Below are 113,295 nucleotides of genomic sequence, written 5' to 3'. Positions count from 1 at the left end.
CCAGCGGCGAAAATCACCGTGAGGAGGTTCTTCGCGGTCGCGTCGGCGAGCCCTTTCGTTTCCATATACAGCTCGTAGAAGTTGAACAGTCCCTGCCAGACGAAGCCGGTCGCGCCGACGACCACGACGCCCAAGAGCACGACGCGCCACTCCGAGCGGATCGCGCCGAGGAGGTCTCTGTCGTCGGTGCCCGCGTCGGGGAGCTCTGTCGACCGCGCGGCGAAATACAGCGCGACCGTGACGAGCGCCGCCGCGGCCGCGACGCAGACGAACACGAGCTGCCAGTCGAAGAAGAACGTCAGGATCAGCGTCACGAGCGGCGCGGCCGCGACGGCGGCGAGTTGGCTCATCATCCCGTGGACGCCGAGCGCCCAGCCGACGCGTTCGGGGTAGAGTTCGCTGACGAGCGGGTTCGCGGCGACCAGATAGACGCCCGAGGAGAGCCCCATCAGGAGCGCGCCGATGCCGACGAAGAGCACCGAGTTCGCGCTCGCGGTGAACGCCGCAGCGGTCGTGAGCACCGCGCCGGTCACGAGGATCACGCGGTGACGGGGGACGCGCGTGAGCACCCAGCCGGTCGGGATCCGCGGGAGCGCGCTGCCGAGCCACGCGAGCGTCGCGATGAGCCCGGCCGTGCCCTCGCCGATCTGAAACACCGCGATGAACTCCTGCAGCAGCGGTGCGAAGACGACCCTCGCGAGGTTCACCAGGAAGAACATCGAACAGAGCGTACCGAACAGTCGGCTCCGAGACACGACCGACCCTTGCCCGTAAGGGGTGTCAACTGTTGCGATCCAGCGCCGGAGACGAGCGGATCGCGCTATACTGATCTTTTTACCTCACGCCCTCCACGTTCGAGGTGACTATGAAGACGACGCGGAAGGGGCTTCGAGACGGGGAGTTGGAGAAAGACACCTACGGGCGTCTGAACTGCGCGGAGTGCGGCGAGACGCTGAAGACCGAAAACGATCCCGACGAGGTCTACACTGTGCGGCGGTGTCCCGACTGCGAAACGGAGTGGAAGGAACTCCGGTAGACAGCGGGCGGGAGGTGAGTCGGAGAGAACGGCCGCAGACAGGTGAGGGGCACGCCGTCACTCGAAGACGGCGTCGAACGCTCGCGCGCCGAGCGGCTCGAACGTGCCGGCAGCGACGTTTTCGGGGACGTGCCCCGGCGAGCTCGTGCCGACGAGCGCGGTGGTGACGCCGGGGGCGCTTCGGGCGAAGTTGATCGCTCGCTGCGCGGCGGTCTCGCCGTGTAACTCCGCGTCGACGGCTGCCGGGATCGACGACGCAAGATCACCCTGTGCGAGGGTCGCGCTCGCGACGACGTCGAGGCCGGCCGCCTGGGCGTATTCGAGCGCGCTGACGTCCCGTTCTTCTTCGGGGAGTCGGTGCGCCGCGACGGTGAACGCGTCGGCCATCGTGACGCTGAACGGGAGCTGAATCGCTTTCAGTCCGGGCTCTGCGGCGCCCACTTTCTCGGCCGCTCTCGCGGCGCGGTCGACGACCTCGGGCAACGAGAGATACGCGTCGTGATCGCGGGGCACGCGGAACGCCTCCCAGGTCGCGACGCCGTAGGCGCCGATGTCGCCCGCCTCGCGGCGACGTTCGAGGCGCTCGAAAGCCGCTTCGAGTTGGTCGTAGACCGCCTCGCGGTTCCTGACCGCCAGTTGCGTTTCGGGGTTGTGGACGTAGTAGCAATCGACCGTGTCGACGCCGAGGTTCGCGAGCGAGCGGTCCAGCAGTTCATCCAGGAAGTCGGGGGCGATCGCGTGGCTGCCGCGCGCGAGGTCGTCGACAGCGACGTGGCCGGGGCGGACGAACTCCTCGCGGACGTACGCGCCCGGATCGTCGGGACGGGAGCCATCGAACGGGATAAAGCCGCCCTTGGTCGCGACGACGACTTCCTCGCGGCCGGCGTCGGCGGCGTCGAGCGCCTCGCCGACGACGCGCTCGCTCCGCTGGTGGCGGTAGTTGATCGCGGTGTCGACGTGGTTGATGCCGGCCGAGAGCGCGTCGGTGATCGATTCGCGGTAGCGCTCGTCGTACTCGTCGGTCGGAGCCCCGAGGTACGTGCCGAGGCCGATGCTCGAAGCGACACCCGGTCCGAACCGACGGAAGTACGTCCGGGCGAAGGCGTCGCCGAACCGATCGCGGTATCCCCAGGTCCCCTGACTCGTCGCCATAGTCCAGGCAAAGGGACGCGCGGGTAAACGGGCGTCGGAAGTCGGGAGCCGGGAGCCGAAGCTCGGAACTCGGAAGTCGCCAACTGCCAACCGCCAACTGCCAGCCGTCCCACGGCGTCAGATGTCGCCGGACATCGACTCGAACAGGCGATCGCGGAGCGCGTCGCGGGGCATCGTCTCGCCGGTTTCGGTCTGGATCTGGCCGCTGTGTAAGACGAGTTGTCCGCCGCCCATCCGCGCGTGCCCGCCCGCCGAGGCGCTCTTTAGACCCGATACCGCCGAGTCGAGCGTCTGACCCATATGGACGCGATCGTCGCGTGAGCGCCCGGAGATGTGGATCGTCCCGTCCCGCTCGCCGAGGACGACGACGGCGGTGACGCCTTCGAGTTGGACCAGTTCGTCGGCCGCCTGGGGGATGGCGTCGGGATTAGAGATGCGACCGACGTCGCTGATGGCGAACGGCCCGCGGACGTCGCGGCCGGCGATCGCGCGGGCTTTCAGTTCCAGGACTTCCGTCGAGACTTCGGGGTTTGCGATCCGGTCGAGTTGGTCCTCGTTGACCCCAGCGTACAGGAACCCCGCAGCGGCGAAGTCCGCGGCCGAACAGCCGGCAGTCAGCCGCTTGGTGTCGGTCAGAATCCCGTAGAGCAGGCCGGTCGCGACCGTCGACGGGACGGTGTAGGCCGCGTCGACTTCGCTCGCGTGTTTGGCCGGTGGGACCGGCTTGGCGCCGACGTCCTCGAAGTACTCGGCGACGATGCTGGAGGCGGCGCCGTAGTCCGTCCGCACGTCGGTGAACTCGCCGCCGGTCCCCTCGCCGGGGTGGTGATCGACGACGGCGAATGGGAGGACGCTATCGGCCCCAGCGAAGCCTCGCGGGCGGTTGTGATCGACGAGGACCACGTGTTCGGCCGCGACGTCGCTGACGTGGGTGATCCGGTCGATGTCGATCTCCAGTACCGTCTGGAAGGCGCGGTTCTCCTGGTGGCGGACCTGCCCGGCGTACTGGACCGTCGCGTCCGTGCCGACCTGTTCGGCGAGGCTCGCGACGCCGATGCCCGTCGCCATCGCGTCGGGGTCGGGATTCGGATGCAACAGCACCGCGACCTCGTCGAGTCCGGAGACCTGTTCGAGAAAGCGCGTCCCCATCGGCCGTTCGAACCGCTTGATCGCGTAGAGACCGACGAGGAGCGCGAGGAGACCGACGACGACAGCGAGGACGACAGCAGGGTAGGCCACGAAGAGCTCCCTCGCGCGACCGACGAACTCCGAACCGGCGTTCGAGGCGACGCCCGGAAGCGGGGACCACATACTCTTTGCGTCAGAGTGCATCCCTAAGAAGATTCCTTCGTTCGGCCGGGTGACGCGCTTACAGACTGGAATCTGGGGGAAATCACAATCGAACAGCTCCACGGCGCGTCCCGAAACGAGCGCTAGAGTGGTTGGGGGAACCGCCGCCGAACGTGCAGTTCAGATCTCCGAAGCGTCCGTTCCGGACAGATACGCCTCGATCGCCGCGCTGTAACCCTCCCGATAGGTCGGATACGCGAAGTCGTAGCCGAGTTCGCGCAGGCGCGCGTTCGAGCAGCGCTTGCTGGTCTGGATCCGCCGGCGCGCGGCCGCCGAGAGGTCCGGGTCGTCCAGTCGCTCCTCGATCGTCCGCTTCGGTGGGGCAGGTTCGTCGCACTCGGTAGCCAGCCAATCGGCGAACGCCCACTTGTCGACCGGTTCGTCGTCCACGACGAGGACGACGTCGTCGCGTGCCAGGTCGGATTCGAGGAGGAACGCGACCGCGCCCGCGGCGTCGTCGCGGTGCACCATATTCAGATATCCCTCCGTCACGGGGCCCTCTAGATAGCGATCGAGTCGGTACCGGTCGGGACCGTACAGCCCCGCAAAGCGCGCGACGGTGCCGTCGATGCCGGCCGCAGCCGTTTCCTCACGGGCGACGCGCTCGGCCGCCGCGAGGACGCGGGTCTTCTCGGTCGTCGGCTCGATCGGCGTCTCCTCGTCGACGAAGTCGCCGCCGTGGTCGCCGTAGACGCCCGTCGAGGAGGTGTAGACGAGCCGATCCGGAGGCGAGGAGCGATCGGCGTACGCCGCGATGACGTTCCGTAATCCCTCCACGTAGACGTCGCGGGCGGCATCCGCACCGCGACCGCCGGAACTGGCCGCGAAGACGACCCAGTCGGCGTCGGGGAGGGCAGCGAGCGAGCCGGCGTCGGTCGCGTCGGCGCGGACGGCGTCGAGACCCGCTTCGGCGACCGCGTCGAGTCCGGCGTCGGAGCGGCGGACGCCGGTCACCTCGTGGCCGGCCGCGTCGAGTTGCCGGCCGAGTTCGAGGCCGACGTACCCGCAGCCGACGATGACGGTTCGGGCCATCAGCGCTCGTTCCGTTCGGCGAGGAACTGCTGGATCGCCGCGAGCTGTTCGAGCGTCATCGTCGTCCGGCCTTCGAGCGCCTGTTGGACCTCCTGGCCCGAGAGCCCGAGACCGACGTTTGCGGCGATCGTGTCGACGTCGACGACGCCGGTCGTCATCGCCATCAGGAGGTGATCGCGGAGTTCGAGGACGATCGCCTCGGCGTCGGGGCGGGCCTCGTCGAGTGCGAGGATTGCGGCGGCGTCTGCGACGCTCAGATCGGGCACGGTGCCGTCGGCGAGCGCCTCGACGGTGTCGACGTCGACGCCCGATTCGGCGGCTGCGGTTTCGACGCCGACGTCTGTCAGGACGGCTCTGAGCTGTGCTTCGTAGGCTTCGCGCAACGCCTCGGGAGTCAGCGTCGCCGGCTCCTCGGCCGCGTCGTAGAGCATACCGCTACTCGCCACCGCGGCGGCAAAACGGTTTCCGAACGGGGCGTGGCGGCGTCTCGGGGGCGTCGGGGTCGCACCCCGCGAAGGGGAACTGCTTAAGTCCGTCACTACCCACCCAACGAGTATGAGCCACGTATCGCCCGCAAATCGGGAGGTGCAGCCGTGAGCGTCGGCCATCGCGTCAGCTCCGATCACCAGCTCGCGCGGTTGCTCCAGATCGGGATCGTCCTCGAAGAGGTCGTCGAGGCCCGGTCGTATCACCACTATCAGTCGCTCGACGAGGGATCAGAGCTCGACGCCGAGATCGAATCGCTCTTGGAACACGCCGCCGCGGAATCCGCCGAGCATCGCGAGCGACTGGAAGCGCTCGTCGAGGAACTCGACGCCGAGAGCATCCCGTTCGACGAGATCGAAGCGCTCGTCGAAGCCCAGTACGGCAAGACAGAGCCCGAGGACTTCGACGACATCCTCTACGATCAACTGTGCAACGAGGAGACGGCGTACAAGTTCTACGACGACCTCGTCGGCGCGCTCCGGGCCTCGGAGGCGACCTTCGGGATCGACCGCGACCGACTCATCGACGTGCTCATCGAGATCCGCGAGGAGGAAGCAGACGGCGTCGAAGAAGTCACGAAAATTATGAACAAACGGCAATGAGACGAGATACGATGCGTCACGGAGGGACGGTATGAACACGGCCGACCAGTACGTCAAGGCGATCTACCTCCTCCAGCAGATGGAGAACGGCCCGGCGTCGACCGGCGCGCTCGCGGATCGCCTCGACGTCAGCCCCGCCAGCGCGAACGAGATGATCGGGAAACTCGAATCGCGAGGGCTCGCCGAACACGAGAAGTACAAGGGCGTCACGCTCACCGACGACGGGATCGTCCGCGCCCGCGATGCACTCCAGACGTACTGCATCATCGAGCGATTCCTCGCGAACGTCCTCTCCGTCGAGGAGTTCCGCGCCGAGGCACGCGAACTCGAACCGGTCATCGACGACCTCGTCGCCGAGCGCCTCGACACGATCATCGATCGAAACGCCGAGTGCCCCGACTGCTTCGACCCCGAAACGGACGCCTGTTGTCACCTCGAAGTGGCTTCTGAGGCCAACGTCGAAGCCGAAGAGCAACGCGCGGACTGACGCCGTTTTTCTCCCGGCTTATTAAGCAGGACGAAGCCCGTAGCTTCAAGATGTTCCCGACTGAGGCGTTGGATATGGATGGGACAACGGCGCTCGATCGCCTCCTGAAACTCGCGGGATTGGGGCCCCGCGAGACGTCGGAGGCAACCGACCGAACAGCACCGTACGCGTGTTTGGGCTGTGGGGCGACGTACGACGTACAGTATCACGTCTGTCCGGAGTGCGGGGGGTACTCCGTGGAGCTACAGCAGACCGGTCTCGATCCGGATAGCAACCCGGAGAGCAGACACGAACGTCGATAAGGCAGCCGACCACCGGGCGGGATCGAGGCCCGTCGAGCGCCGTCGGAACCCGATGCCTTTTCAAAGACTGCGACGTGAGTAGGAGATGCAGTCCCGTGGTGTAGTGGCCAATCATATGGGCCTTTGGAGCCCATGACGGCGGTTCGAATCCGCCCGGGACTACTCAGACTTCGTACATAATTCCCGAGTCGAACCTCCAGCCGCGCGTACTCGATGCAGTTCACGTTATGCGGAATGGACGCCGGCCCAGTAGGGACACCCGAAAGAGTTCTCTCGTCGGGAATCACGATTTGCCAATCTCGCCAGCTGCCTCTCTCGTGAATGGAACAGCAGCCGTCCGTGTGATCACTCATAGGGATTACCGTAAGTCCTCATAGATGTCTCGCCGGACGGTACGGCGAGAATCTCAGAACAGTGACGATAATCCCTATCAGTTACAAACGCGACCATAGATCGACCGCGTCCAAGGCGTCACCAGATGCCCGCTAAATAGCTGCCTCACCCGTCGAATCGTTGGAAACTGCCAACAGGTAACCGCCGAACGCGGGCAACCAGATGATGAGCGGGTAGACGACCCATCGGTCGATCCCACCGCTGCCGAGGAACGCGAGCGGGAACCCGCCGCGGTCCGGAACACGGTAGAGGAGATACACCGAAAGAACGGCTATAGTAGCGTTTGCAAGTCTTCTCATCGGATCGCACGCAGTCGTGCGATCGGCTGTGTAATCAGTTGCAAACGCTACTATAGCACTCCTGTCACGAGCCTCGTCGTGTTGAAAATCGTCGCGGACGGTTCGTGGATAATTGGGGCGGGCGGGCCGAGCCCAAGTCGCTGATGTCCTGTCTCGTCGAATAGTTCGGGTAGAGCGCTTCGGCGGTGATGATTCCCATAACGCCGATGAACCCAGACAGGGTGAGACCGAAGCCTGCTATCGACAGCTCCGAAAGCCCAAGACGGGACCGGTAGGTGTTGATGCCGTCCATCAACGACCGTTTTTCACGTAGAGTGACAAATCTTTCTCACGGTACGTTCGCGCTCGCGCCTGAGCACAGCATAGTCGCCAGTTCGATCGGTTGCGTCGAACGCCAGGAGCGCTATGATGCAGTTGCCGGACAGGTGCACGCGGAGACAGCATCAGCATCGATCGTCCGTCGGACGCCGCAGGTTCGGCTGTGGAAGTTATACTGTCGGACAGAGGTTCGTGAACTATGTTGGCGCCCACGGGGTGTCGATACTCCTCACACAGTTCTGTCCGACAGTATTAGAAGACAACGGGTTGCTCATCCGCGATAAGTAGGCGTGACGTGTTCGGTGGTTGTGGACGGGACTCTCTGGCCACCGATCGATCTCACCGTACCGGCATCCATCACACAGAAAGAAGGTACGTGTTCGTTTCCAGACAGCGTGCACGGATGCTCCCAGGAAACTGAACGCGTCCACGCAGTCCGCGGTGAGTAGCGTGGCGTTATGCGCTCCCAGGTGCCTTGGACTGACTCAACGTCGCGGAGGTCTCGCCGTTCTGTGAGGACCAGACGACGCGGATCGTCTGCCCACTGAATCCTTGCGAGGCGTTTTTGGTTAGCGAATCACCGGCGCTGACGGAAGTGTACGAACTGTTCCACCCCAACGATTCGTTGTGCCACGTTGCTCCCGCCGTGTCGAGTTGCGTTGCGGTAATCGAGTCACCCGACTGGTGCGTAATTGTGACGTTACTGGTGCTGGCAGTCGTATTGTAGTCGAACTCGAAACTGGCCTGCGGGGCTGTCTGCTGAACGCCCTGGCCGAGGTTCAGCACGAAGGAACCGATGACGGCCGCGAGGATCACCGTAATCGCGACCATCAGGATCACCCCGATAACGGGGGACACTGCGTCGTCATCTGCGAGGAGTTGCTTTAGCTGCATACTAACGCGCATCGTATGCCCGGCTTAAAATATTATTCCCGTCCTTCTTGAGGCGTCAACACAGGCAGACCCAACGATCACTCAGGCGACGAAGTCAGCGTCGGCGAGATACTTGCGTTTGGTTCGTTTTGCTTCTGGACCCTCTGGAACGAGACCGGGCGTGGTTACCGGACTGTCGAAGCGACCGGGGTCTGGACGAACACTGTCGAGTAATTCCGAGAACATGGCACTGCTCCGTCCCGTAATGTGCACGAAGCCGCCGTAGTTGCGCTCCTCGAACGGCGTGGTGTCCGGGTCCGGGAACGACTCCCGAATGCAGGGGACGCGCTCGCGGATGTATTCTGCGGCTTCACGCTGTGCGTACTGGCACTCCGCGTAGTATCGTTCGCGATACTCCTCGTCGATATCCGTGTGTGTAACTGATTCGTAACGGACGGCGTCGTCGGAAACGTCGCCGTCGGCGAAGCCGAGATTGACCGTGAAGCAGTCGGGATAGCGGAGCACGAGGAGAAAGAAGAACTGGTCGTCGTGGGTGTAGCGCTCCTGCAGTCGGTAGTAGCACTCCCGGTAGTAGGTCGCGAGCGCTCCGATCCAGTCGTCGCGCTCGCCGCGGATGTACGCGTCCGCGACGTCGTGATAGTCCGCGCCGGCGACCTGCTGTAGGCGGTGCTGGAAGCTCTGTCGCATCTCGTCGAGTTCGTACTCGTAGGCTTCGGTGAGCGGGACGTCCGGGTCCGCGAGCAGGTCGCTCTTGTGGATGCCCGCATCGGCGATGCGCGTCATATTCTTATGGAGGACGCGTTCGGCGTCGAGGTCCGGCAGTGGGACTCGAACCGCCTGCTGGTACAGAACGTTCGTCGCGCGTTCTTCTCGCCCTCGCCACTCGTCCATCGTATTCCGTGGTAGCGAGATGCTCCTATTACTGTCTGTCTATCCGTAATGATCGATGGGCGTGGTTTGACAACGTCACTCGGGCGACTCGGACGAGTCCGGATCCCACGACCGATCGACCGCCGACTCCGGATCGAGGTCCGCGACGAAACGCATCGTTGCGAAGTTCGCGCCGAGACCGAGGATGCTGCCGCCGAGGATGCCGACCGGGATCCCGAGCAGCGGCACGTTCACCACGAACGCGGTCGCAAAGGGTGAGACCACGAGGACGAAGAGCGAGAAGCCGACCGCATAGGAAACGTACGGGCCGCCGTCGACGGCGAGCGCGTACGACGCTCGGGCGGCATCGACGACGCCGACGTCGCGTAGAACGAGAAGGTACGGCGTCGCATAAAAGAGGTAGGCAGCGACCAGAAAGACGAGCAGCACCGGGATGACGATCAGCAGCACCGCACCACTGAGGTTCCCAGCCAACGCGCCGACGCCGAAGACGCCGACTGCGAGCGGGAGCACCGCGAGGAACGGCACGGCAGTCAGCACGAGAAAGGGGACAAAGTACGCACGGACGTTTCGGCTGAAGTCGTAGGCGTCGCGATCGAGTGCGTTTCGGATGCTCCCAAAGTACCCCGCCGTCGCTGCGGCCTGCACGACGAGCAATACCGGGACCGTCACGACCGCCAGCGGGAGCATCTCGATCGGAAGCCCGGTGTTCGCGGTGACGCTCGAGTTCGGGACGCTCACGAACTGCCAGATGGTGACGACCGACAGCGGGAGCCCGAATTTGAATCCGATGTGTCCGCCGTCGAACGTGGCGATAGCGACGATCTTGTCCGTATCCAGAAGGGCGAGCAGTACCGGGACGAGCGCCAGCAGCGGATACTCCCGGGCCCGTTCCATCCCTGCGGAGAGTCGAGTCGTGAAACTAGGCATCGGTGACACCCCTGTCACTGCGACGGATTCGTAAGTGTCTCTCCTGCCAGCGAACGAGAGTGGAGGGACGCCTTCTGATCGGGTGTACGTCGGGTGTGGGGACCATCTCTGATACGTCTGTATCGACGGCAATCGCAGATAAAACTCGGTTTAGCTCAAACGGGTGTTGGGGTGACCAAAGGCGCGGCTGCTCCCCTCGGCGCCCAGTCCTGTAGTGTCGGCAGGTCGTCGCCGCGTCGACTTCGTCGGTTTCGTAGACTGTGTTTATACTCGTCTGTCGGCTCGATAACGGACTCCGGGTTCGCCTCGGAAAGTGACAAAATGTCTTGGTCTGGGGCCGATATTTTACGAAAACGGTGATTTTCGGTGACTTTAATACGTGATGCGGCCGCAATCGTTCGGTATGGATCCGTACGAGACGAGTAGCGCGGCGGACGTTGTCGGAGTTCTCGTAAGTCCTCGCAGATCTCTCGGCGTGTCCTCCGGCGAGAGTCTATCAACGGTTACGGGAACCCCGATAGAACGTGCCCGCCGTCCGCTCACAACGGTCGGAACGACGGGTCCCACGAGCGGTTACGGCTGTGTGAGCGGGCGCAGATTCCGGGAGTTGCACCGTCCGAACTCCGCCGTACTGCAGCCGTGACGCACGCAGCGCTCTCGACGGAGCGCACAACCGTCGATTGCGACTCACTTGGACAAAACGGAGAGACAGAGGGGATGGCAAATTTGCACACGCAGGAGTCGGTAAACGGCGAGCACTCCGGGAGCAGAGGATGGTAGAGCACACCCGGTCACTCGGCTTCACCGTCGCGTACGCGATGGGCCTCGGGACGATGATCGCGGCGGGGATCTTCTCGCTGTCCGGCGTCGCCGTCGCCCGAATCGGCAGTAGCGCGGTCATCGCGTTCATTATCGCCGCAGTCGTCGCCGGGATCACCGCGGCCTCGTACTCCGAGTTCGCCTCAATCTACTCCGAGAACGGCGGCGGCTACCTGTTCAGTTCACAGACGTTCGACAGCGACTTCCTCACGTACTTCGTCGGCGTCTCGCTGTTTCTCGGCTACACGGGGACGACCGCGTTCTACCTCGCGACGATGGGCGAGTGGTGGCAGCGGTTCGTCTTCCCCGAAGCCTGGCCGATTCCGCACGGGACGATGCCGCTCGTCACGACGATTCTCCTCGGCGCCCTCAACGCCCGCGGGACTGAGGAGAGCGGGACGTTCCAGGTCATCGTCACCTCCGCGAAAGTCGCCGTGCTCTTCGCGTTCATCGGCGGCGCGTTCGCTTTCGCCGGGCCGGTCGAAGCTACCGGGCGGTTCGCCGGGAACTTCCAGGCCGAACCCGTCGGTATCGTCTCCGTGGCGGCCCTGGCGTTCATTACGTTCTTCGGATTCTCAGCCATCGCTGCGAGTGCGGGCGAGATAATCGAGCCACGGAAGACGGTCCCCAAGGCCATCGCGACGTCGATCCTGACCGTCGTCGTGCTCTACACCTTCGTCATCGTCGCGATGGTGAACTCGCCGATCCCCGCAGAAGTGGTCGCCGAACTCGGCGAGACCGCGATGGGCCGGGTCGCAGCCGCGTTCCTCGGTCCGATCGGTCGGGTACTCATCGTCGCGGGCGCGATCTTCTCGATGGTGTCGGCGTCGAACGCCTCGATACTGGCCGCCTCGGGGATCGGGTCGCTGATGGGCGAGCGTGGACAGGCCCCGCGGCCGTTCCAGCGCATCCATCCCGAGTACGGGACGCCGTTCTGGAGCGTCGCGACGGCGACGGGAACGATCGTCGCGTTGATTCTGGCCTTCAGCGGCATCCTGCCGTCGGTCGAGGTCGTCGGCCGCGAACTCCACTTCCATCTCTCGGCGCTCACCGGCTTTGCGACGTTCAATCTGCTCGTTCCACTCTCGGTCGTGAACGTCGCGCTCGTCTACTCGCGGCGCCGCTATCCGGACCTCGACCGTCCCTTCAGCGTCCCGCTCGTGCCGTTCGTTCCCGTCCTCGGCGTCCTGGCCAACGTCGCACTCATCGGAAATCTGCCCTTCTCGGGGATCCTCAGCGGCATCGTCATCGTGATCGCGCTCGTAGCGTCGTACTACTTCTGGGGCGGCGCGCCCGAACGCGAGGAACTCTTCGCGCGCGTGACTGAAGCCCGCCCGCACGCTGCATCCGTCGAACCGGGCGGACACGCCGCCCGCGCGGGCGAACGCCCGCCGACCGTAGCGGGTGAGTCGGCCGCAGCGGCCGGCGGAGATGAGGCCGAAGCGGAGACCGAAGAACGGTTCCGTATCCTAGTCCCGGTCGCTCGGCCGAGTCGCGCACCCGCCTACGTGCGCTTTGCGAGCCAAATAGCCGAAGCGCGGACGGGCAACGGCGATCCGCTCGTCCAGGTCGTGACGATCACTCAGCTCCCCGAACAGACCCCCTTCGAGGCGCTCGAAGACACCGCCGGCGACCGCGCCGACGCGCTCGAAGCCCAGCTCGAAGGCGTCGAGACCGGGGTCGACTACACCGTCGAGGGACACATCTGCCGGGAGGTCGCCTTCGACATCCTCCAGACTGCTCGGGACGACGGCGCGGACCTGATCCTGATGGGGTACCCCGAGGACCACCCGGACATCGCGTCGTCGGTGCAGTTCAAATCGCCGTGTGACATTCTCTACGTCCACAAACTCCCCGAGCACCCGAGCCTGGACGTGGTCAACGTCGGTGCCGGCGGCGGACCGCACCACCACGCCCTCCTCCCCCTGATCGACGACCTCGGAACGCAGGGCGCGGCGGTCCACGTCATTCGCGTCGCACCGACGGGCGAACACGGGACACACGAAGCGATCGAGGACACACTCGATCACCTCTCGGAGGGGATCGACGTCGAGGTTCACGAGATCGAAGCGGATCTCATCGCCGACGGCCTCGTCGATTCGGCGGCGGCGAGCGGCGGCGTCCTGTTCATCGGCGCGACTCGCACGCGCGAGCTCCGTCGGTGGGTCTTCGGGAGCACCCCGGACCGCGTCATCGAGCGCGCCCCCGAAGCCGACCTCCCAGTAGTCGTCTACGCCAGTTCGACCGGCGTCGTCGGCCGCCTCTCCGAATACGTCTTCCCCGTCTATCGCTACCTGCAGAAGCTGTTCCGGTAGTATCACGCGGATTCTTGGCTTGCTTGTCTGGGACGCTGTCGCTGATCGAACATTTTCGCGGTGTTGAATTAACGGAAATCGTCCGAGAAAGGAAGGTTACTTATAATATATGCTAGTCGTCCTACTCGGGCGTCTAATCGACAGACGGATGCACGGTCACGGACTCTCGCGTCGTCGCCCGACTCGGTTCCGAGTCGTGACTGACGACGGAGTTCGAGGCATCCGGCAGAACGAGGCGGACACCGACTTCCGTTTCTGGTGGTTCAGTTTGTGCGTCGTTTTATCTGCATTTGCGTCAGCGTCTGCGTCAGTCGCTCGCGCGTCGTCGACGACCCACTACTTCACGTATGACAGGCTACACGAGCCGCTTTCGAGCCGTTTCTCTCGTAACGATTCTTGTACTCAGTCTTCTCAGCGGGATGGGGGCGTTCTCCGGCGTCGTTGCCGCGGATCAAGGGAACATCTCGTTTGATTCGTCCACGTACACCGACGGCGACGTCGTCACCGTCACCGTCGAAGATAGCGATTTGTCGACGACCACGGACTACGTCGTCAATATCGAGTCGGATACTGAGTCGCAACAGAACCTAATGGATCGAGACATTGTTGATGGAACAGATTCGATTACCACGGAATTCCCGGTAGCCGATTATTATACCGATAACAAGATTACGAAGACCGATTTTGTGTACAGCAATCAGGGGGATGGATCCGGTGGAATTGCAACAGTCTCACGGAATCGTAACGGTACTGTAGATCTAGAATTACTTTCTCCGTCAGATAAGAATGACAGAATCACCTACACTCGCGGCGAAACGGTTCTTCTGACATCGGAGGTAGGAGACCAATTCACAGGTACAATTGGTATAGGATCTTCAGATAAAATTGGGGAATTACACGTAACAGAAGGCGACGAGATCACATCTACATATTTTGACGAAAGTGCAAATACAGAGCGAACAGCAAATGCAACAATTGACGCAGAAACTGTCGACAACGATCCAGAGCCCCTCACTCTCGGATCGGTCACCGAATTCTCCATCGACAGCCTCTCGGGAGCGTCGCTAACGCACACAGAGAGCGTCATCGAAGTCCCGTTCAGCGAAGACGTCTCGAAGGCGGGCGGTGAAGCGGGGGCGTTGACGCTCGCGGACAACGTCACCGTCCTCGTCGACGGAGCGGACGTAACCGATCGCTACGCCCTCGACGCCGACGGATCTACGGACGGACAACTGCTCCTCAGTTCCGCGACGGCGCTCGATCCGCGCTCGGAAGTGGGCGTCAGAATCGACGCGGTGAACGACTCGATTGACAGCGAGACCATCACACCCGGGACGCTCGACGTGACGGTGGCGTCCGCGACCGTTCCAGAGGGCAGCGGCGAGGCAAACGTCTACGCCGGATCGGCGATGGCGTTCGTCGCGACCGATGGCTCGGCCGACCTCGATCAGGCGTTCGAGGTCGTCGACGACGACGGGGCGTTCGTCTTCGCGGGTCGCACCGGGCCGGGAAGCCAGGTGTTCGTGATCGACACCGACGCGCGGAACTGGACCGAGGCGTACACCGTCGAAACGACGCTCGACGACGGCAGCACCGATCGAACGACGGGAGTCACGATCCGGGATCTGGGGCTCGGAGTCGCGATCGACGATCGGAACCTCACGACCGCCGCGGCAGTCGAAGGGACCATCTTCGCGAGCGCGGGCGGGCGCACCGTTCGGGTCGACCTCCGCGAGACGGACGGTGCGGTCGTCGAACGTACGAACATCACCCTCGGTGGGAACGGCGAGACGGCGTTCGACTTCCCGGCGTCGGTGTTCGATACGACTGGACCGGGTAATTACACCGTCAACGTGACCGACGTCGGTACCGACGCGACAGTCCGCTCCGACCGCATAGCTGTCGTCGACGACAGCCTGAGCACCGCGAGGTTCCGGTCGGCCGTCGTCGGCGAGCACGCCGGCGACGTCGCCGAAGTGGGCGTGAATCTGACCTACGCCGAGACCGCGACGGTGACGCTCGGAAGCGTCGACTCGGGCTTTCGGGCGAACGTGACCGTATCCGATGGCGACGACGACGGCACCGTCCGGCTGCGGTTCAATACAGCCGCGGTCGCCGGTGCGACGAGTCTGCCGGACGACGGCGGCGACGTGTTCGGCGTCGGCGCGTCCAGTGGAAACACCAGCGGGACGGCAGACGAGGTGATCGCGGCCGATATCGACGAGGGGACCCCCCTGAGCGAGCCGCTAGCCCCCGGAGAGTACGAGGTCACTGTTCGGACTGGCGCAGACGCAGGCGCTCCCGCGGAACACGCCGCGACGCTCGTACTCGACGCCCCCGCTCCAGAGCGACTCACCACCTGGGTCGCGCCCGCGGATGCAGCGCTTTCGGCGCACGAAGACCTCTCGACGGCCGTCGAGACAGGGCGGCTCACGCAGCGAGCGGACGTCGCCGTGGGCGACCTCGTCGTGCACCGAATCGAGGCACCGGGGCTCGCCGGCCAGTTTGCACAACACGACGGAACGGCGACCGAGACGTTCTTCGCGCTCGATGGCACGGACGAGGCGGCGCTGTACGCGCTGAACGTCACACAACAGAACCCACCGCCAAATCGCGAGGCCTACCAACTCGAACTGAACGCGAGCAACGCACGCGTCGTCGCCGACCCGAGCAACGATACCTACACAATGCTGTACGAAATCGATGCACCGGCGGCGACAGCGAGCGACAGTGAGGCTGTAGGCACTGTCTCGGACGGAGCAGACACCAGTGTACCCGCAGCAGGGGACGCACTCACGGCGTCGTTCGCGGTTCACGAGAACGGAACGTTCACAGAAGTCGACGACGACAGTCGGACAGTCGCTAGCAACTACTCGTTCGTCGAGGCGACCATCGCGACGGACGACGATCCCCTCGTCGTCGCAGCCGCGGCGAACCAATCGATCAGCGGGACCACGACCGTCGCGCCGGGAACCGAGATCGAACTCCGACTCCGGTCGACGAACGGGACGCAGCCGTCGTTCCACAAGACGACCCAGGCGGTCGTCGGACCGAGCGGCGCGTGGTCCGCTGCGTTCGACTTCGACGCACAGGGCGTCGGCGATACCTTCGAGGCGACCTCCGCGGCCGGCGTCATCAGCGATTCGAACGAACTCGGCGTCAGCGGCGAGGTTCGCGCGTTCGTACCGACGACGGCGGTGGCGACCACAGCCGCGACGACCGTCGGTCAGGCGGGCGGCGCAGGCGGAAGCGGTGGCGTCGGAAGCGACGGATCCGGGGGGTCGTCCCGGAGCAATGCGGCAGCACCAACCACCGAGTCGACAGCGACTCCCGAACAGCAGTCCGACGGGGACGGGCGCTCGATCACCGATTCGACGGGAGAGTTCTTCGGGACCGTGATCGACACCCTCGTCGACGGCTCGGGCGAGAGACCACTCCGGGAACGGTTGCTGGATTTCGACGTGCTGGTCGCGCTGGCTGCCCTGACGACCGTCCTGGTGTTCGTGACGCGGCTCGAATGACCGAACGGTCCGTATCGCCGCCGTCGCAGACGGTCGGCGGGCATATCGGCAGCGGGACGGGGTCAAGCCGTCGTAACGCCTAAGAACCGAAGAACCATTTTATCGGGTAATGAACCCGAACGCGAATACAGACACTGTGGGACCGCCCACTGATTCGAAGGAGAGGTGGTTCCGTGGGCGTTGAAATCAAGGAGTCGACGGTCGCAGACGAGGAGTTCGAGGAGATGGAGCGGTTCGTCCGCGACTATCTCGCTGCGAGCGTCGAAGGCGAAGATGACGGCGGCCGAATGCGGTGGTACCCCTGGCACAGCGCCGAGTATCGCTTCAACCACATTCTGAACGTCGTCGATCTGGCGACCCAGATCGCCGAGCGCGAGGGCGCAGACACGGACGTCGTCCGAGTCGCCGCGCTCTTTCACGACATCTCGAAGCTCGAAGCCGACCAGGAAGTCCACGCCGAGGAGGGGGCACGCGTCGCTCGCGAGTACCTGAACACCCACGGCGACTTCCCGCAGTCGTTCGTCGAGCAGGTGTGTCAGGTCGTCGCCGACCACTCCTATCAGGGACCGCTCGCAGACGTCTCACTCGAAACGCAGAGCCTCATCGAGGCCGACATCCTCGACAAAGTCGGCGCGAACGGCACGGCGCTGATGCTGCTCCGGATGGGGTACGAGGCGCGGACGCACATGGACGCCGCCGAGATGGTCGAGCGAGTCCTCGAACGCGGCCGCGACGCGACGGACCGGGTCAACTCCGACGCCGCCGAGAGCATCGCGCACAAGCGGCTCAAGCGCGTCAAGTGGTTCCGCGAGTGGCTCGAATCCGAGGTCCCGGAGATGGACCACAGCCTCGAGAAGCGCTGAGCGGTTGGCGGTCGGAGTAGCCCTCCGTCCAGTGCGGATGGAACGAGCGGTGTAGCTATCGGCGGACTGCGACCCCGAGAGCAGTACGCTTAGTAGTCACGGCCCTCACGTCGAAAGCGTGCCCTCCGAATACCCTCCACGACCGTCGAGACGGGTGAATATCGCGCTCGCGGTCGTCGCTGTCGTGACGTTTGCGTACAGTATCGTCGTCGCCGGACAGATCCTTCTGTGGTTCGTCCTCGCGGGGATCGCCGCCGGAATCTACGTCGCCTGGCTCCTCGTCGTCGCCGTCCTTCGGCTGGTCGACGCGACCGAGCGAATCGCGAGTGCGCTGGAAGCCGAACACGGCGACAGCACTGGCGACAACAGCGGCGACAACAACGACGGCAGCAACGACGGCAGCAACGACGACGACCACCAAATCCGCGGCGTAGAAGTCGACGAGCGCTGAGAGACGCTTGGAGACGACCGAACCGGTGGTCGTTTGTACGCCGCTCGCCTACAGCCGTCGATGACGGACTCAGGCAGTTGGGTCAGCCTCTTCTCCGGCGGCAAAGACTCCTCCTGGGCGCTCTACCGCGCACTGGAGGAAGGACTGAACGTCTCACATCTCCTGACGGTCCACCCCGGCGAGGACTCGTATATGTATCACGTCCCCGAGACGCGGCTGGCCGGGCTCGCCGCCGAGAGCATCGGCATCCCGCTGGTCGACGTCGAACCGGACGACCTCGACGCCGGCGACGTCGACGACGTGGGTGCTCAAGGCGACCGCGAGATCGAGCCACTCGAAGCCGCGCTCGTCGAGTTGCAGTCGGACCTCGACGGCGGCCTGTCCGGTGTCATCGCCGGCGCCGTCGAGAGCGAGTTCCAGACCTCCCGCATCCAAGAGATGTGCGACCGCCTGGAGATCGATCTCTTCGCGCCCCTCTGGCAGCGTGATCCGCTGGAACTCGGGAGAGAAATGCTCGACGCCGGGTTCGAGATCCGGATCATTCAGGTCGCCGCCCACGGCCTCGACGAGTCGTGGCTGGGGCGGACGCTCGACGCCGACGCGCTCACAGAACTAGTCGAACTCAACGACGAGTACGGCGTCCACGTCCTCGGCGAAGGCGGGGAGTTCGAGACGTTCGTGACCGACGGGCCGCATATGGACCGCCCGATCGAACTGGAGTACGAGACCGTCTGGGAGGGGACTCGCGGACACATTCGCGTGACGGACGCGCGGCTCGGCGAAGCGACGGAGTAGCGGGAGAATCGCGGCGCGCTATTCGAGGTGCGAGTGCGCCCCGATCAGGGCGTTCGAGAGATCGAGATTCTCGATGTAGGTGTGCTCGTCGACGATAGTGTCGCGGATGTCCGCGTTGTGAATCGTCGCGTCACTGAAGACGACAGTTCGTTCCAGATGTGAGTCCGACACCGACGCATCGGCCATCACGTGCACGTCCTCGTCGAGCACGGAGTTTTCGACCGTCGCCGACTCGTGGACGAACGTGTCGCCGCCGAGGTACCACGAGACGGCGTCGAGGTAGCTCTCGGGCGTGCCGATGTCGAACCACGCGCCGTCGAACGTGAACGCGTGGACGGTCCCGCGCCGCTGGAGCCACTCGATGAACCAGCCGGGCTCGTCGGGGTTGTTGCCGTTCGAGAGGTACGTGTCGAAGTCGGGGAGCGTGTCCGCGGGGAACGCATAGCAGGCGATCGAGACGAGCGTGCTCTGGGGGTCGTCTGGTTTCTCCTGGAAGTCGACGACGCGGTCGCCGTCCAACTGGACGAGTCCGTAGGACCGCGCGCGCTCTTTCGAGCCGACGTCGTAGGCGGCGAGACACGGAGTCGCCTTCGACTCGAAGAAGTCGACGAACTCGCCCACGTCGAACGAGAGCAGATTGTCGCCGGCGATGACCACGAGGTCGTCGTCGACGCCCTCGCGGTCGATGAGTTGCGCGAGCGCGCCGACGACGCCGAACTTCTCGTCTTCCTCGACCGTCTCTTCGATCGAGAGGGTGGGTTTCTCGTAGGGCGCGTCTGCGAGGAAGGACTCGAAGGAGTCGGCGAATCGCTCGTTGGTGCTCACGAACACCTCGTCGATCCGCTCGTCGGCTTCGAGGTCCTCGAAGATGACGTCGATGACGGTCCCGTCACCGACCGGGAGGAACATCTTGGGGCGGTCTTTGGTGATCGGCCACATACGCGTCGCGTACCCGCCAGCGAGGACGACTGCTTTCATATATTGACTCTCCGCCCGGAGTCTCAAGTTTGTTTCCCCGGGTATCCTGTCGAGCCCCGTCTTGTCCCCGAATTTTACCTGATAAATGTACACATACGCCCAGTGCAGCGTCCGATATCACGGGATCGCACAGAGCAGGCGACAGTATATACGGGAGCGAGAACCTAGAGGGGGTATGTCCGAGTCGGACGACGAGGCCACGACCCGACAGCGGATCGCAGACGCGCTGCGAGCGGAACCCCACGGCGCGGCAGATCTCTCGACGGCGGTCGGCGTCCCTCGCTCGACGGTGTATCACCATCTCGATCACGTCGCGCGCTCGATCGAGGGATCCGACGCCGACGAGCAGTTCCTCGTCGCGCCGCCCGAGTGCCGTGCGTGTGGCTTCGACAGCTTCGACGACCCGCTGAACGATCCCTCGCGGTGCCCGGAGTGCCGCTCCGAGCGCATCGCCGAACCGCAGTTCGTGATCGACTAGGCGCGGTCGTCGGGCGCAGTCGTCGAGCACGGCGAAACACGAACCCGTCTCAGCGGTCGGCCCGGTCGTCAGTCCTGACAACGTCAGCCGCCGCGTCGTCGCGATCGAGAAGGTGACAGGCCGCCGTGTGCTCGGCGGAGACCGGCCGCAACGACGGCGGGTCGGCCTCACAGGGCGTCTCGAAGGCGTCGGCCAGCAGCGTCGCCGCCGCTGCGTGCTCGCCGGCGACGACTCGGGAGAGCGCACGGTCGAGGACCGCCTCGGCGTCCGGATCTGACAGCCGCTCTGGAATCTCGAATTCGCGTCGCAGTGCCGTACAGACGTTCTCGTCGCCGATATCGCTGGGAGCGAGGGAGCCGCCGCGTTCGGCCGCCACCCGCTCGCGGATCGCCCGGACGTCCACACCAGATCCCCCCTCGCCCAGTCGCGTCCGGAGCTGGAGGATGCCCCGCCACGCGTCCTGGTCGAGGTCGTACCCGTCCGGTTGAATGACCGCCGGACAGCGCGTGTGGAACCGACAGCCCGCTGGCGGGTCCGCCGCGCTCGGGACCGTGCCGGTCAGTTCGACGTCGGGACGCTCGACGGTCGGATCGGGCACGGGAACCGACGCGAGAAGCGCCCGCGTGTAGGGGTGCTGTGGGTCGCCGAACACGACGTCGACGGGGCCGGATTCGACGATTTCGCCCAGATACATCACCGCGACGCGGTCGCAGAACTCGCGCACGACGGCGAGGTCGTGACTGATGAGCAAGACGCCGAGGTCCAGCTCCGATTGGAGCGACGCCAGAAGCGAGAGGACGGCCGCCTGGACGGGCATATCGAGCGCCGAAACGGGTTCGTCGGCGACGAGGAGGTCCGGATCGACGATCAGCGCGCGCGCCAGTGCGGCCCGCTGTTTTTCACCACCCGACAGTTCGTGCGGGTAGCGGTCGGCGTCGCCCGCGTCGAGGCCGACGCGTTCCAGCGTGTCTTCGACCAGTCGCCGCCGGCGCTCGCGGTCGGCCATCCCGTGCACGGCGAGTGGTTCGCCGACCGACTGGCCGATCGACAGCCGCGGGTCGAAGCTCGACGTCGGATCCTGGAAGATCAGTTGCGCTCGGCGACGGAACCGCCGGAGCCGCTCGCGGTCGTACGCCGTGACGTCGTCGCCGTCGAAGCGCACCGTCCCGCCGGTCGGGTCCTCGATCCGAAGCAGTGCGCGCGCCGCCGTCGACTTGCCGCACCCGGACTCGCCGACGAGGCCGAGCGTCTCGCCGCGCTCGACGGTGAGACCGATCCCGTCGACCGCCCGCACGCGCCCGACCTCACGGTTCCAGATCCCGTCGGTGATCGGGTAGTGTTTCTCCAGCCCGGAAACGTCCAGCAGCGGCGGGTCTGCGGTCACTGTGGTTCACCACCGTCGCGAGAATAGGATCCATCCGCCCTCGTGTCGGCGTCGACGGCGGTTCCGTAGACGACCGTCGGATCGCCCTCCGGTGCGAAGTGGACGCACGAGACGGCGTGTTCGCGATCGGCATCGTCGTCCGCCGTTGCCGCACCCGCCGGTGTGGCGGCGCCCTCGATTCCAGAGACGTCGTACAGCGGTGGCTGGTCCCCTCGCCGGCAGGCCTCCACGGCGTAGGGGCAGCGGTCGCGGAAACAGCAGCCAGCGGATTGTTCGGCCGAGTTCGAGTCGGTCAGGGTCGAGCCGTTTGCGCCAGAGTCGGCCGGCCCCGGAGCCGAATCGGTCGCCGCCGCGGCGGATGCTCGGGGGGCGCCGCGTCCAGGGATCGAATCCAACAGCGAGCGCGTGTACGGATGGGCGGGGCGATCGAAGATCGCGTAGACGTCGCCGCGTTCCACCACACGACCCTGATACAGCACCACGACCCGGTCTGCGACGTCGGCGACGACGCCGAGGTCGTGAGTCACGAGTAGGATGCCCATCCCGAACTCCGATTGAATCTCCTCGAGGAGTCCGAGGACCCGCGATTGGATCGTGACGTCGAGCGCTGTCGTCGGCTCGTCGGCGATCAACAGATCCGGGTCGCCCGCGAGCGCCATCGCGATCGCGACCCGCTGTTTCATCCCGCCCGACAGTTCGTGGGGATAGTCGTCGACGCGACTCGCGGGATCTGAGATCCCGACGCGGTCGAGCAGGTCGATCGCACGTGCTCGGGCCTCACGCTTCGAGACGTCCGCGTGCAACTGCACGGCCTCGATCAGCTGCCAGCCGACCGTGTAGACGGGGTTGAGCGAGTCCTGTGGATTTTGGAACACGTGCGCGATCCGGTCGCCGCGGACCGCGCCGAGTTGTGCCTCCGCCGAGAGGAGGTCCTGTCCGTCGAAGTGCACGGTTCCCCCGCGGATCTCGCCCGGCGGTTCACGGAGCACCCGCGTGATCGACTCGCCCACGACGGTTTTGCCGCTGCCGGACTCGCCGACGAGACAGACGGTCTCGCCGCGCTCGACGTCGAAGGAGACGCCGTCGACCGCCCGGACGACACCCTGGTCGGTGCGGAACTCGACCGTCAGGTCGTCGACGCGGAGGAGAGACTCGTCGCTCATCGGCCGACCTCCTGCCGCGGATCGAGCGCGTCTCTGAGCGCGTCGCCGAGGAAGTTGAACGCGAGGATCGTCGCGAAGAGGAACAGTCCGGGGATCGTCGAGATCCACCACGCGGTCGCGAGATCACCGCGGCCCGCCGCGATCGTCTGCCCCCACGAGGGCAGCATCACGTCGCCGAGACCGATGAACGAGAGCGCCGCCTCAGAAAGGATGAGCACCGGAACGTTCAGCGTCGCGGCGGTGACGATCGAGTTCGAGACGTTCGGGACGATGTGCCGCCAGACGACGGACGCGCCGGACGCGCCGGCGCTTTGGGCCGCCTGGACGTACGTCTCCTCGCGGCGCTGGAGCGCCTCGCTGCGGACGATGCGGGCGATGCCGCCCCAGCCGGTCAGCCCGAAGATGACGATCAGGACGAACAGGCTGCCGCCGTAGAGGTACGCCAAGAACAGAAAGAGGAAGAACGTCGGAAACGTCTGCTGGACGTCGACGTAGCGCATCAGCAATTCGTCGACCCAGCCACCAGCGTAGGCGGCCGTCGCCCCGACGGCGGTCGCGACGGTGACCGAGATGAGCGTCGCGATCAGTCCGACCTGCAGACTGACGCGCATCCCGAATATCGCGAGCGCCAAGAGCCCCTTCCCGCTGCCGGTCGTCCCCAGCGGATAGCGCCACGTCCCCTGACACCGACCGTCGACGACGGGGCCGAGACACTGGGTCGGGATCGACACGTCGACGCTCAGGAAGACCGGCGGCTGGTATCCGGCCGCGACGTGCAGCGTCGGCGGGTCGATGAACAGCGTGCCGACCGTTCCGAGCAGAAAGATCACGGCGAGGTACACCAGGCTGAGCACCGCGAGACGGTGGCGTCGGAAGCGCTGCCAGTAGTACGCGGTCAGACGTCGGTTCCGTGCGAGCGGCACGGCAGCGAAGCCCAAAACGAGAAGCGTCGCGACGAACAGCCAGTCCACGCCGGTCGCGTCCCAGAGGAGCGTCGACTCGGCGACGACGACCTCGACCGTCGGGTCGCCAGCAGCCAAGAGGACGTCGTACGCCAGCGCGAGCGCGTAGAGGCCGCCGGCGACGAGGGCGAGAAGTTGCGTCGGCGAGACGCGGCGTCCGTCCGCGTCGATCGCCTCCCAGTCGACGTCCTCGAAGCGCTCGCGAGAGCGATCCGAGGTCGGGTCCGTCGCGTCACCGCCGCCCGGTCCACTCTGTTCGTCTCCCGGCATCACCGATCACCGTAGTCGATACGCGGGTCCAGCCAGCCGTAGGCGAGATCCTGCAGCAGATTCCCGACGACAGCGACGAACACGGGGACGAGCGTCGTCCCCAAGACCAGCGCCGTGTCCTGCCGGCGGATCGCGTCGAGGCTGAGTCGGCCCAGGCCGGGGATGCCGAAGACGACCTCGACGAGGTAGGAGGCCGACAGGATCACGCCGAGCAAGTCGCCGACGAGAATCGTCGACAGCGGCACGAGCGTCGGGCGAAGGACGTGTCGCGTGATGATCCGCCAGTCGGACGCGCCTTTCGCCCGGGCCGTTTTCACGAACGCCGCACGGACGTACTCGAGCGCTTCCGCGCGCGCGTAGCGCATCGTACTCGCGATCGCGCTCGTCGCGAGCACGAACACCGGCAAGACGAGTTGGCGCGCGTTCGCGAGCGAGAGGGGTCGCGTCCGGGCCAGTTCGGAATCGAAGAGGACCGGGACCCAGCCGAGGTGGACGGCGAAGACCAACAGCAGCACGATGCCGAACCAGAAGTTGGGGATGCTGACGCCGAAGAACGCCACGAACGTCGCCGCGTAGTCGGTCTTCGTGTACTGATTGAACGCCGAGTAGAGCCCGATCCCGATGCCGAGCACCGTCGAGAGGAGCACGGCGGGGATCGTATACAGCAACGAGTAGGGGAGCGCCGTCAGAATCGCCGTCACGACGGGCTGGGACCGCGAGTCCGACCAGCCCCAATCGCCCGAGGCGAGGTTCCCGAGGTATTCGAGATAGCGCTCCCAGAGCGGTCCCTGCAGCCCGCGGCGTCGGGCGTACGCCTCCGCGGCGGCCTCGGCGCTCCGGCCGCTGGCGGCCGCCTGAAACTGGACGCGTGCTAACTGTGCGTCAGGTGCGTACTCGAGCAGGACGAACGTGACCGTCAGGATGATGAAGGCGACGACGCCCGCCCACGCGACCCGACGCGCCGTGTACCATTTCAGTCCCATCGTGGTGTGTCGCTCCAGGCCGTACTCCGATTCCGCCGGCCGCCGTTGCCGGTCAGTTCCGTCGACCGCAGTTAATATTGTCGTCCGAACGGGGTGTCCCCACGGGTCGGTGCGGCGGTCGGGCGTCGATTCACTGCTGGCCGAGTCGCCAGGTGTTCTGGTCCCAACTGTAGCCGAATACCTCCTCGGGACCGCGCACGGCGCTGTCGTAGCCGACGACCTCCACGCCCATATTGAGGAAGTTGAACGGTTGTTCGGCCGAGAGCGCGCCGAAAATCTCGGCGAGGGTGCCACGCCGCGCTGCCTCGTCGACGGTGCTCGTCGCGGTCTCGAACAGCGAGGCGAAGTCCGTCTCGGGGTGGTAGCCGTAGAAGTTGATGCCGCCCCGTTCGAGCGTGAAGCCCTGAATCGAGGAGGGCGTCCGCGGATAGGTGTTGAACGTGATTCCGAGGATGAGGTCCCACGGCTCCTGACTCAGCGATTGGTCACGCGGACCGCCGTTGTACGGGCCGGCGTCCCACGGCGGGTCGCCGTCGCCCTGCCAACTGTTGTAGAGGTGGTGTTCGACCAGCGTCCCGTACTGCTTGCCGGTGACGTCGACGTCGATGCCGATGGCGTCGTACTCCTGGGCGACGTACTGCGCCGTCGTCTCGACCGTCTGAGACCCCTGCGCGAAGACGAGATCGAGCGTGAGTTGCTCGCCCTCCGCGTCGACGACGCGGTCGCCGTCGTAGCGGTACGGGGTGGATCCGAGGTGCTCCCGGAGGAGTTCCCGCGCTCGGTCGTGACTGTATGTGTCACCGACGCCGTATTCGGTCACCTGCTCGTCGGAGTACCACCGCGAGAACGTCGGTTGGAACGTGTGGGCGACCGTCGCGTAGCCGCGGAGAACGTCGTCGACGAGCGTTCGTTTGTCGACGGCGTGCGCGAGCGCGCGCCTGACGCCCGGTTTCCGCAGCGCCTCGTAGAACGACCCGTTGGCGCGCTGATTGTAGATGAGCGACGTCATATACGCCTGCGGGAAGACCTTGACGTCGACGTCGTCTCGCCCCTCGAACTGTTCGACGCGCGTCTCGGGGATGTCGGTGGCGGTGAGTTCGCCTGATCGAAGCGCGGAGAGGCGCGTGCTCTCCTCGGGGACGACCTCGTAGGTGTAGGCGTCGAAGTACGGCGCGTTCTGCCACTCGTCGGGGACGTCGTCGACTTCGCGCAGGTAGTACTCCTCGTTGCGGGTAGCGACGAACTCCGATTCGCGGTTCCACCGCTCGAAGCTGTAGGGGCCGAGGTTTCCGGCGTACGCGAGCGTCTGTACCTCCTCGTCCTGTGCGAGCCCGTCCTGGTCCTCGTCGGGACGGTACCGGGCGATGATCTCTTTCGGCATACAGAATGCGCCCCACATAATCGGCCGGAGCGGGAACGCGGGGTCGACGGACTGAAGCCTGATCTCGAAGGAGCGGGGACCGGTCTTCTCGACGGGGATCGGCTCGCCCTGTTGTCGCCAGTCGCTGGGGTTCGGGTACCCGGCCCAGTTCGAGTCGGCCTGGTAGACCTCCGTGATCATATACACCCAGTCTTCGGCCGTCATCTGGCCATAGCCGGCCCCCCACCGGAGATTGTCGCGAAGTTCGACCGTGTAGACCCGTCCCTCGTCGGAGGTGATGTCCGCCCAGAGCGGGAAGGTCTCTTGTTCGGGCGTGATGGCGTACGCGCCGTCGAGCGCCAGTTGGATCCGGTTCGCGGACGGCATATCGTCGACGCTCAGGAAGTTCAGCGTCTGCGTCCCCGTAGGCGTTCCCTCGACGTACTCGACAGCCTCTGCGTCCTCCGTCGGCGCCCCGTTTCGATCCGGCGCACTACAGCCTGCAACCGCCGTCGCCCCACCGAGACCGAGAAGTTGGAGAAAGGAACGGCGAGACCGACCGGCGATCGGATTCGGTCCGCGGCCGTCTGAACCGCTACCGGATGGCATAGAAGCTACGTGCGCCCATCCGGTCAAATACCCATCGATAGATCGGGCGAAAACGTTCGTTCTGTCGCTCGTATTACCCGTTTGTGCGATCGGGGTCGTCCCGGTTCGACGGGGAGGTCAGTCGTCGCCGTGCTCGTCGACGATGACGACCTCGCCGTCCTCGACGCGCACGTTGATCAGCGTCTTGACGTGGTGACCGCTGTCGTCGAGTTCGTTCGGGCCGGCCTTCTTGATCACGGCGACGGTGTCGACGACGTCCGCACCGATGTGTTCGAGCGCGTCGAGCACCGCGCGCATCGTCCCGCCGGTCGAGAGCACGTCGTCGAGGACCAGGACGCGGTCGCCCGGATCGACGTCGTTGATGTACATCTCGTTCTCCGAGTAGCCGGTCTGCTGGCTCAGCGGTTCCTCGCCGTCGAGGCCGTACTGCCGCTTGCGGATGACGACGAGCGGGATGTCCGTCATCAGCGACACCGCAGTGGAGATGTGAATCCCCATCGCGGCCGGCGTGACGATCTTGTCGACGTCGTCGATCTCGGCCTTCCGGATGATCTTGATGACGATCTCGCGGAGCAGTTCCGGACGGAGCATCGGAACGCCGTCGCTGATGGGATGGACGAAGTACTCGTACTCGCCTTTCTCGATAATCGGCGCTTCGAGGAGCGACTGCCGCAGTTGGTCCATGTCGTGGGTACTCCGGGTCGAAAATAAAAACTGGCGGTTCGGTCGCTCTAGCGCAGAGCGACACACGGGGTGCGTCAGCGAGCACCACTCCGAGCTGAGAACAGACGTTCGCCCCGTCAGATCGCCGGAGCGGTGGATTGACTCAACGTCGCGGACGTCGATCCGTCTTCGGACTCCCAGACGACGCGGACGGTTTCGCCGTTCCACTCGGTGCCGGAGAGGTTGTACGTGGCCGTATCACCCGCGCTGACCGTGCCCGCAAAGAATGTCGATCCACTGTAGTCGATCGCTGCTGCGGACGTCACGTTCAACTGGGCGGCGACGACCGTGTCACCGCTCTCGTGGGTGACTTCACGGAGTCGTTCGTGTAGTCGAACCCGAAACTGGCCTGCGGGGCCGTCTGTTGGATGCCCTGACCGAGGTTCAACACGAACGAGCCGATGACGGCTGCGAGGATCACCGTGATCGCGACCATCAGGGTGACGCCGATAACTGGAGAGACAGCCACGTCGTCCGCGAATAGTGTACGTAGGTTCATAGTATAGGATAGTGTTTCCAAGTATTCAACAATAATTTGGCTGGTAGTAACACGGTTGCCAGTCGCGTGGTGCGGTCGAGCACGCAGGTCTCTCTGGACGGTTAGGCAATCTATTTTAAGTACCAATTGTCGGATCGAGAACGGAGTCGTGCCAGAGCGGAAGACGTATTTGACCCCCTTAGTAAACGGTAGAGTAACGTATGAGCCGAGTGACCGACGGGAAACGGCCGGCGTCGATCGAGGCGGGTGGTGGCTGATGAGTGCCGGCAGCTCCCGGATCCTCGTTCCAGTCGGAGAATCCTCCACGTTCCGGAACACGGTCGCCTACGCCCTCCGAGAGGCGCGCTCGGGTGCCACGGAGGGCGACGAGCAAGCCACCGTTCACTTCGTGTATCCTGCACGGTGGCGCACCGTCGACGGCGACTCGCTCGACGACACGGAGGCGGCCGCTGACCTCCTCGAACGGGTGGCGGTCTGGGCCGAAGAGGATCTCGACTACGACGAAGAGGACGAACCGCCGGTGGAGATCGAGACGGCCATCGTCGGGGCGGATCGCTATCTCTTCAGCCCCGGCGACTTCGCGGCGATCCTCGTCGAGTATGCACACCGAATCGGGCTCGACCGGGTCGTCGTCGATCCGGAGTTCCAGCCCGGAGGGAGCGCGCCGATGCTTCGGCCGTTCGAGGTGGAACTCTCACGGTCGGACCTCTCCGTCGAAGAAGCCCCGGTCGAGCGGCAGACGACTCGAACGCGCCTCGTCTCACGAGCGACCGTCTCGAAAGGTCTCGCAACGTTCGGTGCGACGTACGCTTTCTATCTCGTCATCGGCGGTCACCTCACCACGTTCAATCTGGTGACGGGCGGGCTCACGGCGTTGCTCGCGACGATCGCGTTCTCGAGCGTTATGTTCGTCACCTCGCCCTCGCCGCGCCGAACCACGCTTCGCATCCTGCGGTTGGGCCTCTTCGTTCCGTATCTCGTCTGGGAGATCACGAAAGCCAACATCGCGATCGCGTACATCATCCTCCACCCGGATCTCCCGATCGACCCCGAGATGCGGCGGTTCCGCGCCGCGGTCTGGGGCGGTCTTCCGGTGACGACGCTCGCGAACAGCATCACGCTCACGCCGGGGACGCTGACGGTCGACATCGGCCGCGACGGGCTCGACATCCACACGCTGACCGGTGACGCCCGCGACGACCTCGCCGCCGGGAGCTTAGAGCGGGCGGTCCGGTTCGTCTACTACGGTCGCTCGGGCGCGCGGATCCCGACCCCGACGGAGCGCGGGAGCATCTCGCTTCTCGGCCCCGACGGCGAACCGATCGCGGAATCGACGGAGGAGGCCGAATAATGGCGGTCTCCGGACTCGTCGATACGGTGCTTCTGACCGCGGCGGGCGCGTTCGTCCTGTTCGCCATCGTGTTGGTCTACCGGATCGTCGCGGGGCCGACGATGCAGGACCGCGTCATCGCGGTCAACGGGATCGGAACGAACGCGGTCGTCGTGCTCGCGCTGCTGGCGGCGGCGCTCGATCAGCCGGGATTCCTCGACATCGCCCTCGTCTACGGGATGTTGAACTTCCTGATGAGCATCGCCATCTCGAAGTTCACCGTCGAACGCGGCGGGGTGATCTGAATGTCCATCACGGAGATCCTGATCATCTTGCTGGTCGCTGCGGGAACGTTCTTCGGGTTCGTCGCGGTGGTCGGCATCGTCCGCCTCCCAGATCTCTACACACGCGCGCACGCGACCTCGAAGAGTGACACGCTCGGGATCATCCTGACGCTGAGCGGCGTCGCGCTGGTCTTCGGCGCGGACCTGGCCGTCGCGAAGACGGCCCTGCTCGGGCTGTTCCTGTTCGTGACCAACCCGACGGCCGCCCACGCGATCACGCGGGCAGCCTACGATCAGGGCATCGCCCCGTGGACAACGGAGGGTGAGGAGTGACGCCCGTTTCGACCTCGCTCGCGGTCATCCTCACGTTCGCCGTGCTGGCTGCGATCGCCGCGATCCTCTTGCGGGACGTCCTCAATGCGATCATTGCGTTCGCAGCGTTCAGCTTCGGCATCGCCGTCGCGTGGATCCTGCTGGCCGCCCCGGACGTCGCGCTGACCGAAGCGGCCGTCGGCGCCGGCATCACCACGGTATTGTTCCTCGTGACGATCGCGAAGACCGTCCGCCCGGGCGGTGAGCGACTCTTCGAGCGGATCGCCTGGCGGTCCGTCGCGATCGTCGCGGTCCTGGTCGGCGCGCTGCTGACGACGATCCGATCGCTTCCGGCGGTCGGCTCCAGCGAGGCGCCGGTCGCGACGTCGCGGATCACGGAGTACTACCTGCAGAACGCCTACCCCGAGACCGGCGTCGAGAACGTCGTGACCGCCGTGTTGGCCGCCTACCGTGGGTTCGACACCCTCGGCGAGGCGACGGTGGTCATCGCCGCCGGCCTCGCGGTGCTTCTCGTCCTTCGACAGGAGGCGTACGTATGAGCCAATCAGATCCGAACCGAACCTACGTCGAGAGTACCATCATTATGACGACCGTCCGCGTGGTCGTCCCGTTCGTCTTCACGTTCGGGGTGTTCGTGATGTTCCACGGGGCGGAGTCCGCAGGCGGCGGCTTCCAGGGCGGCGTCATCGTCGCCTCGGCGGTCCTGCTACTTGCGTTCGCCTTCGGCATCGAACCGACGCGGGCGTGGCTGGAAGGGCCGCTCGCACAGATCGCGATCGCCTCCGGCGGCGGCACGTTCGCGCTCATCGGACTGGGCGCGCTGCTCTCGGGCGGTGCGTTCCTCGAATACCCCGCCTACGGCTTCGGGATCGACGGCGTGAAATACGGCATCGAACTCGTCGAACTCGGGATCGGAGCAGTCGTCTCCGGCGTCCTCGTGAGCCTCTTCTTCAGCCTCTCACAGGGGGACTTCCAGTCCGTCGGAAACGGTGGAGGGAACGGAAATGGCAATGGAGACGGCGACGCCGCAGGAGGTGAGCGAGCGTGATCGACCTGCTCGCGACCCACTACAACTACCTCGTGTTCGTCGCGCTCGTCGCCATCGGGCTGTACGGCGTCACTGCGAGTCCGAACCTGGTGAAGAAAGTCATCGGCCTGAACATCTTCCAGGTCGGCATCTTCCTGTTCTTCGTCACGAGCGGCTACGTCGACGGCGCTGTGCCGCCGGTAGTCCACGGAGACGCAGTCGGGACGTACGCCAGCCCGCTACCGCACGTGCTCATCCTCACCGCCATCGTCGTCGGGGTCAGCCTGACCGCGGTGGCGCTCGCGCTCATCGTGCGCATCTACGACGCGTACGGGACGCTCGACGAGGAAGCCATCCGGGAGGTGCAAACTGAATGACTGACGCTATCGCGCTTCTCGTAGTGGTCCCGATCGTACTCGCGCTCGTGCCGATCGCGCTCGGACGCCTGTGGGACGGCGCCGGCTGGGTCGCGGCCGCGCTCGCCGCGCTCGCCCACCTCGGACTCTCCGTGACCGTCGCGGCGAAAGTGTTCTCTACGGGGCGGTTCACCTACGCCGTCGGCGGCTACACGCCGCCGTTCGGCATCGAACTCGTCGCCGACGGCATCTCGGCGACGCTCGTCGTCCTGGTGTCTGTCGTGACCGTCGCCGTCGTCCTCTACGCGCGGCGGACCGGCCCGGACTCGAATAGCTTCTACAGCGAACTGCTGTTGCTCACCGCGGGCATCTCCGGCGTGTTCGTCACGGGCGACGTGTTCAATCTGTACGTCTTCATCGAGATCACCGGGCTGGCGACCTACGCGCTGGTCGCGACGGGCCGCTCGCCCGCCGCGGCGCTCGCGAGCCTGAAGTATCTCCTCGTCGGGACCATCGGCGCCTCGCTGTATCTGCTCGGCGTCGGCTACCTCTACATCGCGACGGGGACGCTGAATATGGCCGACCTGTCGACGCAACTGCAGGCAGTCGGCTACGACTCGCCGCTGGTCTTGACCGGCTTCGCGCTCCTCGTCGTCGGCCTCGCAGTGAAGTCGGCGCTCTATCCGCTGCACACGTGGCAGCCGGGCGCCTACGCCGAATCGCCCGACAGCGTCACTGCGTACATCTCCGCGCTCGTCTCGACGGCGGCGGCGTACGCGCTGTTCCGCCTCGTCTACGCGGTGTTCACGCCCGCGTTCGACGCAGCGGTGCCGTTCGCACTCGACGCGCTGGTGCTCCTCGCGTCCGTCAGCGTCGTCGTCGGCTCGGTGCTCGCCGTGTTGCAGTCGGACCTCAAGCGGATGCTCGCGTACTCCTCCGTCGCGCAGTTCGGCCTGGTGGTCGCCGGCTTCGCGGTCGCGAACGCGACGGCCGTGACCGGCGGTCTCGTCCACCTGGTCGGTCACGCGATAATGAAGGCGGGTCTCTTCGTCGGCGTCGGCGCGCTCGCGGGCGTCGCGGGCGGCCGAACCGTCGACGACCTCGCCGGCGTCGCCGACCGCGCGCCGGTCGTGAGCGCCGCCTTCGCCATCCTCGCGTTCGCGCTCGTCGGCGTCCCACCGGCAGTCGGCTTCGCCGGCAAGTGGCACATCGTCCTCGGGGCGGTCGAGGGGGGGCGCTGGGGCGTCGCCGCCGTCGCGGTCGTGAGCACGCTCCTGACGCTCGCGTACTTCGCCCGCGTCGTCGAACGGATGTACTTCCAGGACGCACCGGCGGCGACGGCCGACACCGTGAGTGGCCCCGACGCCACCGCGACGGCCGATACCGACGCCGCGCTGACGCCCGACGGCGGCGAGTCGGGGTCGGAGTCCACTGACGACGCGAAGACGACTGGGGCTTCGGGCATCACCGTCGAAGCCCGCATCGTGGTCGTCGCCGCCGCGGTCGGCGCGGTCGTCCTCGGACTGTTCGCGTCTGATCTCATTGCCGTCTTCGAGCCCGTGCTGGAGGTGTACTTCCAATGACCGAGATCGACTCTCTCAGGCCGCTGGCGGCGGTACTGCTGCCCGCTATCGGCATTCTCACGATCGTCGCATCGCACCGCCGACCGAACGTCCGCGAGGGCTTTACCATCCTCACGGCGCTCGGGACGTTCGGACTCGTCGCGAGCCTCGTGCCCGCGACGCTGGCCGGCACGACGCACGTCTCCCGGCTGGGGACGTTCGTGCCCGGCATCGACCTCACGCTCAGCGCGGACCCGCTCGGGATGATCTTCGCGCTGCTCGCGAGCGCGCTGTGGCTCGTCACCAGTTTCTACAGCATCGGGTATATGCGCGGTCTCGACGAGCACTCCCAGACGCGGTACTTCGCGGCGTTCGCGGGCAGCGTCGGGGCGGCGCTGGGGGTCGCGTTCGCGTCGAACCTCGTCGCGCTGTACGTCTTCTACGAACTGCTGACCGTCGCGACGTACCCGCTCGTCGCCCACGACGAGAGCGACACGGCCCGGAAGGCCGGCCGGAAGTACCTCACTTACACCTTCGGCGGCGGCGTCGCGGTCCTGGCCGGGACGGTACTGGTCTTCTGGACGACCGGGACCGTCGCGTTCACGCCCGGCGGCATCGCCGATCTGGCGAGCACCGATCCGGTCGTCGCACGCGCGGCGTTCGCGCTGCTGGCGGGTGGATTCGGCGTGAAAGCCGCACTGATTCCGGTTCACTCGTGGCTCCCGGACGCGATGGTCGCGCCGACGCCCGTCTCCGGTCTCCTGCACGCGGTCGCGGTCGTCAAGAGCGGCGTCTTCGGGATCGCGCGCGTCGTGCTCGACGTGTTCGGGCCCGAAACCGCCGGGAATCTCGGCGTCGGACTGCCGCTGGCGGCCGTCGCCGCGGTCACCATCGTCGTCGCGAGTATCATCGCGCTCAGACAGGACAACCTGAAGCGCCGGCTCGCGTACTCGACGATCAGTCAGCTCTCGTACATCGTGCTCGGGTTGGGACTGCTCTCGCCGGCGGCGCTCGTCGGCGGCCTGCTGCACATCCCGGCGCACGCGTTTATGAAGCTCACCCTGTTCTTCTGTGCGGGTGCGATCCACGTCGAGACTCACACCGACGACATCAGCGATATGGCGGGGATCGGTAAGCGGATGCCCGTCACGATGGCCGCCTTCGCCGTCGCGAGCGTCGGGATGGCAGGCCTCCCGCTCGTCGCCGGCTTCGTGAGCAAGTGGTACCTCCTGATCGGAAGTCTCGACACCGGCAACGCGGTCTTCGCGGGCGTCCTCCTCGTCTCGGGGCTCCTGAACGTCGGCTACTTCTGGCCGATCGTCTACCAGGCGTTCTTCCAGACGCCCGAAGACGCCGACTCGAAACCGCTCGTCGAGTTCCCGATCGGCGGGGCTCGCGTCCGCACGGACGGCGGCGAGCGGGGCGAGAGCGGTGAGCGGAGCGAGGACGTCGAGCGCGACGTGAGCGGTTCCGAACCCGAGACTGCCGGCTCGGAGGAAGTCCCCATCAACACCGCCGAACCGGTCGACCCCGACGTCGACCCCGACGTCGAGCCCTCCGAGTCGGAGGGTCGAATCGAGGTCGACGCCCGCGTCGAAGAGGACGGCGAGTATGCCGTCGACCGACACCCCAGCGACCACCTCGGCGACGAGGCGACAGACGACGGAACCGACTCCCACGACGCCGACTCCGACGAGGGGACGTCGCTGACCGAAGCCGATGCCGACGACCACCACGAGCACCACGGCGGCCCGCCGGCTGCCGGCTGGGAGCGCCGTGGGTTCGGCGAAGAGAGCACGTGGTTTATGCTCGGACCGATCACCGTCGCCGCGGCCGGGGCCGTCGCGCTCGGCCTCGTGCCCCGCGGGATGGTCTTCCTCGCGCTCGTTCAGCGTGTCGTCGCCGAGGCTACGGGGGTGGTGTTCTGATGAGCGCTACTGTTTCGCCGCTCGCCGCCGACCTCTCGGCGACGGTGCTGGCGTCCGAGGTGCCGACGCTGCCGACGGCCGACGTGCCGACCGTGGTGCCACCGGCGTTCGCCATCCTGGCGGTCGCGATCGTCGCGCCGTTCCTCTCGCGCTGCCTCGGCCACGCGCTGGGCGTGATCGCGACCGGCGGGGTCGCCGTCTGGTCGCTCCTGGTTCCGGCGGGCGTCTACCTGCAGACCACGTTCCTCGGCTTCGATGCGGTCCTCATCAACGTCGACGCCTTCTCCCGGCTGATGGGCGTCATCTTCGGGCTCATCGGCGCGGCCGCCGTGCTGTACTCGTACTCCTCGGAAGCGGAAAACCGACAGACCGCGTTCGCCCTCGGCTACGTCGGGACGAGCGTCGGGGCCGTCTTCGCCGGCGACTGGCTGACGATGGTGTTCTTCTGGGAACTGATGGCCGTCACGAGCACCCTCCTCGTGTGGGACTACGGCGGCGAGGCCGTCCGCGCGGGCTTCCGCTACGCCGTCTATCACGGCCTCGGCGGGAGTCTACTGATGGCCGCGGTCATCTGGCACTACACGAACGTCGGGTCGTTCCTCTTCAGCGCCTCCGATGGCATCACTGCGGGGATCCCAGCCGTGCTCGCCGCCATCGGGATCGGCGTCAACGTCGGCTTCGTCGGCCTGCACACGTGGCTGCCCGACACCTACCCGCGTCCGCACGTCGCCGCGAGCGTCTTCCTCTCGGTTTATACGACCAAGACGGGCGTCTACGGTCTCGCGCGCGCCTTCCCGGACGGCAACCTCGCGATCGCGTATATGGGCGCGGCGATGGCGCTGGTCGGCGTCGTCTACGCGCTCCTGCAGAACGATATGCGCCGCCTCCTGTCGTACCACATCCAGTCGCAGGTCGGCTATATGGTCGCCGGCGTCGGCGTCGGTACGGCGCTGGCGACGGCCGGCGCGTTCGCACACGTGTTCAACCACATCCTCTACAAGGCGCTGCTCTTCATGACCGCGGGCGTCGTGATCGCGCGGACCGACGAGCAGAGCCTGAAGTACCTCGGCGGACTCGGTCGAGCGCTGCCGGTGACCGCGATCGCGTTCACGGCCGCGGCGCTCTCGATCAGCGGCTTCCCCGGCTTCAACGGTTTCGTCAGCAAGGGGATGATCACCGCGGCCGCGCACAAAGAACACCTCGACGGTATCTTCTACATCCTGCTTCTCGCGGGCGTCGGGACGTTTATGTCGTTCATCAAGTTCGGCTACTACGCGTTCCTGAAAGAGCACAGCGGGACGTGGAACCTCCGTCGCTCGGTCACCGGCCAGCGGATCGCGATGCTCGGCGTCGCGGCGCTCTGTGTGGTGCTCGGGCTCTACCCGGACGCGCTGTTCGCGCTGCTGCCCGGCAGCACCGCCGACGCCCACCCCTTCACGCTGAGCCACCTCGGTGAGGGCTTCCTGCTCGCGTTCCTCGGTGTCGTCGGCTTCGCCGTGCTCAAGAAACCACTCTCGAAGATCGGAAGCGGCATCGACGTCGACGCCGTCATCGAACCGGCCACGTTCTACGGGATGCGCGGCCTCGTCCGCGGCGTCACCGACCTGTTCGCTACCGTCGACCGCGCTGTCGTCGCGACGGCCAACGCGGCGCTCGACGCCGCGTCCGACCCCTACGGTGTGATTCGCGGACCGGCGACCGCGGTCGTCGGCCGCGAGGGGAGTTCGTTGAAAGAGGGAAGCCTCAGAGCGAGCATCGCCACGAGCGTGCTCCTCGTCATCGTCGTGTTGGCGGCGACGCTCGCCGGATTGCTGTAGACCGACACTCGTCAGGTCTCTGGGTACTCTCTACCCCCCACTCGTTTTTCGGCCTTGTCTGTGTCAGTGCCGAGTTGCCGCGGGCGCAGACTGCGTCTCGTGGTGCCAAGAGCAGAGAGCGGCAGTAACCCACTCACGCCGATAGGTCGGACTGTTTGTTTAATAATGCCATACTACTAGGACAATTCAGCAATTTAAGAAAGAATTTATGACGTTCTGTCCTCTATAGTTATTCGCGTGACTGCCACGAAGCCGTCCCGTGACACTTCACGATGACAGATACACACATACTCGTCCTCGGTGGCGGCCAGATCGGTCGTCGTCTCGCAGAGGACCTCACAGACCATCCAGCAACGGGCGACGTCGGGTTCGTCGACGGAAGCGAAACAGCCGTCGAGGCCGCGGGGTCGAACGGAGTGACCGCGACCCACGCACCAGTGACGGACACCGACTCTACGACCGTCGAAACGGCTCGCAACGCGGAGGTCGTGGTCCTCACAGGCGACAACGACGGGATGAACCTCCTGTTGGCCCAGCGGTTACGACTGCGCGAGACCGATATCGATCTCGTCGTTCTCGTCAACGACCCGCGAAACCGCGAGGCGTTCGACGAACTGGACGTCGATACCGTCTGCGTCGCCGAGACCACTGCGGCCGCGCTCGACGTCCGGATTTCGGCGCTCACGACCGCAGAGGAAAACGCCGATTCGATCGAGGACAGTCCGACGCGGGGCGCCGTCGCCGAGGGTGCCGATCGATCGACCGACCGGACGGTGAGGTGACGTGCCGAAGACGCTCGAACGCGACCTCGGGCTCCCGGCGGTGCTCGCCATCAGCATCGGCGCGATGGTCGGCAGCGGCATCTTCATCCTCCCGGCCCTCGCGGTCGAGATTGCGGGCCCGGCCGTCATCCTCGCGTACCTCATCGCGGGCGTGCTCGTGGTTCCGGCCGCCCTCGCGAAAGCCGAGATGGCGACGGCGATGCCGGAGGCGGGCGGCACCTACCTGTTCATCGAACGCGGGATGGGGCCGCTTTTGGGCACTGTCGCGGGCATCGGAACGTGGTTCGCGCTGTCGTTCAAAGGCGCGCTCGCGCTCGTCGGCGGCGTTCCCTACCTCCTGTTGCTGTTCGACGTGTCGCCCGGCGCCACGACACAGGTCGCGCTTGCGCTGGCGGCGCTCCTCGTCGTGGTGAACGTCCTCGGGGCGAAACAGACCGGCCGACTGCAGGTCGCCATCGTGGTCGTGATGCTCGCCGCACTCGTGTGGTTCGTCGTCGGGGGCGGCCCGTCGGTCCGACAGCCAAACTACGCGCCGTTCTTCGGCGGCGGCGCGGGCGGTCTGTTGGCGGCCACCGGGCTAGTGTTCGTATCCTACGCAGGCGTCACGAAGGTCGCGAGCGTCGCCGAGGAGGTCGCCGATCCCGACCGCAACATCCCGCTCGGGATCCTCGGGTCGCTCGCGTTCACGACAGTCCTCTACGTGCTGATCGTCGCGGTGATGATCGGCGTCACGGAGCCGACGCGGATCGCCGAGAGCGCGACCCCGATGGCCGTCGCCGCCGGGGCGACGCTGGGAACCCCCGGAGTCGTCGCCGTGGTCCTCGCCGCGATCCTCGCGCTCGTGAGCACGGCGAACGCCGGGATCCTCTCCTCGTCGCGATACCCCTTCGCGATGGCGCGCGACGATCTCGTCCCCGCCTCGATGGCGACCGTGAGCGAGCGCTTCGGGACGCCCTCGAACTCGATCACGCTCACCGGTGTCGTACTGCTGGTGCTGATCGCGTTCGTCCCGCTCTTAGAGATCGCAAAGCTCGCGAGCGCCTTCCAGATCCTCATCTTCGTCCTGATCAACGTCGCGCTCGTCGCGTTCCGAGAGGGCAACGCCGAGTATGACCCGGCGTTCACCGCACCGCTGTATCCGTGGGTCCAGATCGTCGGCGTCCTCAGCGGTCTCGTGTTGTTGACGCAGATGGGACTGGTCCCGTTCGTCGGCGCAGTCGCGCTGATCGCTGTCGGCGTCGCCTGGTTCCTCCTCTACGGTCGCCGCCGCGTCGATCGCGAAGGCGTTGCCGTCGACGCCGTTCGCCGGCAGGTCGGCCGCAACGCCGTCGATCGGACGCAGCAGGCGCTCGACGAGTGGGCCAGCGGCTACCGCGTGCTCGTCGCTCTCGATCACGCCGTCTCGAAGGGCGAAGAACGGTCGTTCGTTCGCATCGCGTCCGACCTCGCTCGAACCCACGATGGAGAGGTCGCTGTCGTGCGATTCGAGCAGGTCCCGGATCAGGTCCCGCTGACGTACGCCTCCGAGACGGAGACCCCCGCAGACGTTCGCTTCGACGAGCAGACGAGCGAACTCGACTGCGAGTTCGACGTGCCCGTGAAAAGCGGGACGATCGTCTGTCACGACGTGCGCCACGCCGCCGTCAACTACGCCGCCCACGAGTCGGTCGATCTCCTCCTCACCGAGGAGACGGCGACGCCCGCAGGGCTCCGCGGACGGCTGTTCGGCTCCGACGTCGACTGGGTTCGGCGGCACGCACCCTGTGACGTCGCGCTCTTGCACGCCGAGCCCGGAGGGCTCGACGACGTGGACGTCGTCGGCGTGCTCTCAGACGAAGGCCCGTACGATCCGGCGAAAGTCGCCATCGCGGACGCGATCGCCACGTCGGCCGCTGGATCGATCGCGTTCAGGTACGTGGATCGCGAGGACGAGTCCGTCGTCGCGAAGCGAACGCTCCGAGACTATCACGGCGACGTAGCCGAGCTGTGTTCGGCCCCGGTTTCGAGCCACGCACCGTTCACCGACGGCGGGACGGCGACGCACCCGGAGTCGGAGCCGACCGCTCCGGACCTCCTCGTCGTTAGCGCCGCGGAACGCGGTAACGACGGGATCGCGTCGTATCTCGCGACGGCGAACCGTCCCGTGCTCGTCGTCCACCCGGAGGACTCACAGCGCCGCGGGCGGATCGCTCAGATGCTCGAACGCTGGGTGTTCTGAGAGGGATTATCGTACGTCTCCATAGATTTCTCGCCGGACGGGACAGCGAGAATCTCCGAACAGTTACGATACTCCCTATAGCTCCCCCACTGACGCTGTCGCCACAAGCACAACACCTATCTATGATTCGATTTGCACACAGAGTATGGCCGCAGTCGATCTTGACGATCTCGACCGCTACATCGTCTATGCGCTCCAGAAAGACGCCAGACACACATCCAGCAGCGACATCGCCGAGACGAAGGGCGTCTCCGCGAGCACGGTTAGAAACCGGATCGGAAAGCTCGAATCGGAGGGGATCATCCGGGGGACACACGTCGACGTCGACTACGAGCGGATGGGGTATCAGCTCTACACGATCATCTTCTGTACGGCTCCGATCCCCGAGCGCGAGCGGTTGGCCGAGCAAGCGCTCGACGTCGAGGGCGTGATCTCCGTCAGAGAGATTATGACCGGCGAGGAGAACGTTCACATCACTGCCGTCGGCCGTGACAGCGACGATCTGAGCCGGATCGGCCGGGAGCTCAGCTCACTCGGCTTCGAGATCGTCGAAGAGGAGATCATCCGCAACGAGTACACCAACCCCTACAGCCCGTTCGGGTCAGACAGCAGCGGCGGGGAGTGAGACGGTCCCCCGACCGGGCAGTGTCGCCCCGAGCGACGCAGCCGTTATTCGCGAAGATACCGTAGAGAGGGTATGGCAACAGTTAGCGCACGAGACGCGTTACAGTACGCGCTCGGTCGGGAGATGGCCGTTCTGTACGCCGTGGTCCTGGCCGGCTACGTCGCGTTGCTCCTCGGTGGGTGGTTCGCGTCGAATTGGGCGATCCGGGGCGGCGGTGCCGGGTTCGTGGGGCAACTCCTCGCAGCGATCGTCTTCCTCGTCGGGTTCGTCGCCGTCCTGGGTGGCCTGATCGGCTTCGTCTACAAGGTGATTGCCGACGCCAACGACGTGGCGCGGGGCTAGTGGAACAGAGCGACGAGCGCGGCGTGGAGGCGTTCAGTCGCGAACCGTTACGGCGATCCGGTCCGCGATCGCACCGCCGAGCGCCGTCTTCGATCCCGAGAACTCGTCGACCTCGTCGGCGTCGACGAACAGCGTCCGCGTCTCGTCGTCGCCCATTACGGACGCGTCGTTGGCGACGACGAACGCGAGGTCCGTCCGTTCGAGGATGTTGCGAGCGGCTGCGACCATCTTCTCGTCGTCGCCAGACGTTTCGGCTTTGAAGCCGACGATCGGGAGGTCCGGATACGCCTCGCGCACCCCGTCGAGGAGTTTCGGCGTCGGTTCGAGTTCGAGCGTGCGGTGGTCGCCCGAACGGAGTTTCTCGGCGGCAGCTTCGACCGTGTAATCGGAGATAGCGGCCGCGGACACGACGACGTCCGCGGCGGGCGCGTCGCCGTCGGCATCGGTTCCACCGACCGCGGCGAGGACCGCATCCCGCATCTCGGCGGCGGATTCGACGGTCACGGTGTCCGCGTAGTGGATGTCGCCGGCGTCGTGGACGAGCGTGACGTCGGCCCCGCGGACGTGGCAGGCGCGGGCGACGGCGCGGCCGGTCTTGCCCGACGCGCGGTTCGTGAGAATCCTGACGGGGTCGATCTCTTCTGCGGTCGCGCCCGAGGTGACGACCACGTGGCGGCCCGCGAGCGTCCGTTCGGTGGTCGCGCGCGCGGTGGCGGTGACGATGGCGTCTTCGGTCGCGATCTTCGCTTTCCCCTCCTCGATCCGCGGATCGACGAAATCGACGCCCCAGGACTCGACGCGGTCGATGGCGTCCAGCACGCCCGGGTGGTCGTACATCGGTTCGTGCATCGCGGGCGCGATCACGACCGGCAGGTCCGCGCCGAGCGCGGTCGTCGCGCAGGTCGTCACCGGCGTGTCGTCGATCGCACTCGCGATCTTGCCGACCGTGTTCGCCGTCGCGGGCGCGAGCAATAGCACGTCGGCCCAGCCGTCGCGACCGCAGAGTTCGACGTGTTCGACGCGCCCGGTGAGTTCGGTCACCACGTCGTTGCCCGTCGCGAATTCGAGCGCCCACGGGTGGATGATTCCCTGTGCGCTCTCGGTCATCACCCCGCGGACGTTCGCCCCCTGGCGTCGCAACTCGTGGGCGAGTTCGACCACCTTCACGGCGGCGATGCTCCCCGAGACGCCGAGCGCGACGTTGACGCCGTCTAACATCGCCCGAGGGTTCGACGGCGGCGGGGTAAAACTCCCCGGTCTGGCTCCCTCCGCGCGAGCGGGGAGGGAGCAAAACGGCTACTCGTCGAGTCGGCCCAGTTCGTCGTCGACGAGGCTCGGATGCGTCCGCTGGGGCTCCGGATGCGCCTCGGTGAACGCCTCGCGCATTCGGTCGCGGGACGCCGAATCACGGCGGTCGCGCTCGGCGGCGTCGATCTCCTCACAGCCCGGCGGGACCTCGCGGCCGCGGTCGGTGAAGTAGCCCTCGGGCGTCACCCAGTCGTTGTAGTACGGCGTCTCGGAGTCGTGAACGACGGTCAGGCCGACCTCGGCGCCGTGGCCCGCGGCGACGACTGCCTGGTGATACTTCTCGGTCAGCCGACCCGCGGCGTAGACGCCCTCGACGTTCGTCCGCCCGAGGTCGTCCACCTCGACGTACGTCTTCGATCCCGCATCGCGCGTGTCGACGCCGAGGTTCTCGAGGTAGGAGACGTCGGACCACGACGCAGCGACGACGGCGTCGGCGCTGATCGTTCGCTCCGCTGGCGTTGCGTCGTTGCCAGCCGCCACTGCGACTTCGAATCCGTCGCCGTCTCGCGCGACGTCGCGGACGCGCCCCGTCTGTCGCCGGACGCCGTTCGCGTCGGCCTGCTCGCGCAGGAGGTCGAGGAATTGACGTGAGTTGATGCCGGCCGGGAACCCAGGCACGTTCTCTAAGTGTGCGTTCCGGGCCAGGATGCTCTCGTCGGCATCGACGACGAGGGTGTCGAGTCCCGCGCGGGCGGTGAACGTCGCGGCCGTTAGCCCGGCGACGCCCCCGCCGACGACGAGGACGTCTGCGGCGTTCGAATCACCGCCGTCGGGGATCGAATCGGAGAAGTCAGTACCGGCATCACTGTCGCTCGGCGCAGTACTGGCGTCTGTGGGGTGTTCGGACATACCCGCCGAGAGGTTGGCACAGCCGATGAGTCTCACGGTTGGGGCGGGCGACGAAAGCGTTGATCGTCAGTACTCCGAGTCGGTGTCGTACAGTCGCTGATCGTCGGTCGCGTCGATCGAGACGAGGCCGTCCGGCACCGCCCCCGGTTCGATCCGGAGTCGCCAGCGGCGGTCACCGAGCGGGGTCGCCGCAGCGAAGCGGAACGGCGTCTCCGGCAGCCGCTGGGCGAGCGCGATCGAGATCGGGAGCGTCGGGAGACGCCCGGTCCGCTCGGCGAGGGCATACTCGCCGAGCGTCACCTCCCAGCCGTCGCCCCGTGCGGGCGAGACGGACTGCGAGCCGACGAATCCGACGTGTTCGAGGTGTTCGACGGCCGCACGGACTCCCTCGTCCGGCCGCATCGCTGTCGGGGCGCGTGGCCCTCGAAGCGAGTCGGCCGCGGCGTCGACGACAGGCAGGTGTTCGGTCCGAGTGGTCCGGTGGGCGAGTTCGCTCGTCATACTCCACAGCATCGTGAGACAGAAGTCGTCGCGGTCGCTGACGACCTCCGCGAGCGTGAGATACGTCTCCATCGCCGCGGATTCGACCTCGCGGAGACCCGCGTCGGTAAACGCCTCGAAGATCGCGCCGGCGACGTCGTGGCAGAACGAGAGATAGCGCAGTCGTCTGTCGTCGTCGCCCGCGGCCGCGAGCCCCGCCGGTCCGTCCTCGACGTCGTGGACCAGTGGCTCGTAGAAGGGGACCTGTGGGTCGTACTGACGAAGCGTCGCGCGGTACTCTGAGGCGGCCTCGGCCGCCTCCGCGGCCGTGTCTCTATCGTCGAAACGCAGCCCCGAGACGGGGTGTGGCTCACAGCCCGTCCGCCCGCAGACGACGGCGTAGGGGCCGTCCCGCGCCGCGAGGCAGTCGACGTGCCGGCTGATGTCCCGGAGGGTCGAACCGACCATCGTATCGGATATGAATGCTTCGAGACAAGTACGTTGTGGTCGGCACCCGATATCGGGTACGATAGCGTCTCACAGGGCGATATCCGGTGTCGGCACACGGTGCTGCCCACAACGCTTTCTGTGCCGCCGCCCAACGAGTCCGCGTGGACGAACTCGTCGTCAGCACCGTCGTGTATCTCCCGCCCGAGGAGACCTACGAATTTCTCGTCGATTTCCCTCGCTATGCGGACTACTCGAAACACCTCCGGAACGTCGCCAGACGACGCGGCGACGGCGGCGCAGGGACGCGCTATGCGATGCGCTTCGCCTGGTGGAAGCTCACCTACACCGTCGAATCGGAGGTGACGGAGGTCGACCCCCCAGAACGCATCGAGTGGCGGATCGTGAAGAATCTCGACGCCAGCGGCCGCTGGCGGATCGAAGCGCTCGACGAGGTGCCGGAAGACGCCCCCGACGACGCCGAAGCCGCCTCGCGCGTCTCGTTCGAGGTGGCGTACGATCCGTCCTCGGCGAACGAGGGCGGGATCGACCTCCCGCGGTTCGTCTCGCTGGGCTGGGTCGTCGAGAAGATCAAGCCCGCGATCACGAGCGAGGCCGAACGTCTGGTCGAGCGCGTCGTCGCCGACCTCGAAGGGTCGGCGCGACCGGTCGAGTTGACCGTCGAGCGGCGGTCGAAGTCTGAAGCGGGCTGAGCCGCGCTGCCCGCGCGGAACGGGTCGCCGCCAGGGGCGGGACTCATCCGCAGGGACAGGGCGATGCCGAAAGAGCGATACGCCTTCGCCAGGCACATCCGAAAGATGAATCCGGGTGGTCGTCAGTGCGCGTAGTCATCGTCGGGGCGGGACAGGTCGGATCGAGCATCGCAGCCGACCTCGCAGACGCCCACGAGGTTATCGTCGTCGACTGCGACAGCGAGCGGACCGAGGAGCTGAACTACTCGTTCGACGTGCTCGGCGTGACTGGCGACGGCACGTCGGTGGCGACGCTCGAAGAGGCCGGCATCGAGGAGACCGATATGGTGATCGCCTCGACGGACGACGACGAGACGAACATCGTCGTCTGCTCGACCGTGAAGGCCATCTCGGACGCCTTCACGATCGCGCGGGTGAAAAACACCGAGTACCTCCGAACCTGGGAGCGCTCTTCGCGAGCGTTCGGCGTCGACTTCATGGTCTGTACGAACCTCCTGGCCGCGGAGTCGATCGTCCGGATGATCGGCTTACCGGCCGCACGCGACGTCGATCCCTTCGCCGGCGGTCAGGTGCAGATGGCCGAGTTCGAGGTCGACGCCGACAGCCCGGTGGCGAATCAGACCGTCGCGGAGGCGGACCGTTTCGACTCGCTGACGTTCGTGGCCATACTCAGAAACGGCTGCGTGGAGATCGCGCGCGGCGAGACGGTCATCAACGCCGACGACCGCGTCATCGTCATCGGCTCGCCAGAGAGCGTCCAGCAGTTCGCCCGCTCGGTCGAACCCGACGAATCGCCCGGCACCGCCGAGGAGGTCGTCATCGTCGGCGGCTCGGAGATCGGCTATCACGTCGCGCGCCTGCTCGAAGATCGCGGATTCAAGCCGCGACTCGTCGAGCAAGACGGCGAGCGCGCGCGCAACCTCGCCGAGCGACTCCCGAATACGGTCGTGATGGAGTCCGACGCGACCGACATCGAGTTCCTCGAACGCGAGCACGTCGGCGACGCGGACGTGGTTGTCTCGACGCTCGACTCCGACGAGAAGAACCTCCTCGTGTCCTTGCTGGCGGCGCGGATGGGCGTCGAGCGGACCATCGCCATCATCGACACCAGCGAGTACGTCGACCTCTTCGAGACCGTCGGCGTCGACGTGGGCGTGAGTCCACGCGGGGTCGTCGCAGAGGAGATCTCGCGGTTCACCCGCGAGGGAGACGCCGAGAACGTCGCGCTCATCGAGTCCGACAAGGCCGAGGTGCTCGAAATCGAAGTCGACGAGGAGAGCATCCTCGCCGGGCGCCCAATCCGAGAGTCCGCACAAGACCTCCCGAACGGTGTGGTGATCGGGGCGATCACGCGCGAGCGGGAGTTCATCGCGCCCCGGGGCGACACCGTCCCGCAGGTCGGAGATCACGTCGTCGTCTTCGCGGACATCGACGTCGTCGACGACGTGGCCCCACTGTTATGAGCGCGCGAGCAGCCGACCCGATCACCGGATCGAAACATCTTCCCTCCGTCAGCGAGAGCCAGCGGCCACAGCTCCGATGACTCTACGAGTCGACGCCCGCGCCAGTTTCAGCCTCGTCGGGTCCGTGCTGAAGTACCTCGCGGTCCCACTCTGTTTCCCGCTCGTCGTCGCACTCTACTACGGGGAGACGGTCGCGCCCTTCCTCGCGACGATTCTCGTCACCGTCATAGTCGGTGTCGGACTCGAACGCCTCGAACCCGACCCGGACCTCCGGGCGCGCGAGGGCTTTCTGATGGTCGCAGCGACGTGGTTCGCCGTCGCCCTCGTCGGGGCCATCCCATATCTCATCGAGGCGAACGGCCTCCCGCCGCTCGTCGCACCCGTCCATCCCGAGTCGACGCTCGCGAACCCAGCGAACGCGCTCTTCGAGACGATGAGCGGGTTTACGACCACCGGAGCGACCGTGCTGGGCGACATCTCTTTCGAATCGCACACACGGGGGATTATGCTGTGGCGACAGCTTACCCAGTGGCTCGGCGGGATGGGTATCGTCGTCCTCGCGGTGGCGGTCCTCCCCGAACTCTCGGTCGGGGGCGCACAGCTGATGGACGCCGAAGCACCGGGGCCAGGTATTGAGAAGCTAACCCCGCGAATCGCCGAAACGGCGCGGGCGCTGTGGGGGGCGTACCTTGGACTGACGATCCTGGAGATCGGACTGCTCTACAGTCTCCACCTGGTCGGCGTGGATCAGACAATGACGCTCTACAACGCCGTCTCTCACGGCCTAACAACGATGCCGACAGGCGGGTTCTCGCCGGAGGCCCGTAGTATCGAAGCATTCAGCGCCGCGGCGCAGTGGATCATCATTCCCTTTATGATCGCCGCCGGGACGAACTTCGCGCTGTTCTGGCACGTGCTCACCGGCGAGCCGAAGCGGCTCGTCCGCGACTCGGAGTTCCGGTTCTATGTCGGCGTGATAGCGACCCTGACGGCCGTCATCACGGCGGTCCTGTTCGCCGACGGACTCATCAGTGCGGCCCCGGCTGGTGAGACTTTCGACGCCGCCTACCTAGAGAGGTTCCGGACAGAAATCGTCGGACAGCTCGAACCCTCGCTACGCTACGCGGCGTTTCAGGCCGCATCGATCGTTACAACGACTGGGTACGCGAATATGGACTTCAACGCGTGGGGGACTGCGGCGCAGTATCTCCTGCTTTTCGCGATGTTCATCGGTGGTTCGGCTGGATCGACTGGTGGCGCGGTCAAGATCGTCCGCTGGTACGTGATCCTCAAATCCGTCCGTCGAGAGCTCTTCACCACCGCACATCCCGAAGCGATCCGTCCCGTTCGGCTCGGCGGCCGGACGCTCGACGAGCGTGCGGTCCGTGGCATATACGCCTTCACGCTCCTGTATCTGATCATCTTTTTTGTCGCGGCCGGGATCATCTTCCTCGACGCGGTGCGGGTCGGACTGAGTCTCACGATTCTAGAAGTGCTGTCAGCGACGGCAGCAACGCTCGGGAACGTCGGACCGGGATTCGGTACAGTTGGGCCGATGGGGAGCTATCTCGCGTTCTCGAACGCGAGCAAGTTCTTTATGTTCGTTCTGATGTGGATCGGACGTCTAGAGATTATCCCCGTACTCGTGCTGTTGACCCCCGAGTACTGGAGTCGGTGAGCGGCCGGGCAGTGACCCCATTCAGGGATCGAGCCCGTACAGCACTGACCGCGCAAAGACGAGGATCGGAATGATCTCCAGCCGTCCAATCCACATATTCAGGAGAAACATTGCCTCAGCGACGGGATGCATCGTCGGACCGGTGATACCCGTCGAGAGCCCGACGTTGCCCTGGGCGGATGCGACCTCGAAGAGCGCATCCGCGTAGGAGAACTCCGGGCCAGCGAGGTTGACGAGGACGAGGCTCGACCCTACGAGGACGAGAAGCCAGAGCAGGGTGACAATAGCGGCCTCAGAGAACTCCTGCTCCATTTCCTCGCGGTTCAGTCGGCGACCGTTCAGCCGCGTTCCAACAACCGCGCTGGACGGGAGAAATACGCGGTGGAACTGCCACGCGATGCCCCGACCGATGACGTAGCCACGAATGATCTTGATACCCCCAACGGTCGATCCGGCGGCGCCGCCAAGCACCATCGCACTCGACACGAGGACCTTGCCGCCGGCCGTCCAGCGACCGATCGGTGCTGACTGAAACCCCGTACAGGAAAGCGCGCTTATCCACTGGAATGTAGAGTCACGAGCGGCGCCGGCCACAAGAGGCCCGAGCACCGATCCGATCCCGAACCACTCTGAGGCGTCGAACGCTCCCTCGGTCGCGGGGATCGAGACGACGTTCTGGACGATGAGAACGATGGCGCCGAGGAGAAATAAGAGGAGTAACCACCGCGTCTGGAGGTCCGAGACGAGCGCCCGGACGTCGCGATCGGCGAGCACGGTGTAGTGAACAGGGAAAGCGATAGCGCCGAGCGCCATCACGGGGAGGAGTACCGACTCGATGAGCGGCGAATCGTAGGTCGCGATCGAATTGTCGGTAACAGAGAATCCTCCGGTCGAAAGTCCCGTCATCGCGTGGTTGAGCGCCTGCCAGCCGGCGCGCCAGAGCGGGAGTTGCGAGCCGTAGTCGGATGCGAGGATTGCGGCAAAAAGAACCAGAATCGAGACGACCGTATAGCCGAAGAAAATCTTCCAGACCGTCCGGACCGTCGAGACGATACTCGGATGGATCTTCTCCTCGCGGGTCTCAGAACGATAGAGCGCGTAGCTTCCGCTCCCTGGCCGCGCGAGGATCGAGACGGTGAGGACGATCACTCCGACGCCGCCGACCCACTGGATCAGCGAGCGCCACCACTGGATCGTCCGCGGGAGCGAGGGTTCGTGGACCGCCATCGTAAGCCCGCTCCCGGTCCATCCGCTCATACTCTCGAAGAAGGCGTGGAGCGGGTTCGAAAAGTATGCGAGGCTCGACCGCGCGTAGTCTGCGCCCGCAGGAACGTACCCGACGGCGACGTCGGCGGGGACGAACCGCGCCGAGAATAAGAAGGGGAGCGACCCGAAGACGGCGACGAGCAACCAGCCGGCCGCGGCGACGATCATCCCGTGCTTCATTCGTGGGTCAGGCGCAGACGTGAACGCACGACGCGCGCCGAGGCCAACGAAGGCGGTGATACCCCCAGCGAGAGCGAACGCGAGAGCGACGTACCACTCGCGGAAGACGACAGCGACGAGGACCGAGGCGGTCATCAGTACCGCCTCCATCGTGAGCAGCGAGCCGACGTCGCGAGCGATGGTCGCCAGGTCCCGCGGCCATCCCGAGACGTCCCTGTCGCGTGGGCGAACCATCAGTGGTCCTCGTAGTAGCCAAACACGTCCGTCACCTCGGGTGTCGCGCCCCGTGCAGAGTAAACCGTCAGGAGGTCGCCGCCTTGGAGCACCGTGCCGCCGCGGGGGGTGATCGGGCTGCCCGTTCCGTCGCGCTCGACGGCGACGACGAGCATATCGCTCCGGAGGAGGTCGGCTTCGGCCGCCTCGCTGATCGACATCCCGGCGATGGGAGCGTCGGGGGCGACCTCGATCTCGAAGACTGCCGCCTCGTCGCCGATTCGCATATAGTCGGCAATCGAGGGGTACTTGACTGCGCGATAGAGATATTCCGCGATCAGCCGCTGGGGGTTCTCCATCGTGTTCACGCCGATCTGACGATAGAGCGTCATATGATCGGGATTGTGGACGACAGAAACGATATCGGGGATCTCCAGTTCCTTCGAGAGCAGACAGACCATAATATTTGTAGCGTCCTGGTCGGTGGTGGAGATGAGCGCGTCAGCGCGCTCGGCGCCAGCGTCCAGCAGTGTCTCCTTTTCCGTGGCGTCGTCGTTGAGAACGAGACAGTCGAACGCCGTCGCAGCGGCCTCGGCCTTTTCCTCGTCGCGCTCAATGACGACGACTTCGTTTCCGCCTTCGGTTGCAATCTCGATGAGCGGCGTACCGATACTGCCCGCTCCGACGACGGTAATGTACATCTCGCGATCTGTTTGAGGTGGATGGCCCACCGTTGAAAATATACCGTTACCTGCGCAACGCCTCCGGGATCTGTCGAGACTCCCGACTGCGGCGGTCAGTCCTCGACGGCCGACGCGGCGCGGACGATCGACTCCTCGCCGAACTTCGGTCCGATCAGTTGCAGGCCGACCGGGAGACCGTCGGCCTCGCCCGCGGGCACGGAGATGGCGGGGAGGTTCGCGAGATTGACCGGGACGGTGTTCGCGTCCATCAGATACAGTTGAAGCGGGTCGTCCAGGCTCTCGCCGAGTTCGGGCGGGAGCACGGGCATCGTCGGCGTCGCCAGCACGTCCGCCTGATCGAGGGCGTCGTCGAAGTCGCGTTTCACCCACGCCCGGGCATCCTGGGCTTTCTTGTAGTACTTGTCGTGGTAGCCCGCCGAGAGCGCGTAGGTGCCGAGCAGGATGCGTCGCTTGACCTCCTCGCCGAAGCCTTCCTCGCGGGCGCGGGCGAAGGCGTCGTTCCAGTTGCCCTCGTAGCCCCCGGGCTGGCCGTATCTGACGCCGTCGAAGCGCGCGAGGTTCGAGGACGCCTCCGACATCGCGATGACGTAGTACGCCTGCACCGCGTGTTCGAGGGAATCCAGCGAGACCTCGACCGTCTCTGCACCCTGTGCGCGGAGGTCTTCGAGGGACGCCTCGAACACCTCGACGACGCGGTCGTCCGCGCCTTCGAGGAGGTCGGTGATGACGCCGATCGTCATCCCGTCGACGTCGCCGTCGGCGGCCCCGGCGTAGTTCGAGTCAGCCGCGGGGTGTGCAGCGTCCTCACCGTCCTCGTCGAGGTCGAACCGGGTCGTCGAGTCCTTCGGATCCGGGCCGGAGATGACGTCTAAGAGCGCGGCGGTCTCCTCGACGCTGGTGCCGATCGGCCCGATCTGTTCGAGGGAGTTCGCGTAGGCGACGAGGCCGTAGCGCGAGACGAGGCCGTAGGTGGGCTTGATGCCGACGACGCCGCAGAACGCGGCGGGGTTGCGGACGGAGCCGCCCGTATCGGAGCCGAGCGCGAGGTCCGCGTCGCCGGCCGCGACGGCGGCTGCCGAACCGCCGGACGAACCGCCGGGAACGTGACCCTCGTCGACGGGGTTCTTCACCGCGCCGTAGGCCGACGTCTCGGTTGTGCCGCCCATCCCGAACTCGTCCATATTGGCCTTGCCGACGATGGTCGCGCCCGCGTCTTTCAGGCGCTCGACGACGGTCGCGTCGTAGGGCGGGACGTACGATTCGAGCATCGCCGACCCGCACGTCGTGCGGACGCCTTCGGTGCTGATGTTGTCCTTGACGGCGACGGTCGCGTCCGCGAGCGGGCCGTCGTCGGCCCCCTCGATCGTCTCCTCGGTGATGAACGCGTTCTGGCTCATTATGACACCCGCGGGCCTTTGAAGAAGCCGTCTTCGGTCTCTGCAGCGTTCTGCAGTGCCTCCTCCTGATCGAGGCTCGCTTCGACCTCGTCGGGTCGCATCACGTTCACGAGGTCGGCTTCGCTCTCGACTTCGGGCACCTCGTCGAGGGCCTCGAAGTACTCGAGGATCTCCGCGAACTGCGTCGTGAACGCGTCGACTTCGTCGTCGTCGAGATCGACACGCGCTAGCTCCGCGACGTGTTCGACCTCCTCGGCGTCGACGGGCGTCTCGCTCATATCCGTGAGGAACCGTGGCCTGGGAGTAAGGGTTTCGGTGCGCTCTGGCGTGCCGCCGGAGGCGGCGACGGCCCGACAGGCGAGCAGTAAGCGGCACACTGAGCCCCGGACAGCCTCGCCTACGGGATAGTAAGAGACTCCCGTGGGGCCGCGAACGGATCAGTATGGAGACGACGCGTCATTTCACTGCGACGGTCTACATCGTCGAGAGCGGAGCGGTCGCGCTGCATCGGCACGGGCGCCTCGGCATCCGGATCCCGCCCGGCGGCCACGTCGACCGCGACGAACTGCCGCACGAGGCCGGGCTGCGCGAGGTCCGCGAGGAGACGGGCCTCGACGCCGAGTTGCTCGACGGGACCGACGCCGTCGACGCGCCCGCGGGCCGCAAACTCCCGCGGCCGCGCCACCAGATGCTCTACGACATCAACGTCCACGACGACGGGACGATCGGCCACCAGCACATCGACCACGTCTACTTCGCGCGTGTGAACTCCCGCGAGATCGACCCGAACGGCGACGACGAGGCCGACGCGGCGGTCTGGAACTGGTACGACGAACAGGATCTCCGCGAAAGCGAAATCGACCCCGACACGGTGCAGTTCTCCCTGGAAGCGATCGAGGCCGCCGAGCGCGCCGAAGAATAGCGGTCCGCCGACGCGACCCGGTTACGACTCGGAGTCGGGCGGCGTGACGGGACCGTCGCTCACGAGCGCCCGGACGTAGCGCTCGACGTGATCGTCCATCCGGCGCTTGTAGCCCGCACGGCGGGCCAGCCGGTCGAGTTCGCGCGAGACGTACGTCCCGTACTGGACGGCCTTCTTGTCTGCGGTCCGGACCGAGTCGGGGACGACGCCGCGCGCCACCTCCCGAAGCGCGACCTTCCGTCGGTCGCCATCCACGAGGAGGTGGCCGGGGAGGTCGAGCGCGGCCGCGACGACGTCGTCGTGAAGCAGCGGCGCGACGGGTTCGATCCCGGCGGCGCGGACCGCGAGGACGTCGCGCTCGGCCTGATCGGGGAGCGTCCCGAGGAGTTCGTGCCGCGCGCCCCGGACAGTGTCGGCTGCGACGCGGGGGTCGTCGGGGGCCTTTTCGACCTTCGCGTAGCCGCCGAACAGTTCGTCTGCCCCCTGGCCGAGTGCGAGACGATCGAAGCCGTCGGCGGCCGCGCGCTCGGCGACGAGAAAGAGCGGGAGCGCAATCGAGAGGTCCATCGGGTTCGTGCGGCCGAGAACGTCGACGAGGGCCAGTACGGCCTCGCGGATATCGTCGTGTGTGAGTTCAACGACGCGGAGATCCCGGTCCATCTCGGCAGCCGCCGCGCGCGCGGCAGCGACGTCGTGGCAGCCCTCGAAGCCGGCGACGTAACACGGCGCGTCGGGAACGCCCGTAGCGACGACGGCGGAGTCGACGCCGCCGGAGAACGCGACGGCGACGTCGCCCGTGGAGTCGTCGCCACCGAGCGCCCGCGTTCGAGCGAGCACGGCGTCGCGGACCGCGGCCAGCGCCGCGTCGTCGTCCTCAGTCGGATCGGGGTCCGGAAGCGTCCAGCGGCGGTCGGAGGCGTCGGAGTCTGGTCGTTCCCCGACCGGAACGACCGTTCCGGCCGGCACCGAAACCGGTGCTGGAAGTTCGCGCGGGTCGAACGCCCACGCCGAGGCGTCGTCGGCGTCGACGAAAAGCGGACGGCGTCCGAGGACGTCACGGACGAGATTGCCGTCGATCTCGCCCGCGAAGCCCCCGGTTCCCGGGAGCGGCTCCCGCGTCTCGGTCGCGTCACGAACCACTTCGAGAGCGGCACCGTCGAGCGGGGCGTCCGCGCCGGACGTCGCCGTCTCCTCGGACGACATCTACACCAGATCCGAGACGGTACGCTTGATTCGGCGCTTGATGCCGCCGCCGAACTGCCTGAAGGAGATGCGCCAGGGCGTCCGACTGCCGACGACGCTCGTCTCACCGGCGACGATCGCGTCGAGGATTCCCTCGACCGAGCGGTCGTCCGTCCCGACCTGCGTGACGGCCTGGCCGACCATCTCGCTGATGTGGGCGTCGCTGCCGGCGGTCATCGGCAGTCCGCGAGCGGTCGCAAAGCGCTTTGCCTTGCGGTTGGCCCAGCCGGTGAACAGCCGGGAGTTGTACACCTCGATGGCGTCGGCGTCGGCGAGCTGGTCCCGGCTGATATGGGCTGCGACGCCGTGCCGTGAGGACTGAAACGGGTGCGGGACGACGGCGACGCCGCCCTGTTCGTGGATGCGGTCGAGCGTCTCGTCGTAGGAGAGCCCCGCCGGTACGAGTTCGTCGATGCCGAACGCGAGGATGTGGCCCGCAGCCGACGTCACCTCCATCGCCGGGATTCCGACGAGGCCGTACTCCGGTGCCAGCGCCGCGGCTTCCAGGCTCGCGTCGATCTCGTCGTGATCCGTCACTGCGAGCGCGTCGAGGCCGACCGCCTCCGCCTGCGCTAAGAGCAGTTCGACCGGGTCGCGGCCGTCGTACGACAGCGACGAGTGCGCGTGCAGCTCGACCGATAGCACGGGTGAGCATAGAAACCCAGGTTAAAAAAGCGACCCGGTCCACGCCTCGCGGTGCGTCACCACGCCACTATCTCACGCCGATGAAATGCACGTCCGTGCATACAGAAAAGCATTAATCGCGCCTACTTGAACAGGGAAGTGAATGAGCCTGCCGGACTCTGATCGCGAACTCGTTACGGCCGAACTCGGGCGCGACCCCACCCAGACGGAGGCCGCGCTGTTCGAGAATCTCTGGAGCGAACACTGCGCGTATCGCTCGTCTCGACCCCTCCTCTCTGCGTTCTCTTCGGACGGAGAGCAGGTCGTCGTCGGTCCCGGGGACGACGCTGCCGTCGTCCGTCTGCCCGACAACGATGGCGACGCCGACGAGGAGACGTACATCACGATGGGCATCGAGAGCCACAACCACCCGTCGTACGTCGATCCCTACGACGGCGCGGCGACGGGCGTCGGCGGCATCGTCCGCGACACGCTCTCGATGGGCGCGTATCCGATCGCGCTCGCCGACAGCCTCTACTTCGGCGGCTTCGACCGCGAGCACACTCGCTACCTCCTCGACGGCGTCGTCGAGGGCATCTCCGACTACGGCAACGCGATCGGCGTGCCGACGGTCGCAGGAAGCGTGGAGTTCCACGACGACTACGAGGGCAACCCGCTTGTCAACGTCGCTTGCGTCGGACTGCTCGACGAAGAGCGCCTCGTGACCGCCGAGGCTCAGCAGCCCGGTAACAAACTCGTCCTCGTCGGCAACGCGACCGGACGCGACGGCCTCGGCGGCGCGTCCTTCGCCAGCGAAGACCTCGCCGAAGACGCCGAGACGGAGGACCGCCCCGCCGTGCAGGTGGGCGACCCCTACTCGGAGAAACTCCTCATCGAGGCGAACGAGGACCTCATCGACGGCGACCTCGTTCAGTCGGCGCGGGACCTCGGCGCGGCCGGCCTCGGCGGCGCGTCCTCGGAACTCGTCGCGAAGGGCGGCCTCGGTGCACGGATCGAACTGGAGCGCGTCCACCAGCGCGAACCGAATATGAATCCGCTGGAGATCGTCCTCGCGGAGTCCCAAGAGCGGATGTGCTACGAGGTCCGTCCCGAGGACGTCGACGACGTCGCCGCGATCGCCGAGAAGTACGACCTCGGCTGCTCGGTCATCGGCGAGGTGACCGACGGCAACTACGTCTGCACGTTCGAGGGCGAAACGGTCGTCGACGTGCCGGCGGAGTTCCTCGCCGACGGCGCACCGATGAACGACCTCGACACCGTCGAACCCGAGCAACCGCAGCGCGATCGACCGGATATCGATCTCGCGTCCGCATTCGAAGCGGTCGTCAGCGCGCCCAACACGGCCTCGAAACGGTGGGTTTACCGCCAGTACGATCACGAGGTCGGCGCGCGGACCGCGCTCCGCCCCGGCGACGACGCCGCGGTGATGGCGATCCGCGAAGCGGGGACTGGCCTCGCGATCTCCTCGGGCGCGGTGCCCGCGTGGACGGACTGCGCGCCGTACGACGGGGCCCGCGCTGTCGCCCTGGAGAACGCGACGAACCTCGCGGCGAAGGGCGCAACGCCGCTGGCTGCGGTCGACTGCCTGAACGGCGGCAACCCCGAGAAACCGGACGTGTACGGCCGATTCACGGCGATCGTCGACGGCCTCGCCGATATGTGTCGGGACCTCTCGGTTCCGGTCGTCGGGGGGAACGTCTCGCTGTACAACGACTCGGTCGCGGGGCCGATTCCCCCGACGCCGACGCTCGCGATGGTCGGCGCAAAGGCGGGCTACGACGCGCCGGAAGCCGCGCTCGACGGCGCGGGGACCCTACTCCTCGTCGGCGAGGGCAGCGACGCGCTCGGTGGGTCGGAGCTACTCGCGCAAGTCGGTGGCTCCGATCAGTTCCCGACGCTGCCCGCGAACGCCAGCGACGTCGTCTCGACGCTCGCTGAAGTCGCGGACGACGACGCGACACTCGCGGTACACGACGTGAGCAACGGCGGGCTCGCAGTCACGCTCGCGGAGATGGTCACCGAAGACATCGGCGCCGACGTCGCTGTCGACGATCTCGTCACGCTCTTCGAGGAGACGCCCGGCCGTGCGGTCGTCGAGACGACCGACCCCGACGCCGTCGAAGCCGCATTCGAGGACGTCGCGCCGGTTCGGACGCTGGGCGAGGCGACGCCGGACGGAACGCTCTCGCTTTCGGTCGGCGGCGACAACCTGGCGGTCGAGGCCGCGGAAATCGCGTCACTTCGCGACGTGCTCGAAGCGGAACTCGACTGACGCAGCGCGAAAACAGCGGTTCTTTTCGTCGCTCGAACGCGGCGCGATTAGACGAACAGCGGGACGCCGAAAACGATGGCGAGGCCGACGACGAGCACCACGAGGCCCGTCGTGACCTGACTCATTCCGAACTCCTGCATCGGCGAGGTGACGCGTCCGTCCTCGTCTGCATCGTCGTGATGGTCGTCGTGGTCTGTCATACCTACGGTGTGGACTGTCGTGTATAAAATCCTCCCGGAATAGCCGCTCAACCGGGCGACAGTATAACTTATCGGGGCGTCTCGCGGGCGTATGGACCGCGAACAGCCCGACGAGTCGACGTCGAGATCATCGGGAACAGTGGATGGCACGCACGGCTCCGAGCCCGGTTCAGAAGAGAGTGAGAAACGAGACGAAACGGAGACGCTACCGAACGGAGAGGTTCGACGGTGGTGGAAGGAAGCAGTCGTCTATCAGATCTACCCACGGTCGTTCAACGACACGAACGGCGACGGGATCGGTGACATCCCGGGCATTATCTCGAAGGTCGAGTACCTCGACGACCTCGGCGTCGACGTCGTCTGGCTCAATCCGGTCTACGAGTCGCCGAACGCGGACAACGGTTACGACGTCTCGGATTACCGCACGATTATGGACGAGTTCGGAACGATGGCCGACTGGGAAGCACTCCTCGCAGAGCTCCACAGTCGCGACATCCGGCTCGTGATGGACCTCGTCGCGAATCACACCTCAGACGAGCACGAGTGGTTCCAGCGCTCACGGCGATCCAAAGACAGCGAGTGCCGCGAGTGGTACTTCTGGCGCGAGGGACACGACGCCGAGGCGGTGTCGTGGAGTGCCAGCGACGGGCCACCCGATGAAGCCCCGCCGAACGACTGGCAGTCGTTCTTCGGCGGCCCCGCGTGGACCTACGACGAGGCGACCGGCGAGTGGTATCTCCACCTGTTCGACGAGAAGCAACCCGACCTCAACTGGGAGACGGAAGCAGTTCGCGAGGCAGTGTTCGAGACGATGGAGTGGTGGCTCGAGAAGGGGATCGACGGGTTCCGGATGGACGTCATCAACCTCGTCTCGAAGCCGCCGGGACTGCCCTCCACGGATCCCGAACGCGGCATCGACACGGTCGATCGAGTCACACAGGGGCCACGCGTCCACGAGTACCTCCAGGAGATGCGCGAGAAGGTGCTCTCGCCGGACCTTCTCACCGTCGGCGAGATGACTGGCTGGCAGATGCCAATGGAGCACGCGCGTCAGTACGTCGGCCAGGGGCCTGACCGCGACGGGCTCTCGATGCTGTTTCACTTCGAACATATGCGTCTCGGACGTGGGGAGCGGCTCTGGGAGACGCGCGAGTGGAGCCTCACCGATTTGAAGGCCGTCTTCGATCGGTGGCAGTCCGGGCTCGCAGACGAAGGATGGAACGCGCTGTACTTCAGCAATCACGACCAGCCGCGGACGGTCTCGCGGTTCGGCGACGACGGCGAGTTCCGGCGAGAATCGGCGACGCTGCTCGCGACGCTGCTTCACACGCTCCGGGGAACTCCCTACATCTACCAGGGCCAAGAGCTCGGGATGACGAACGTCCCGTTCGAGTCGCTATCGGAGTTTCGCGACGTCGAGACTCGCAATCCGGTCCGACGAGCGATAGAACGCGGTGAAATCGAGTCTTTCGAGGCGGTTGCAGACGAAATCCGGGCGAACAGCCGAGACAACGCACGGACGCCGATGCAGTGGTCCGACGACGCCTACGCCGGATTCACCGATGCCGACGCCGAGCCGTGGATCAAGGTGAACCCGAACTACGAGGAGATCAACGTCGCCGCACAGCGCGAGGACCCGCAGTCGGTCTGGCACTACTACCGGCGACTGATCGCACTCAGAGACGAACACGACGTGATGACGTACGGCGACTACGACCCGCTCTTGCAGGATCACGAGTCCGTCTGGGCGTACACTCGGACGCTCGGCGACGTCACGTGGTTCGTCGTGCTCAACGTCTCCGGGACAGCGACGACCGTCGAAGCGCCGATAGAGGTCACAGAAGACGCTGACCCGGGCGTACTGATCGCAAACTACCCCGAGGAGGCGCGTGCGCACGAGGAGCTACCCGGCGGAACGTTGGAGTTGCGTCCGTGGGAAGCCCGCGTCTACGACCTATAGCTGCGAGTGCAGGGCGAACAGGCGACACGGGAGCGTCGCGGCGCGGTGTGTCGCACATCCGCGTGTCGCGCCGCGGCCGGGGTCAAGTCACGGCGAGGCTGGCCCCGGCATCGTATATAAAATCGGGGGCGCGTTCGCCGCCGTTTCACGACCGCGACGTCCGGACCCGCCCGTAGCCGAAACCATCAAGCGGGTGATCCGCGAACCATCCCGTAACGAATGCTCACGAAGCGGATCATCCCCTGCATCGACGTCGACCTCGACGACGACGGGAACCCGGCGGTCTACACCGGCGTCAACTTCGAGGACCTGAAGTACACGGGCGACCCCGTCGAGATGGCCAAGCGATACAACGAAGCGGGCGCCGACGAGTTCGTCTTCCTCGACATCACCGCCTCGGCGAAGGGCCGCGAGACGATGCTCGACACCGTCTCGCAGGTCGCCGACGAGGTGTTCATCCCGCTCACGGTCGGCGGCGGGATCCGCACCCGCGAGGACATCAAAGAGACGCTCCGTGCGGGCGCGGACAAAGTCTCGATCAACACTGCGGCGCTGGAGAACCCTGATCTGATCGACGAGGGCGCGCGGGCCTTCGGTTCGCAGTGCATCGTCATCTCCGTCGACGCGAAGCGGCGCTTCGACGAGAGCGGCGAGCACTACGTCGAGATCGACGGCGAGTCCTGCTGGTTCGAGTGCACGGTGAAAGGCGGTCGCGAAGGCACCGGCGTCGACGTCGTCGAGTGGGCCAGCGAGGCCGAATCCCGCGGTGCGGGCGAGTTGTTCGTCAACTCCATCGACGCCGACGGGACGAAAGACGGCTACGACATCCCGCTGACGAAGGCCGTCTGTGATACCGTCTCGACGCCCGTGATCGCCTCCTCGGGCTGTGGCAGCCCCGAGGATATGTACGAAGTGTTCACCGAGGCGGACGCCGACGCCGGCCTCGCGGCGTCGATCTTCCACTTCGACGAGTACAGCATCCAGGACGTCAAAGAGTATCTCGACGAGCGCGACGTCCCGGTTCGGCTGTAGTCCGACGTCGCCCGCGCGGGCGGTCCGTCGAGTTCGATTACTGGGCGGCTTCGAACGCCGCAGAGAAGTCTTCGACCGTCGTCTGCACGTTGCGAGAGGCGTCGCCGAGCGCGTCGAGCGGATCGACGCCGGCCTCCGTCTTGATCGAGAGGATCGGTTCGGTCTGTCCGCCCGACTGCTCGGGGTTCACGTCGTAGGTCGCGGCGGCGACGCCCTCGGTCTCCAAGAGCGCGCCCTTGATCACGTTCATAAACGTGTGATCCTCGCCCGCGACCTCGATGCGGAGTTCCTCGTCCGTCTTGTCGATGACCCGCAGTTCCATACCCGCTCTTTGCCCACGGCGGCGTTTCAGTATTTCGTATTCGGGAACAGGGCCGCGACGTCGGGATCCGTCTCGACCAACCGGTATTCGGAGCCGTCGCGTTCGACGACGCCGGCGTGTTCGAGGTGATCGAGATGGGCGAACGCCTCGCCCGGACCGTGGAGGATGTGGATGTCTTCGAGTTCGCCGAACAGGTGCGCGCTGACCGTCCAGGCGTCCGCCGGCCCGTGCTCTCGAAGCGTCTCGACGACCCGACTCGTCCGTTCGAGGTGGTGCTCGCGAATGACGCGCGCGCGTCCGGACGGGTCTTCGATCGGTTCGCGGTGGCCCGGCCACGCGTAATCGAAGTCGCGGGCGATGAGTCGATCCAGACTGTCGATGTAGTGTTCGAGTGGGCGGTCCAATCGGAGGTCCGCGCCGCCGACGTTCGGCGTGTACTGGGGGAGGATCGCGTCGCCGACGAACGCCTCCGAACGTGGCTCTGAGACCGGATCCGGGCCGTCGTCCGCGTCTCGATCGAACGTGAACGCGATCTGTCCTGCGGCGTGTCCGGGGAGGTGGAACACGGTCAGTTCCCCGTCACCGGCGGCGACCTGGTCACCGTCCGTGAGCGGTTCGATGTCGGCTGGATCGCCCGCCACATCCTCGAAGGCCGACTGGACCGCGACGAGTTCCTCGCGCTTGTCTTTCGGGATTCCCCACTGCGTGAATCGTTCCTCGCGGAGCGCCCGCAGTTCGGCGAGCGCGTCGTCGTCGCCCGCGATCAGCGGGAGATCGGCTTCGTGAGCGAAGACCGTCGCACCGGACTCCGCTTGCAGTTCGCCCGCGAGGCCGGTGTGATCGGAGTGCCAGTGCGTGAGGAGAATCCGGTCGAGATCGGAGACCGACACGTCTGCAGCCGAGAGCCCGTCGAGGAGATCCGCGCGGACGTTCGCAGTCGACGCACCGACGTCGACCAGCGTGGTTACGTCTCCATCGAGCAGATAGGCGTTGTTCTCTCCCTCGAAGACGGTGTTGCCGAGCGAGATTCGGGTGACGTCCATACCCTCAGGCACCGTGCGGACGACAATGAGGGTTACCATACCACGGGTACGACGGCGGCCGTCGACTCCGACGCGTCGGTACATTCAATTCGATCGGTGTCAAACGGCGCGATCAGGGGATGGAGGACTTCTACGATCTGCTGGAGGTGTCCGAAGACGCCTCGACCGACGAGATCGATCGCGCGTGGCGACAGAAAGTTCGGACGTACCACCCGGACGTCAACGACGACACGCGGGCGAACGCGCAGTTCAAGACGCTCAAGACGGCCCACGAGGTGCTCTCAGACGAGACCAAACGAGCGGCCTACGACCGGATGGGACACGCGAAGTACGTCCGAAAACGGCTCGACGGCCTCCCGACGAAGATGGGGCCCGGGTCGGCTGGCGGGCAGCGGAGCGGCCGCGCGACCGGCACGTCGGAGAACACAGCCAGCACTGACAGGACCGCACAGTCCGACACGCAGCGTTCGTCGTCCACGAGTACGAGTCGGAGCACGAGTGGGTCGAGCCGATTCGGCCGGAAGCGGCGGGCAAACCGTGACAGCGGGCCGGAGACTGGCAATCGCACGACCCGAACGTCGACAGCCAGCGGGAGTCGATCGACTGCGTCGCGATCGCAGTCGACGACGTCCCGATCGACCGGGGGAAGGCAGTCGTCGGCGACGACCGGGCGCAGTGGCTCTCGTACCACGAGCAGTGCCAGAGAGTCGGCGGGGGCGACCGCGGACGCGACGACGTCGGCGGGGGATGCGTCGCGGAGTTTCGGAAGCCCGTTGCTGTACGGGTGGTTCGGCGTGTTGTGTGCCGCAGTGCTCTACCTCGTGGGACTGTGGCAGTACGTCGATGCGAACGTGGCGGCGGTCGCGAACTTCCGCTCGGCAGTCACCGCGGATCCGATCGGGGCGCTGACCACGGCCCAGACACTTACCGCGCCGGGGACGTTCGTGCTCAGCACGGCGACAGTCGACGTGCCACTCACGCTGCTCCTCCCGGTGGGCGTCGGCGCGCTGGCGCTCGTGCTTACGGCGGTCGTGCTCTCGTTCGGACACGGGACGGCGTATCTCTATCTGCTCGGGAGTCTCGCACCGCTGGCCGGTCTCGGCGTTGGCCCCGTCGTCACCGTTCCGGACGGTGCCGTGCTTGCCTTATTGGTCGTCCTTCCAATCGGCGCGAGCGTCGTCTTTCTCGCCGACGTCGGCCGAGTGCTGTTTGTCGGACAATAGCGCCGCTGGCAGGGTTCTGTGCTGGAAAGGAAGCGGGGCCGCATCGGGCGGACCCCTGACTGACCAAGCCACTGCGAAGAGCACCAGTCTCGCAGGTCCTTACGTGACGCGCCCGGTATCGACCACGCGCGTCGAGAGACTGTTGAACGCTTGCATTCAAAAATCACCCGGATGGTGCCAATATCCACCGCCCGACCACAGATGAGCAGACATACATATGGAAATATTCGAATTTGGTTCTGGAAAGATTAAATATGTATTCTCGCGTGAGTCATCGCCGTATGATCCGAGACTATCCGGATAAATTATTGAAAATTCTAACAGGCTGGGGATCCGGGCCTCACTAACGAGAGTAGCGTCGTCTTGGATTCGAGACGGCTGTGTCGAGGTCGGCGCCGACGTCAGCGGACCAGATACGGGTCGTTGCCCGCACTGAATCGACCGAGATCGGCCTCCCGACGGAAGTCCGTCGAACGGAGCGTATCGAGCGCTTCGACGAGTCGGTCGTGATGGGTGTCGTCCCACTTGGCGGGGTCTTTGATCGGAAGCACGAGGAAGCCGCTGCCGCGCAGTTCGGTCCCGTGGAGGGCCTCCATCTCGATGTCTGTCTTCCACGCCTGCGCGGAGTACGTTTCGAGGACGTGTGCGGTCGCGCGCGCGCCGACCGGGAGGAGGACGTGCGCCGCGATCGCGCGCAGCTCGGCGTCGAAGAAGCGTTCTAGATCGTCGTACGACGACGGTGTCGGTTCTCCGTCGTCGGGCGCACACATATGCAGGTACGAAAAGTACGTCTTCGTCGGCTCTGGTTCGGCGCCCGTCGCGGTCAGCAGTCCGGCATCGGCCAGCGCGGCCTGCAGTCGGCGGCCCGCGTCGTTGGTGAACGGAACGCCGGTATCGAGACCGCCGTGAACGCCGGGGTGGTCGCCGACGACGTGGAAATCCGCGTTGGCGTCGCCGTACCCAGGGACGAAGCGCTCACAGGGGGGTCGCATATCGAAGGGGTTGCTCGTTCTGTCGGTGACGTTCTCCACGATGGATCAGATAGCGGCGAGTCCGTTAAAATGGAACCGATTCGGCGTCTAGAGTTCGACGCCGGACGGGATCAGACTGTGAGACCTGAGGAGATTCCCGTCGGCGTCGTAGACGAGGAACGTCTGTTTCTCGTAGACGACGACGTTCTCGCCGTCGATGCTCACCTCGACTCGATATCGCCCGTCCTCGGAGTCGGCCGTGTCGCGGCCGTACTCGCGAGCGGCGCGGATGAACGTGAGAACGTCGTCCGCCGACTCGTTGAGTTCGAGGACGAAGTCGCCCGTAATTCGATTTGTCACGCTGACGACGCCAGCGGCACCTGGCTCGTCGAGCGGATCTTGCAGCCGAAACGCAACGTCCGTTTCGCTGGCGTCGAGATACGTACCGTCCGGATCGGAGAGCCGTCGCTCTAGCACGTCCTTCGGCCCGTGAAACGCGATGCGGACCAGCGGCTTCTTGGGGTCACCACCGTTCTCGACCCAGTCGATGTTTTCCACGTCCAACTCGAAGTAGTCCCGCCTCATTCCCTACATTCCGGTTAGTCGTCATCGTGTATGAACGTAACGCCCGCGTCAGACGTGGCGCCTATGTCGGACGGCGATCGACCGGAAAGACGAAACCTCGGGACCGAGCGTGCAGGACGTTTTGAATGTACTCTCGTTTCGCTAGTATGGCGTCGAGGTCGGTGGCAGTAGCTCGAGGCGCAGCCGTCGTATGATCGTCCGTCGTCGAGGTCACATCACAGCCCACATAGGAGCATTTGCCACTGATTGCGCATCCGATCGCACGACTGCGTACGATCCGATGAGTGAGGACTTGCAAATGCTACGATAGCGACTGGCCGGAAACGCTGCCGCCTACTGATGCCGACGCTGCACTGGGAATACGAAAGGCACGGAGAGGCGCAAAGCGAGCGAAACCACTCGGTAGTCCGATTTCGTATCGCAGTATCTCATTTATCGATGGAACGTGGAAAGGCCGGTTCAGCGACCAAAGCGGACCAGATCAGGAGGAAGGGGTAGTTATACCGTGTAATCTCGGGCCGTTTGGAAGTCGTCGGCAGCGACGGCGTCCCCGAGTGCGTCGGCGTCGAGGTCGGGAACGTGGCCGGGATACTTGCGGTTGAAATACGAGAGGAGGTTGTCGATGTCGCGGTCGAGGAGTTCCCGGGCGTTCTCGTGATCCGTCGGCACGGCCTGCGGCCAGTCGAAGATCGTAACGCCCGATTCGCTGACGGCGACGTTGTACTCGCTCATATCCGCGTGGACGTATCCGGTCTCGTACGCGGCGGCGACCTCCCGGAGAATCAGGTCCAAGACGCCGACGACCTGGTCGTCCGCGAGTTTCGCGCGGTCGAGTTCGACGCCCTCCAGTTTCGCCATCACGATGGCGTGACGGTTCTGGTCGATCGGACGTGGGACCGAAACCTCGGGAAAGAGCGTCTCCAGCGCCTCGTACTCGCGCTCTGAAGCTTTTCGAGCCGTGTAGAGCCACGATACGTGTTGGTTATCCGATGTGTAGTCGCGCTCGCGCATCACCTCGCGGAAGTTGGTGTAGCCCTCCCGGTGGAACTTCAGCGCCATCGGTTTGTACGACTGCACTTCGAGGACGTCGCTCTCCTTGCCGACCCCGAGGGGTGCGCCGACGCCTTCGACGGTGCCGCGCTTGGAGAACGTCCGTAGCGCGAGGGCGTCGTACCCTTCGGCAGTGAGCGTGTAGCCCTCGTATTGGATCGTCTTCCGCTCGATCAGCCCGCGGCTCGCACATCTATCCAGACGATACTCGACTTCCTCGGGCGTGAGGTTCGAGAGGTCGGGGAGTTTCTCGCGGTTCACCCACTCCGAAAAGCGCATCCCCTGCTCGACGCCGGAGAGAAGATAGAAGTCCTCGGGTTCGAGTTCGGCCATCACGCCGGCGACGTTCCGCACCATACCGACCGGAGGGTAGCGACGCGTAAAAGACTCGCGAGTCTGTATAGCGGCTGATATACGAGATATTGCTATACGAAATCCGATTTTTGGCTGCTCTCTGACGAAACCGCTTTCAGCGACCGGGCGTAGCCTCCGTGTATGACCGAGGACACGGCCGGGGCGCTCGCCGACCGGGAGTGGCGGTTCATCGGCGAGGAGGCGCGCGACGGGCCGATGCAAATGGCGCTCGACGAGGTGGCCGCAGAGACGGCCGCCGACGGCGGGCCGCGAACGGTCAGGGTCTACCGGTGGGACCCGAGCACCCTCTCGCTCGGCTACGGCCAGGACCCCGACACCGTCGACTGGGAGCACTGCGCCGACGAAGGCATCTCAGTCACCCGCCGGCAGACCGGGGGCGGAGGTATCTACCACGACCTCCACGGCGACGTCTCGTACTCGATCGTCGCGCCGAAGGCCGAACTCCCGGGCGACCTTATGGACGCCTATCACTTGCTCTGTGAACCGATCCTCGACGCGTTCGACCGTCTCGGCGTCGACGCCGACTACGTCTCCGACCCGATGCCCGAGATCTGGTCGCCCGCGTGTTACCTCCGCGAACTGCACCCCGCCCACGACATCGTCGCCGACGGGCGGAAGATCAGCGGCAACGCGCAGTACCGCCGCCGCGACGCCGTCGTCCAGCACGGTTCGCTCACGTACTCGGCCCGCGCCGCCGAGCATCTCGACGTCTTCGACGGCCACGACGTCGACCCCGGGCGGTTCCGAGAGCGCGTCGTCGGCGTCGACGAACTGGCCGACGTCTCGCGGGCCGAAACGGTCGCCGCCGTCGAAGCGGCGCTCACGACGTGGACCGACGCCACGGAGGGCGAGTGGACCGATGCAGAGCTCGAACGCGCGCGGGAGCGCGCGGACGAGAAGTACGCGAACGACGAGTGGGTCCGCCGGCGGCCGGACGACCGCTCCTGATACCGTCGGGACTATGGAAGAACCGACGGCCGCGATGCGACCCGAAGTCGCTTTACTCCCGGCCGACCAGCGATCGAGTATGCGAGTTGGCGCACACGAGTCGATCGCCGGCGGCGTCGTGAACGCCGTGGATCGACAGCTCGACGACGGTGGTAACTGCGGACAGATCTTCACGCACTCCCCCCAGGTCTGGCAGGATCCGAACATCGACGACGACGACGCCGCGGCGTTCCGCGAATCGTCGGTCGAGAACGACGTCGGCCCCTGGGTCATCCACTCGTCGTATCTCGTCAACCTCTGTACGCCCAAAGACGACCTCCGCGCGAAATCGATCGACTCGATGCAGCAGGAGGTCGACGCCGCCGCGAAACTCGACATCCCCTACGTGAACGTCCACTTGGGCGCACACACCGGCGCTGGCGAACAGCAGGGCCTCGACAACGCCGTCTCGGCGCTCGACGAACTCGACATTCCTGACGGCGTCACTGTCCTCGTCGAGTCCGACGCTGGATCGGGGACGAAGATGGGCGACGAGTTCGAACACCTCGGTTACGTCCTCGACGAGAGCACACAAGATCTCGAAATCTGTCTCGACACCGCCCACGCCTTCGCCGCGGGCTACGATCTCTCGACCTCCGGCGGCGTCGACGAGACGCTCGAAGAACTGGACGCCGAGGTCGGGATGGAGAACCTCGCGTGCGTCCACCTGAACGACTCGAAGCACGAGTGTGGGACGAACAAAGACGAGCACGCCCACATCGGCGAGGGCCTGATCGGTGAGGACGGAATGTCCGCGTTCGTCAACCACGACGCGATTCGCGACGTCCCGCTCGTCTTAGAGACGCCAAACGAGGACGGGAAGGGCTTCGCCTGGAACATCGAGCGGGTCCGCGAACTCCGAGCGGAGTAGCCGCCGGCATCGTCAGCGGCCGGAACCGCTCGGGGTCGCTGAACGAACGTTCTTCAAGCGATACGTCCAACGTTCGACTATCCGTGGACGACACCGACCGCTCTGCAGCCGCGACCGACGCACCGTGGACTCGCCGACGGCTACTCCGCGTCGGGGGCGGGTCGTTGGCTGCCACGACGCTTCTGGCGAGTGGCGCCGCCGAACGAAGCGGCGCGACCGCCAGCCCTGACACCGAATCTGGAGTCACCGGCACGAGAGCGGTTGCCAGCGACGGTGGTCTCTCCGTCTCCGTCGCGACGCAGAATCTCGGCCTCGGCGCGGACTTTCTGTCGATCGCGCGCGACAGCGACGAGGCGACCGTCCCCGAGCGCGTCGGGGCGCTCTACACAGACGTGCGAAAGAGCAGGCCCCGCGAACGGATGGTGGCCATCGCCCAGGAACTCACACAGCGGCGACCGGCGATCGTCGGCGTACAGGAGGCGGCGATCGTCCGCCGAGGCTCCCGGACGGGCAACGACCTCGAATCGCCCGACTCCGACGGTATCGTCTTCGACTTCCTCGACGCGCTCCGCGCGGCGTTGCGCGCTCGCGAGACGCCGTACCGCCCGGTTGCAGTCGCGACGAACGCCGATCTCGAATTCCCGGGCCGCGTCGACGGCGAGGCGATCGACGTTCGGCTGACCGATCGGGACGCGATTCTCGTTCGCGAAGACGCCGACGTGACCGTCCAGGACACGTCGACCGCGACGTTCGACGCATCGCTCACGCTCCCGCTCAGCGCCGAGCGGTCCGTCGAGATCGAACGCGGGTACGCCCGGGCCGACCTGCGCGTCGCGGGCGAACCGCTCTCGGTCCTGAACACGCACCTCGAATCGGCGCTCGAAAGCGTCCGGACCGCACAGGCCACCGAGTTCGCGTCCGCGGTCGATGCCGGATCCACGCCGCTCGTCGCCCTCGGCGACTTCAACGACGGTCCAGACGGCGAGGGCGACGCGTACGAGATCCTGACGGAGTCGCTCTCGGACGTCGCAGTCGAAGGAACGAGCGCCACCGGCGAGACGGCAGCCACCGGAAGCACGGCGGCGACACCGGAAGCGCGGATCAGCGGGACGTGCTGTCGGCCGTCGTCGCTGCGGCCGCCGGACGAGGACGGACTGACGCGACGGATCGATCACGTGTTCGTCGACGGCATCCGCGCGAGTCACGTGCGTCGGTTCGGGGTAGAGGCCGTCGACGTCGACGGTGCGACGAGACGATGGCCGTCGGATCACGCCGGCGTGCTCGCGGCACTGACGACGGCACCGGCGGCGACGCCGACCGCGACGGAAGACGCGACGGCGACTGTCGCGAACGGATCGGCCACCTCTGAATCGGCGTCGACATCGCCGCAGACCGTCGAACCGACCGCGAAGTCGTCGGAGGCCGGGGGCGACACGGCCCCGAGCACGTCGGCCGAGAATCCCGGGTTCGGCGTCGTCGCCGCTCTCTCGGCGCTCGTCGGTGGGGCGGCCGGAGCGGCGCTGCTCGACCGGCGGCGCGACGCGTGACCGACTCGCTTTTTAGCGCGCCACCGGAACGGACGCCCGTGCGGAAGTTCTCGCCGGAGTACCTGCGTCGGACGCGCGAGGGGATGTGGGAGCAGTCCCGCGAGGCGTTAGAACCGCTCTCGCTCGCGGACCGTGAACGGATCCTCGACGCGGGCAGCGGCACGGGCGAACTCGCCCGCGTTCTCGACGAGGAGTCGCCGGGGCGCGTCTTCTGTCTCGACGCCGACCCCGACCTCCTGGCGGTGGCGCGCGAACAGACCGGCCTCGACGTCGTCGCCGGCGATGCGACACGGCCACCGTTCCGACCAGACTCCTTCGACCTGGTCGTCTGCCAGGCGCTGTTGGTCAACCTCCCCGATCCGGTCGCCGCGCTGCGGGCCTTCGCCGACTGCTCGACCGAACTGGTCGCCGCCGTCGAACCCGACAACGCCGACGTCGGCGTCGACTCCACGGTCGCCGCGGAGGTCGAACTGGAACGGAGCGTCCGCGGGGCGTACATCGAGGGCGTCGAGACTGACGTCGCGATGGGCGACCGGCTGGTCTCGCTGTTTCGCGACGCCGGACTCGAAGCGGTGCAGACGCGACGCTACTACCACCGGAAACTGATCGAACCCCCGTACGACGGGACGGAACTCACAGCGGCCGCGCGGAAAGCCAGCGGCGCGGCCCTGACAGAACACGAGGCGGAACTACGACGGACGCTCTCGGCCACGGAGTACGACACGCTCAGACGCGAGTGGCGCGAGATGGGACGCGAGGTCGTCGAGGCGATGCGCGAAGAGCGGTATCGGCGCGCCGAAGTGGTCCCGTTCGACGTCGTCGTCGGGCGCGTGAGCGGAAGCGTATGAGCGTGGCCGAAGGCGGCTAAATCCGAATCGACACGAGAGCCGGCGTCAGACGACGTCGCCGCGGACGGTCCGACCCGTCTGCGACGCGCGGTAGTCCTTCACAGCGTCGGCGGCCTCGCCGGCCGTCCCCTCGTCGAGGCCGAGCATCGACAGCGACTCTTCGAGCGTCGGGAAGACCAACTCGCCGCCGCGGAGCTTTTCGAGCGCCGACTCCGAGCGCTGGCCCTCGGCGTACAGACAGACGCCGCGCGGGTCGAGAATCTGCTCGTAGGCGTCGCGGGCGAGTGCGCCCTTCAACCGCTGCTGGACGTTGTCCTCGAAGGAGGCGTTACACACTTCCAGGTGGATCGGCTCGTCGTCGGGCACGAGCTGCGCCGCGAGACACTTTTCGGGGGCAGCGTGGCCGCTGGCGTTCGTGCGGAGGAGCTCCGGGTTCGCTTCGGCCCACTCCGCGGAGACGCTCCGGCCGACGCCTTTCACGCCGTGGGTGGCCTCGAACTCCGCGGCGGCGTCGGCGTCGCCCCGGAGGATGAGATCTTTCGTCAGGTAGATATCCAGGCGTTCGACGGGGTCGAGACCGAGCGCGACGTCGCCGTAGACCCACACCTCGCGCACGGGGACCGGCATCGACTCGGACTCGACCGCGTCGAGGACGGCTTCGACCCGGTCTAACGCACTCGCGCGTTCCATACCGCGCTATCGGGAGTCGGGGGCCGAATGTGTTTCGACGGCCGGCGGGTGAGAGGTGTCGGCCGCGCCGCTGTCAGAGCCAGTACCCTTTCGGCCGTCTAAGGAAGTCAGGCGAGTGACATATGTCCTCTCGGCACTGCGGTTTCGGAGGAATTTTGAGTGGGGTGTGCTTACGTCACAGTGGCACCTCTGGGGTGTCGATCGACCGGTCATCGCGACGGTGACCACTCGGGGCAACGCAACCCTGGGGTGCCTTCCCCCATCCCCCCCTCTCCCTCGATCACGCGTTCCCCATTCTGTTGACGTCGTTTCTCGCTACTCGAACGGTCGAGACGAAACCCGTATCCTCCCGCATCGCCAACGCCGCATCGATGGAGTGCGACAAGTGCGGCCGCGACGCCGTGATGCACGCTGGCTACTCCGGCGCACACCTGTGTGAGGAGCACTTCTGCGCGTCGGTGGAGAAACGCGTCCGTCGGCGGATCCGTCAGGACGGACTCGTGCCACGGGACGCCTCGCCCGAGGACCCCGAGCGCTGGGTCGTCGGCCTCTCTGGCGGCAAAGACAGCGTCGTGCTCACCCAGATCCTAGACGAGACGTTCGGCCAGGATCCACGCATCGAGATTCTCGCGTTGACGATCCACGAAGGGATCGAGGGCTACCGCGACGAGAGCGTCGACGCCTGCGTCGAACTCGCCGACGACCTCGACATCCAACACGAACTCGTCTCCTACGACGAGGAGTTCGGAATCCGGATGGATGAGGTCGTCGAGGACGACCCCGAGGGAATGGCCGCCTGTGCGTACTGCGGCGTGTTCCGTCGGGACCTGCTCGAAACGTACGCCGAGGAGTTCGACGCCGACATTATGCTGACGGGCCACAACCTCGACGACGAGGCCCAGACGGCGCTGATGAACATCCTCGAAGGCGACGTCGAACAGATGGCGAAACACTTCGACGCCAGCCTCGGCCCCTTCGACGAGCGGACCGAGTCCGAACACTTCGTGCCGCGCGCGAAACCGCTGCGCGACGTGCCGGAGAAGGAGGTCGCGCTGTATGCGCACCTGCGAGACCTCCCGGCGCACATCACCGAGTGTCCGCACGCCTCTGAGGCGTTCCGGGGCGAGATCCAGGAACTGTTGCTGAAACTGGAGGACGGCCACCCCGGGACGAGACACTCGATCATCTCGGGCTACGAGGAGTTGGCGTCGATGGCCGCCGATCGCTACCGTGGGGAGTCGACGCCGGAGATGCGCGAATGCGAACGCTGTGGCTCGCAGACGACGCGGGACGTCTGCCGGAAATGTCGGCTGTTGGAGTCGCTTGAGGCCGTCTGAACCGGACGGTCTGTGTGCGGATTACGGCTGAAAAAGCGGATATGGCCGAGCCGAAACGACCGGACGGTTGGAGACAACGGGCCGCGTACGCCGATAGCCGGCGCGTCCCGGCCGGACTGGAATCGGCCGGGAAGTGACGTCTGCGCTTAGCGGATGACGTCGAGTCCGTTCTGCTGTTCGCGCTGTTCTCGCCCCCCGTCTGACTGCCAGGAGCCGCCCGTGGCAGTCGATCCGGTGTTGGCGCCGGATCCGTTCTGCGCGAGTTCGACGTTGTCGCTTGCGTCGAATTCCGAAGATTCGAGACTCTGACGGGACCGATCGGCCTGCTTCTGGGTCGACGGTCCGAGCACCTGCGCGGACTGCACGCCCGTCATAATGGCCATCACGCGGACTTTGCCCTTGTACTCGTCGCGGATGCGTGCGCCCCAGATGACGTTCGCCCGCGCTTCGAGCCGCTCTGTGATGTTGTTCGCGATGCCCTCGGCCTCCTTCAGCGTGAGGTCGGGGCCGCCCGTGATGTGGACGAGTCCGCCCGAGGCGCCGCGGTAGTCGACGTCCAAGAGCGGGTGGTTCATCGCGTCGTTGACGACCTCCTGGGTCTTGTTCTTGTCCTGGGTCTGTCCGACGAGCATCACCGCGACGCCACCCTGATCCATAATCGTGGACATGTCCGCGTAGTCCAGATTGATCAGCGAGGGCTGGGTGATGGTCTCGGAGATGCCCTTGACCGTCTCGGCGATGATCTGGTCCATCACCGAGAACGCCTTGCCGATCGGGAGGTTCGGGACGTAGTCGAGCAGCCGGTTGTTGTCGAGGACGATGATCGAGTCGGCTTCGTTACGAAGCTTTTCGAGCCCCTCCTCGGCTTTGACTGTCCGCGCGCGCTCGACGTTGAACGGCGTCGAGACCATCCCGACGACGATCGCGCCCTGTTCTTTGGCGATCTTCGAGACGACCGGCGCGGCACCGGTTCCGGTGCCGCCACCCATCCCCGCGGTGACGAAGACGAGGTCGGCCTCGCCGAGGACTTCCTTGATCGTCCCCTGAGCCATCTCGGTCGCGCGCTCGCCCATCGAGGGGTCGCCGCCGGCGCCGAGTCCCTGCGTCAGCGACTTGCCGACGAGGATCTTCGTGTCCGCCTCGATCATCTTGAGGTGCTGTTTGTCGGTGTTGATCGCCACCGTGTCAGCACCGTCGACGCCGATGTTGTAGAGGCGATTGACCGTGTTGTTGCCGGCGCCGCCGCAGCCGACGATGACGATTCGGGGGCTCCCGAACTCGTCACCATCCGGAGCCTCGGTGGTTGCGTCGCGCTCTTCCTCGTCGCGCTCCATAGCCTCTCTGACAATATCTTGCATCGTCTTACACCTTGGCCCACGTGTGTTTGGTTGGCGAGTCGCGGCTCTCGGCCTGTTGTTCGTTTATCATTTCACGCACAGCCGAGCGGATCGCCTCCGACCGGTTCGGGAACTCCCCGGTCTCGACCATCTGTTCGACCTCCTCGATCTGCTGCTTCGGAATTCGTAGTGTCACACGCTCCATTGTTGCATTCCCCCGGTAAGACGGCGCGCACAGTCCGTGCGAACGTCTTACACCACCGAAATCGGCAGACAGCGGATCTCTCCCCCGCCCCCGACGGTTCTGTAAGACGACCGTCTTACGCAGAGATTACCACAGAGCGATACATTATAAAAGTAACGCCGGCCGTAAGACAAATACACGAAATTCGCGTATACGCTAGTTTCAGTGCCGTTTACGTCCGTTCGAGGACGTCGGCTGCCGACGTCCGGCGTCCACAGCTCGGGCAGAACGCCCAGTCGGATCTGAGTTCGTCGCCGCACTCACAGAAGACACGATGAGATGCCTTCTCCCCGCAGTTAGGGCAGTATACGTGCTCACCGTCGACGGTTTCACCGCACTTGTCACACGTCTTCTCGCGGGCGTCCGCACCGACGTCGGCGTCGCCGGATGCAGCGTGTGTCTTACGCTCTGTATCGCTCTTGTTCTGGGCCGCAGCGGAGCCGTTTTCGACCGTTTCAGACGACGCCGCGCCGTCGACGGTGACGTTGACGTTGAGGTCTCTCGCTCCACGCGGTTCTCGTCCGACGAGTTCGTCGAGTCGCTCGGCGACGAGTTCGTCGACGCGTTCGCGGATGACGTCGTCGACGGTGTCGGACGCCGAGTGGTCGTCAGTTTCGGTGTCGGTCTCTCCGGTGTCGGTCGCGTCGGCGTCGGTGTCACGGTCCGCCCCCTCGAGGTAGGTGCGCAGCGCGTCGCGCATCGCCTCGCTCTTCGAGGCGTCGAGCGCCTCTAAGCGCTCGACGAGATCGTCGTCGGCGCGGAACGTGATTTTACTCATCGGTTTAACATATGCAACCGACTATTTGAATCTTCCTTCGTGTCTGACGGCTGTCGGTCGACGTTTCCGGGCGGCTCAAGATCGAGAGCGATCGCCGGACCTCCGGCAAATTCAAGTCGACTTTCACCGACCCAATTGTAGTGGCAGTCACGTTCGATCTCTTCGGCACGCTCGTCGCGGTCGACCGCCCCGAGGATCCCGCCGCCGCCGTGGCGGCCGAGCTTCGCGACCGCGGGGTCGCCGTCCCCGACGACTGGCGAGCGGCCTACGCCGAACCCCACGTCGACGCCCCCGAAGGGGCCGAGGTCCCCCTCCCCGCGCACGTCGCCGCCGCGCTCCGCGCCCGCAACGTGGAGGTCCCGGCCAACGCCGCCCGGCGCGCTGTCGTCGCCGCCTTCGACCCCGAGGTCAGAACGCGTGCTGGGGCTGTCGACGCCGTGGCCGCGGCCTCCGAACGCGGGGCCGTCGGCGTGCTCTCGAACTGTTCGGTCCCCGAACTCGTGACGCGAACGCTCGTCCGCTCGGAACTCGACCGCGCCTCCTTCGATGCCATCGTCACGAGCGTCGGGTGCGGGTGGCGCAAACCACACCCGAAGGCGTTCGAGACGGTCGCGGGCGAACTCGGCGTCGAAGCCGGAGGGTTGGTCCACGTCGGCGACGACCCCGCGACAGACGGCGGCGTCGAGGCTGTCGGGGGGACGTTCCGGGACGTCAACGACACCGATCTCGACGCCCTCGCGACGGAACTGCGGCGCGAGGGGTCGCTCGGAGACGGTTCACGCGGAGGCGAGGAATGCCGGTGACCGCGACGGTCGCGGTCGGCCTCGCGGCCGGCCTCGACGCCGCGTTCGGCGAACCCCCGGCGCGGCTCCATCCGGTCGCGCTCCTGGGTCGCGTCGTCGCACGAACCGAGCGAGAGATCGAAGCGCGAGAGTCCTGGCTGGGGATGCGCCCGCGACTCGCTGGCGGCCTCGTCGCGGTCGTGCTCCCGATTGGGTTCGCCGGCGCCGCGGTCGCGACCGTCGCGGGCGGGACGAGCGTCCACCCGTGGCTCGGGGCGGCGCTGGCCGGTGGGGTGCTCTTCTCGACCACGAGCCTGCGACTCCTGCTCGGGAGCGCTCGGACAGTGGTTCGCGAAAGCGACACCGACCTCGGCGGCGCTCGCAACGACCTCCGCGCGCTCGCGGGGCGCGACGCTTCGGCGCTCGACGCGCCACACGTGCGCTCGGCAGCCGTCGAGAGCCTCGCGGAGAACCTCGCGGACGGCCTCGTCGCACCCTTGCTGGCGTTCGCGACCGTCGCTGGCGTCGCGAGCGCGCTCGGCCTGCCGTCGTCGGTGGCGTTTGCAGCCGGCGCGGCCGCCTGGGTCAAAGCCGTCAACACGCAGGACTCGATGCTCGGCTACCCCTCGAAGCCGATGGGCTGGGCGCCCGCCCGCCTCGACGACGCCGTGATGTGGGCTCCGGCGCGGCTCTCGGCGCTCCTGCTCGCGGTCGTCGCCGGCGCGCCGGCGCTCCCGTTCCGGCGTCGCGTTCGGGCGTTCGCCCGGAAGCCGTCGTCACCGAACTCCGGCTGGCCGATGGCGACGATGGCGGCGCTGCTGCCCGCGCGGTTGCACAAGCCGGATACGTACGACCTCGACAGCGACGCGCCGCTTCCTGACGTCGCGACAGCGACGAGAGCGATCCGCGTGACTCGGCGCGCGGGCGTGCTCGCATTCGTCCTCGCGGGGGTGGTCGCGTGGTTCTGACCGCGCTGCGCGGGGCGCTCCGCTTTCTCACGCGACTCCCCGTCGGCGGCGGCGACGCAGCCTGGGAGGCGTTCCGACGCACGCCCGTCTCGATCACGCTCGCCGGCTACGTCGTCGGCGCGCTGGCCGCACTACCGCTCGTGGTACCGATCCCGGTCCCGAGCGCCGCCGCACTGTATCTCGTGACGCTCGTGCTCCTCACGGGCGTCACGCACGCCGACGGCCTGGCCGACCTGGGCGATGCGGCGGCCGTCCACGGCGGCGTCGACGCCGCACGCCGGCGTGAAGTGCTCAAAGACTCACAGACGGGCGTCGGCGGCGCGCTCGCGGTGTCGCTGGCGCTCGTGACGCTCGGCCTCGGCGCGCTCGGTCTCGCCGGGACGCTCTCGTTCGTCGGGGTCACGCTCGCGCTCGCGGCCGAAGTGGGGGCGAAGACCGGCATCGCGCTGCTCGTCTGCACGCAGAAGGCGGCCCACGAGGGGCTCGGATCAGCGCTGACCGAGGCCGCGACTCCGACTGATCTGCTTCCCGTCGTCGTCGCCGTCCTTCCGCTGTTCGCGCTCGCGTCCGCCGTCGGGACCGGCTACGCGGGGCCGTTCGCCGCACTCGTTGCACCGGTCGCTGTCGCCTGGCTCGTTGGACGCTGGGCCGCGGGTACGTTCGGCGGGATCAGCGGTGACGTCCTCGGCGCGGCGAACGAACTCGGCCGCGTCGCCGGCGTTCACGCGGGGGTGATCGTATGGACGCTCTGGTGATGTGCGGCGGCCGCGGAACGCGGCTTCGGAGCGGGGACGGCGAGCGCGCGCTCGATGTCGAGAAGCCGCTGATCGAAGTCGGTGGGGCGTCGATGCTCTCGCGAGTCGTCGCCGCCCTCCGTGAGAGTCGGATCGGACGGACGGGAACCATCCACGCCGTCGTCTCGCCGCACGCACCCGAAACCGCGGCCCGAGCGCGGGACCTGTCGCTCTCGGTCGTCGAGACAGCGGGCGACGGTTACGTCTCCGACCTCTCTACAGCCCTCGACGCGGTCGGTCGCCCCGTGCTCACCGTTCCCGCCGACCTCCCGCTGCTCGCGGCCGAGCACGTCGACGACGCGGTGGCACGAGCGCGTGGCGACGTTGGGTCGGAGTCCGGGAACGACGACGCCGTGACCTCGCTCACCGTCTGCGTTCCCGCCGCGCTGAAGCGTCGCCTCGGTGCGTCCGTCGATACGGCGTTCGAGCACGACGAGCGAGACGTCGCCCCGACGGGGCTGAACGTCGTCGCCGGCGACGACGACACCGTGGCGTTGACGTACGACGCCCGCCTCGCGGTCAACGTGAACCGACCCGCAGACCGAGACCTCGCGGAGGCGCTATGCGAGTAATCCTCGTCGCAGGGACGACCCGCACGGCCGAAGTCGACGGGATCAGCGCCGCCGGCGCGTCCCGAGAGTTGCTCGTGCACACGCCGAGCGCCGACGCCGAGATCCTGACGTACGGTGATACGGTCCGGGCGCCCGTGACGCCGGTGAGTCCGACGGGCTGTCCGACGCCCGCAGTGGTGACGCGGGCCGTCCGGGAACTCCTCGACTTCGAGGTGACCGTCGTCGACGGCGGCCTGGCGCGGCCGACCGGCGCGCCGACGGTCACCGTGGGCGCACGCCCCGGTAGCGACATTCGCGAAGCGGACCCCGTCCCGACTGCTCCGGGCGCGTTCGCGGCCGCGCGGGAGTACGGCCGCGCGCTCCCGGACGAACGAATCGTCGTCGGCGAGACGATCCCCGGCGGGACGACGACGGCGATGGCGGTCCTCCGCGCGCTCGGCGAGGAGACGATTCCGGCGACGTCGTCGTCGCTGCCGGAGAACCCGCTCGACCTGAAAGAGCGCGTCGTCGCGGACGCGTTCGAGGGGTCCGACGTCGCGCCGGGGGACGGCGCACACACCCCCGAGTCCGTCCTCAGATACGTCGGCGATCCGGTACTGGCCGTCGCCGCCGGGCTGACTGCGGGGGCGCTCGAATCCGGGACCGACGTCGTCCTCGGTGGCGGCACGCAGTTGCTCACGGTCGCCGCGCTCGTCCGCCACGCCGGCGTCGCAGAGCGGGCGACGCTCGCGACGACGCCGTATCTCGCCGACGACGTACCGGGGCTCGACAACGCCGCGACAGGGCTCGACCTCGATCTCGTCGTCTCCGACCCCGGCTTCGACGCCGCCGAGACGGGGGCGCTGAACGCCTACGCCGACGGCGTCGGAAAGGAGGGCGCGGCGATGGGCGGGGCACTCAGACTCGCCGACGAGGCCGGCCGGTTGAGCGACGTGACGGACGCGACCCACGCCGTGCTCGACCGACTCGAAGGGGCGGATCAAACAGCCGCAGAGGGCAGAAGTGGACCCTGACAGCGTCGACACCGTCTCGCGCGTTCCCCACGGCGGGAGCGACGACGCGGGCCTCGTCGATTTCAGCGCGAACACGAATCCGGTCCGCCCCGAGGGCGTCGCATCCGTCTACGAGTCTGCGCTCGCGGACGCGACGCGTTACGCCGACGACTTCGCCGACTTCCGCGCGGCGGCCGCCGACTACGTCGACTGCGATCCTGCCGCTGTGGTCCCGACGGCGGGAGGGCTCGCGGCGCTCCGTCTCGCCTTCGGCGTCACCGTCTCGCCCGACGACCGCGTGCTCGTTCCCGAACCGAGCTTCGGCGAATACGCCCGCGAAATCCGGTTGCAGGGGGGCGGCCCCGTCGGCGTCGCCCACGACGAGGTGCTCGACGCGGACCCGAGCGACTACGACGCGGCAGTCGTCTGCACGCCGAACAATCCGACGGGCGAACTCGCCGATTCCGACGCGCTCCGGGCGTTCCTAGCCGACTGCCGGGCCGCAGAGACGCCGCTCGTCGTCGACGAGGCGTTTCTCGACTTCACCGACGCGCCGAGCATCGCGGGCGAACCGGGCTCGATCGTCGCTCGCTCGCTGACGAAGATGTTCGGCCTCCCCGGCATCCGCGCGGGCTTCGCCGTCGCGACCGGCGACCTCGGCGAGCGACTTCGAACGGCCCGCCCGGCGTGGGGGCTCTCGACGCCCGCCGCCGCGGTCGGAACGTACTGCCTCCGCCAAGATACGTTCGTCCGTCGCACGCGGGAGCGCGTCGCGGCCGAGCGCGTCCGGATGCGCGACGCGCTCGAACCGACGTTCGACGTCGCGCCCTCCGACGCGCCCTTCCTCCTGCTCGACGTCGGCGAGGCGCACGGCGGGGTCGGTGCAGAAACCGATAGCGACGCCGCCAACTCCGACTCCGTCGACGCCATCCTCGAACGCGCTCGTGCCGGGGGCGTGGCGCTCCGGGACGCGCGGACCTTCGAGCGACTGGATTCGCATATTCGCGTTGCCGTCCGCCGCCCGCACGAGAACGACCGACTGCTCGACGCCCTGTTAGATCGATGACGCGCGAGTCCGACCCCTCGGACGCGTCGCACGCTGCACCACTGTTCGCGACGACCGTCCGCGACGAGGTCTGCCGTCTCTACCGACCCGACACGCGGTGGCTCTCGACGGGATACGACGGCGGCGAGTCGCGGGCGGACGCCGCGTATCTTCTCTCGGTTCCCGAGGGCTGGGACGACGTGGACGTGACCGACTACGTGCGGCGGCGTCGCCGACGAGCCGGCTTCGAGGAGGCAGGTCCCGCGTTGCTTACGGGCGTCTCGATGCGGCACGCACACCGGGCGCACCTCGGTCCCGTCGAAGCCGTCGTCACCGCCGGCGTGAACAATCCGGCGGCGCTGCCGATGCCGGACGAGGCTGGACCAGAGCGACCCAGCCGTTCCCCGGACGGCGAGCGCAGACACGCCGGCACCGTCAACGTCGTCGTCGGGACGACCCGCGCACTGGCGCCGGGGGGGCTCGCGAACCTCGTCGCCGTCGCCGCCGAGGCGAAGGCGACGACGCTACTCGCAGAGACCGGGTTCCCCGGGACGACGTCCGACGCCGTCCTCGTCGCCTGCGACCCCGGGGGCGAGACGGCGCAATTTTCCGGGAGCGCGACCGCCGTGGGGTCGGCTGCACGGGCCTGCGTGCGCGACGCGTTGTGTGCCGCGCTCGGCTCCCGATACACCGACGAGGAGCCGCCGGAATCGGTCGCGGAAGCCGAGTACGGTGTCGTGACCGACGAGTCGGCGCGAGTAGAGCGTGTCGCCGGCGGCGAGTCCTTGTCGACAGGAGAGCGCGAAACGACCGACGCGTCCGGCGAGTAGCCGGGCGACTCCGCACGGAACCCTTTAACCGGTAGCGTCGTCGACACTCTCTCGATGACGACCGACGCGGTGCCCTCCGACCTGCCTGGATTCGTCCTCGCCGGGACGGCCTCCGGCGTGGGCAAGACCGTCGCGACGCTGGCCGTCTGTCGCGCGCTCGAACGCGCCGGGCGGACGCCGGTCGCCGCCAAAGCCGGCCCGGACTTCATCGACCCGAGTCACCACGCCGCCGTCCTCGATCGGCCGTCGCGGACGCTCGATCCCTGGATGGCGGGCGAGTCAGGGATCCAGCGCGCCTACGCCCGCGGGGCCGACGAGGGCGACGTCTGCGTCGTCGAGGGGATGATGGGCCTCTACGACGGCGACGTGAGCACCGCCGCTGTGGCCGAGGCGCTGGATCTGCCCATCGTCCTCGTCGTCGACGCCACCGCGGGGATGGAGAGCGTCGCCGCCACGGCCCTCGGCTTCCAGCAGTACGCCGAGCGCGCGGGTTACGACGTCGACGTCGTCGGCCTCCTGGCGGCGCGCGCTCACGGCGGGCGACACGAACAGGGGATTCGCGACGCCGTCGAGGGACTGCGATACGTCGGGCGAACGCCGCCGCTGGACGGTCTCGAAATCCCGGATCGCCACCTCGGGCTCCACTTCGGCGACGAATCGCCCGTCGCCGACGACGCGATCGACGGCGCGGCGCGACAGATCCGAACCGGCACGCTCCTCGATCTGGTTCGGCGGCCCCGTCTCGACACCGCTCCCTCGCTCCGCGCCGCCGACGAGACCGGCATCCGGGTCGCAGTCGCCGCCGACGACGCCTTCCGCTTCGTCTATCCGAGCACGCGTGATCGCTTCGCCGCCCGCGCGTCGACCGAGCCGTTCTCGCCCGTCGCGGGCGACCCCGTCCCCGAGTGCGACGCCGTCTACCTCCCCGGTGGCTACCCGGAGCGCCACGCCGCCGCGCTCGCGGAGTCGGAGACGCTCGACGAACTCGGGTCGCTCGCGGCGGACGGCCTCCCCATATTCGGGGAGTGCGGCGGGATGATGGTCCTCGGCGAGTCGCTGCAGACCGACGACGGCGACGACCACGAGATGGCCGGCGTCCTCCCCGTCGAGACGCGGATGACGGATCGACCGGTCGCGCTCGATCACGTCGGCGTCCGCGCCCGCGAGGACTGTCTCGTCGCGCCGGCGGGCGGTACGCGCCGCGGCCACGAGTTCCACTACTCGTCGGCGACGGCCGCGCCCGACGCTCGATACGCCTTCGAGATGGTCCGCGGCGCGGGCGTCGACGGGGCCAACGACGGCCTCTGTGAGTACCGCACGCTCGGGACCTACGCGCACTTTCACGTGGGATCGGGCGCGTTCGACTACTTGCTCGAAGCAGTGTAACGGCGCACGTCGGACTCGGAGGGCACCCACGGAGATCCATCTCGTAGGGTTTATGCCGACGCCGGAGGTACAACGCGGTACTATGGCCGACAATAAGGCGCGCACGACCGGCAGTGCCGGTCGCTTCGGCGCGCGGTACGGGCGCGTTGCCCGCCGACGCGTGAAAGAGATCGAAGAGGAGATGCGGAACGCGACGGTCGACGAAGATAGCGTCACCCGTCTCGAACCCGGCATCTGGCAGAACGACGAAACGGGCGAGGTCTTCACCGGCGGGAGCTACCGCCCGCAGACTCCCGGCGGCAAGCAGGTCCGTCGCTCCATCCGCGCCGCACTCTCCGGCGACGGCGAAGAGTAAGCGCGAAAGATCCAACACCCACTATCCCCACTACCTGAACGATGAGCTACAAGTGTTCCCGGTGTAAGCGCGACGTCGAACTGGACGAGTACGGCGGCGTCCGCTGTCCGTACTGCGGCCACCGCGTGCTGCTGAAAGAGCGCGCACCGGACGTCAAGGAAGTCCCAGTCGAGTAATCCCCTTCTTCGATGGCGAGCCGAGGGACCCCCGCCGACGGGGTCGCACACGAAGCCGCGATCGACTTCGAGTACGACGACGAGCGACGCGCTCGGCTCGTCACCGAGAGCGTCCGCGTCGAAGTCGACGAGATCGCGGACGATCGGTCCCGCGCCGACGTGACTCGTGAGGGCCGTACCGTCCACGTCGACGTCGCGGCCGCCGACCTCGTGGCGCTGCGCGCCGGAATAAATACGTGGATACGGCTGGTTCGCGTCGCCGAAGACGTCGAACGCGCGGGTGCGGAGCGACCGGGCACGGCCGGACGGCGAGCGGAGTGAGCGGCGGCGACGGCGACTGCTCCGAAGCGTCGTGAGCGTAGGCCGAGCGGAGAATACGGGCCTTTTTCAGTCCGCATCCCGTCGCCACGCGTATGCAGGGTAATCTGCCGCCGGAAGCGCAGGAGAAACTCGAAGAACTGCAGGACCTTCAGGAGACGGCCCAGAAGGTCGCCGCGCAGAAGGAACAGGCCGAGTCCACGCTCAACGAGTCGAAGACGGCGCTCGACGCCCTCGACGAGATCGACGAGGACACGACGATGTACCGCGAAGTCGGCGAACTGCTCGTCGAGACCGACTACGACGACGCACACGAGGAGCTTTCCGACAAGGTCGACAGCCTCGAGATCCGCGTCGAACAACTCGGAAAGCAGGAAGAACGCGTCGAACAGCAGTTCGAGAGCCTGCAGGAAGAGCTCCAGCAGATGCTCCAGGGTGGCGCAGGCGGCGGTCCGATGGGCCCCGGCGGCGCCGGCGCATAAGTCGATGCCGACCGACGAGGAAGTCGTCCAGACGGCCGCCGAGGCCGCAGAGGGCGTGATCTTCGCCCACTACAAGCAGTCGGAACTGACCGACTTCGACGTGACCGTGACGTTCGAGGAGGGCGTCCTCGACGTCGACGTCTACGTCAACGCTCCCGACGACGCAGAGCAGGATGCCGACGCCGTCGCCGACGAGGCCGCGCGGGCCGCCGGCGACGCCGTCGACGAACTGTTCGCGGCGGACGAAGACGAGTAATCGGGACACAGAGATCGGTCGTCGGTCGTCGTTTCTCGACCGGCGGAATTTCTTTTCCGGGTAGCAACCGCGCTGTCGGCGGTCGGGTATCCGAGACGGGGTGCCAGCGAGTCAGGCGAACAGGAAGATCAGGACGCTCACCGCCACCGCGGCGAGGATGATCGAGACGGCGAACGCGCCACCCATCGCGACGACCGCGTTCGCGTGGCTGGCGAGCGTCTCCGTGCGGTCGTTCCCGAAGACCGTGACCTCGGCGCGCTCGACGGCGACGCCGGCTTCGACGGGTTCGAGGTCCGCGCGGGCCTCCTCGAGGAGCTCACAGACGAGCGTGCGGAGTTCGTCCCACTCGATTGCGGCCCCGACCTGATTGTCCGCCTCGACGGTGTTGACGATGTGTGTGTCGGTGGTCATCACTTCCGCCTCGTCGACGGGGCCGTCGTCGACGAGCGCATCGACGAGTTCGCCGCGGAGCCCGGGTTCCATATTGTTGCCGTCGACGAGTACGTACGCCGTCTCCTGGTCGTCGACGGCGGTGACGGCGACGCGGACGCCGAGCGGTCCGATACCGTCGACCGGTTCCCAGTCGGTCTCGTCCCAGGCGACCCCGAGGTGTGGTTCGTGTCGGTCAGCCGTCGAGAGCCGCTGTCCGGAGATTCCGGCCGCACCGATCATATCGAACGCGCGCTGTGAGCCGGGCGTGACGTGCCCCAGGTCCGGACCGCTCAGCCCGTCGTTGGAGTTGTGCGCGTCGACGAGGACGACGTCGTCGAGGCCGCTCGTCCGGGCCTCCGCCGTCGCCGAGAGGCCGACGCCGTACTCGACATCGTCGGCGAAGCCGGGCGCGTACGTCGAGATCAAGAGCGCGTCGTCGCCGAACGCCTGCCCGAGCATCGACGCCTCGCCGGATCGGGTCCGGACGCTTCGGGTGGCATCGCTCGAATAGGAGACGCGATCCGCGGCGGTGTTTGCCGCGTCGAGGATGGTGTCGACCTCGCGCTCGGTCACGAGGTTGAAGTCGTGGCCGGCGGTGGCGTGCGGCGGGAAGACCAGCCCCGAGCAGTCGTTGGCGACGCGTTCGGGGAAGTTGCCGCCGCCGATCTCACCCATCGGACCGGGGTGGATCATCGGGAGGACGAACCGCGCCTTCTCGTCGCCGCCCGTGGTGCGAAACGAGAGCACCGAGACCGGGACGATCGCCTCTTCACCGAGTTGCTGGAAGAACTCCTCGAGTTCGCGTGAGCCCTCGGCGACGTGGCCGACGAACCCGCGGAGGAAATCGAGCATCGAGACGCCGAGACTCCGCCGCCACGGGCGGTCGACGGCGACGACGAAGGCGTACACCGCAAGCGCGTAGAGGCCGCAGGTGATCCCGAGCAGGAGGAAGTGCTCGGCCGAGATGGCGGATAGCTCTGCGGGCGCGTCCGCCGAGCGCGCGAGGTACGGCATCAGATACGCGTCGAGGACGGTGCCGCCGACAGAGAGTAGTCGGAGCGTGCCGCCGTAGATGAATAGCAGCACGGCCGCCGCGACCGTCTGGATGCTCGCCGGGAGCGCCGCGACGAGGATCGACGACCGCGAGACCGCCATCACGACGAGTAGGCGGAACGCGAACACCGACGCGAGCGCGACGACGAGCGCGTCGAAGACGAACTGCTGTTCGAGCCCGGCGAACACCGAGACGATGGCGGCGAGCGTGACGATCACGACGACGATGATCTCCGAGACCAGCGCTAAGAGTGAGGAGCGATTCGGCGTGAGTTTGCCGCCGACGAACCGATCGACGCCCGTCGTCCCGAACGCGGCGACGACGGTCGGGACGCCGATGAAGAAGATTCCTTCCCAGGCGTCGCGGCCGAGGAAGAACAGGCCGCGCCAGGTGCGGGCGTACGCGCCGGAGTCGAAGGCGGCGACGCCGGCGAGCGCCGCCAGGAGGAGCGCGAAGGCGAGACTGGCGTACCAACTCGGGGCGCGGAAGATGAATCGCGAGAGTCCTGCGAGATCGCTTTGTGTCGAAGTCATCGTGAGAGAGGGGAGGGGAAAGAGCGAGGGGACCGCCGCGCTACTCGCAGATCGCGACGAAGTTGCGGAACACTTCCTCGCCGCGCTCGGTGTGGGCGACCTCGGGGTGCCACTGCACGCCGTAGAGGTCGCGGTCGGTGTCGCTCATCGCCTCGACGTCGCAGACGTCGGACGTCGCCGTCCGGGTGAAGCCCTCGGGGACTTCCTTCACCTCGTCCGCGTGACTCGCCCACACGCGCGTCTCGGGCGCGAGCGAGCCGACGAGCGGGTCGTCGTCCTCGAGGATCTGTACGTCGACGTCGGCGTAGCCGCCGTAGTCGCCCGAGCCGACTCGCCCACCGAGTTCGGCCGCGAGGATCTGCATCCCGAGGCAGATCCCGAAGACCGGAACGTCGAGATCGAGGTAGTCGGGGCAGTTGCCGATGCGGTCCATATCCGGGCCGCCCGAGAGGACGATCCCGTCGGCGTCGATCTCCGAGGCCGGCGTCGTGTTGTCGAGGAGTTCGACGTCGACGTCGAGGTCGCGGAGCGCGCGTCGTTCGAGGTGGGTGAACTGGCCGTGGTTGTCGATGACGACGATGCGAGTCATCAGTTGCAGACTCTTACAGCGAAGGAAGGCAAAAAGCGCCCGGTCTGCTGACGGCACGTGTCAGTGGGGAGTATAATGGAACCAAACGGGACGCCGATCCGACGGTCGCTGCCACGCGCTGTAGGCCGACGACCCCGGCGAACGCGACACCGCAGTTCCCGCGAAGTCACAACCGTGCTAGTGATTATCAATGACGCGGTCGCGAGACTCGCGTATGCACCTACTGTTACCGTTCGACATCGTGCCCGTCGAGACGCAGGTGCCGCAGAGCGCGTTCGGCGTCACCCCGGCGAGCGAGCGCGCCGTGCGATACGCCTTCGACGTCTTCGGGAGTGGCGGCGACCTGCAAGTCACGGCGGTCGAGCTATCGACGGAGACGATCAGCCTCGAAGAGAATCTGGGCGTGGCCGAAATCCGGTCCATAGCGGACGAAGAAGGCGTAGACGCCGACGTGTCCAAACACTCCGTAACCGACGTCGGCTCGATGGCCGCGCTCCGCCGGGAGATCCTCGATATCGTCGAGCGCGGCGACGTCGACACGGTCGTGATGGGGTACGAAGACGGCTCCTTCGCCGACGCGGCGTTCTCGGGGAGCACCCCCGAGCGGATCCTCGAAGAACGGGCCGTCCCCGTCGTGCTCGTCCCCTGAATCAGCTGATAGGGATTATCGTACGTCTGCATAGATTTCTCGCCGGACGGTACGGCGAGAATCTCTGAACAGTTACGATAATCCCTATGAGAAGGCGTCCGCCCCGCGTCGTTCATACTGTCGGACAGGCGTTCGTGAATTATATTGGCACCCACGGGGTGCCGATACGCTTCACAGAGTCCTGTCCGACAGTATCAGGAGTCGTCGGCGTCGCGCCGCTCACGCGCGGTGGCGAACCCGAACTCCGTCTGCTCTTTCGAGCGCCGCTCCTCGCGAGCGGCGAACGCCTCGGCGTCGGGTTCGACATCGTCGTCGATCCGGGCGAAGGAGTTGTGGATCTTGGCGTGACACCACCGACAGAGCGCGACCGTGATCTCGTGTGATAGCGACCCGTCGGAGTTGCCGCCATCGTCGCCCGCAGTGCCGACGCGCCGCCCACGCGTACTCGCGCTCTCCCCGTAGGAGAGGTGATGTTCTTCCAGCAGCGGCCGGGAGCCGTCGTGCGCCATCCGCACCGATTCGAGACCGCAGCGGACGCACTCGCGGCCGTCGGTCGTCGAGCGGTAGTGCGGACAGTCGCGGAACTCGCAGTCTTCGTCGGCGGCGACACAGTCGTAGTCGGCCGCACGGCGCGCGGCGGCGAATTCCGGGTCGTCACCGGCGCGGTTCAGCGCGAAGCGACACCGGCCGTCGCTGGTGAGGTGATCGCAGACGCCCGCGTGCTCGTAGGGGTCGTCGACGCCGACTGGCGTGCCGGTTGGCGTCTCCCGCATACTGATAGAGATTATCGTAAGCCCTCATAGATTTCTCGCCTGACGGTACGGCGAGAATCTCGAACAGTGACGATAATCCCTATGAGAGAGCGTCGCCGCCGAGTTGAATCCGCCGGTGCAGAGTCGAATCATACAGTGGCCGAAGCCGCGTCAGTCGAGCGATTTATTCGTCCGCCGGGAGAGCGCCACCTGTGCTACTCGAACACCGCCGAGACGGGACCCGACGGACCCTCGCCAGCGACGTCGACGTCGCCGATACGTTTCTCTCGAAGGCGCGAGGGCTGATGTTTCGGCGGTCGATTCCGGACGGGTACGCGCTGGTGTTCCCCTTCGGCGAGTCGGGAAAGCGCGACCTGCATATGATGTTCGTGCCGTTCGACATCGACGCGCTGTGGCTCGTCGACGACGAGGTGGTGGCGAAAAAACGACTCCGCGCGTGGCGCGGCGTCGGGATCGAGACGGCGGACACGGTCGTCGAACTCCCCGCCGGCGCCGCAGACGACGTCGAATCGGGTGACACCGTCCGACTCGTCGAGTGACGACGTCACCGGCGACGACGGCGTCAGGTCGGTAACGCGACGCGGGACATCTTGTCGAGAGGCGTTAGTTTAAATATCTGCACGTCCACAGTCCGTGTGAGCACATGACTCGTGGTCGATTTATTCGGGGGTAACCCCGACAACCCCCTAGCATCCATCGTGGATTCTGACGATTCTGTACAGCTTCTAGATACGACGCTACGCGACGGTGAGCAGGCCCCTGGCGTCTCGCTGACGCCCGACGAGAAGGCCGACATCGCCCGGTCGCTCGACAGAGCGAACATCGAGTTCATCGAGGCCGGCAGCGCCTGCACCGGCGAGGGCGAGCGCGAGACCATCCGGCAGGTGACCGCGCTCGACCTCGACGCGACAGTGACGAGTTTCGCCCGCGGCGTCCAGCGGGACATCGACCTCGCGCTCGACTGCGACGTCGACGGCGTCACCATCGTCGTGCCCGCCAGCGACAAGCACGTCGAGCGGAAGGTCGGCACCACCCACGACGAGGTGGTCGAAAAGACCGGCGACCTCGTCACCTACGCGAAGGACCACGACCTCTGGGTCGAGGTCATCGGCGAGGACGGCTCCCGCGCGGACTTAGACTTCCTCGAACGCCTGATGCGCGAGGCGCTCGATGCGGGCGCCGACCGGTCGTGTTACGCCGACACCGTCGGCCACGCCACGCCGGAGACGACCTACGAGTACGTCTCCCGGCTGGCAGAACTCGGCCCCGTGTCGACGCACACCCACGACGACCTCGGGCTGGGGATGACGAACGTCTGGGCCAGCCTCGCCGCCGGGGCGGATCTCGTCCACGGCACGATCAACGGCATCGGCGAGCGCGCCGGCAACGTCGCGCTCGAAGAGGTCGCGATCGCCTTGGCGCACGGCTACGGCGTCGAGACGATGGACCTCGACGAGGTGTACGACCTCGCACAGCAGGTCTCCCACGCGACGGGCGTGCCGCTGCCGCCGAACAAGGCGGTCGTCGGCGAGAACGCCTTCACGCACGAGAGCGGGATCCACACCGACGGAACGCTCAAGGACGACACGATGTACGAGCCCTACCCGCCGGAGATGGTGGGTCGGGAGCGACGGCTCGTCCTCGGCAAGCACGCCGGCCGTGCGGGCGTTCGCGCCGCACTCGACGAACACGACGTCGACGTGTCCGAGGAGGATCTCGCGGCGATCGTCGAGCGCGTGAAACGGCTCGGCGACCGCGACAAGCGCGTCACCGACGCCGACCTGCTGGCGATCGCGGAGGACGTGCAGGGTCGCGAGCGCGACCGTCACGTCGAACTCCTCGATCTCACGGCCGCCTCGGGCGGCGGCACCCCGACCGCCTCGGTCCGTATCCGCGTCGGCACCGAGGAGCGCGTCGCCTCCGGAACCGGCAGCGGCCCCGTCGACGCCGCCGTCAAAGCGGTCCGGGCCGCGCTCGGCTCCGACGCCGACGCCCAACTGGAGTCGTACCACGTCGACGCGATCACCGGCGGCACCGACGCCGTCGTCACCGTCGAAGTGGAGATGTCGAAGGGCGACCGGACGGTCACCGTCGCCACCTCGGACTCGGACATCACCCGCTGCAGCGTCGAGGCGATGGTCGAGGCGCTCGATCGACTCCTCGCCAGCGACGCCGTCGAAGACGAACCCGAACCGGAAGACGCCCTCGCCGACGACTGAGAAGCGTTCTCATACCCGCGTCGGGATGTGCGCCCGGTGATTCTCGCCCGGTTCTGCCGGGCACGCGTTCACAGACGACCAGCGGGTGCTATCGCCGCCGCACCAGAGCCGCGCGAGAGGGCATAGAGCGATTCTCGTCACCACCCGAGACGACCGCGAGGGCCCCGGTACGGCAAGAACGGACGGTGAGCGGTGCAGACGCATCGCTCGAAGGCGAAAGTTCAGAAGCGCCGAGGGTGAGATTTGAACTCACGTGTCCGAATGGACAGCAGATTTCGAATCTGCCGCCTTGGCCGGGCTAGGCTACCTCGGCTACACTCTCTGTTGGACGGCGACGCGTTTAATCGGTTTCGATTTTCGAGAGATCGTCGGACGTCGTGGCAGCGGCTCACGCACAGTCGCTGGGGAAGCGGAGGCGGATGACGCTGGCTTCCGTCTCGGTCGGCGGCGAGTCTGCCCCGACCGCGTCGTCGCCGTCCGCATCCCCGAAGCGCAGTTCGCCGCCGTTTTCGATCACACACCAGTACGCGAGCCAGAGCCCCAGTCCTTCGGCGTGCTGAAGCGGCGTCTCCGACTCCGCTGCGAGGGCTTCGCGGTCGACGGCTGGGATCCCGGCCCCGCTCGATTCGATGCGGACGACGACGTCGTCGCGGCACTCGACCCCGACCCGGAGGGTGAGGTCGTCGCGGTCGGCCTGCGAGACGAGCAGTTCCAGCAGTTCTCCGACGGCCGTCGCGAGCGACCCGGCGTCGGTGAGTTGCGCCTCCGTATGGGCGGCGCCCTCGAACTGGATGACAACGTCGGGGTACTCGCGTCGGGCCTGGTGGACGACGCTGTCGACGAGCGCGGTCACGTCGTGCGTCGTCGAGGGCTGCGAGTGCGAGTCGTCGAGTTCGGACACTTTCCGGGCCTTGTCGCTGACGGTGAGGAGGTCGTCCGTGCGGGAGAGAATCGACTCCGCGGCTCGGGTCGCATCGTCCGCCGAGCCCGACGCGACGAGATCCGCGTACCCGCGAACGACGTTCATATCGTTGCGGAGATTGTGCCGGAGCACTCGGTTGGCCACCTCGAGTCGCTGTTCGTATCGATGGCGGCTGGTGACGTCGCGCAGCGCTACGGCGTAGCCGATCTCGTCGCCGCGCTCGTCGGTAAGCTCTGAGACGCGGACGTCGTAGGCCAGGTTGTTCGCGTCGGTGACGGTGGTGCCGTGAAGCTGATCGAAGGGCCGATCGGGAAACACCGCCGTAATCGAGTGGCCGATCCGTGGCGCGGGGTCGAGCACGCGGCAGGCGATGTCGTCGGCGTCGACCACGACGCGGTCGGTGTCGAGGACCACGAGCCCGTCGCCCATCGCCTGGAGCGCTTGTCGGCGTGCGATGGGGACGCGTTCGAGCAGATCAAAGTGATAGAGGCTGAGTACCAGGAGGACCCCCGTAAACGAGAACACGAACGGCGTCAGGTCGAGGTTGGGGATGGGGCTCACGCCGAGCATAAACGCCATATTCGAGAGGAACGGCGGGAGCGGCGCGATGAGCAGGACGACCACTTGCTTCCAGTACACCAGCGACCAGCGGATCCCGACGAAGAGGATCATACTCATTCCGACCGCGACGGCGACGTACGCGAGGACGATGTGCGTGTAGTAGAGCGGCCCGAACACGATGTCGATTGCCGATCCCGCCGTCGCCGTCGTGTCCGGCGCAACCGTCCAGACGAGATTGTGCGATGCGTTCGTCGCGACCGCGAGAACGACGGCGAACGGTTCGACGGTGAGTAGTCCCGCGCGCACCGGGGTGAGCCACTGCGAGCGGCTGACGTACTGGACGACGAAGACGAGCCACAGGATCGGGACGACGGTCGAGAACGCAAAGGAGAGTTCCCACCAGACGGTCTGTGCCGCGACGGAGTCGAATCCGAGCTGGATCGCGTACGCGAGCGCGGAGAGCCCGACGACGAGATGGAGTGCCGCGATCTCCGGGCCACACCGTGAGTCCCGGTGCTGCCAACCGAGGACGACGACCACTGCGTACACGATGACAGTAGCGAACCCGACAGCGGAGATCGCAGTGAGTTCCCACGGCATACGAGAGTAGTGACGTGTTTCCCCGAAGCAGCCCTGGTACATCAAACCACCAGTCGACAGAGCGGTTCGAATCGGCCTACGACGGCGGGATGGTCCGAAACACAGCCAAACGTGATACGCTGTGTAAAAATTTGACAACGTGGTCAGTCCGATCGAGGCTGAAGGAAGTTTTATTCCGGCGCTAGAGCGAGTAGCGCCATCGACCGGATGAGAGAAACACTCGACGCGAGCGCGGAGGGAGTATCGGACCCGAAGGCGTGGGCGCTCACGGCGACCGATCGGCGAGTGCTCGGCTGGCTCGGCGTGAATCTGCTCGTCTTCGGGCACGTCGTGGCTTTCGAGACGCCGCTGTGGCTGACCTACGCGTACAACGGTCTGCTGTACGCGATCGGAATCGGCGTCGCATTGCGGTCGCCGGAGATTCGCGACGTCTTCGTGCTCGGGAGCGTCGCAGGCGTGTTAGAAGTGGGTGTCGACGCGTTTCTCGTCTCGACGGGGTCGTTAGTGTATCCGGATTCGCTTCCGATGCTCCTGGGATCACCGCTGTATATGCCGATCGCGTGGGCGCTCGTCGTCACCTACTTCGGCTACTTCGGACGGCGACTCGACGAAATCGCCGGACCCGTCGCCGCGACCCTCGGTCCGGCGGTGACCGGAATGATACTCGTGGGATTCTTCGAGTACGGAGCACACTACGCCGGCATCTGGAGCTACGCCATCGCACCGTTCGCGATGCTCGGTCACGTCCCGGCGTTCATCGTCGTCGCGGAGGGCGTAATGTTCGCCGCGCTCTACTGGGTCGTTCGACTGCGCCGACCGCTGCTCGGGGGCGTCGGCTTCGCGGCGGTCATCTCGGTCAGCTACGTCGGTAGCTACGCGCTGTTTTCCGCACTCGGCGGCTGAGTCGCGGCAGCACGTGCCCCTTACCGTCCAGCGACGATCAGACGGCCCGCAGCGAGAGCGTCGCCGTCGTCGATTCCGCCGGCGAGACAATCCGGACGCTGACCGCGGCGGCGACGACCGTCGTCTCCTCCGCCCGCTCCTGAACGACGACGCCATCGATCGCTCGACACGGCCCGAAATCGCGTCCGCGACCGGAGGGACAGTGCTCGGCCGCCCAGCGAGTGGCCGCCGCGTCGTCGAACGTCACGGTCACCGCTCTGCTCTCGTCCGCGTGGGAACGCTCCAGTCGGCCGATATCCGTACCGACATCCGTCCGGATTCGCTCGACGAGCGAGCCGCGGTCACGCCACGAGACGTCGCGCCCGGCGTCCGTTTCGGCGTCACGGACGGCCGTGCGGAAGGAGGCGGTCAGGCTACGGTCGATCTCCGCGAGCGACGCAACGTCGACCGCGCCCGCGGCGGTCCGGTCGGCGTCGTAGCCAAGTTGCGCGTAGGCGAGCGTCATCGAGAGGAAGGCGACGGCGACGACCGCGGCCGCGACGAGCACGATCTGTGCGCGGTCGTCGCCCCGGAGCGGTCCGCCACGCGGTGACTGCGGCCAGCGGCGGCTCACGCGTACCACACCCGTAGCGTGACGGTACACCGCCCCGTCGCGAGCGTCGCTCGCCCGGACGGCGCGCCGTTGGGCGATGGCGGACCGACGGTCCCGTGTGGGAACTCGATACGCCCGAACGCGGCTGTCGGAAGAACCGCATCGAGTCGAGCGCGAAGGGCGTCGCGTTCGGTTGCGAGTGCGGTCGGCGAGCGACAGGCCGCCGCGAGTCGACTCCGGCCGGCGCCGATCGGTGGCTCCGCGTCGAGGACCGCGAGTGCGTCGGCTGCAGTACGGTCGAGTTTCGCGTCCGAGCCCCCCTCGGCGGCCGGAATCCAGAGGAACCCGGCGACGACCGCGAGGATCAAGAGCGCGCCCACGGCAGCTTCGAGGAGCGATGTCGCGAGCTGCGCTCGATCGGAGCGGTCACGCACCGACACTCACCACCAGCCGCTCGACGCTGGCATTTCTTGTGTGCCACGCGACAGTCGCCGCCCCGGCAACGTATGGATCGTCGGCGTCGAATGCGAGCACGAGCGGGTACGCGTCCGGAACGGCGACCGAGTACTCGCCCGCGAGGCCGGACGGGTCGTGGAGGACGACTCTGTTGCCGGCTCGAACTGTCGTCACACTTCGTCCTCGACGCGGGTCCACCGCCACCGTGACGTCTCCCGTGTGGTCCGCGAGCGTGACTTCACGTCGATCCGAGAGCTCGATCCGCTCGGTATTCTGAACAGGGTGCTCGACACGAACGCGGCGTTCGACCCGCTCGAATCCCGCGCCGCGGACGCGACGACCGTCGCCAGACGCCGCGGGAGCGTTGCGCTCCACGAGAACGTCGCCGCCGAGCGTGACGCGGACCGACCGTCCCCGGAGAGACGGGACGGCGGCTTCGAGGTCGGACGCGGTCAGGTTCCTGACGGCCGCTGAGCGGACGACGTTCGGCCCGCGCGTGTGTGCGGCGTCGACATCGAGGAGGTGCGCGGCGAGATCGTCCGCGGCGTGCGTCGTCGCCGGATCCCGATCGGCGTCGACGAGCGCGTCGTTCGCGAGCGCCGCGCCGGCGACCGTGACCGCCGTCACGACGACGACCGCCACGGCGAAGCCGATCAGATTCGCCTGGGCGCGCGACGTCACGTAGCCGCCTCCCGTTCGATCGTTGACGAAACGGAGCCGCGTGAGCGGTCACGCTCTGCGAGGCGCGAGGCGCCGTCACGCTCGTTGAGGAGTCGAATCGAAATTCGTCCCTCGGTCACGACGACGACCGCCCGCGACGGCGACGCACTGTCCCACGAGCCGCGGACGACGGTGGCGTCGGGAACGGTGAGCCGGATCCGTCCGCCGATCGAGGCATCCGGATGAACGAGCCGCAGCGCCGGCGTGGACGTATCGTTCGCGACGACGACTCGGTAGGGATCACCGCGAATAGCGGGCGGAAGTCGGACGGCAACGCTGCGGTCCGCGCGTACGTCCGTGTCGGTTGGGACCACCGCTTCGACGCGCTCGGCGGCCGCGACGAGCGCCCGATCGCCGAGTTCGGTCCCGACCGCCGCGCGGTAGTCGGGCGCGATGCCGCCGAAGAACGTCGCCGTCAGGAGCGCGACGAACAGCACGCCGACGCCGAGTTCGAGCGTCTTGCCCACGACGGGCGAGAGGCCGCGATCGAACGATCGCCCCCGCGACCGACCCCACCCTCCTGTGTCGCGTCGCCGGCTCATCGGCCCACCTCGACCGCAAGCCGCACGTCGTGGACGACGAGATAGGCGGTCCGCTCGCCCTCGAAAGACGCGACGACGCTCGGCGTGCCGTCGCCGTCGATGTCGCGGCGTGAGGTCGTCGCGCCGCGTTCCTGGAGGTGGCGTTCCCAGGCGGCCGGCGTCGGCGTTTCGATGCCGATGCGGTACGAAGACGCAGGGAGATCGACCCGCTCGGTTCGCGCGTCGGTGCGGAGCGTCATCGCGAGGCGATGGCCGCCGGTCGAGACGCCGTCCGCGCCGCTGGCGTTCAGGACGGGTACCCCGACGTACAGGGTCCCGTTCGCGGGTGCGACCCGACTCGGCGCGACGACGCGACTGCCGCGGTCGTCGCTCTGGACGACGGCACCAGCGAAGCCGGTGACGCGCTGGTCACCGTCGGCGTAGACGATCGCCCCGGCGTGGCCCGCCCAGACGACGCCCTCGTCGTCGAGGAGCCACACGGTCCGGTTGACCACCTGAATCGTCCCCGTCGCGAGTTCGACAGTCGTCTCTCGGTCGCCGGGGGCGGGTCCGAGTGCCGTCTCGAAGTCGTCGCCGACGCGCGTCGCGGCCGCCGAGGCCGACCCGTCCTCGACGATAGACCCGGCCGTCGCCGTGAGTCCGCCGACAGCGAGGACGGTGATTCCAAGGAGGAGCGCGACGCCGACGACCGCCGTCTGTCCGCGGTCGTTTTCCGGCGCAGAAACGGAGCTGTCGGCGCTCATACCAACCCCATTCCCGCAAAGACGATATGACAGACTGCGACCAGACTTCCGGAGTGCAAGAGCGCCTCGTACTGCCCGCGACTGGCGACGCCGGCGAACCACCCGGCGGCGAGCATCGTCGCCTGGGTGGTCACGTAGACGCGGTACTGATCCCGCGCGAGGTCGACCGCGCCGGGATCGACCGCGACGCCCGAGAGTTCCGACATCGTCGATAGCCGGTCGAACCCGGCGAAGACGTTGGCGCTCGTCGCGACGCTGATCCCGACGACTAAAAGCGCAGTCGTCCAGCCGACGGCGACGTAGACGAGCATCCCCGATCTGAGCGCGCGTTTCTCGTGATAGAGGCGGCCCACTTCGCTCTGGAGCGTCTCGAAGACGACGCCCGTGTCGCTGCCGGCGTCGAGCGCGCCGATCACGAGGCCGACCGTCTGCTCGGCCATCGGCGTGCCGACGCGGTCGACGAACCGGTCGAGCGCCGCCGTCCGCAGGTCGGTCTCCGCGTCCGCCGTCGGCGTTGTGAGGTGCAGATTCATCGAGAGATCGGCGACGTCACCGTTCAGCGGTCCGAGGTCGACGTCGCGGGCGACGTGTTCGACCGCGGCGGAGAAGGGCCGCCCGAGGTTGACGTGGCCGGAGACGGCGTGCACGAAGTCTTTGAGTTCGTGGTCCTTCGCGTCGTCGAGTCGGGCGCGGCGGACGGCGACGAGGCCGACAGGAATCGCGTAGCCGACGTAGCCGACCAGAAGCGAGATCACGATGTCGACGCCGAGGAGGACAGACGCGACGAGCGCGGCGACGCCGATCGGCGCGAACGCGACGCTCGCGCTCGCGGGGTTCGTCGTCGCCGTGCGGAGTGTACCGACCGTGCTCGCGGGTCGGTGGTAGGTGACGTGCTGGTCCGGCGGCCGGAGCCGGGCGACGAGCCCCGCAGTCCCGAGGCCGACTACGAGGATGAACGCCGCGCTGCCGTAGACGGCGAGCGCGCGGAGCGTGACGGGACCGAGCGGCGTCTCAACCGGTGCCGAGAGTTCGGGCGAGACGATGCTCATCACCGTGAGGACGATGACGAGGAGCGCCGGGAGGACGAGTAACACGACGAACAGTTCCGCGAGCAGTTCGAGAAACCCCTGCGCGCGACGCCGATCCCGGTCCTGCTGGTGTCGCAGCATTCGACTCTCCATCGCGAGGTACTCCCGGAGCGCGTCCGAGCCCTGCTCGGCGTGCTCGCGGAACTTCAGCAAGAAGGGCGCGAGCGTGTCCTGTGCCGGCGTGTCGCGGGCGACTCGCCGCAATCCCTCGTCGACGTTCCCCGTCATCGCGGCGGTGTTGAGCGCCTTTCGGAGCGCGACTGCCGTCTCCCCGTAGGCGTCGGTGTCGGCGACGCGCCGGAGCATCGCGCGGCGGCCGTCGCTCCCAGACGCGAGGACGTTCAGGTAGCGAACCGCACTCGGAAGCGTGCGCCCGATGTTCGATCGCCGCGCGGCGGTCAACCAGCGGAGGTACCGGCCGCCGGCGTAGACGACGCTCCAGTGGACACCCGCGGCTGCGAGAACGCCGACGAGTCCGGCCAGTGCTGTCGCGTTCCGTCGGGAGATATCGAGGGTTTCGGCGGTGGAGCCACCGATTGCACCGGTACCGACGCCGGTGAGTCGGTCGAGGAGGCCAGCCGCGGCCGATTCGATCATCGTTGGTGGGAGCACGAGTCCGATGGCGACGATTGCCCCACCGGCGAGCACCGCCAGAAGCCACGAGAACGCGTAGACGCGAGCGAGGTACAGATCGAACGCCACGGTCAGGTTGGTTCCGCGATAAGCGCGCCGGTCGCGCTCGTGGCGGCGTGAATCCGCTCGGCTGGCGAACAGCGCGTACGCCGCGCGGTCGAACGCCCCGAGCGAGCGCGTTGCGTGATTCGAGCGTCGTCGAGCCGAATCCGAACGCTGTGTCGGATCAGACGGTGACGACGGTCCCAGATTCGAGCCCTGCTCGGAGTCGCCCCCGCTCACGGCTTCCGTCCTCCGGGCCGATCGCGGGTCCGCACCGCAGCGTCGTCTGCGGTTCCAGTCTCGCGCTCGGACGGCGACGACTCGGTATCGGGCTCGGCAGTCCGGTGTGCACGCTGCCGCCGAACTCGCTCGACGGTCGCGGCCTCGTCAGTCCGGAGATCCGAGAGGAACCCGAACAGCCGGTCGACGTCGGTCACGTCCTCCTGGAGGAGATACTCGACGTAGCCGCGCTTCCGACGGAACTCGCGTTCGATCGTCTCGACGTCCTGGTCGGTCGCGTCGGCGATGCGGTGGAACACGCGGAGCGCGCGGCGGTGCGTCTCGCCCGCGGTAGCGGCATTGTCGCCGCCGAGCGACGGATGATCGTAGGCCATCGCGAACGACCCGTCGGTCTCCCGCCAGAGGATCGTGTTGTAGTAGAGGTTCGTCCCGTCCTTCTCGACGACACCCGTCCGCGCGGACGCGGGCAGTTCCTCGTACTCGGATTCCGAAAGGAGTTCGACGACTGAGCCGACGTACCGCTCGCCGTCGACGCGGCGGGGGAAGACGACCAAGTCGAGTTCGCGCAGGAGATACACGGGCAGCCCCTGCTCGACGACGCGGTTCACCAGCGTCTCGATGTCTTCGGCGTGTGTGGTGCCGACGACGCCGTGGCCGGTGTTCAGCACTTCGGCGAAAGTTTCGAACGACTCCGGGGTGTTGACCTCGGCGATGACTTCCACGTCGGGGTTCAGATAGTTCGCTTCAGTCATCAGATCCGCCATCGAGACGCGCTTGTACTCGTTCTCGTGGTCGCGCGTCGTCAGCGACACGCCGGTCTCGTGGGGGAGATACACCTCGCGAGACCCCTCGTCGATGCTGATCGGGCGGTGGTCGTACGGAATGAAGGGCATATGGGCGTTCATCAGCGTCGTCTTGCCGGCCCCGGTCGGTCCCGAAAAGAGGACGACACGGTGGTGTTCATACAGGAGCCAAAGCAGCGTCACCAGCTCCGTCGGAATCGACCCGAAGCCGACGAGGTCGATCGGCGTCAGCGGCGACGACGCCTGTTTGCGGATCGAGACGTGCGGTCCGTCTTCGGAGATGACCGGGAGCGCGACGGCACACCGGATGGTCTCGCCGTGACCGGTGGCGTCGGGTGCGACTCCCTCGGGGCGGAGGTTCACCTTCGCGGAGGGCTGGCTCGCGCTGAGTTCGACGCCGTCGGCCGCCGCCAGTTGGGTGACGACGTTGACGAAGCTGGTCTCGTCCTCGAAGGCGAGGTTCGTGGGGACGCGTTCGCCCGCTCGGACGACGTCAGCCCGCGGAACGACCTTCACGCGCTCGCCGACCCGATTGGCTTCGACGTCTTCGAGATGCGGGTCGCGGATCGGGACCGTGAGGACGCCCTCGCCGACGTAGTCGCGGAGGACGTAGTAGACAAGGTCGTCGAGGCGGTCCTGGGCGTACCGGCGGTCGACCGGCGGCACGCCGAGCCCGTACGCTGCCAGCGCGTTGCGGGCGCGGTACCGCGTCGCTTCGAGCCACGCGCGGGTGTTGCGCGCGGTGAGGCGGCGCGAGAGGAACTGTCTGGCGCGGTCGCGAATGAACGCCGTCCGATCTTCGACGACTTCGTCGACGTTGGCTTCCCAGATGCGCTCTTTGCACTCGGCGACGAGTGCTTCGTCGCCCGGGAGGAGGTCGGGTTCGAGCACCGCGTACTTCGCCTCGAAGCGGTCGCTACCGAGGAGTCGGTCCCGGTGGACGACGACGTCGACGTCGAACCCCGCAAAGGAGACGGTGTAGTGGCGGAGTCGCTCGCCGGCGACCCGCGTCGCGAACTCGGCGTCCGCGCGGAACGGCGTGACCGCGGGCGCGTAGTTGTCGGTGTGGACGACGAGCGCACCGTCGGTCTCGCCTTCGACGTCGACGACGTCGACGCGGTCGTCGAGCGCTATCGGCGTCACGGGGCCGAGCAGGCGCAATTCGCAGGTCGCGTAGTAGTCGAGGCGGCGGCGGGTGGCGGGCGCGACGTCGAGAAGCCGATCGAGGACGCGCCGGTACTTCGGCGGCAACCCCGCGGCCGCTCGCTCGGCAGTTCCCTGACGAGTGAGCGGCCGGCGGACGTCCACGCCCGAAAAGTAATCTAGCACTGACACGAGCGCGCGTTCGGAGTCGGCTCCAAGGGCCGGCTCTCGAATCTGATACGAGAAGCCGACACCGTCGGGGCCGTCGCGGATCGTCGTGACGACGCCGGGCGTGACCTCGTACTGTGCGCGAACTGTCGGTGCGTACCACGCGTCGGTGCTGTCCGGTGGTTCTGGCGCCGGAACGACCGGCGCGTCAGGGACTTTGGCGTCCCGTTGCGCGGCCGAAGTCATCCCGCCTCCACGGGGACGCGTCGATCATACATACCGTCGCTTCTTCCCCGTTCGTATATAAACGCTCGCGGCAGTTATCTCGGGCGATAATCGAAGGACTGCGTCGAGGTCATAGTCGTTTTCAATTGACAGTAAGCACATCACTTATTCTGGTCGACGGAAACCAGGAATCATCGGAGCGATCGAAGACCCCGCCGCGACTGTGGTTGCATCGATCGACGGCGACAGAGCCGCAGCACTCCTCGAGTCGATCGCGGATCACGAACTACCGCCGGCGCTCGGCGACCTCGTTTCGGAGTATCAGTCCTTCGAGGCGGCCCGTCCCGCGTTCATCTGGAAGTGGGTCCACCACCTCGCGCCGGCGAACACGATGCCCTTCGTCGACGAGACTCACCACGAGCGCGTCGCCACGAACAAGACGATGCTCGTGTTGTTCGTCACCATCCTCGACGACCTCCTGGAGAAGTACCGCGACTACGAGACGTTCGACGCGATCGTCAGTCTGGCTCGGGCGGGAGATCGCCTCGACGGGGGAGACGGAGTCGGTGTCGAAGCCCGCTCGGACGCGGTCGACGACGAGTACGTCGCGTTCGCGGCGCGCGTGTGGGAGACGCTCGTCTCCCGCCTCGAACGGGGGGCGAAGTTCCAGCAGTACGCCCCGCGGTTCCGGTTCGACGTGCGACAGATCGTCACAGCGATCGAGTACAGCACCCTCGTCATCGAGCGCCCAGAGCAGGCGACAGTCCACGATCTCCGGCGGTACGAGACGCACAATATGGGGATGCACAGTTACCTCGACATCGACCTGATGCACGCCTCGGCCGACCTCGCCCGGGCGACGGCAGACCTTCGGGCGGCGGTCGACGCCGCCCAGCAAATGGCGCGGATCGGCAACTGGGTCAGCACCTGGGAACGGGAGGTGTTAGAAGGCGACGTCAGTTCCGGAGTCGTCGTCGCCGCGCTCGAACGCGGGATCGTCGACCCCGAGGATCTCCCGGACCCCGACGATCCGGACGCCGAAGCGGCGGCACGCGTCATCGACCGGATCGACGGCCACGACCTCGAATCGGAGTTCCTCGACGAGTGGAACGTGCAGTATCGACGGCTCGAAACCCTCCGCGATCGGATCGACGCCGTGGACCTGGGTCCGTTCGTCGAAGGGACCAAAGAGGTCCTGCGCTATCATCTCGCGAGCCGCGGTTTCAAGTGACTGCGCTGCTCTCAAGCGCCACTGAACCGCTCGCGCTCGCGGCGACACACCCGCTCCCAGAGCGTGAAGAGCGAACTCCCGAGGCCGTATCGCTCGTCGATAGTGCGTACCCACTCGTCGTCGGTAAAGAGCAGGTACTGAAGTCGTCGGACCGTCGGATCGAGGTCCTCCATCGCGAGGTCACCGACGTAGTAGCCGACAGTCTGATCGCGCGCCTCGGCGATCAGTTCCGGGGGCACGCCGATGCCGCACTCGGTCGCGACGTAGTCGAACCACTCCAGATGTAGGATGGCGTCGGCGAACGCGAACCGATCGGCGAAGCCCGAGACGGATTCGATTGCGGGGGACCCGCGGGAGACGACGTCGTCGGGGCGACTGAACCGCGGCAGCGAGAGGTGATCGATCGTCGCGGCGTACTGGTCGGCGACGCGCCTGAGTCGCCAGTCGGCGTAGGCCGTCGGCGCAGTCAGTGAGAGTTCGTACCACACGGGCGTCCACTCCAAGAAGGGGAGCCCGAACGCGGCGTCGGCGTAGAGGTCCGCGGCGATCAGGCGATTGACCGCGGGCGCGACGTCCGCGCCGGTTCGGTTCGCCCGCATCGCCGTCTCCGCTTCGTCGATGAAGCCCGAGAGGTCGCCAGTGTGAAACCCCATTCCGTCGGCGACACGCAGGAGATACTCTCCCCCGGGCCGGAACCAATCTGCGAAGTCCGACGCCGTCCGCGCGCGCAACAGCGAGAAGACGCTCACACGACCCCTAGGAGGTCCGTTGGTATATATAGTCGCGTTTGACAGCGCACGGCATCTGTCCGTTATCCTGACGAGTCCGGCGGTTCCTCTCCGTCGAGTTGCTCCGCCAGACCCCACTCAGCGGCCCGCGCTTGCGCCTCTGCGCGCGCCTCGTCGCGAATCGCGTCGATGCGGTCGGCGTCGGCGAGAAACGCTTCGACCGCACTCGCTCCCGCGGCGTCGGCTAGCCGATCCTCGGGCGCGGCGTCGCGCGTTCGGTCGACGAGCGTCTCGTCGTCCGCGAGGACGTCGGCCGGCGCGGAAGGGGCGACTCGGAGTTCCTCGACCCGATGGGCTGCCGCCAGCGCGTCGGCCGCGAGTTCGTACACCTCGGCGTGAAACAGGTCGCCGGTGAGCGCGTCGAGCGCGGCGCGGCCGCCCGCGTCGCTCGCGGAGTGGTACGCCAGCACGGGGACGCCCGCCTCGAACGTGAGGACCGCCCGCTCGTCGTTCCCGAAGAGGATGGACCCCTGTGGCTCGAAGACGACGTAGCCGGTGAGTTCGCGGTCGAGCACCCCCGCGAGCGTTTCACCGATGTCGGCGTCGGTCCGCGAGCGGCAGAGTTCGCCCTCAGGGATGTGGCCGTCGGCCACCATCGTCAGAGGCGGTCCGGGACGACGGCACTCCGGAAGCGGTCCGCGACGCCCGCGGCGTCGCCCGCTCGGACGTCGAGATTCCCGGCGGCCTCGTGGAAGGCGTCGGCCGCAGGATCAGTCGGCGCGTGCGCGAGGAGTGGTTCGCCGGCCCGCCGCGCGGCCCGCACCGCATCGCTCTCGGGGACGCTCGCCAGCGCCGTCCCACCGAAGTAGCGCGCGGCCTGCTCCGAAATCGTCTCGACGTCTTCGTCGGGGCGGACGCGGTTGAAGAGCACGCCCGCCGTCTCGGTGCCGTACGAGCGGGCGTACTCCTGCACCTTCAGCCCGTCTGAGAGCGAGGGCACCGTCGGCTGGAGGACGACGACGACGCGATCGGCGAGAACAACCGGCAACACGGCGCTTTTCGAGCCGAGCGCCGCGGGCGAATCGAGCAGGAGGACGTCGGTGTCGGCTGCGAGTTCGGCGACGACGTCCCGAAGGTTACCCGGATCGGCGGCCTCGAACGCCGTGAGACTCGTTCCGCAGGGGACGACCGACATTCCGAACCGGTCGTAGACGGCGTCCTCGACCGCGACGTCGCGATCGGAGACCAGGAGGTCGTGCAGTGTCACGTCGGCGTCGTCGAGTCCCGCGTGAAAGAGGAGATTCGCCATCCCGGTGTCGGCGTCGATGACCGTGACGTCGTACCGCTCGGCGAGCGCCATCCCGAGCGCCAGCGTGCTCGTCGTCTTTCCGGTGCCGCCTTTCCCGCTCGCGACGGCGAACGCCTCGACCATACCCGAACCTCGCGGTACCCGCTGAAAAGTCTTCGAGTCCGATTCTCGGCTGTGATTCCGTGACGGCGCTCAGGTGGACGGCACCACATCGGGGACGAGGACGTCCAGCGGGAGCGGGTCGACGAGGTCGGCGGCGCGCTCGTAAGCGGTTGCGTCGGTCGCGCCGGTGCCGGCGGTGTCGGTTCGCGCGCCGTCCGTCGGCCGTGATATCCCCGCGGACTCGAAGACCGCGTCGACGAACGCCTCGCGGGCGGTCTCGTTCTCGAAGAGGCCGTGGAGGTACGTCCCGAGTGCGTTGCCAGACGCCGCCCCGAGCGTCACCGGCTCGCGGTCCGCTGTCGAGAACGGCGTCTCGGTCGGCGTCGAGCGTGCGAGGGGTTCGTCGATCGCCCGCGTCTCGCCCGCGTGGATCTCGTATCCCGCGACGGCGCCCGAGGCGCCGGCGAGCGGTCCCGTTCCGTCCAGCGTCCACGAGACGGGGGCGACGCGCTTCCGTCGCAAGAACGTCGTCTCCACTGCCAGCAGGCCGAGTCCGGGGAGTTCCGCGTCCTCCGCGTCGCCCGCACTCTCCACGTCGGCGTCGACGAGGCGCTCGCCGAGGAGTTGGTAGCCGCCGCAGAGGCCGACGACGGGGCCCTCGAAGTCCCACAGGCGCTCGTGGAAGCCGGCCTCGCGGAGCGTCCGGAGGTCGTCGGTCGTGTTCTTCGTCCCGGTTAGGACGACCGCGTCGGCGTCCGCGAGCGACGTCTCCGGTGGAACGAACGCGACGCGGACGCCCGGAACGGCCGCGAGCGGATCGACGTCGGCCGTGTTCGACGCCCGTGGGAGTCGGGGGACAGCGACGGTGACTCGCTGTTCCTCGGGAACGCCGTCGTCGTCGCCGCGGACCGACCGCTCGCCGACGGCCGGCAGCGAGACGCTGTCCTCGTCGGGAAGGCCGGGATCGTCGTACGGGAGCACCGCGAGAACTGGCACGCCGGTTCGCGCTTCGATCTCCTCGATACCGGGGTCGAGCAGCGAGCGGTCGCCGCGGAACTTCGTGATCGCGACGCCGACGACGCGCTTGCGCACGTCGTCGGGGAGCAGTTCGAGCGTGCCCAGAATGGACGCGAACACGCCGCCGCGCTCGATGTCGGCGACGAGCAGGACGGTGGCGTCGGCGAATCGCGCCGTCTCGACGTTCGCTAGGTCCCGGTCGTGGAAGTTCACCTCCGCAATCGAGCCCGCGCCCTCGGCGACGACGACGTCGTGATCGGCCGCGAGGCGCGCGTGCGCCGCTTCGGCCGCCCGCCGGGCATCGTCCCAGTGCTCGGCGTAGTAGTCGCCCGCGGCGTAGTGGCCGACCGCGACCCCGTCGACGACGAGTTGGGATTCGCCTCCGCCGCGCGGCTTCAAGAGGACGGGGTTGTGGTCGGTCGTCGGCCGGACGCCGGCCGCGCGGGACTGGACGTACTGAGAGACGCCGATCTCGCCGAATGCCGGGCTGTGATCAGACTCGGTGACGGGGCCGGAGTCGAAGCGGGGGCCGGAGCCGCCGGCCTCACGAGTCCGCACCGCGCTCGGACGGACGACCGCCCGCGCCTCGTTGCTCATATTCTGCGCCTTGAACGGCGCGACGTCGACGCCGGCGTCAGCGAGACGGCGACAGAGCCCGGCGGCCACCGTGCTCTTGCCGACGTGACTGGCCGTCCCCGCGACGAGAATCGTCTCGGCGGCACCGCTGTCGTCGCCGCCCGCTCCGACGTCGTCGGCCATCAGTACTCGGTGCCTTTCCGGGCGCGAACGCCCGCGTCGAAGGGGTGTTTCACCTTTCGCACTTCGGTCACGAGGTCGGCGGCGTCGAGCAGGTAGGTCGGCTCCGAGTGGCTCCCGGTGAGGACGAGTTCGAGGTTATCGGGTTTCTCGTCGATTAGATCGAGCACGTCGGCCACCTCGAGGAGGTCCTGCTCGACGGCGTAGAGGATCTCGTCGAGGACGAGCAGGTGAACGCCGTCCGTGGGGTCGCCGTCGAGGTCGAGCGGGGCCGTCAGGTCCGCGTCGGCCGCGCCGTCGACGATTTCCGCCGTTCGTTCGAGCGCGCCGCGGGCCTTCGCGTGGTGCTCGTCGTCGTCGGAGCCGTCGAGCAGGCCGTGCCAGCCGTAGTGGCCCGTGTTCTCGTAGGAGATGCCGGGGACGGCCGCGATGGCGTTGTACTCGCCCCGGACGCCTTCGACCGAGTCGGCGCCGCCCTTCAGGAACTGGAGGAGGTGGACGCGGTAGCCGTGGCCGGCCGCGCGGAAGGCCATCCCGAGCGACGCCGTCGTCTTGCCCTTGCCGTCGCCCCACCACGCCTGTACCAGGCCGAACTCCGCGGGGGCCGCGGGTTCGATGTCGGTCGCGGACGGGCGGACGCCGCCGCCCGGCGTCTGGCGTCGGGCCTCCGCTGGCGTCCCTGCGGTCGCGTCGTCGCTGTCAGTCATACGCGAGGAGAGGGAGGGGTCGGACAAGAAGGCGACGCGTTGATCCGGGCGAGCGTCGCGGTGGGGGGTCGGTCAGTCGCCTGGCCGCTGAGAGGCCCTGCTCATAGCGATTATCGTAACTGTTCGGAGAGTCTCGCCGTATCGTCCGGCGAGAAGTCTATGACGACTTACGATAATCCCTATATGGAGACGTACGGTAGTCCCTATCAGTCGTCCGCGACGGCGGCGTCAGCCCGAAGTGCAGGGGGAAAGTCGGCTGGCAGCCGATCGCGGTCGTGCGGCTCCGAGAAGTCGATGTCGGGGCCGGACGGGACGAGTCGCTTCGGGTTCACGTCGTCGTGGCTCATATAGTAGTGCCGCGTGATGTGATCGAGGTTCACCGTCTCGGCGACGCCCGGGAACTGGTAGATCTCCTTCGTGTAGTTCCAGAGGTTCGGATACTCGTGGATCGCCCGGCGGTTGCACTTGAAGTGGGTGTGATAGACGTGGTCGAACCGGATCAGCGTCGCGAACATCGCGATGTCGGCCTCGGTGAACACGTCGCCGGCGAGGAAGCGCTGCTCGTCGAGGACGGCCTCCCAGCGGTCGAGCGCGTCGAAGAGGTCCTCGATCGCCGCCTCGTGAGCCGCCTGCGTGTCGGCGAACCCGGCGCGGTAGACGCCGTTGTTGATCGGGTCGTAAATCTCGTCGATGGCCTGATCGACCGCGTCGCGATAGCCCTCGGGCCAGAGATCGACACCGTTGGCGTCGTCGAACTCGGTGTCGAGCATCCGCATAATCTCGCGGGATTCGTTGTTGACGATGGTCTCGCGCTCGCGATCCCAGAGGACGGGAACGGTCACGCGGCCGGTGTAGTCTGAGTCCGCGCGCGTGTAGATGTCGCGGAGGTAGTCCTCGCCGTAGACCGGATCGGGGTACTCCTCGGAGAACTCCCAGCCGTCCTCGTAACGGACGGGCTCGACGATCGACAGCGAGATGTCGTCTTCCAGCCCGAGCAGGCGGCGGGCCATCGCCACGCGGTGGGCCCACGGACAGGCACGGGAGATGTAGACGTGATACCGACCCGACTCGGCGGGGTATTCGGCGTCCGGATCGTCCTGAATCCAGTCGCGGAACGTCGTCTCCTGTCGGTCGAACTCGCCTTCCTCGTTCGTGGCCTGGTAGGCGTCGGTCCGCCACTCACCGTCGACGAGCATATTCATCGGCGGACACCTCCGCGCGCCGCTGTAGAACGTGTAAGCGTCGAAGATCCGTTCATTGTGTCTGGACGAGGTGGCGTAGCCGTGTAAGTCGTTCGGCCAGCGAACGCCTCCCGCGGACGGCAGTGAGCGTCACGAGCGGGGCGACGCCGCGCTCGGCCCGTCATCGAAACGTCTTAGTAGTAAGTAATATCACTAGGTGGTATGGCGGAGTTCACCGGATTCACAGACGTAAGCGAAGCGCAGGTAACGCGAGCGATCGCCAGCGACTGGAGCGAGGAGTTCCTCGATCGGGTCGACACCGACGTCATCATCGTCGGCGGCGGTCCCTCGGGACTCGTCACGGCGAAGGAACTGGCCGAGCGCGGCGTCGACGTGACCATCGTCGAGAAGAACAACTACCTCGGCGGCGGCTTCTGGCTCGGCGGGTTCCTGATGAACAAGGTGACGGTGCGCGACCCCGCGCAGTCGGTGCTGGACGAACTGGGCGTCCCCTACGAGGAGTCCGACGAAGCGCCCGGTCTGTACGTCGCCGACGGACCGCACGCCGTTTCGGCGCTCATCGAGGCCGCCTGCGACGCTGGCGCGGCGATCCAGAATATGACCGAGTTCACCGACGTCGTCGTCCGCGAGGGCGACCGCGTCGGCGGCGTCGTCCTCAACTGGACGCCGGTCCACGCGCTCCCTCGCGAACTCACCTGCGTCGACCCCGTCGCGGTCGAGTCCGACCTCGTCGTCGACGCCACCGGCCACGAGGCCGTCGTCATCTCGAAGCTCGCAGAGCGGGACGTCCTGGACGCGCCGGGCATCGAACACGCGAGCGAGCACAACACGGGAATGGACGCGACCGGCGACGACGAGTACGGCGCGCCCGGCCACGACTCCCCCGGCCACGACTCGATGTGGGTCAGCAAATCCGAGGATCAGGTCGTCGAACACACCGGCGTGGTCCATCCGGGGGTCGTCGCCACCGGAATGGCCGTCGCCACCGTCGACGGACTGCCCCGAATGGGTCCGACGTTCGGCGCGATGCTCCTCTCGGGCAAGCGTGGCGCGCAAGCGTGTCTCGACGAACTAGAGCGCGACGCCGCCCCCGTCGACTTCGCGCCGGCCGCGCCCGCGGACGACTGATACTGTCGGACAGAACGATGTGAAAATCATCGGCACCCCGTGGGTGCCAATATGATTCACGAACTTCTGTCCGGCAGTATGAGCCTCGCGAACGGAGATGGCCTACTGCTCGGGACGAAGAAGCGTCTTGACCGCCGTGACGGCCGCGTCGGCGTCGGGACCGAGCACGTAGGTGATCGGCTCGATGCCGTACCCGCCGGTCTGATAGCAGACGAACGTCTCCGAGAGCGTCTCGGGGCCGCGTTCTTCGACCGACTCCCGGATCGGGTCGGTCGGCGCGTCGGGGTCGAACTCCACCGTGTCGTAGCCCGCGGCGTCGAGGTCGGCGACGAGCTGGGAGTCGTAGCGGACGTTGATCGCCGCGCGGACGTCGCAGCCAGCCGCACGCGCCGAGAGGAGCACCGACGCAACGTGCTCGCTGACTCCGAACTCGGGATCGCTCGGGACCGTCGCGCGCCCCTTCACGTCGAAAATGCGGCCGGGGACGCCCGCGACGTCGTCGACGGTCGACGCGTCGGGGAGGCACTCGACGAGGTTCGATCCGACGTTCGGGATGAGTCCCGCGAAGCCGCTCGCGTTAGTGAGTCGGCGGAGCGCCTGCCGGACCGACGACCGTACCTGCTCGCTCGTACGGAGCCCGCTTTCGGGGTCGTGAATCCGCACGTAGCCGTCGTAGTCGGCCAGTTCCGGCATCGCTTCTTCGTGCAGGCGAGCGAGCAGGTCGCCCTCCTCCAACTGGCGGACGAGCACTTCGGCCTCGACGAGAGCCTGCACCCGGCTCATATCGCCCGTCGCGAGCCCGTCGGCGACGCGCTCGACGAGGTCGACGACGCGGTCGTCTTCCAGCACTTCTTCTCGGCGGCTGATCTCGCCGTGGGCGTACTTCGAGACGGCCGACTGGCTGATCCCGAGTGCCTCGGCGACTTCGTGTTGGGTCAGGCCGCGGTCGCGGAGTTCCTCGGCGAGCATCGAGCGGAACGTCGGGAGGAACTCCTCGACGACGACCTCCTCGATGAATCTCATTCTCGGTCTCCGGTGAACTCGGGGTCGTCACCGATCCGCGAGGCCTGCGGCCCCTCCTGTCCCTGGTACTTCGAGCCGCGTTCGGCGCCGTAGGGGCGGGCCGCGGGCTGGGTGAGCTCCGTAAACACGAGCTGTGAGACGCGCATCCCCGGCGTGAGCGCGACCGGGGCAGTACCGAGATTCGAGAGTTCGAGCGTGATCTGCCCCTCGTAGCCCGGGTCGACGATCCCGGCCGTCGCGTGAATCACGATCGCGAGCCGACCGAGCGAGGACCGGCCCTCGACTGTCGCGAGGAGGTCCGGCGGGATCTCGACGCGCTCTTTGGTCGTCCCGAGGACGAAGTCGCCGGGGTGGAGGATGAACTCCTCTCCCTCGGGGACCCGCGTCTCGGTCACGTACTCGGAGACTTCGGCCTCACGGTTCGGGTGGATGCACGAGATGTTGGTCCGCTGGAACTCCAGGAACTCCTCGCCGAGCCGCAGATCCAGGCTCGCCGGCTGAACCTGCATATCGAGGTCGTCGATGGGGTCGACGACCAGGTCCCCAGTTTCTAAGCGAGCCAGGATGTCGTCGTCCGAGAGTATCATCGTCAGAACGAGCGTGAGCGAGGGACGTAAAGTCATCCTTCCGAGAGAGCCAGCCGAGCGGAGTGACGGCCAATAGGGATTATCGTAACTGTTCGGAGATTCTCGCCGTACTGTCCGGCGAGAGATCTATGCGGACGTACGATAATCCCTACAAGCGGACAAAGCGAGGACATATACCACGTCGCGCGCCACCCTCGCGTATGAAGCAAGCCATCGTCGCCCGGACGGATCTCGGAATGGGCCGCGGCAAGCTCGCGGCGCAGGTCGCGCACGCCTCGCTGTCGGCCTACGAAGACACCGACGAGCGAACTAGAAAGCGGTGGAAAGGCGAGGGCCAGAAGAAAGTCGTACTCAAAGCCGACGGCGAATCGGAACTGTTCCGCCTCGCCGACGAGGCCGAACGCCTGGGCCTCCCGCACGCCGTCGTCAGAGACGCCGGGCACACCCAGTTAGATCCCGGAACGGTGACCTGTCTGGCCGTCGGCCCCGCCCGCGAAGAAGACGTCGACCGAGTCACCGGCGACCTCTCGCTGTACTGATCGAGAGGGGGCGAACGACCATCGATGGGGTCGAACGGCCAAACGACTTACCACAGGTCCGTGCGGAGAGACAGAAGATGAGCGAGTTCGCGGGTCCGAGTGCCGATAGCTTACTCTTGGAGGTCGTCGACGATCTCGGAGACGCCGTGATCGCTCGCGACGCGGGAAGCGGCGAGGTCGTCGCGGTCAACGGCACCGTCGAGGAGTTGTTCGGCTACCCGCCGGCAGCCTTCCGTGAACTCGGGATCGACGAGTGCGCCGTGTCCCCAGCGCAGGCGCAGGACGCACGGACGGGCGCCGAGCGAACGGCCCGCGAGACGGGGTCGGGGACGTATCGCTGGGAGGTCGAGCGGCGCGACGGAACGACGTTCTGGGCGGAGTCGACTGTCTCGCCGACGACCGTCGGCGAACGGGAGTGCTTCGTGAGCGTCGTTCGCGACGTGAGCGAACAGACCGAGCGCGAGCGCGAACTCGAACGCTTCGCCGAGATCCTGACACACGACCTCCGGAACCCGCTGAACGCGGCGCAGGCGCAGGTGGGGATTCTCCGCGGCGAGGTCTGCGGCGGCGAGGAGTTCTTAGACCGTCTCGAACGTGTCCACGGTCGGATGGCAGACATCGTCGACGACGTGCGAACGCTCGTCAGCCACGGCGACCGCGTCGAAAATCCCGTCCAGGTCGATCTGAATCAGGTCGTCGACGGCGCCTGGGAAGCCGTCGTCGGTGGGAGAGACGGCCGCAGCGCGCACGGGAACGCCCGGGGCGCGCCGACACTCGTCGTCGAAGACGACCTCGGAACCGTGACGGCCGACGAGAGCCGGATCGGCAGACTCTTCGAGAACCTCTTCGAGAACGCCGTCCGGCACGCGACCGGCGACAGCGGCGTCACCGTGACGGTGTCGACCACGCCGGGGGGGCGCGGAATCGTCGTCGCCGACGACGGCCCAGGCATCGTCGCGGACGACCGAGAGCGCGTCTTCGATTACGGATACACCACCGCCGACCGCGGAACGGGCTTCGGCCTGAATATCGTCTCGGCTGTGGCCGACTCCCACGGATGGGATATCGACGTCCGCGAGGCCGACTCTGGGGGCGCGCGCTTCGAGATCACCGGAATGTGGGACGACCCCGTCCGGCGGGGCGACGCCGCGCGCGAGTAAGACGAAGGCCGAACCGGAGCGGCCTTACCCCCAGAGCGGGAACCCGGTGACGACCAGATGCGCGAGGCACACCCGCTCGAACGGCGCGTCGGCATCGAGTACTACTTCAGCGACGCCGACGGGACCGGCGGCCGCCTGCGGACGACGCCCGAGGACTTCCGCGTCCGCGAACTGGAGACGATGGAGCCCGAACCGCTCGCGGCCGACGCGGGCGACTATCCGCACCTGCTCGTCCGCGCGGAGCTCCGGCAGTGGGACACGAACGACTTCGCTCACCGGCTCTCGAACGCGCTCGGAATCAGCCGCGAGCGGGTCTCGTGGGCGGGCACGAAGGACAAACACGCGGTCACGACGCAACTATTCACGCTCTCGGACGTCGATCCCGACGACCTACCCGAGATCGACGACGCGGACGTCGAGGTGCTCGGCCGGGTCGGCCGAACGCTCCACTTCGGCGATCTCGCGGGCAACGCCTTCGAGATCCGCGTTCGCGACGCCGACGTCACGCCCGTCGAGGGGATCACCGCCGAACTGCACGCGCGGCTTCAGGAGGCGGCAGACGAGCGTCAGCGCAGCGTCGCCGACGTGTTCACCGAGGCCGACGGCTGCGTCGACGTCGCGGTCCCGAACTACTTCGGCCACCAGCGCTTCGGCAGCCGCCGTCCCGTCACCCACGAGGTCGGCCTGTGCGTCGCCCGCGGCGAGTGGCGCGAAGCCGTCCTGACGTACGTCGGCAATCCGTTCGATGCCGAACCGGAGGCGACGCAGGCCGCGCGGGCGTTCGTCGACGAGCAGGCCGCGACGACCGATCCCGACTGGCAGGCGGCGCTCGATCGAATGCCCGGCGCACTCCGGTTCGAGCGTGCGATGCTGCACCGGCTGCACGAAGACGGCGACGAGACCGCAGAAGACTGGCGACACGCGCTCGAAGCCGTCCCCCAGAACCTTCAGCGCCTGTTCGTCAACGCCGCGCAGTCGTACGCGTTCAACCGGATCGTCAGCGAGCGGCTCTCGCGTGGGCTCCCGCTCTCGGAACCGGTCGCGGGGGACGTCGTCTGCTTCGCCGACACCGACGCGCCCGAGGGGCTCTATCGGCCGGACACGGACCGGACGCAGACGGCGACCGAGCGACGCGTGGACGTGATGCGCCGCCACTGCGAGCGCGGCCGGGCGTTCGTGACGGCGCCGCTCGTCGGCACCGAAACCGACCTCGTAGAGGGCGAACCCGGCGACGTCGAGCGCGCAGTCCTCGACGATCTGGGCCTCGAACCGTCCGACTTCGATCTGCCCGGCGAGTTCCACTCGACGGGGACGCGCCGAGCGGTCCTCCTTCGGACGTGCGTCGACGTAGACACCGACCTCGAGGACAGCGAGGACACCTACGACCTGTCGTTTTCGCTGCCGTCGGGGTCGTACGCGACGGTGCTTCTCCGGGAGTACCTGAAGACGAGTCCGACGGAGTTGTGAGCGCGAATTGTGGATGTACGCCCGCTGCGGCGTCATTTTCGGACTTATGCGCACAGCCAAGCCAGTGACTCGATAGCCGCGCTTTTATTTTTCCGTCGTCTTCCACCGCTATGGACTGCCGGCGGTGCGGGACGCCCCTCGAACGCCCCGGGGACTACTGTCTGGTCTGCAACACGGCCAACTGCGACGCCGTCGTCGTCGCGTTCGAGCGCGACCGCGCGGAACTGACGATGCTCGACGGCGAGGAGATCGTCGGCCGCACGACGCTGACGACGGTTCCCGAAGACGACCCCGAAGCCGAGGTCGTCGAACTTCGGAACTTCGCGGGGCGCGTCGCCGACGAGATCCGCCGGAAGCGTCCCGAGACCGTCTTTGCAGCGGGCGACCGCGACGTACTGCGGGAAGCCCGCGCGCAGTTGCACCACGAGTTCTACCGCGTCGCAGCCGACGACCCGGTCGAGCGCGTCCTCGACCGCCGCGGCGAACGGTCGCTGGAAGTCGTCGAGACGCCGCCGCGAGAGAAACTCGGCGGGTCGCACTCGACGCTCATCGGCGGGCGCCGCGGCCGCAAGGCGATCGGCGTCGTCGCCAACCACCCGCACGTGAAGAAGATCGTGCCCGGCCC

General features: G+C 66.9%; 114 protein-coding genes, 2 tRNA genes and 1 pseudogene (2 of these 117 cut by a window edge). 60 read left to right on the top strand and 57 right to left on the bottom strand.

The features are described from left to right. Positions 1-719 carry the 5' portion of an MFS transporter gene (locus NO362_RS06300; RefSeq protein WP_256546608.1) on the bottom strand. The gene continues 409 nt to the left of window position 1, outside the view, so 719 of the gene's 1,128 nt are visible here — the first part of the coding sequence; the start codon lies at positions 717-719; the stop codon falls past the left edge of the window. Between the two features lie 146 nt (positions 720-865). Between NO362_RS06300 and NO362_RS06295 the strand changes: the two genes are divergently transcribed. Continuing rightward, on the top strand, positions 866-1,036 hold the full coding sequence (locus NO362_RS06295) for an HVO_0758 family zinc finger protein (RefSeq protein ID WP_199722979.1): 171 nt from the start codon (positions 866-868) through the stop codon (positions 1,034-1,036). A gap of 57 nt (positions 1,037-1,093) precedes the next feature. Here the strand turns inward: NO362_RS06295 and NO362_RS06290 are convergent, their stop codons facing one another. From NO362_RS06290 to NO362_RS06275, 4 genes are all read right to left on the bottom strand, one after another. Further along, the gene (locus tag NO362_RS06290; RefSeq protein ID WP_256546532.1) at positions 1,094-2,188 is read right to left on the bottom strand and encodes an aldo/keto reductase; all 1,095 of its coding nucleotides are present in this window, start codon (positions 2,186-2,188) and stop codon (positions 1,094-1,096) included. 117 nt (positions 2,189-2,305) lie between these two features. Then, positions 2,306-3,499, bottom strand: coding sequence for a DHH family phosphoesterase (locus NO362_RS06285; RefSeq protein WP_256546531.1), 1,194 nt, complete (start codon positions 3,497-3,499; stop codon positions 2,306-2,308). A gap of 159 nt (positions 3,500-3,658) precedes the next feature. Continuing rightward, positions 3,659-4,570, bottom strand: a complete 912-nt coding sequence (locus NO362_RS06280) for an NAD-dependent epimerase/dehydratase family protein (RefSeq protein ID WP_256546530.1) — start codon at positions 4,568-4,570, stop codon at positions 3,659-3,661. Beyond that, complete coding sequence (locus NO362_RS06275; protein WP_256546529.1) at positions 4,570-5,001, bottom strand: DUF5791 family protein; 432 nt, start codon at positions 4,999-5,001, stop codon at positions 4,570-4,572. The genes NO362_RS06280 and NO362_RS06275 overlap by 1 nt, the downstream gene beginning before the upstream one ends. Positions 5,002-5,163: 162 nt before the next feature. Between NO362_RS06275 and NO362_RS06270 the strand changes: the two genes are divergently transcribed. The 4 genes from NO362_RS06270 (at position 5,164) to NO362_RS06255 (ending at position 6,609) form a co-directional block, all read left to right on the top strand. Then, positions 5,164-5,658 carry a ferritin-like domain-containing protein gene (locus NO362_RS06270; protein WP_121567972.1) on the top strand — a complete coding sequence of 165 codons (495 nt, stop codon included), beginning with the start codon at positions 5,164-5,166 and terminating at the stop codon, positions 5,656-5,658. A 31-nt stretch (positions 5,659-5,689) separates the two neighbouring features. Then, a complete protein-coding gene (locus tag NO362_RS06265) occupies positions 5,690-6,145 on the top strand; it encodes a metal-dependent transcriptional regulator (protein ID WP_121567970.1) in 456 nt (151 codons plus the stop codon). Positions 6,146-6,219: 74 nt separating this feature from the next. Then, on the top strand, positions 6,220-6,447 hold the full coding sequence (locus tag NO362_RS06260; RefSeq protein WP_256546528.1) for a hypothetical protein: 228 nt from the start codon (positions 6,220-6,222) through the stop codon (positions 6,445-6,447). 89 nt (positions 6,448-6,536) lie between these two features. Continuing rightward, positions 6,537-6,609: transfer RNA gene (locus tag NO362_RS06255), tRNA-Gln, on the top strand. 323 nt (positions 6,610-6,932) lie between these two features. Here NO362_RS06255 and NO362_RS06250 read toward each other — a convergent pair. The 5 genes from NO362_RS06250 to NO362_RS06230 form a co-directional block, all read right to left on the bottom strand. Next, positions 6,933-7,100, bottom strand: a complete 168-nt coding sequence (locus NO362_RS06250) for a hypothetical protein (protein ID WP_256546527.1) — start codon at positions 7,098-7,100, stop codon at positions 6,933-6,935. A 103-nt stretch (positions 7,101-7,203) separates the two neighbouring features. Then, positions 7,204-7,431 (bottom strand): hypothetical protein, encoded by a 228-nt coding sequence (locus NO362_RS06245; protein ID WP_256546526.1) that lies wholly within the window; start codon positions 7,429-7,431, stop codon positions 7,204-7,206. A gap of 482 nt (positions 7,432-7,913) precedes the next feature. Next, a complete protein-coding gene (locus NO362_RS06240; protein ID WP_256546525.1) occupies positions 7,914-8,351 on the bottom strand; it encodes a type IV pilin domain-containing protein in 438 nt (145 codons plus the stop codon). Positions 8,352-8,432: 81 nt separating this feature from the next. Beyond that, the gene (locus tag NO362_RS06235; RefSeq protein ID WP_256546524.1) at positions 8,433-9,242 is read right to left on the bottom strand and encodes a hypothetical protein; all 810 of its coding nucleotides are present in this window, start codon (positions 9,240-9,242) and stop codon (positions 8,433-8,435) included. A gap of 75 nt (positions 9,243-9,317) precedes the next feature. Then, the gene (locus tag NO362_RS06230; protein WP_256546523.1) at positions 9,318-10,172 is read right to left on the bottom strand and encodes a hypothetical protein; all 855 of its coding nucleotides are present in this window, start codon (positions 10,170-10,172) and stop codon (positions 9,318-9,320) included. A gap of 773 nt (positions 10,173-10,945) precedes the next feature. Here NO362_RS06230 and NO362_RS06225 point away from each other — a divergent pair. The 5 genes from NO362_RS06225 (at position 10,946) to NO362_RS06205 (ending at position 18,936) form a co-directional block, all read left to right on the top strand. Then, the gene (locus tag NO362_RS06225; RefSeq protein WP_256546522.1) at positions 10,946-13,306 is read left to right on the top strand and encodes an amino acid permease; all 2,361 of its coding nucleotides are present in this window, start codon (positions 10,946-10,948) and stop codon (positions 13,304-13,306) included. 1,139 nt (positions 13,307-14,445) lie between these two features. Further along, positions 14,446-16,827, top strand: coding sequence for a BGTF surface domain-containing protein (locus tag NO362_RS06220; RefSeq protein ID WP_256546521.1), 2,382 nt, complete (start codon positions 14,446-14,448; stop codon positions 16,825-16,827). Between the two features lie 173 nt (positions 16,828-17,000). Continuing rightward, the gene (locus tag NO362_RS06215) at positions 17,001-17,690 is read left to right on the top strand and encodes an HD domain-containing protein (protein ID WP_256546520.1); all 690 of its coding nucleotides are present in this window, start codon (positions 17,001-17,003) and stop codon (positions 17,688-17,690) included. A 154-nt stretch (positions 17,691-17,844) separates the two neighbouring features. Further along, positions 17,845-18,141 carry a DUF8066 domain-containing protein gene (locus NO362_RS06210; protein WP_256546519.1) on the top strand — a complete coding sequence of 99 codons (297 nt, stop codon included), beginning with the start codon at positions 17,845-17,847 and terminating at the stop codon, positions 18,139-18,141. A gap of 60 nt (positions 18,142-18,201) precedes the next feature. After that, positions 18,202-18,936 carry a diphthine--ammonia ligase gene (locus tag NO362_RS06205; RefSeq protein WP_256546518.1) on the top strand — a complete coding sequence of 245 codons (735 nt, stop codon included), beginning with the start codon at positions 18,202-18,204 and terminating at the stop codon, positions 18,934-18,936. An 18-nt stretch (positions 18,937-18,954) separates the two neighbouring features. Here the strand turns inward: NO362_RS06205 and NO362_RS06200 are convergent, their stop codons facing one another. Further along, positions 18,955-19,914 (bottom strand): nucleotidyltransferase family protein, encoded by a 960-nt coding sequence (locus tag NO362_RS06200; RefSeq protein WP_256546517.1) that lies wholly within the window; start codon positions 19,912-19,914, stop codon positions 18,955-18,957. Between the two features lie 175 nt (positions 19,915-20,089). On the opposite strand from NO362_RS06200, the gene NO362_RS06195 reads away from it, so the two are divergent. Continuing rightward, positions 20,090-20,392: a transcriptional regulator gene (locus tag NO362_RS06195; RefSeq protein WP_256546516.1), complete on the top strand. Its 303-nt coding sequence runs from the start codon at positions 20,090-20,092 to the stop codon at positions 20,390-20,392. A 49-nt stretch (positions 20,393-20,441) separates the two neighbouring features. Here the strand turns inward: NO362_RS06195 and NO362_RS06190 are convergent, their stop codons facing one another. The 7 genes and pseudogenes from NO362_RS06190 to NO362_RS06160 form a co-directional block, all read right to left on the bottom strand. Next, a complete protein-coding gene (locus NO362_RS06190) occupies positions 20,442-21,776 on the bottom strand; it encodes an ABC transporter ATP-binding protein (RefSeq protein ID WP_256546515.1) in 1,335 nt (444 codons plus the stop codon). Further along, a complete protein-coding gene (locus NO362_RS06185) occupies positions 21,773-22,939 on the bottom strand; it encodes an ABC transporter ATP-binding protein (protein WP_256546514.1) in 1,167 nt (388 codons plus the stop codon). The genes NO362_RS06190 and NO362_RS06185 overlap by 4 nt, the downstream gene beginning before the upstream one ends. Beyond that, on the bottom strand, positions 22,936-24,171 hold the full coding sequence (locus tag NO362_RS06180; RefSeq protein ID WP_256546513.1) for an ABC transporter permease: 1,236 nt from the start codon (positions 24,169-24,171) through the stop codon (positions 22,936-22,938). Before NO362_RS06180 ends, NO362_RS06185 begins: the two co-directional genes overlap by 4 nt. Continuing rightward, the gene (locus NO362_RS06175) at positions 24,171-25,154 is read right to left on the bottom strand and encodes an ABC transporter permease (RefSeq protein ID WP_256546512.1); all 984 of its coding nucleotides are present in this window, start codon (positions 25,152-25,154) and stop codon (positions 24,171-24,173) included. The genes NO362_RS06180 and NO362_RS06175 overlap by 1 nt, the downstream gene beginning before the upstream one ends. Positions 25,155-25,284: 130 nt before the next feature. Next, positions 25,285-27,123 (bottom strand): ABC transporter substrate-binding protein, encoded by a 1,839-nt coding sequence (locus NO362_RS06170; protein WP_256546511.1) that lies wholly within the window; start codon positions 27,121-27,123, stop codon positions 25,285-25,287. Between the two features lie 117 nt (positions 27,124-27,240). Further along, a complete protein-coding gene (gene hpt / locus NO362_RS06165; RefSeq protein WP_121567922.1) occupies positions 27,241-27,807 on the bottom strand; it encodes a hypoxanthine/guanine phosphoribosyltransferase in 567 nt (188 codons plus the stop codon). Between the two features lie 116 nt (positions 27,808-27,923). Continuing rightward, positions 27,924-28,345 (bottom strand): annotated as a pseudogene (locus NO362_RS06160) (type IV pilin domain-containing protein). A 256-nt stretch (positions 28,346-28,601) separates the two neighbouring features. Here NO362_RS06160 and NO362_RS06155 point away from each other — a divergent pair. From NO362_RS06155 to NO362_RS06095, 13 genes are all read left to right on the top strand, one after another. Continuing rightward, on the top strand, positions 28,602-29,696 hold the full coding sequence (locus NO362_RS06155; RefSeq protein ID WP_256546510.1) for a monovalent cation/H+ antiporter subunit E: 1,095 nt from the start codon (positions 28,602-28,604) through the stop codon (positions 29,694-29,696). Further along, positions 29,696-29,980 carry a cation:proton antiporter gene (locus NO362_RS06150; RefSeq protein ID WP_256546509.1) on the top strand — a complete coding sequence of 95 codons (285 nt, stop codon included), beginning with the start codon at positions 29,696-29,698 and terminating at the stop codon, positions 29,978-29,980. Before NO362_RS06155 ends, NO362_RS06150 begins: the two co-directional genes overlap by 1 nt. Continuing rightward, positions 29,981-30,292 (top strand): monovalent cation/H(+) antiporter subunit G, encoded by a 312-nt coding sequence (gene mnhG / locus NO362_RS06145; RefSeq protein ID WP_256287915.1) that lies wholly within the window; start codon positions 29,981-29,983, stop codon positions 30,290-30,292. It begins immediately after the preceding gene. Continuing rightward, the gene (locus tag NO362_RS06140; protein ID WP_256287914.1) at positions 30,289-30,831 is read left to right on the top strand and encodes a DUF4040 domain-containing protein; all 543 of its coding nucleotides are present in this window, start codon (positions 30,289-30,291) and stop codon (positions 30,829-30,831) included. Before mnhG ends, NO362_RS06140 begins: the two co-directional genes overlap by 4 nt. Beyond that, positions 30,828-31,340 (top strand): MnhB domain-containing protein, encoded by a 513-nt coding sequence (locus NO362_RS06135; protein ID WP_256546508.1) that lies wholly within the window; start codon positions 30,828-30,830, stop codon positions 31,338-31,340. Before NO362_RS06140 ends, NO362_RS06135 begins: the two co-directional genes overlap by 4 nt. Further along, positions 31,337-31,696 (top strand): cation:proton antiporter subunit C, encoded by a 360-nt coding sequence (locus tag NO362_RS06130; RefSeq protein WP_256546507.1) that lies wholly within the window; start codon positions 31,337-31,339, stop codon positions 31,694-31,696. Before NO362_RS06135 ends, NO362_RS06130 begins: the two co-directional genes overlap by 4 nt. Continuing rightward, positions 31,693-33,258 (top strand): proton-conducting transporter transmembrane domain-containing protein, encoded by a 1,566-nt coding sequence (locus tag NO362_RS06125; RefSeq protein ID WP_256546506.1) that lies wholly within the window; start codon positions 31,693-31,695, stop codon positions 33,256-33,258. The genes NO362_RS06130 and NO362_RS06125 overlap by 4 nt, the downstream gene beginning before the upstream one ends. Further along, positions 33,255-35,165: a proton-conducting transporter transmembrane domain-containing protein gene (locus NO362_RS06120; RefSeq protein ID WP_256546505.1), complete on the top strand. Its 1,911-nt coding sequence runs from the start codon at positions 33,255-33,257 to the stop codon at positions 35,163-35,165. The genes NO362_RS06125 and NO362_RS06120 overlap by 4 nt, the downstream gene beginning before the upstream one ends. Continuing rightward, positions 35,165-36,982, top strand: a complete 1,818-nt coding sequence (locus NO362_RS06115; RefSeq protein ID WP_256546504.1) for a Na(+)/H(+) antiporter subunit D — start codon at positions 35,165-35,167, stop codon at positions 36,980-36,982. The genes NO362_RS06120 and NO362_RS06115 overlap by 1 nt, the downstream gene beginning before the upstream one ends. Positions 36,983-37,254: 272 nt before the next feature. Next, a complete protein-coding gene (locus NO362_RS06110) occupies positions 37,255-37,764 on the top strand; it encodes an NAD-binding protein (protein ID WP_256546503.1) in 510 nt (169 codons plus the stop codon). Position 37,765: 1 nt separating this feature from the next. Further along, on the top strand, positions 37,766-39,982 hold the full coding sequence (locus tag NO362_RS06105; RefSeq protein ID WP_256546502.1) for an amino acid permease: 2,217 nt from the start codon (positions 37,766-37,768) through the stop codon (positions 39,980-39,982). A 145-nt stretch (positions 39,983-40,127) separates the two neighbouring features. After that, positions 40,128-40,607: an Lrp/AsnC family transcriptional regulator gene (locus NO362_RS06100; RefSeq protein WP_256546501.1), complete on the top strand. Its 480-nt coding sequence runs from the start codon at positions 40,128-40,130 to the stop codon at positions 40,605-40,607. Between the two features lie 72 nt (positions 40,608-40,679). Further along, complete coding sequence (locus NO362_RS06095; RefSeq protein ID WP_256546500.1) at positions 40,680-40,949, top strand: hypothetical protein; 270 nt, start codon at positions 40,680-40,682, stop codon at positions 40,947-40,949. A gap of 33 nt (positions 40,950-40,982) precedes the next feature. Here NO362_RS06095 and coaBC read toward each other — a convergent pair whose 3' ends face one another. From coaBC to NO362_RS06080, 3 genes are all read right to left on the bottom strand, one after another. Next, positions 40,983-42,167 carry a bifunctional phosphopantothenoylcysteine decarboxylase/phosphopantothenate--cysteine ligase CoaBC gene (gene coaBC, locus NO362_RS06090; protein WP_256546499.1) on the bottom strand — a complete coding sequence of 395 codons (1,185 nt, stop codon included), beginning with the start codon at positions 42,165-42,167 and terminating at the stop codon, positions 40,983-40,985. A 78-nt stretch (positions 42,168-42,245) separates the two neighbouring features. Further along, the gene (locus tag NO362_RS06085) at positions 42,246-43,106 is read right to left on the bottom strand and encodes an FAD-dependent oxidoreductase (protein ID WP_256546498.1); all 861 of its coding nucleotides are present in this window, start codon (positions 43,104-43,106) and stop codon (positions 42,246-42,248) included. Positions 43,107-43,172: 66 nt separating this feature from the next. Further along, entirely contained in the window at positions 43,173-44,054 is an 882-nt protein-coding gene (locus tag NO362_RS06080; RefSeq protein WP_256546497.1) for a DUF7551 domain-containing protein, read from the bottom strand. A gap of 143 nt (positions 44,055-44,197) precedes the next feature. Between NO362_RS06080 and NO362_RS06075 the strand changes: the two genes are divergently transcribed. The 3 genes from NO362_RS06075 (at position 44,198) to NO362_RS06065 (ending at position 47,887) form a co-directional block, all read left to right on the top strand. After that, positions 44,198-44,746 carry a type II toxin-antitoxin system RatA family toxin gene (locus NO362_RS06075; protein ID WP_256546496.1) on the top strand — a complete coding sequence of 183 codons (549 nt, stop codon included), beginning with the start codon at positions 44,198-44,200 and terminating at the stop codon, positions 44,744-44,746. 125 nt (positions 44,747-44,871) lie between these two features. After that, the gene (trkA, locus tag NO362_RS06070) at positions 44,872-46,209 is read left to right on the top strand and encodes a Trk system potassium transporter TrkA (protein ID WP_256546495.1); all 1,338 of its coding nucleotides are present in this window, start codon (positions 44,872-44,874) and stop codon (positions 46,207-46,209) included. A 76-nt stretch (positions 46,210-46,285) separates the two neighbouring features. Then, entirely contained in the window at positions 46,286-47,887 is a 1,602-nt protein-coding gene (locus NO362_RS06065) for a TrkH family potassium uptake protein (RefSeq protein WP_256546494.1), read from the top strand. Positions 47,888-47,908: 21 nt separating this feature from the next. Here the strand turns inward: NO362_RS06065 and NO362_RS06060 are convergent, their stop codons facing one another. From NO362_RS06060 to gatC, 4 genes are all read right to left on the bottom strand, one after another. Further along, positions 47,909-49,567, bottom strand: a complete 1,659-nt coding sequence (locus NO362_RS06060; RefSeq protein ID WP_256546493.1) for a TrkH family potassium uptake protein — start codon at positions 49,565-49,567, stop codon at positions 47,909-47,911. Beyond that, positions 49,567-50,247, bottom strand: coding sequence for a potassium channel family protein (locus NO362_RS06055; protein ID WP_256546492.1), 681 nt, complete (start codon positions 50,245-50,247; stop codon positions 49,567-49,569). Before NO362_RS06055 ends, NO362_RS06060 begins: the two co-directional genes overlap by 1 nt. Positions 50,248-50,342: 95 nt before the next feature. After that, on the bottom strand, positions 50,343-51,647 hold the full coding sequence (gene gatA, locus NO362_RS06050) for an Asp-tRNA(Asn)/Glu-tRNA(Gln) amidotransferase subunit GatA (protein WP_256546491.1): 1,305 nt from the start codon (positions 51,645-51,647) through the stop codon (positions 50,343-50,345). Continuing rightward, complete coding sequence (gatC, locus tag NO362_RS06045) at positions 51,647-51,925, bottom strand: Asp-tRNA(Asn)/Glu-tRNA(Gln) amidotransferase subunit GatC (RefSeq protein WP_121568838.1); 279 nt, start codon at positions 51,923-51,925, stop codon at positions 51,647-51,649. Before gatC ends, gatA begins: the two co-directional genes overlap by 1 nt. A gap of 164 nt (positions 51,926-52,089) precedes the next feature. Here gatC and NO362_RS06040 point away from each other — a divergent pair, with 164 nt between their 5' ends. Next, the gene (locus tag NO362_RS06040) at positions 52,090-52,569 is read left to right on the top strand and encodes an NUDIX hydrolase (RefSeq protein ID WP_256546490.1); all 480 of its coding nucleotides are present in this window, start codon (positions 52,090-52,092) and stop codon (positions 52,567-52,569) included. A 21-nt stretch (positions 52,570-52,590) separates the two neighbouring features. Here the strand turns inward: NO362_RS06040 and NO362_RS06035 are convergent, their stop codons facing one another. After that, the gene (locus NO362_RS06035) at positions 52,591-53,772 is read right to left on the bottom strand and encodes an asparagine synthase C-terminal domain-containing protein (protein ID WP_256546489.1); all 1,182 of its coding nucleotides are present in this window, start codon (positions 53,770-53,772) and stop codon (positions 52,591-52,593) included. Then, positions 53,773-54,456 carry a PHP domain-containing protein gene (locus tag NO362_RS06030; protein ID WP_256287893.1) on the bottom strand — a complete coding sequence of 228 codons (684 nt, stop codon included), beginning with the start codon at positions 54,454-54,456 and terminating at the stop codon, positions 53,773-53,775. It lies immediately after the preceding gene. A 142-nt stretch (positions 54,457-54,598) separates the two neighbouring features. Between NO362_RS06030 and purL the strand changes: the two genes are divergently transcribed. Continuing rightward, on the top strand, positions 54,599-56,728 hold the full coding sequence (purL, locus tag NO362_RS06025) for a phosphoribosylformylglycinamidine synthase subunit PurL (RefSeq protein ID WP_256546488.1): 2,130 nt from the start codon (positions 54,599-54,601) through the stop codon (positions 56,726-56,728). Positions 56,729-56,775: 47 nt separating this feature from the next. Here purL and NO362_RS06020 read toward each other — a convergent pair whose 3' ends face one another. Next, positions 56,776-56,928, bottom strand: a complete 153-nt coding sequence (locus NO362_RS06020; RefSeq protein ID WP_256546487.1) for a DUF7550 family protein — start codon at positions 56,926-56,928, stop codon at positions 56,776-56,778. Positions 56,929-57,019: 91 nt separating this feature from the next. On the opposite strand from NO362_RS06020, the gene NO362_RS06015 reads away from it, so the two are divergent. After that, complete coding sequence (locus NO362_RS06015; protein WP_256546486.1) at positions 57,020-58,888, top strand: glycoside hydrolase family 13 protein; 1,869 nt, start codon at positions 57,020-57,022, stop codon at positions 58,886-58,888. Positions 58,889-59,107: 219 nt separating this feature from the next. After that, entirely contained in the window at positions 59,108-59,920 is an 813-nt protein-coding gene (hisF, locus tag NO362_RS06010) for an imidazole glycerol phosphate synthase subunit HisF (protein WP_256287890.1), read from the top strand. Positions 59,921-59,957: 37 nt separating this feature from the next. On the opposite strand, the gene NO362_RS06005 is transcribed toward hisF, so the two are convergent. Next, entirely contained in the window at positions 59,958-60,242 is a 285-nt protein-coding gene (locus tag NO362_RS06005; protein ID WP_121568846.1) for a DNA-directed RNA polymerase subunit L, read from the bottom strand. Positions 60,243-60,268: 26 nt separating this feature from the next. Further along, complete coding sequence (locus NO362_RS06000; protein ID WP_256546607.1) at positions 60,269-61,285, bottom strand: MBL fold metallo-hydrolase; 1,017 nt, start codon at positions 61,283-61,285, stop codon at positions 60,269-60,271. A gap of 119 nt (positions 61,286-61,404) precedes the next feature. Between NO362_RS06000 and NO362_RS05995 the strand changes: the two genes are divergently transcribed. Then, positions 61,405-62,508, top strand: coding sequence for a J domain-containing protein (locus NO362_RS05995; RefSeq protein WP_256546485.1), 1,104 nt, complete (start codon positions 61,405-61,407; stop codon positions 62,506-62,508). 401 nt (positions 62,509-62,909) lie between these two features. On the opposite strand, the gene NO362_RS05990 is transcribed toward NO362_RS05995, so the two are convergent. The 3 genes from NO362_RS05990 to NO362_RS05980 all read right to left on the bottom strand — a co-directional run bounded on the left by NO362_RS05990 (position 62,910) and on the right by NO362_RS05980 (position 65,471). After that, a complete protein-coding gene (locus NO362_RS05990; protein WP_256546484.1) occupies positions 62,910-63,539 on the bottom strand; it encodes a uracil-DNA glycosylase family protein in 630 nt (209 codons plus the stop codon). A gap of 48 nt (positions 63,540-63,587) precedes the next feature. Next, positions 63,588-64,064, bottom strand: a complete 477-nt coding sequence (locus NO362_RS05985) for a DUF5793 family protein (protein WP_121568850.1) — start codon at positions 64,062-64,064, stop codon at positions 63,588-63,590. A gap of 498 nt (positions 64,065-64,562) precedes the next feature. Continuing rightward, a complete protein-coding gene (locus NO362_RS05980) occupies positions 64,563-65,471 on the bottom strand; it encodes a serine/threonine-protein kinase RIO2 (protein ID WP_256546483.1) in 909 nt (302 codons plus the stop codon). A 138-nt stretch (positions 65,472-65,609) separates the two neighbouring features. On the opposite strand from NO362_RS05980, the gene NO362_RS05975 reads away from it, so the two are divergent. The 4 genes from NO362_RS05975 (at position 65,610) to NO362_RS05960 (ending at position 69,742) form a co-directional block, all read left to right on the top strand. Beyond that, entirely contained in the window at positions 65,610-66,437 is an 828-nt protein-coding gene (locus NO362_RS05975) for a lipoate--protein ligase family protein (RefSeq protein WP_256546482.1), read from the top strand. A gap of 79 nt (positions 66,438-66,516) precedes the next feature. After that, the gene (locus NO362_RS05970; RefSeq protein WP_256546481.1) at positions 66,517-67,347 is read left to right on the top strand and encodes a deoxyribonuclease IV; all 831 of its coding nucleotides are present in this window, start codon (positions 66,517-66,519) and stop codon (positions 67,345-67,347) included. An 83-nt stretch (positions 67,348-67,430) separates the two neighbouring features. Next, complete coding sequence (locus NO362_RS05965) at positions 67,431-68,894, top strand: endonuclease/exonuclease/phosphatase family protein (RefSeq protein WP_256546480.1); 1,464 nt, start codon at positions 67,431-67,433, stop codon at positions 68,892-68,894. A 38-nt stretch (positions 68,895-68,932) separates the two neighbouring features. Beyond that, positions 68,933-69,742 (top strand): class I SAM-dependent methyltransferase, encoded by an 810-nt coding sequence (locus NO362_RS05960; protein WP_256546479.1) that lies wholly within the window; start codon positions 68,933-68,935, stop codon positions 69,740-69,742. 45 nt (positions 69,743-69,787) lie between these two features. On the opposite strand, the gene NO362_RS05955 is transcribed toward NO362_RS05960, so the two are convergent. Next, entirely contained in the window at positions 69,788-70,432 is a 645-nt protein-coding gene (locus NO362_RS05955; RefSeq protein WP_256546478.1) for a DUF7095 family protein, read from the bottom strand. A gap of 371 nt (positions 70,433-70,803) precedes the next feature. Between NO362_RS05955 and ncsA the strand changes: the two genes are divergently transcribed. Beyond that, a complete protein-coding gene (gene ncsA, locus NO362_RS05950) occupies positions 70,804-71,769 on the top strand; it encodes a tRNA 2-thiolation protein NcsA (protein ID WP_256546477.1) in 966 nt (321 codons plus the stop codon). Between the two features lie 146 nt (positions 71,770-71,915). Here ncsA and ftsZ read toward each other — a convergent pair whose 3' ends face one another. The 3 genes from ftsZ to NO362_RS05935 all read right to left on the bottom strand — a co-directional run bounded on the left by ftsZ (position 71,916) and on the right by NO362_RS05935 (position 74,128). Beyond that, entirely contained in the window at positions 71,916-73,127 is a 1,212-nt protein-coding gene (gene ftsZ / locus NO362_RS05945) for a cell division protein FtsZ (RefSeq protein ID WP_256287881.1), read from the bottom strand. A gap of 4 nt (positions 73,128-73,131) precedes the next feature. Next, positions 73,132-73,311 (bottom strand): transcriptional regulator CdrS, encoded by a 180-nt coding sequence (gene cdrS / locus NO362_RS05940; RefSeq protein ID WP_121558722.1) that lies wholly within the window; start codon positions 73,309-73,311, stop codon positions 73,132-73,134. A gap of 211 nt (positions 73,312-73,522) precedes the next feature. Then, positions 73,523-74,128 (bottom strand): double zinc ribbon domain-containing protein, encoded by a 606-nt coding sequence (locus tag NO362_RS05935; protein WP_256546476.1) that lies wholly within the window; start codon positions 74,126-74,128, stop codon positions 73,523-73,525. Between the two features lie 140 nt (positions 74,129-74,268). Between NO362_RS05935 and NO362_RS05930 the strand changes: the two genes are divergently transcribed. From NO362_RS05930 to NO362_RS05870, 13 genes are all read left to right on the top strand, one after another. Beyond that, positions 74,269-74,931 (top strand): HAD family hydrolase, encoded by a 663-nt coding sequence (locus NO362_RS05930; protein WP_256546475.1) that lies wholly within the window; start codon positions 74,269-74,271, stop codon positions 74,929-74,931. Continuing rightward, the gene (gene cbiB / locus NO362_RS05925) at positions 74,922-75,878 is read left to right on the top strand and encodes an adenosylcobinamide-phosphate synthase CbiB (protein ID WP_256546474.1); all 957 of its coding nucleotides are present in this window, start codon (positions 74,922-74,924) and stop codon (positions 75,876-75,878) included. The genes NO362_RS05930 and cbiB overlap by 10 nt, the downstream gene beginning before the upstream one ends. Continuing rightward, positions 75,869-76,633, top strand: a complete 765-nt coding sequence (gene cobS / locus NO362_RS05920; RefSeq protein ID WP_256546473.1) for an adenosylcobinamide-GDP ribazoletransferase — start codon at positions 75,869-75,871, stop codon at positions 76,631-76,633. The genes cbiB and cobS overlap by 10 nt, the downstream gene beginning before the upstream one ends. Further along, positions 76,618-77,244: an NTP transferase domain-containing protein gene (locus tag NO362_RS05915; protein ID WP_256546472.1), complete on the top strand. Its 627-nt coding sequence runs from the start codon at positions 76,618-76,620 to the stop codon at positions 77,242-77,244. Before cobS ends, NO362_RS05915 begins: the two co-directional genes overlap by 16 nt. Beyond that, complete coding sequence (locus tag NO362_RS05910; protein ID WP_256546471.1) at positions 77,235-78,257, top strand: nicotinate-nucleotide--dimethylbenzimidazole phosphoribosyltransferase; 1,023 nt, start codon at positions 77,235-77,237, stop codon at positions 78,255-78,257. Before NO362_RS05915 ends, NO362_RS05910 begins: the two co-directional genes overlap by 10 nt. Further along, a complete protein-coding gene (locus tag NO362_RS05905) occupies positions 78,247-79,302 on the top strand; it encodes an aminotransferase class I/II-fold pyridoxal phosphate-dependent enzyme (RefSeq protein ID WP_256546470.1) in 1,056 nt (351 codons plus the stop codon). Before NO362_RS05910 ends, NO362_RS05905 begins: the two co-directional genes overlap by 11 nt. Before the next feature lie 41 nt (positions 79,303-79,343). Next, positions 79,344-80,111: an adenosylcobinamide amidohydrolase gene (locus NO362_RS05900; protein WP_256546606.1), complete on the top strand. Its 768-nt coding sequence runs from the start codon at positions 79,344-79,346 to the stop codon at positions 80,109-80,111. Between the two features lie 81 nt (positions 80,112-80,192). Then, positions 80,193-81,497: a cobyrinic acid a,c-diamide synthase CobB gene (locus tag NO362_RS05895; RefSeq protein ID WP_256546605.1), complete on the top strand. Its 1,305-nt coding sequence runs from the start codon at positions 80,193-80,195 to the stop codon at positions 81,495-81,497. Between the two features lie 82 nt (positions 81,498-81,579). Further along, a complete protein-coding gene (locus NO362_RS05890; RefSeq protein WP_121568868.1) occupies positions 81,580-81,852 on the top strand; it encodes an eL43 family ribosomal protein in 273 nt (90 codons plus the stop codon). A 41-nt stretch (positions 81,853-81,893) separates the two neighbouring features. Continuing rightward, the gene (locus NO362_RS05885; RefSeq protein WP_089764242.1) at positions 81,894-82,028 is read left to right on the top strand and encodes a DNA-directed RNA polymerase subunit P; all 135 of its coding nucleotides are present in this window, start codon (positions 81,894-81,896) and stop codon (positions 82,026-82,028) included. 12 nt (positions 82,029-82,040) lie between these two features. Further along, the gene (locus NO362_RS05880) at positions 82,041-82,349 is read left to right on the top strand and encodes a KEOPS complex subunit Pcc1 (protein WP_256546469.1); all 309 of its coding nucleotides are present in this window, start codon (positions 82,041-82,043) and stop codon (positions 82,347-82,349) included. A 92-nt stretch (positions 82,350-82,441) separates the two neighbouring features. Further along, the gene (locus tag NO362_RS05875; protein ID WP_121568870.1) at positions 82,442-82,828 is read left to right on the top strand and encodes a prefoldin subunit beta; all 387 of its coding nucleotides are present in this window, start codon (positions 82,442-82,444) and stop codon (positions 82,826-82,828) included. 4 nt (positions 82,829-82,832) lie between these two features. Further along, positions 82,833-83,084, top strand: coding sequence for a DUF3194 domain-containing protein (locus NO362_RS05870; protein ID WP_256546468.1), 252 nt, complete (start codon positions 82,833-82,835; stop codon positions 83,082-83,084). Between the two features lie 111 nt (positions 83,085-83,195). On the opposite strand, the gene NO362_RS05865 is transcribed toward NO362_RS05870, so the two are convergent. Together NO362_RS05865 and NO362_RS05860 are read right to left on the bottom strand one after the other, a co-directional pair. Beyond that, a complete protein-coding gene (locus tag NO362_RS05865; RefSeq protein ID WP_256546467.1) occupies positions 83,196-85,103 on the bottom strand; it encodes a DUF2070 family protein in 1,908 nt (635 codons plus the stop codon). 40 nt (positions 85,104-85,143) lie between these two features. Next, positions 85,144-85,692: a GMP synthase subunit A gene (locus NO362_RS05860; RefSeq protein ID WP_256287870.1), complete on the bottom strand. Its 549-nt coding sequence runs from the start codon at positions 85,690-85,692 to the stop codon at positions 85,144-85,146. A 214-nt stretch (positions 85,693-85,906) separates the two neighbouring features. On the opposite strand from NO362_RS05860, the gene NO362_RS05855 reads away from it, so the two are divergent. Further along, on the top strand, positions 85,907-86,341 hold the full coding sequence (locus tag NO362_RS05855; RefSeq protein ID WP_256546466.1) for a universal stress protein: 435 nt from the start codon (positions 85,907-85,909) through the stop codon (positions 86,339-86,341). Positions 86,342-86,535: 194 nt separating this feature from the next. On the opposite strand, the gene NO362_RS05850 is transcribed toward NO362_RS05855, so the two are convergent. Then, the gene (locus tag NO362_RS05850) at positions 86,536-87,114 is read right to left on the bottom strand and encodes a DUF7097 family protein (RefSeq protein WP_256546465.1); all 579 of its coding nucleotides are present in this window, start codon (positions 87,112-87,114) and stop codon (positions 86,536-86,538) included. A gap of 191 nt (positions 87,115-87,305) precedes the next feature. Between NO362_RS05850 and NO362_RS05845 the strand changes: the two genes are divergently transcribed. Then, a complete protein-coding gene (locus NO362_RS05845; RefSeq protein ID WP_256546464.1) occupies positions 87,306-87,653 on the top strand; it encodes a DUF192 domain-containing protein in 348 nt (115 codons plus the stop codon). 111 nt (positions 87,654-87,764) lie between these two features. Continuing rightward, positions 87,765-89,333, top strand: coding sequence for a (R)-citramalate synthase (locus NO362_RS05840; RefSeq protein WP_256546463.1), 1,569 nt, complete (start codon positions 87,765-87,767; stop codon positions 89,331-89,333). A gap of 228 nt (positions 89,334-89,561) precedes the next feature. On the opposite strand, the gene NO362_RS05835 is transcribed toward NO362_RS05840, so the two are convergent. Next, positions 89,562-89,646: transfer RNA gene (locus NO362_RS05835), tRNA-Ser, on the bottom strand. Positions 89,647-89,721: 75 nt separating this feature from the next. Beyond that, positions 89,722-91,416, bottom strand: coding sequence for a sensor histidine kinase (locus NO362_RS05830; protein WP_256546462.1), 1,695 nt, complete (start codon positions 91,414-91,416; stop codon positions 89,722-89,724). Positions 91,417-91,623: 207 nt separating this feature from the next. Here NO362_RS05830 and NO362_RS05825 point away from each other — a divergent pair, with 207 nt between their 5' ends. Next, positions 91,624-92,319 carry a DUF6989 domain-containing protein gene (locus tag NO362_RS05825; protein WP_256546461.1) on the top strand — a complete coding sequence of 232 codons (696 nt, stop codon included), beginning with the start codon at positions 91,624-91,626 and terminating at the stop codon, positions 92,317-92,319. Positions 92,320-92,356: 37 nt separating this feature from the next. Here NO362_RS05825 and NO362_RS05820 read toward each other — a convergent pair whose 3' ends face one another. From NO362_RS05820 to NO362_RS05790, 7 genes are read right to left on the bottom strand one after another with little or no spacing between them, the layout of a single operon-like run. Continuing rightward, positions 92,357-92,932: a DUF7261 family protein gene (locus NO362_RS05820; RefSeq protein WP_256546460.1), complete on the bottom strand. Its 576-nt coding sequence runs from the start codon at positions 92,930-92,932 to the stop codon at positions 92,357-92,359. After that, positions 92,929-93,345, bottom strand: coding sequence for a DUF7262 family protein (locus NO362_RS05815; RefSeq protein ID WP_256546459.1), 417 nt, complete (start codon positions 93,343-93,345; stop codon positions 92,929-92,931). Before NO362_RS05815 ends, NO362_RS05820 begins: the two co-directional genes overlap by 4 nt. Beyond that, complete coding sequence (locus NO362_RS05810) at positions 93,338-94,048, bottom strand: DUF7263 family protein (RefSeq protein ID WP_256546458.1); 711 nt, start codon at positions 94,046-94,048, stop codon at positions 93,338-93,340. The genes NO362_RS05815 and NO362_RS05810 overlap by 8 nt, the downstream gene beginning before the upstream one ends. Next, entirely contained in the window at positions 94,045-94,629 is a 585-nt protein-coding gene (locus NO362_RS05805; protein WP_256546457.1) for a DUF7266 family protein, read from the bottom strand. The genes NO362_RS05810 and NO362_RS05805 overlap by 4 nt, the downstream gene beginning before the upstream one ends. Then, on the bottom strand, positions 94,626-95,372 hold the full coding sequence (locus NO362_RS05800; protein ID WP_256546456.1) for a DUF7289 family protein: 747 nt from the start codon (positions 95,370-95,372) through the stop codon (positions 94,626-94,628). Before NO362_RS05800 ends, NO362_RS05805 begins: the two co-directional genes overlap by 4 nt. Continuing rightward, positions 95,369-97,342: a type II secretion system F family protein gene (locus tag NO362_RS05795; RefSeq protein ID WP_439331169.1), complete on the bottom strand. Its 1,974-nt coding sequence runs from the start codon at positions 97,340-97,342 to the stop codon at positions 95,369-95,371. Before NO362_RS05795 ends, NO362_RS05800 begins: the two co-directional genes overlap by 4 nt. Positions 97,343-97,371: 29 nt before the next feature. Continuing rightward, positions 97,372-99,735, bottom strand: a complete 2,364-nt coding sequence (locus NO362_RS05790) for a type II/IV secretion system ATPase subunit (protein ID WP_256546455.1) — start codon at positions 99,733-99,735, stop codon at positions 97,372-97,374. A gap of 202 nt (positions 99,736-99,937) precedes the next feature. Here NO362_RS05790 and NO362_RS05785 point away from each other — a divergent pair, with 202 nt between their 5' ends. Then, positions 99,938-100,945 carry a terpene synthase family protein gene (locus NO362_RS05785; RefSeq protein ID WP_256546454.1) on the top strand — a complete coding sequence of 336 codons (1,008 nt, stop codon included), beginning with the start codon at positions 99,938-99,940 and terminating at the stop codon, positions 100,943-100,945. A gap of 11 nt (positions 100,946-100,956) precedes the next feature. Here the strand turns inward: NO362_RS05785 and NO362_RS05780 are convergent, their stop codons facing one another. From NO362_RS05780 to NO362_RS05755, 6 genes are all read right to left on the bottom strand, one after another. Next, positions 100,957-101,694, bottom strand: a complete 738-nt coding sequence (locus NO362_RS05780; RefSeq protein WP_256287857.1) for a DUF8116 family protein — start codon at positions 101,692-101,694, stop codon at positions 100,957-100,959. A 62-nt stretch (positions 101,695-101,756) separates the two neighbouring features. Continuing rightward, entirely contained in the window at positions 101,757-102,329 is a 573-nt protein-coding gene (locus tag NO362_RS05775; protein ID WP_256546453.1) for a DUF8054 family protein, read from the bottom strand. A 2-nt stretch (positions 102,330-102,331) separates the two neighbouring features. After that, positions 102,332-103,105: a nucleotide-binding protein gene (locus tag NO362_RS05770; RefSeq protein WP_256546452.1), complete on the bottom strand. Its 774-nt coding sequence runs from the start codon at positions 103,103-103,105 to the stop codon at positions 102,332-102,334. A 69-nt stretch (positions 103,106-103,174) separates the two neighbouring features. Then, positions 103,175-104,860: a cobyric acid synthase gene (locus NO362_RS05765; RefSeq protein ID WP_256546451.1), complete on the bottom strand. Its 1,686-nt coding sequence runs from the start codon at positions 104,858-104,860 to the stop codon at positions 103,175-103,177. After that, positions 104,860-105,564, bottom strand: coding sequence for a cob(I)yrinic acid a,c-diamide adenosyltransferase (locus NO362_RS05760; protein ID WP_256546450.1), 705 nt, complete (start codon positions 105,562-105,564; stop codon positions 104,860-104,862). The genes NO362_RS05765 and NO362_RS05760 overlap by 1 nt, the downstream gene beginning before the upstream one ends. Before the next feature lie 206 nt (positions 105,565-105,770). Next, positions 105,771-106,766: a glutathione S-transferase family protein gene (locus NO362_RS05755; protein WP_256546449.1), complete on the bottom strand. Its 996-nt coding sequence runs from the start codon at positions 106,764-106,766 to the stop codon at positions 105,771-105,773. A gap of 201 nt (positions 106,767-106,967) precedes the next feature. On the opposite strand from NO362_RS05755, the gene NO362_RS05750 reads away from it, so the two are divergent. Beyond that, a complete protein-coding gene (locus NO362_RS05750; protein ID WP_256546448.1) occupies positions 106,968-107,894 on the top strand; it encodes a sulfide-dependent adenosine diphosphate thiazole synthase in 927 nt (308 codons plus the stop codon). 102 nt (positions 107,895-107,996) lie between these two features. On the opposite strand, the gene NO362_RS05745 is transcribed toward NO362_RS05750, so the two are convergent. Continuing rightward, complete coding sequence (locus NO362_RS05745) at positions 107,997-108,917, bottom strand: thiamine-phosphate synthase family protein (RefSeq protein ID WP_256546447.1); 921 nt, start codon at positions 108,915-108,917, stop codon at positions 107,997-107,999. Further along, a complete protein-coding gene (gene dcd, locus NO362_RS05740) occupies positions 108,914-109,504 on the bottom strand; it encodes a dCTP deaminase (protein ID WP_256287849.1) in 591 nt (196 codons plus the stop codon). Before dcd ends, NO362_RS05745 begins: the two co-directional genes overlap by 4 nt. Before the next feature lie 200 nt (positions 109,505-109,704). On the opposite strand from dcd, the gene pth2 reads away from it, so the two are divergent. From pth2 to NO362_RS05720, 4 genes are all read left to right on the top strand, one after another. Continuing rightward, entirely contained in the window at positions 109,705-110,043 is a 339-nt protein-coding gene (gene pth2 / locus NO362_RS05735) for a peptidyl-tRNA hydrolase Pth2 (RefSeq protein ID WP_256546446.1), read from the top strand. A 77-nt stretch (positions 110,044-110,120) separates the two neighbouring features. After that, complete coding sequence (locus NO362_RS05730) at positions 110,121-111,203, top strand: sensor histidine kinase (protein ID WP_256546445.1); 1,083 nt, start codon at positions 110,121-110,123, stop codon at positions 111,201-111,203. Between the two features lie 57 nt (positions 111,204-111,260). Then, positions 111,261-112,670, top strand: a complete 1,410-nt coding sequence (gene truD / locus NO362_RS05725; RefSeq protein WP_256546444.1) for a tRNA pseudouridine(13) synthase TruD — start codon at positions 111,261-111,263, stop codon at positions 112,668-112,670. Between the two features lie 110 nt (positions 112,671-112,780). Further along, a protein-coding gene (locus tag NO362_RS05720) for a DUF2103 domain-containing protein (RefSeq protein ID WP_121568896.1) crosses the window boundary here: on the top strand, positions 112,781-113,295 show its 5' portion. 211 nt of this gene lie beyond the right edge of the window; the window shows 515 of its 726 coding nt (coding positions 1-515); it begins with the start codon at positions 112,781-112,783; its stop codon lies off the right edge, out of view.

The sequence above is a fragment of the Halobellus inordinatus genome (assembly GCF_024498335.1).
In the GTDB taxonomy this organism is placed as follows: domain Archaea; phylum Halobacteriota; class Halobacteria; order Halobacteriales; family Haloferacaceae; genus Haloquadratum; species Haloquadratum inordinatus.
This window is presented reverse-complemented; position numbering and strand designations above follow the sequence as displayed.

Coding starts and splice junctions, on each gene's coding strand:
- NO362_RS06295 (WP_199722979.1), top strand. CDS start 866: ATGAAGACGACGCGGAAGGGGCTTCGAGACGGGGAGTTGGAGAAAGAC.
- NO362_RS06290 (WP_256546532.1), bottom strand. CDS start 2,188: ATGGCGACGAGTCAGGGGACCTGGGGATACCGCGATCGGTTCGGCGAC.
- NO362_RS06285 (WP_256546531.1), bottom strand. CDS start 3,499: ATGTGGTCCCCGCTTCCGGGCGTCGCCTCGAACGCCGGTTCGGAGTTC.
- NO362_RS06280 (WP_256546530.1), bottom strand. CDS start 4,570: ATGGCCCGAACCGTCATCGTCGGCTGCGGGTACGTCGGCCTCGAACTC.
- NO362_RS06275 (WP_256546529.1), bottom strand. CDS start 5,001: ATGCTCTACGACGCGGCCGAGGAGCCGGCGACGCTGACTCCCGAGGCG.
- NO362_RS06265 (WP_121567970.1), top strand. CDS start 5,690: ATGAACACGGCCGACCAGTACGTCAAGGCGATCTACCTCCTCCAGCAG.
- NO362_RS06260 (WP_256546528.1), top strand. CDS start 6,220: ATGGATGGGACAACGGCGCTCGATCGCCTCCTGAAACTCGCGGGATTG.
- NO362_RS06245 (WP_256546526.1), bottom strand. CDS start 7,431: ATGGACGGCATCAACACCTACCGGTCCCGTCTTGGGCTTTCGGAGCTG.
- NO362_RS06240 (WP_256546525.1), bottom strand. CDS start 8,351: ATGCAGCTAAAGCAACTCCTCGCAGATGACGACGCAGTGTCCCCCGTT.
- NO362_RS06235 (WP_256546524.1), bottom strand. CDS start 9,242: ATGGACGAGTGGCGAGGGCGAGAAGAACGCGCGACGAACGTTCTGTAC.
- NO362_RS06230 (WP_256546523.1), bottom strand. CDS start 10,172: ATGCCTAGTTTCACGACTCGACTCTCCGCAGGGATGGAACGGGCCCGG.
- NO362_RS06225 (WP_256546522.1), top strand. CDS start 10,946: ATGGTAGAGCACACCCGGTCACTCGGCTTCACCGTCGCGTACGCGATG.
- NO362_RS06205 (WP_256546518.1), top strand. CDS start 18,202: ATGACGGACTCAGGCAGTTGGGTCAGCCTCTTCTCCGGCGGCAAAGAC.
- NO362_RS06200 (WP_256546517.1), bottom strand. CDS start 19,914: ATGAAAGCAGTCGTCCTCGCTGGCGGGTACGCGACGCGTATGTGGCCG.
- NO362_RS06195 (WP_256546516.1), top strand. CDS start 20,090: ATGTCCGAGTCGGACGACGAGGCCACGACCCGACAGCGGATCGCAGAC.
- NO362_RS06185 (WP_256546514.1), bottom strand. CDS start 22,939: ATGAGCGACGAGTCTCTCCTCCGCGTCGACGACCTGACGGTCGAGTTC.
- NO362_RS06180 (WP_256546513.1), bottom strand. CDS start 24,171: ATGCCGGGAGACGAACAGAGTGGACCGGGCGGCGGTGACGCGACGGAC.
- NO362_RS06175 (WP_256546512.1), bottom strand. CDS start 25,154: ATGGGACTGAAATGGTACACGGCGCGTCGGGTCGCGTGGGCGGGCGTC.
- NO362_RS06170 (WP_256546511.1), bottom strand. CDS start 27,123: ATGCCATCCGGTAGCGGTTCAGACGGCCGCGGACCGAATCCGATCGCC.
- hpt (WP_121567922.1), bottom strand. CDS start 27,807: ATGGACCAACTGCGGCAGTCGCTCCTCGAAGCGCCGATTATCGAGAAA.
- NO362_RS06155 (WP_256546510.1), top strand. CDS start 28,602: ATGAGTGCCGGCAGCTCCCGGATCCTCGTTCCAGTCGGAGAATCCTCC.
- NO362_RS06150 (WP_256546509.1), top strand. CDS start 29,696: ATGGCGGTCTCCGGACTCGTCGATACGGTGCTTCTGACCGCGGCGGGC.
- mnhG (WP_256287915.1), top strand. CDS start 29,981: ATGTCCATCACGGAGATCCTGATCATCTTGCTGGTCGCTGCGGGAACG.
- NO362_RS06135 (WP_256546508.1), top strand. CDS start 30,828: ATGAGCCAATCAGATCCGAACCGAACCTACGTCGAGAGTACCATCATT.
- NO362_RS06125 (WP_256546506.1), top strand. CDS start 31,693: ATGACTGACGCTATCGCGCTTCTCGTAGTGGTCCCGATCGTACTCGCG.
- NO362_RS06120 (WP_256546505.1), top strand. CDS start 33,255: ATGACCGAGATCGACTCTCTCAGGCCGCTGGCGGCGGTACTGCTGCCC.
- NO362_RS06115 (WP_256546504.1), top strand. CDS start 35,165: ATGAGCGCTACTGTTTCGCCGCTCGCCGCCGACCTCTCGGCGACGGTG.
- NO362_RS06110 (WP_256546503.1), top strand. CDS start 37,255: ATGACAGATACACACATACTCGTCCTCGGTGGCGGCCAGATCGGTCGT.
- NO362_RS06100 (WP_256546501.1), top strand. CDS start 40,128: ATGGCCGCAGTCGATCTTGACGATCTCGACCGCTACATCGTCTATGCG.
- NO362_RS06095 (WP_256546500.1), top strand. CDS start 40,680: ATGGCAACAGTTAGCGCACGAGACGCGTTACAGTACGCGCTCGGTCGG.
- coaBC (WP_256546499.1), bottom strand. CDS start 42,167: ATGTTAGACGGCGTCAACGTCGCGCTCGGCGTCTCGGGGAGCATCGCC.
- NO362_RS06085 (WP_256546498.1), bottom strand. CDS start 43,106: ATGTCCGAACACCCCACAGACGCCAGTACTGCGCCGAGCGACAGTGAT.
- NO362_RS06080 (WP_256546497.1), bottom strand. CDS start 44,054: ATGGTCGGTTCGACCCTCCGGGACATCAGCCGGCACGTCGACTGCCTC.
- NO362_RS06065 (WP_256546494.1), top strand. CDS start 46,286: ATGACTCTACGAGTCGACGCCCGCGCCAGTTTCAGCCTCGTCGGGTCC.
- NO362_RS06060 (WP_256546493.1), bottom strand. CDS start 49,567: ATGGTTCGCCCACGCGACAGGGACGTCTCGGGATGGCCGCGGGACCTG.
- NO362_RS06055 (WP_256546492.1), bottom strand. CDS start 50,247: ATGTACATTACCGTCGTCGGAGCGGGCAGTATCGGTACGCCGCTCATC.
- gatA (WP_256546491.1), bottom strand. CDS start 51,647: ATGAGCCAGAACGCGTTCATCACCGAGGAGACGATCGAGGGGGCCGAC.
- gatC (WP_121568838.1), bottom strand. CDS start 51,925: ATGAGCGAGACGCCCGTCGACGCCGAGGAGGTCGAACACGTCGCGGAG.
- NO362_RS06040 (WP_256546490.1), top strand. CDS start 52,090: ATGGAGACGACGCGTCATTTCACTGCGACGGTCTACATCGTCGAGAGC.
- NO362_RS06035 (WP_256546489.1), bottom strand. CDS start 53,772: ATGTCGTCCGAGGAGACGGCGACGTCCGGCGCGGACGCCCCGCTCGAC.
- purL (WP_256546488.1), top strand. CDS start 54,599: ATGAGCCTGCCGGACTCTGATCGCGAACTCGTTACGGCCGAACTCGGG.
- NO362_RS06020 (WP_256546487.1), bottom strand. CDS start 56,928: ATGACAGACCACGACGACCATCACGACGATGCAGACGAGGACGGACGC.
- NO362_RS06015 (WP_256546486.1), top strand. CDS start 57,020: ATGGACCGCGAACAGCCCGACGAGTCGACGTCGAGATCATCGGGAACA.
- hisF (WP_256287890.1), top strand. CDS start 59,108: ATGCTCACGAAGCGGATCATCCCCTGCATCGACGTCGACCTCGACGAC.
- NO362_RS06005 (WP_121568846.1), bottom strand. CDS start 60,242: ATGGAACTGCGGGTCATCGACAAGACGGACGAGGAACTCCGCATCGAG.
- NO362_RS06000 (WP_256546607.1), bottom strand. CDS start 61,285: ATGGACGTCACCCGAATCTCGCTCGGCAACACCGTCTTCGAGGGAGAG.
- NO362_RS05995 (WP_256546485.1), top strand. CDS start 61,405: ATGGAGGACTTCTACGATCTGCTGGAGGTGTCCGAAGACGCCTCGACC.
- NO362_RS05985 (WP_121568850.1), bottom strand. CDS start 64,064: ATGAGGCGGGACTACTTCGAGTTGGACGTGGAAAACATCGACTGGGTC.
- NO362_RS05980 (WP_256546483.1), bottom strand. CDS start 65,471: ATGGTGCGGAACGTCGCCGGCGTGATGGCCGAACTCGAACCCGAGGAC.
- NO362_RS05975 (WP_256546482.1), top strand. CDS start 65,610: ATGACCGAGGACACGGCCGGGGCGCTCGCCGACCGGGAGTGGCGGTTC.
- NO362_RS05970 (WP_256546481.1), top strand. CDS start 66,517: ATGCGAGTTGGCGCACACGAGTCGATCGCCGGCGGCGTCGTGAACGCC.
- NO362_RS05955 (WP_256546478.1), bottom strand. CDS start 70,432: ATGGAACGCGCGAGTGCGTTAGACCGGGTCGAAGCCGTCCTCGACGCG.
- ncsA (WP_256546477.1), top strand. CDS start 70,804: ATGGAGTGCGACAAGTGCGGCCGCGACGCCGTGATGCACGCTGGCTAC.
- ftsZ (WP_256287881.1), bottom strand. CDS start 73,127: ATGCAAGATATTGTCAGAGAGGCTATGGAGCGCGACGAGGAAGAGCGC.
- cdrS (WP_121558722.1), bottom strand. CDS start 73,311: ATGGAGCGTGTGACACTACGAATTCCGAAGCAGCAGATCGAGGAGGTC.
- NO362_RS05935 (WP_256546476.1), bottom strand. CDS start 74,128: ATGAGTAAAATCACGTTCCGCGCCGACGACGATCTCGTCGAGCGCTTA.
- cbiB (WP_256546474.1), top strand. CDS start 74,922: ATGCCGGTGACCGCGACGGTCGCGGTCGGCCTCGCGGCCGGCCTCGAC.
- NO362_RS05915 (WP_256546472.1), top strand. CDS start 76,618: ATGGACGCTCTGGTGATGTGCGGCGGCCGCGGAACGCGGCTTCGGAGC.
- NO362_RS05910 (WP_256546471.1), top strand. CDS start 77,235: ATGCGAGTAATCCTCGTCGCAGGGACGACCCGCACGGCCGAAGTCGAC.
- NO362_RS05890 (WP_121568868.1), top strand. CDS start 81,580: ATGGCCGACAATAAGGCGCGCACGACCGGCAGTGCCGGTCGCTTCGGC.
- NO362_RS05885 (WP_089764242.1), top strand. CDS start 81,894: ATGAGCTACAAGTGTTCCCGGTGTAAGCGCGACGTCGAACTGGACGAG.
- NO362_RS05880 (WP_256546469.1), top strand. CDS start 82,041: ATGGCGAGCCGAGGGACCCCCGCCGACGGGGTCGCACACGAAGCCGCG.
- NO362_RS05875 (WP_121568870.1), top strand. CDS start 82,442: ATGCAGGGTAATCTGCCGCCGGAAGCGCAGGAGAAACTCGAAGAACTG.
- NO362_RS05870 (WP_256546468.1), top strand. CDS start 82,833: ATGCCGACCGACGAGGAAGTCGTCCAGACGGCCGCCGAGGCCGCAGAG.
- NO362_RS05865 (WP_256546467.1), bottom strand. CDS start 85,103: ATGACTTCGACACAAAGCGATCTCGCAGGACTCTCGCGATTCATCTTC.
- NO362_RS05860 (WP_256287870.1), bottom strand. CDS start 85,692: ATGACTCGCATCGTCGTCATCGACAACCACGGCCAGTTCACCCACCTC.
- NO362_RS05855 (WP_256546466.1), top strand. CDS start 85,907: ATGCACCTACTGTTACCGTTCGACATCGTGCCCGTCGAGACGCAGGTG.
- NO362_RS05850 (WP_256546465.1), bottom strand. CDS start 87,114: ATGCGGGAGACGCCAACCGGCACGCCAGTCGGCGTCGACGACCCCTAC.
- NO362_RS05830 (WP_256546462.1), bottom strand. CDS start 91,416: ATGCCGTGGGAACTCACTGCGATCTCCGCTGTCGGGTTCGCTACTGTC.
- NO362_RS05825 (WP_256546461.1), top strand. CDS start 91,624: ATGAGAGAAACACTCGACGCGAGCGCGGAGGGAGTATCGGACCCGAAG.
- NO362_RS05805 (WP_256546457.1), bottom strand. CDS start 94,629: ATGAGCCGGCGACGCGACACAGGAGGGTGGGGTCGGTCGCGGGGGCGA.
- NO362_RS05800 (WP_256546456.1), bottom strand. CDS start 95,372: ATGAGCGCCGACAGCTCCGTTTCTGCGCCGGAAAACGACCGCGGACAG.
- NO362_RS05790 (WP_256546455.1), bottom strand. CDS start 99,735: ATGACTTCGGCCGCGCAACGGGACGCCAAAGTCCCTGACGCGCCGGTC.
- NO362_RS05775 (WP_256546453.1), bottom strand. CDS start 102,329: ATGGTGGCCGACGGCCACATCCCTGAGGGCGAACTCTGCCGCTCGCGG.
- NO362_RS05770 (WP_256546452.1), bottom strand. CDS start 103,105: ATGGTCGAGGCGTTCGCCGTCGCGAGCGGGAAAGGCGGCACCGGAAAG.
- NO362_RS05765 (WP_256546451.1), bottom strand. CDS start 104,860: ATGGCCGACGACGTCGGAGCGGGCGGCGACGACAGCGGTGCCGCCGAG.
- NO362_RS05760 (WP_256546450.1), bottom strand. CDS start 105,564: ATGACTGACAGCGACGACGCGACCGCAGGGACGCCAGCGGAGGCCCGA.
- NO362_RS05755 (WP_256546449.1), bottom strand. CDS start 106,766: ATGAATATGCTCGTCGACGGTGAGTGGCGGACCGACGCCTACCAGGCC.
- NO362_RS05750 (WP_256546448.1), top strand. CDS start 106,968: ATGGCGGAGTTCACCGGATTCACAGACGTAAGCGAAGCGCAGGTAACG.
- NO362_RS05745 (WP_256546447.1), bottom strand. CDS start 108,917: ATGAGATTCATCGAGGAGGTCGTCGTCGAGGAGTTCCTCCCGACGTTC.
- dcd (WP_256287849.1), bottom strand. CDS start 109,504: ATGATACTCTCGGACGACGACATCCTGGCTCGCTTAGAAACTGGGGAC.
- pth2 (WP_256546446.1), top strand. CDS start 109,705: ATGAAGCAAGCCATCGTCGCCCGGACGGATCTCGGAATGGGCCGCGGC.
- NO362_RS05730 (WP_256546445.1), top strand. CDS start 110,121: ATGAGCGAGTTCGCGGGTCCGAGTGCCGATAGCTTACTCTTGGAGGTC.
- truD (WP_256546444.1), top strand. CDS start 111,261: ATGCGCGAGGCACACCCGCTCGAACGGCGCGTCGGCATCGAGTACTAC.